This is a genomic window from Chengkuizengella marina (assembly GCF_009910845.1).
In the GTDB taxonomy this organism is placed as follows: domain Bacteria; phylum Bacillota; class Bacilli; order Paenibacillales; family KCTC-33759; genus Chengkuizengella; species Chengkuizengella marina.
In genome coordinates this window covers 1-83,639 of the sequence record NZ_SIJB01000009.1, presented here as the reverse complement: position 1 = coordinate 83,639, position 83,639 = coordinate 1, and the positions used below count along the sequence as shown (strand labels likewise).

Annotated in this window: 97 protein-coding genes, 2 tRNA genes, 1 pseudogene and 1 other annotated feature; of the genes and pseudogenes, 29 read left to right on the top strand and 71 right to left on the bottom strand. The window is 32.3% G+C overall.

Annotation, left to right across the window (positions count from 1 at the left end):
• From ERL59_RS20920 to ERL59_RS04215, 3 genes are all read right to left on the bottom strand, one after another.
• The coding region (locus ERL59_RS20920) for a hypothetical protein (RefSeq protein WP_210767453.1) at window positions 1-181 on the bottom strand (181 nt) is incomplete at its 3' end.
• Window positions 182-392: 211 nt separating this feature from the next.
• Complete coding sequence (locus ERL59_RS04220) at window positions 393-911, bottom strand: GrpB family protein (protein WP_160644853.1); 519 nt, start codon at window positions 909-911, stop codon at window positions 393-395.
• Window positions 912-1,136: 225 nt separating this feature from the next.
• Complete coding sequence (locus tag ERL59_RS04215; protein WP_160644851.1) at window positions 1,137-1,448, bottom strand: hypothetical protein; 312 nt, start codon at window positions 1,446-1,448, stop codon at window positions 1,137-1,139.
• A 278-nt stretch (window positions 1,449-1,726) separates the two neighbouring features.
• On the opposite strand from ERL59_RS04215, the gene ERL59_RS04210 reads away from it, so the two are divergent.
• The 3 genes from ERL59_RS04210 (at window position 1,727) to ERL59_RS04200 (ending at window position 3,595) form a co-directional block, all read left to right on the top strand.
• A complete protein-coding gene (locus ERL59_RS04210; RefSeq protein ID WP_160644849.1) occupies window positions 1,727-2,329 on the top strand; it encodes a tetratricopeptide repeat protein in 603 nt (200 codons plus the stop codon).
• Between the two features lie 33 nt (window positions 2,330-2,362).
• Window positions 2,363-2,707, top strand: a complete 345-nt coding sequence (locus tag ERL59_RS04205; RefSeq protein ID WP_160644847.1) for a hypothetical protein — start codon at window positions 2,363-2,365, stop codon at window positions 2,705-2,707.
• Window positions 2,708-3,178: 471 nt separating this feature from the next.
• On the top strand, window positions 3,179-3,595 hold the full coding sequence (locus ERL59_RS04200) for a hypothetical protein (RefSeq protein WP_160644845.1): 417 nt from the start codon (window positions 3,179-3,181) through the stop codon (window positions 3,593-3,595).
• Window positions 3,596-4,050: 455 nt separating this feature from the next.
• On the opposite strand, the gene ERL59_RS04195 is transcribed toward ERL59_RS04200, so the two are convergent.
• The 11 genes and pseudogenes from ERL59_RS04195 to ERL59_RS04155 form a co-directional block, all read right to left on the bottom strand.
• Window positions 4,051-4,818, bottom strand: coding sequence for a GNAT family N-acetyltransferase (locus ERL59_RS04195; RefSeq protein WP_235929784.1), 768 nt, complete (start codon window positions 4,816-4,818; stop codon window positions 4,051-4,053).
• A 245-nt stretch (window positions 4,819-5,063) separates the two neighbouring features.
• Complete coding sequence (locus ERL59_RS04190) at window positions 5,064-5,426, bottom strand: hypothetical protein (protein WP_160644843.1); 363 nt, start codon at window positions 5,424-5,426, stop codon at window positions 5,064-5,066.
• A 410-nt stretch (window positions 5,427-5,836) separates the two neighbouring features.
• Window positions 5,837-5,920 carry a putative holin-like toxin gene (locus ERL59_RS21555; RefSeq protein ID WP_407925676.1) on the bottom strand — a complete coding sequence of 28 codons (84 nt, stop codon included), beginning with the start codon at window positions 5,918-5,920 and terminating at the stop codon, window positions 5,837-5,839.
• Window positions 5,921-6,029: 109 nt separating this feature from the next.
• Window positions 6,030-6,320, bottom strand: coding sequence for a hypothetical protein (locus tag ERL59_RS04185; protein ID WP_235929783.1), 291 nt, complete (start codon window positions 6,318-6,320; stop codon window positions 6,030-6,032).
• A gap of 249 nt (window positions 6,321-6,569) precedes the next feature.
• The gene (gene tnpB, locus ERL59_RS04180; protein WP_160644841.1) at window positions 6,570-7,658 is read right to left on the bottom strand and encodes an IS200/IS605 family element RNA-guided endonuclease TnpB; all 1,089 of its coding nucleotides are present in this window, start codon (window positions 7,656-7,658) and stop codon (window positions 6,570-6,572) included.
• Window positions 7,659-7,667: 9 nt separating this feature from the next.
• Entirely contained in the window at window positions 7,668-8,066 is a 399-nt protein-coding gene (tnpA, locus tag ERL59_RS04175) for an IS200/IS605 family transposase (protein ID WP_160644839.1), read from the bottom strand.
• A gap of 582 nt (window positions 8,067-8,648) precedes the next feature.
• Window positions 8,649-9,161: an NUDIX hydrolase gene (locus ERL59_RS04170; RefSeq protein ID WP_160644837.1), complete on the bottom strand. Its 513-nt coding sequence runs from the start codon at window positions 9,159-9,161 to the stop codon at window positions 8,649-8,651.
• 55 nt (window positions 9,162-9,216) lie between these two features.
• Window positions 9,217-9,507 carry a hypothetical protein gene (locus ERL59_RS04165; protein ID WP_160644835.1) on the bottom strand — a complete coding sequence of 97 codons (291 nt, stop codon included), beginning with the start codon at window positions 9,505-9,507 and terminating at the stop codon, window positions 9,217-9,219.
• Window positions 9,508-9,946: 439 nt separating this feature from the next.
• Window positions 9,947-10,039, bottom strand: a pseudogene (locus tag ERL59_RS21550) (IS6 family transposase); the annotation flags it as partial.
• A 33-nt stretch (window positions 10,040-10,072) separates the two neighbouring features.
• Complete coding sequence (locus ERL59_RS04160; protein ID WP_160644833.1) at window positions 10,073-11,062, bottom strand: hypothetical protein; 990 nt, start codon at window positions 11,060-11,062, stop codon at window positions 10,073-10,075.
• A gap of 233 nt (window positions 11,063-11,295) precedes the next feature.
• Window positions 11,296-12,105 (bottom strand): hypothetical protein, encoded by an 810-nt coding sequence (locus tag ERL59_RS04155; RefSeq protein WP_160644831.1) that lies wholly within the window; start codon window positions 12,103-12,105, stop codon window positions 11,296-11,298.
• 375 nt (window positions 12,106-12,480) lie between these two features.
• Between ERL59_RS04155 and ERL59_RS04150 the strand changes: the two genes are divergently transcribed.
• Complete coding sequence (locus tag ERL59_RS04150) at window positions 12,481-13,686, top strand: stalk domain-containing protein (RefSeq protein WP_160644829.1); 1,206 nt, start codon at window positions 12,481-12,483, stop codon at window positions 13,684-13,686.
• A gap of 1,186 nt (window positions 13,687-14,872) precedes the next feature.
• Here ERL59_RS04150 and ERL59_RS04145 read toward each other — a convergent pair.
• Window positions 14,873-15,385 carry a hypothetical protein gene (locus tag ERL59_RS04145; RefSeq protein WP_160644827.1) on the bottom strand — a complete coding sequence of 171 codons (513 nt, stop codon included), beginning with the start codon at window positions 15,383-15,385 and terminating at the stop codon, window positions 14,873-14,875.
• A gap of 361 nt (window positions 15,386-15,746) precedes the next feature.
• Window positions 15,747-16,649 (bottom strand): DUF4179 domain-containing protein, encoded by a 903-nt coding sequence (locus tag ERL59_RS04140; RefSeq protein WP_235929789.1) that lies wholly within the window; start codon window positions 16,647-16,649, stop codon window positions 15,747-15,749.
• Window positions 16,650-16,789: 140 nt separating this feature from the next.
• On the opposite strand from ERL59_RS04140, the gene ERL59_RS04135 reads away from it, so the two are divergent.
• Window positions 16,790-16,984 (top strand): hypothetical protein, encoded by a 195-nt coding sequence (locus ERL59_RS04135; RefSeq protein WP_160644823.1) that lies wholly within the window; start codon window positions 16,790-16,792, stop codon window positions 16,982-16,984.
• Window positions 16,985-17,051: 67 nt separating this feature from the next.
• On the opposite strand, the gene ERL59_RS04130 is transcribed toward ERL59_RS04135, so the two are convergent.
• From ERL59_RS04130 to ERL59_RS04100, 7 genes are all read right to left on the bottom strand, one after another.
• Complete coding sequence (locus tag ERL59_RS04130) at window positions 17,052-17,348, bottom strand: VOC family protein (protein WP_160644803.1); 297 nt, start codon at window positions 17,346-17,348, stop codon at window positions 17,052-17,054.
• Between the two features lie 246 nt (window positions 17,349-17,594).
• A complete protein-coding gene (locus ERL59_RS04125; protein ID WP_160644801.1) occupies window positions 17,595-18,335 on the bottom strand; it encodes an amidohydrolase family protein in 741 nt (246 codons plus the stop codon).
• 184 nt (window positions 18,336-18,519) lie between these two features.
• On the bottom strand, window positions 18,520-19,287 hold the full coding sequence (locus ERL59_RS04120; protein WP_160644799.1) for a phosphotransferase: 768 nt from the start codon (window positions 19,285-19,287) through the stop codon (window positions 18,520-18,522).
• A 148-nt stretch (window positions 19,288-19,435) separates the two neighbouring features.
• Window positions 19,436-20,353, bottom strand: a complete 918-nt coding sequence (locus tag ERL59_RS04115) for a matrixin family metalloprotease (protein WP_160644796.1) — start codon at window positions 20,351-20,353, stop codon at window positions 19,436-19,438.
• 87 nt (window positions 20,354-20,440) lie between these two features.
• Window positions 20,441-21,043, bottom strand: coding sequence for a hypothetical protein (locus ERL59_RS04110; RefSeq protein ID WP_160644794.1), 603 nt, complete (start codon window positions 21,041-21,043; stop codon window positions 20,441-20,443).
• A gap of 136 nt (window positions 21,044-21,179) precedes the next feature.
• Window positions 21,180-21,407 (bottom strand): helix-turn-helix domain-containing protein, encoded by a 228-nt coding sequence (locus tag ERL59_RS04105; RefSeq protein WP_160644792.1) that lies wholly within the window; start codon window positions 21,405-21,407, stop codon window positions 21,180-21,182.
• Complete coding sequence (locus ERL59_RS04100) at window positions 21,356-21,718, bottom strand: sigma factor-like helix-turn-helix DNA-binding protein (protein WP_160644790.1); 363 nt, start codon at window positions 21,716-21,718, stop codon at window positions 21,356-21,358. Before ERL59_RS04100 ends, ERL59_RS04105 begins: the two co-directional genes overlap by 52 nt.
• Before the next feature lie 237 nt (window positions 21,719-21,955).
• On the opposite strand from ERL59_RS04100, the gene ERL59_RS04095 reads away from it, so the two are divergent.
• The 3 genes from ERL59_RS04095 to ERL59_RS04085 are packed head-to-tail and all read left to right on the top strand — an operon-like array spanning window position 21,956 to window position 23,442.
• Entirely contained in the window at window positions 21,956-22,327 is a 372-nt protein-coding gene (locus tag ERL59_RS04095; protein WP_160644788.1) for a hypothetical protein, read from the top strand.
• A gap of 16 nt (window positions 22,328-22,343) precedes the next feature.
• Window positions 22,344-22,589 (top strand): hypothetical protein, encoded by a 246-nt coding sequence (locus tag ERL59_RS04090; RefSeq protein ID WP_160644786.1) that lies wholly within the window; start codon window positions 22,344-22,346, stop codon window positions 22,587-22,589.
• A gap of 19 nt (window positions 22,590-22,608) precedes the next feature.
• Entirely contained in the window at window positions 22,609-23,442 is an 834-nt protein-coding gene (locus ERL59_RS04085) for an N-acetylmuramoyl-L-alanine amidase (RefSeq protein ID WP_160644783.1), read from the top strand.
• A gap of 64 nt (window positions 23,443-23,506) precedes the next feature.
• On the opposite strand, the gene ERL59_RS04080 is transcribed toward ERL59_RS04085, so the two are convergent.
• From ERL59_RS04080 to ERL59_RS04060, 6 genes are all read right to left on the bottom strand, one after another.
• Window positions 23,507-24,733 carry a sugar efflux transporter gene (locus ERL59_RS04080; protein WP_160644781.1) on the bottom strand — a complete coding sequence of 409 codons (1,227 nt, stop codon included), beginning with the start codon at window positions 24,731-24,733 and terminating at the stop codon, window positions 23,507-23,509.
• 195 nt (window positions 24,734-24,928) lie between these two features.
• A complete protein-coding gene (locus tag ERL59_RS04075; RefSeq protein ID WP_160644779.1) occupies window positions 24,929-25,624 on the bottom strand; it encodes a permease prefix domain 1-containing protein in 696 nt (231 codons plus the stop codon).
• A gap of 1 nt (window position 25,625) precedes the next feature.
• Window positions 25,626-25,961, bottom strand: a complete 336-nt coding sequence (locus ERL59_RS04070; RefSeq protein ID WP_160644777.1) for a PadR family transcriptional regulator — start codon at window positions 25,959-25,961, stop codon at window positions 25,626-25,628.
• A gap of 311 nt (window positions 25,962-26,272) precedes the next feature.
• Window positions 26,273-26,938: an S-layer homology domain-containing protein gene (locus ERL59_RS04065; protein WP_160644775.1), complete on the bottom strand. Its 666-nt coding sequence runs from the start codon at window positions 26,936-26,938 to the stop codon at window positions 26,273-26,275.
• A gap of 293 nt (window positions 26,939-27,231) precedes the next feature.
• A complete protein-coding gene (locus tag ERL59_RS21545; protein WP_371320215.1) occupies window positions 27,232-27,315 on the bottom strand; it encodes a putative holin-like toxin in 84 nt (27 codons plus the stop codon).
• 98 nt (window positions 27,316-27,413) lie between these two features.
• Complete coding sequence (locus tag ERL59_RS04060; RefSeq protein ID WP_160644773.1) at window positions 27,414-27,851, bottom strand: hypothetical protein; 438 nt, start codon at window positions 27,849-27,851, stop codon at window positions 27,414-27,416.
• 504 nt (window positions 27,852-28,355) lie between these two features.
• Between ERL59_RS04060 and ERL59_RS04055 the strand changes: the two genes are divergently transcribed.
• Window positions 28,356-29,282 carry a manganese-dependent inorganic pyrophosphatase gene (locus ERL59_RS04055; protein WP_160644771.1) on the top strand — a complete coding sequence of 309 codons (927 nt, stop codon included), beginning with the start codon at window positions 28,356-28,358 and terminating at the stop codon, window positions 29,280-29,282.
• Window positions 29,283-29,383: 101 nt separating this feature from the next.
• Here the strand turns inward: ERL59_RS04055 and ERL59_RS04050 are convergent, their stop codons facing one another.
• The gene (locus ERL59_RS04050; RefSeq protein ID WP_160644769.1) at window positions 29,384-30,646 is read right to left on the bottom strand and encodes an MFS transporter; all 1,263 of its coding nucleotides are present in this window, start codon (window positions 30,644-30,646) and stop codon (window positions 29,384-29,386) included.
• 351 nt (window positions 30,647-30,997) lie between these two features.
• Here ERL59_RS04050 and ERL59_RS04045 point away from each other — a divergent pair, with 351 nt between their 5' ends.
• Entirely contained in the window at window positions 30,998-32,794 is a 1,797-nt protein-coding gene (locus ERL59_RS04045) for a cation:proton antiporter (protein WP_160644767.1), read from the top strand.
• 208 nt (window positions 32,795-33,002) lie between these two features.
• Window positions 33,003-33,884 (top strand): helix-turn-helix domain-containing protein, encoded by an 882-nt coding sequence (locus tag ERL59_RS04040; RefSeq protein WP_160644765.1) that lies wholly within the window; start codon window positions 33,003-33,005, stop codon window positions 33,882-33,884.
• Window positions 33,885-33,950: 66 nt separating this feature from the next.
• Here ERL59_RS04040 and ERL59_RS04035 read toward each other — a convergent pair whose 3' ends face one another.
• Both ERL59_RS04035 and ERL59_RS04030 read right to left on the bottom strand, forming a co-directional pair.
• A complete protein-coding gene (locus tag ERL59_RS04035) occupies window positions 33,951-35,141 on the bottom strand; it encodes an aminotransferase class I/II-fold pyridoxal phosphate-dependent enzyme (protein ID WP_328699900.1) in 1,191 nt (396 codons plus the stop codon).
• Between the two features lie 12 nt (window positions 35,142-35,153).
• The gene (locus ERL59_RS04030; protein WP_160644763.1) at window positions 35,154-35,645 is read right to left on the bottom strand and encodes an Lrp/AsnC family transcriptional regulator; all 492 of its coding nucleotides are present in this window, start codon (window positions 35,643-35,645) and stop codon (window positions 35,154-35,156) included.
• A gap of 201 nt (window positions 35,646-35,846) precedes the next feature.
• Between ERL59_RS04030 and ERL59_RS04025 the strand changes: the two genes are divergently transcribed.
• A complete protein-coding gene (locus ERL59_RS04025; RefSeq protein WP_328699899.1) occupies window positions 35,847-37,202 on the top strand; it encodes a TrkH family potassium uptake protein in 1,356 nt (451 codons plus the stop codon).
• A 119-nt stretch (window positions 37,203-37,321) separates the two neighbouring features.
• Here the strand turns inward: ERL59_RS04025 and cysK are convergent, their stop codons facing one another.
• Complete coding sequence (cysK, locus tag ERL59_RS04020) at window positions 37,322-38,245, bottom strand: cysteine synthase A (protein ID WP_160644762.1); 924 nt, start codon at window positions 38,243-38,245, stop codon at window positions 37,322-37,324.
• 108 nt (window positions 38,246-38,353) lie between these two features.
• Window positions 38,354-39,682, bottom strand: a complete 1,329-nt coding sequence (locus ERL59_RS04015; RefSeq protein WP_201763475.1) for an MFS transporter — start codon at window positions 39,680-39,682, stop codon at window positions 38,354-38,356.
• A 226-nt stretch (window positions 39,683-39,908) separates the two neighbouring features.
• Here ERL59_RS04015 and ERL59_RS04010 point away from each other — a divergent pair, with 226 nt between their 5' ends.
• Window positions 39,909-40,256: a DoxX family protein gene (locus tag ERL59_RS04010; RefSeq protein ID WP_160644758.1), complete on the top strand. Its 348-nt coding sequence runs from the start codon at window positions 39,909-39,911 to the stop codon at window positions 40,254-40,256.
• Between the two features lie 36 nt (window positions 40,257-40,292).
• Here the strand turns inward: ERL59_RS04010 and ERL59_RS04005 are convergent, their stop codons facing one another.
• The 3 genes from ERL59_RS04005 to ERL59_RS03995 all read right to left on the bottom strand — a co-directional run bounded on the left by ERL59_RS04005 (window position 40,293) and on the right by ERL59_RS03995 (window position 43,772).
• Window positions 40,293-40,847: a hypothetical protein gene (locus ERL59_RS04005; protein ID WP_160644756.1), complete on the bottom strand. Its 555-nt coding sequence runs from the start codon at window positions 40,845-40,847 to the stop codon at window positions 40,293-40,295.
• Window positions 40,848-40,962: 115 nt separating this feature from the next.
• Window positions 40,963-41,382 (bottom strand): DUF350 domain-containing protein, encoded by a 420-nt coding sequence (locus tag ERL59_RS04000; protein WP_160644754.1) that lies wholly within the window; start codon window positions 41,380-41,382, stop codon window positions 40,963-40,965.
• A 26-nt stretch (window positions 41,383-41,408) separates the two neighbouring features.
• Window positions 41,409-43,772, bottom strand: coding sequence for an endonuclease MutS2 (locus ERL59_RS03995; protein WP_160644752.1), 2,364 nt, complete (start codon window positions 43,770-43,772; stop codon window positions 41,409-41,411).
• A 157-nt stretch (window positions 43,773-43,929) separates the two neighbouring features.
• On the opposite strand from ERL59_RS03995, the gene ERL59_RS03990 reads away from it, so the two are divergent.
• Window positions 43,930-44,298: a phage holin family protein gene (locus ERL59_RS03990; protein ID WP_160644750.1), complete on the top strand. Its 369-nt coding sequence runs from the start codon at window positions 43,930-43,932 to the stop codon at window positions 44,296-44,298.
• A gap of 141 nt (window positions 44,299-44,439) precedes the next feature.
• Here the strand turns inward: ERL59_RS03990 and ERL59_RS03985 are convergent, their stop codons facing one another.
• The 5 genes from ERL59_RS03985 to ERL59_RS20975 form a co-directional block, all read right to left on the bottom strand.
• A complete protein-coding gene (locus ERL59_RS03985; protein WP_160644748.1) occupies window positions 44,440-44,688 on the bottom strand; it encodes a spore germination protein in 249 nt (82 codons plus the stop codon).
• 35 nt (window positions 44,689-44,723) lie between these two features.
• Window positions 44,724-44,972, bottom strand: coding sequence for a spore germination protein (locus ERL59_RS03980; RefSeq protein WP_160644746.1), 249 nt, complete (start codon window positions 44,970-44,972; stop codon window positions 44,724-44,726).
• A gap of 126 nt (window positions 44,973-45,098) precedes the next feature.
• Window positions 45,099-45,230 (bottom strand): spore germination protein, encoded by a 132-nt coding sequence (locus tag ERL59_RS20980; RefSeq protein ID WP_407925675.1) that lies wholly within the window; start codon window positions 45,228-45,230, stop codon window positions 45,099-45,101.
• A gap of 76 nt (window positions 45,231-45,306) precedes the next feature.
• Window positions 45,307-46,182, bottom strand: a complete 876-nt coding sequence (locus ERL59_RS03970) for an SMP-30/gluconolactonase/LRE family protein (RefSeq protein ID WP_160644744.1) — start codon at window positions 46,180-46,182, stop codon at window positions 45,307-45,309.
• A gap of 190 nt (window positions 46,183-46,372) precedes the next feature.
• Window positions 46,373-47,455, bottom strand: coding sequence for a hypothetical protein (locus tag ERL59_RS20975; protein ID WP_235929781.1), 1,083 nt, complete (start codon window positions 47,453-47,455; stop codon window positions 46,373-46,375).
• Between the two features lie 188 nt (window positions 47,456-47,643).
• Between ERL59_RS20975 and ERL59_RS03960 the strand changes: the two genes are divergently transcribed.
• Window positions 47,644-48,015 carry a cupredoxin domain-containing protein gene (locus ERL59_RS03960; RefSeq protein WP_160644742.1) on the top strand — a complete coding sequence of 124 codons (372 nt, stop codon included), beginning with the start codon at window positions 47,644-47,646 and terminating at the stop codon, window positions 48,013-48,015.
• A gap of 62 nt (window positions 48,016-48,077) precedes the next feature.
• On the opposite strand, the gene zapA is transcribed toward ERL59_RS03960, so the two are convergent.
• The 6 genes from zapA to ERL59_RS03930 all read right to left on the bottom strand — a co-directional run bounded on the left by zapA (window position 48,078) and on the right by ERL59_RS03930 (window position 53,579).
• Window positions 48,078-48,608 carry a cell division protein ZapA gene (zapA, locus tag ERL59_RS03955; protein WP_160644740.1) on the bottom strand — a complete coding sequence of 177 codons (531 nt, stop codon included), beginning with the start codon at window positions 48,606-48,608 and terminating at the stop codon, window positions 48,078-48,080.
• An 83-nt stretch (window positions 48,609-48,691) separates the two neighbouring features.
• Window positions 48,692-51,130: a phenylalanine--tRNA ligase subunit beta gene (pheT, locus tag ERL59_RS03950; RefSeq protein WP_160644738.1), complete on the bottom strand. Its 2,439-nt coding sequence runs from the start codon at window positions 51,128-51,130 to the stop codon at window positions 48,692-48,694.
• A 20-nt stretch (window positions 51,131-51,150) separates the two neighbouring features.
• On the bottom strand, window positions 51,151-52,185 hold the full coding sequence (gene pheS / locus ERL59_RS03945; RefSeq protein ID WP_160644736.1) for a phenylalanine--tRNA ligase subunit alpha: 1,035 nt from the start codon (window positions 52,183-52,185) through the stop codon (window positions 51,151-51,153).
• 156 nt (window positions 52,186-52,341) lie between these two features.
• Window positions 52,342-52,579, bottom strand: a binding site (T-box leader).
• Window positions 52,580-52,659: 80 nt separating this feature from the next.
• Window positions 52,660-53,214 (bottom strand): hypothetical protein, encoded by a 555-nt coding sequence (locus ERL59_RS03940; protein ID WP_160644734.1) that lies wholly within the window; start codon window positions 53,212-53,214, stop codon window positions 52,660-52,662.
• A gap of 199 nt (window positions 53,215-53,413) precedes the next feature.
• Window positions 53,414-53,487, bottom strand: a tRNA-Gly gene (locus ERL59_RS03935).
• A gap of 15 nt (window positions 53,488-53,502) precedes the next feature.
• Window positions 53,503-53,579: transfer RNA gene (locus ERL59_RS03930), tRNA-Pro, on the bottom strand.
• 92 nt (window positions 53,580-53,671) lie between these two features.
• On the opposite strand from ERL59_RS03930, the gene ERL59_RS03925 reads away from it, so the two are divergent.
• Both ERL59_RS03925 and ERL59_RS03920 read left to right on the top strand, forming a co-directional pair.
• Window positions 53,672-54,730, top strand: a complete 1,059-nt coding sequence (locus tag ERL59_RS03925) for a flavin-containing monooxygenase (RefSeq protein ID WP_160644732.1) — start codon at window positions 53,672-53,674, stop codon at window positions 54,728-54,730.
• A gap of 33 nt (window positions 54,731-54,763) precedes the next feature.
• Window positions 54,764-55,693: an aldo/keto reductase gene (locus ERL59_RS03920; protein WP_160644730.1), complete on the top strand. Its 930-nt coding sequence runs from the start codon at window positions 54,764-54,766 to the stop codon at window positions 55,691-55,693.
• A gap of 103 nt (window positions 55,694-55,796) precedes the next feature.
• On the opposite strand, the gene ERL59_RS03915 is transcribed toward ERL59_RS03920, so the two are convergent.
• Window positions 55,797-56,006, bottom strand: coding sequence for a hypothetical protein (locus ERL59_RS03915; RefSeq protein ID WP_160644728.1), 210 nt, complete (start codon window positions 56,004-56,006; stop codon window positions 55,797-55,799).
• 402 nt (window positions 56,007-56,408) lie between these two features.
• Here ERL59_RS03915 and ERL59_RS03910 point away from each other — a divergent pair, with 402 nt between their 5' ends.
• Both ERL59_RS03910 and ERL59_RS03905 read left to right on the top strand, forming a co-directional pair.
• Window positions 56,409-57,167 carry a MerR family transcriptional regulator gene (locus ERL59_RS03910; RefSeq protein ID WP_201763473.1) on the top strand — a complete coding sequence of 253 codons (759 nt, stop codon included), beginning with the start codon at window positions 56,409-56,411 and terminating at the stop codon, window positions 57,165-57,167.
• Window positions 57,139-57,429 (top strand): hypothetical protein, encoded by a 291-nt coding sequence (locus tag ERL59_RS03905; protein WP_160644726.1) that lies wholly within the window; start codon window positions 57,139-57,141, stop codon window positions 57,427-57,429. The genes ERL59_RS03910 and ERL59_RS03905 overlap by 29 nt, the downstream gene beginning before the upstream one ends.
• Window positions 57,430-57,630: 201 nt before the next feature.
• Here ERL59_RS03905 and ERL59_RS03900 read toward each other — a convergent pair whose 3' ends face one another.
• Window positions 57,631-58,482 (bottom strand): arylamine N-acetyltransferase, encoded by an 852-nt coding sequence (locus ERL59_RS03900; RefSeq protein ID WP_160644724.1) that lies wholly within the window; start codon window positions 58,480-58,482, stop codon window positions 57,631-57,633.
• Between the two features lie 87 nt (window positions 58,483-58,569).
• Window positions 58,570-59,514, bottom strand: a complete 945-nt coding sequence (locus tag ERL59_RS03895) for a DMT family transporter (protein WP_160644722.1) — start codon at window positions 59,512-59,514, stop codon at window positions 58,570-58,572.
• Window positions 59,515-59,781: 267 nt separating this feature from the next.
• Between ERL59_RS03895 and ERL59_RS03890 the strand changes: the two genes are divergently transcribed.
• Entirely contained in the window at window positions 59,782-60,957 is a 1,176-nt protein-coding gene (locus ERL59_RS03890; protein ID WP_160644720.1) for an alanyl-tRNA editing protein, read from the top strand.
• A 280-nt stretch (window positions 60,958-61,237) separates the two neighbouring features.
• On the opposite strand, the gene ERL59_RS03880 is transcribed toward ERL59_RS03890, so the two are convergent.
• The 5 genes from ERL59_RS03880 to ERL59_RS03860 all read right to left on the bottom strand — a co-directional run bounded on the left by ERL59_RS03880 (window position 61,238) and on the right by ERL59_RS03860 (window position 67,229).
• Window positions 61,238-62,065: a GNAT family N-acetyltransferase gene (locus ERL59_RS03880; protein ID WP_160644718.1), complete on the bottom strand. Its 828-nt coding sequence runs from the start codon at window positions 62,063-62,065 to the stop codon at window positions 61,238-61,240.
• A 430-nt stretch (window positions 62,066-62,495) separates the two neighbouring features.
• The gene (locus ERL59_RS03875; RefSeq protein WP_160644716.1) at window positions 62,496-63,254 is read right to left on the bottom strand and encodes a LamB/YcsF family protein; all 759 of its coding nucleotides are present in this window, start codon (window positions 63,252-63,254) and stop codon (window positions 62,496-62,498) included.
• A gap of 1 nt (window position 63,255) precedes the next feature.
• A complete protein-coding gene (locus tag ERL59_RS03870) occupies window positions 63,256-64,269 on the bottom strand; it encodes a 5-oxoprolinase subunit C family protein (protein WP_160644713.1) in 1,014 nt (337 codons plus the stop codon).
• On the bottom strand, window positions 64,266-65,012 hold the full coding sequence (pxpB, locus tag ERL59_RS03865) for a 5-oxoprolinase subunit PxpB (protein ID WP_160644711.1): 747 nt from the start codon (window positions 65,010-65,012) through the stop codon (window positions 64,266-64,268). The genes ERL59_RS03870 and pxpB overlap by 4 nt, the downstream gene beginning before the upstream one ends.
• A gap of 108 nt (window positions 65,013-65,120) precedes the next feature.
• Window positions 65,121-67,229, bottom strand: a complete 2,109-nt coding sequence (locus ERL59_RS03860) for an S-layer homology domain-containing protein (RefSeq protein WP_160644709.1) — start codon at window positions 67,227-67,229, stop codon at window positions 65,121-65,123.
• A 341-nt stretch (window positions 67,230-67,570) separates the two neighbouring features.
• Between ERL59_RS03860 and ERL59_RS03855 the strand changes: the two genes are divergently transcribed.
• From ERL59_RS03855 to ERL59_RS03845, 3 genes are all read left to right on the top strand, one after another.
• A complete protein-coding gene (locus ERL59_RS03855; protein ID WP_160644706.1) occupies window positions 67,571-69,160 on the top strand; it encodes a multicopper oxidase family protein in 1,590 nt (529 codons plus the stop codon).
• A 157-nt stretch (window positions 69,161-69,317) separates the two neighbouring features.
• Window positions 69,318-70,241, top strand: a complete 924-nt coding sequence (locus ERL59_RS03850) for a Gfo/Idh/MocA family protein (protein ID WP_160644704.1) — start codon at window positions 69,318-69,320, stop codon at window positions 70,239-70,241.
• A gap of 57 nt (window positions 70,242-70,298) precedes the next feature.
• Window positions 70,299-70,883, top strand: a complete 585-nt coding sequence (locus ERL59_RS03845; RefSeq protein ID WP_201763472.1) for a sulfite oxidase-like oxidoreductase — start codon at window positions 70,299-70,301, stop codon at window positions 70,881-70,883.
• Here the strand turns inward: ERL59_RS03845 and ERL59_RS03840 are convergent.
• The 7 genes from ERL59_RS03840 to ERL59_RS03810 all read right to left on the bottom strand — a co-directional run bounded on the left by ERL59_RS03840 (window position 70,880) and on the right by ERL59_RS03810 (window position 75,109).
• Window positions 70,880-72,340 carry a recombinase family protein gene (locus tag ERL59_RS03840; RefSeq protein WP_160644702.1) on the bottom strand — a complete coding sequence of 487 codons (1,461 nt, stop codon included), beginning with the start codon at window positions 72,338-72,340 and terminating at the stop codon, window positions 70,880-70,882. The two genes, ERL59_RS03845 and ERL59_RS03840, sit on opposite strands and share 4 nt — an antisense overlap.
• Before the next feature lie 234 nt (window positions 72,341-72,574).
• The gene (locus ERL59_RS03835; RefSeq protein WP_160644700.1) at window positions 72,575-73,165 is read right to left on the bottom strand and encodes a replication-relaxation family protein; all 591 of its coding nucleotides are present in this window, start codon (window positions 73,163-73,165) and stop codon (window positions 72,575-72,577) included.
• Entirely contained in the window at window positions 73,162-74,355 is a 1,194-nt protein-coding gene (locus tag ERL59_RS03830) for an FtsK/SpoIIIE domain-containing protein (protein ID WP_160644698.1), read from the bottom strand. Before ERL59_RS03830 ends, ERL59_RS03835 begins: the two co-directional genes overlap by 4 nt.
• On the bottom strand, window positions 74,352-74,519 hold the full coding sequence (locus ERL59_RS03825) for a hypothetical protein (RefSeq protein WP_160644696.1): 168 nt from the start codon (window positions 74,517-74,519) through the stop codon (window positions 74,352-74,354). Before ERL59_RS03825 ends, ERL59_RS03830 begins: the two co-directional genes overlap by 4 nt.
• On the bottom strand, window positions 74,516-74,722 hold the full coding sequence (locus ERL59_RS03820) for a hypothetical protein (protein ID WP_160644694.1): 207 nt from the start codon (window positions 74,720-74,722) through the stop codon (window positions 74,516-74,518). The genes ERL59_RS03825 and ERL59_RS03820 overlap by 4 nt, the downstream gene beginning before the upstream one ends.
• A gap of 3 nt (window positions 74,723-74,725) precedes the next feature.
• Entirely contained in the window at window positions 74,726-74,878 is a 153-nt protein-coding gene (locus ERL59_RS03815) for a hypothetical protein (protein ID WP_160644693.1), read from the bottom strand.
• Between the two features lie 12 nt (window positions 74,879-74,890).
• Window positions 74,891-75,109: a hypothetical protein gene (locus tag ERL59_RS03810; RefSeq protein ID WP_160644690.1), complete on the bottom strand. Its 219-nt coding sequence runs from the start codon at window positions 75,107-75,109 to the stop codon at window positions 74,891-74,893.
• 321 nt (window positions 75,110-75,430) lie between these two features.
• Here ERL59_RS03810 and ERL59_RS03805 point away from each other — a divergent pair, with 321 nt between their 5' ends.
• Complete coding sequence (locus ERL59_RS03805) at window positions 75,431-75,655, top strand: XRE family transcriptional regulator (protein WP_160644688.1); 225 nt, start codon at window positions 75,431-75,433, stop codon at window positions 75,653-75,655.
• 433 nt (window positions 75,656-76,088) lie between these two features.
• Here the strand turns inward: ERL59_RS03805 and ERL59_RS03800 are convergent, their stop codons facing one another.
• From ERL59_RS03800 to ERL59_RS03790, 3 genes are all read right to left on the bottom strand, one after another.
• Window positions 76,089-76,286, bottom strand: a complete 198-nt coding sequence (locus ERL59_RS03800; protein ID WP_160644686.1) for a hypothetical protein — start codon at window positions 76,284-76,286, stop codon at window positions 76,089-76,091.
• A gap of 682 nt (window positions 76,287-76,968) precedes the next feature.
• Window positions 76,969-77,190 (bottom strand): hypothetical protein, encoded by a 222-nt coding sequence (locus ERL59_RS03795; protein WP_160644684.1) that lies wholly within the window; start codon window positions 77,188-77,190, stop codon window positions 76,969-76,971.
• A gap of 139 nt (window positions 77,191-77,329) precedes the next feature.
• Entirely contained in the window at window positions 77,330-78,427 is a 1,098-nt protein-coding gene (locus tag ERL59_RS03790) for an N-acetylmuramoyl-L-alanine amidase (RefSeq protein WP_160644682.1), read from the bottom strand.
• Window positions 78,428-78,622: 195 nt separating this feature from the next.
• On the opposite strand from ERL59_RS03790, the gene ERL59_RS03785 reads away from it, so the two are divergent.
• The 3 genes from ERL59_RS03785 to ERL59_RS03775 all read left to right on the top strand — a co-directional run bounded on the left by ERL59_RS03785 (window position 78,623) and on the right by ERL59_RS03775 (window position 80,135).
• Window positions 78,623-79,120, top strand: coding sequence for a hypothetical protein (locus tag ERL59_RS03785; RefSeq protein ID WP_160644680.1), 498 nt, complete (start codon window positions 78,623-78,625; stop codon window positions 79,118-79,120).
• Between the two features lie 194 nt (window positions 79,121-79,314).
• Window positions 79,315-79,818 carry a helix-turn-helix domain-containing protein gene (locus ERL59_RS03780; protein ID WP_235929780.1) on the top strand — a complete coding sequence of 168 codons (504 nt, stop codon included), beginning with the start codon at window positions 79,315-79,317 and terminating at the stop codon, window positions 79,816-79,818.
• Entirely contained in the window at window positions 79,797-80,135 is a 339-nt protein-coding gene (locus ERL59_RS03775; protein WP_160644678.1) for a hypothetical protein, read from the top strand. The genes ERL59_RS03780 and ERL59_RS03775 overlap by 22 nt, the downstream gene beginning before the upstream one ends.
• A 184-nt stretch (window positions 80,136-80,319) precedes the next feature.
• Here ERL59_RS03775 and ERL59_RS03770 read toward each other — a convergent pair whose 3' ends face one another.
• Together ERL59_RS03770 and ERL59_RS03765 are read right to left on the bottom strand one after the other, a co-directional pair.
• Window positions 80,320-80,547, bottom strand: a complete 228-nt coding sequence (locus ERL59_RS03770) for a helix-turn-helix domain-containing protein (protein ID WP_160644676.1) — start codon at window positions 80,545-80,547, stop codon at window positions 80,320-80,322.
• Complete coding sequence (locus ERL59_RS03765) at window positions 80,547-80,831, bottom strand: YolD-like family protein (protein WP_160644674.1); 285 nt, start codon at window positions 80,829-80,831, stop codon at window positions 80,547-80,549. The genes ERL59_RS03770 and ERL59_RS03765 overlap by 1 nt, the downstream gene beginning before the upstream one ends.
• A 120-nt stretch (window positions 80,832-80,951) precedes the next feature.
• Here ERL59_RS03765 and ERL59_RS03760 point away from each other — a divergent pair, with 120 nt between their 5' ends.
• Window positions 80,952-81,572, top strand: coding sequence for a zinc metalloprotease (locus tag ERL59_RS03760; protein WP_160644672.1), 621 nt, complete (start codon window positions 80,952-80,954; stop codon window positions 81,570-81,572).
• The gene (locus ERL59_RS03755) at window positions 81,523-82,176 is read left to right on the top strand and encodes a hypothetical protein (RefSeq protein WP_160644670.1); all 654 of its coding nucleotides are present in this window, start codon (window positions 81,523-81,525) and stop codon (window positions 82,174-82,176) included. The genes ERL59_RS03760 and ERL59_RS03755 overlap by 50 nt, the downstream gene beginning before the upstream one ends.
• A gap of 180 nt (window positions 82,177-82,356) precedes the next feature.
• On the opposite strand, the gene ERL59_RS03750 is transcribed toward ERL59_RS03755, so the two are convergent.
• The 3 genes from ERL59_RS03750 to ERL59_RS03740 all read right to left on the bottom strand — a co-directional run.
• Entirely contained in the window at window positions 82,357-82,545 is a 189-nt protein-coding gene (locus tag ERL59_RS03750; RefSeq protein ID WP_160644668.1) for a hypothetical protein, read from the bottom strand.
• Window positions 82,542-83,213, bottom strand: a complete 672-nt coding sequence (locus tag ERL59_RS03745) for an N-acetylmuramoyl-L-alanine amidase (protein WP_328699897.1) — start codon at window positions 83,211-83,213, stop codon at window positions 82,542-82,544. The genes ERL59_RS03750 and ERL59_RS03745 overlap by 4 nt, the downstream gene beginning before the upstream one ends.
• A gap of 4 nt (window positions 83,214-83,217) precedes the next feature.
• Window positions 83,218-83,639: phage holin family protein (locus tag ERL59_RS03740; RefSeq protein WP_235929779.1), on the bottom strand; the 422-nt coding region annotated here is incomplete at its 5' end.

The following is an 83,639-nucleotide window of genomic DNA, read 5'->3' as shown; positions in this document are numbered from 1 at the left end:
TTTCGTATAAAGATATTAAATTCTTTATTTCTTGTTCAGAAAATCGAGCCAAAGATCTCTTTTCTCGATAAAGGTCATGATCTGTATCCACATCAGTTGAAATTTTAACAACTAAAAAAGTAATACTATTACTTATTAATAATAATAGTATAAGACTGATTATTAGTGATGATTTTTTCAATAACTCCCCCCCCTTTACCAATCTAATCATACTCTATCTACCTGTACTTTTTGACTGGTAAATATAGGGTGATTTATAGTTAGTCTAATATAATTCTTGATAATTTTTATCAATCTTTTATTAAACAATATGACCCCATTCATAAATAAAGGCACTTCTCTTGTTAAAGAAAAGTGCCAGATTGTGGAAGATATTCAATTTATAAAAAAATCTAATTGTTGTAATTTTTTTTAGCTAGATTAATTACATTAGATATAAATGGAGCTTTTGCACTTGTATATCCAATTCTATCGTATTCATATTTCACAGCTAAATCCTTTTTTAATTGATTATATTGAAGTTTGGTATCCGGAAAGTCTCTTAAATAATTTCTAAAAAGAATATTATTAATCCAAAATTTACTGTTATATTCATAAATATGTAAATGATGTGTACCAGCTCGCCACTTCCCTTTTCTAAAAAAACGCCTCTGAGGGAACTCTGTATGAAACACATACTCGTACCCTAGTGGCTTCAATGGCTCAATAAAAATATCTACTTCAGATAAGCTTTTTACGCCTATCATAATATCTATTATGGGTTTTGCCGCCAATCCTTTGACGGAAGTACTACCTATATGTTCTATTGGCAGCAAATCGTTATTTAGTACTTGTTTTAATTTTTCCTTTTCTTTTTCAAATTGAATAGACCAATCTGAGTTATATTCTTCTATAACTATCTGTTTGTCCATAATTATCCCCTAATCATAAAGTAAGATGTTTGTCTAGAAAAATGCGCCAGATTGTTGAAAAGTAAATGTTTAATTAAAATAAAACTTGATTATCAACTACCAATATACCTAATTCTAGATAAACTGGAATACAAGATTTTTAAAATTCTATATAAATTGGTTGGGTAATCTTCATTCAAACTACCTTTAGAAAGCTTTTCCTTCTTGTCCCTTGTTACAAAATCCTTAAGTATTTAGTTGAATTTCTATAATATCTATACATGTAACTAAATGTTGTTTTAATTCCTCAATACTTCTACAATTTTCTTTATACAATGGTTCTTCCCAGTTATATTCTTTAATTATATAAATAATAAACATACCATTAATATCTGTACAAGGGTACCAGCCGATATCTATTAAATACTTATTCAAAAATTCAACTTGAAACATGTCTTCCTTCAAATTATCTATCTGTTTTTTCAATGGTAGTTTTGGATCAATTTGAAAATCATTATAAACAATGTTTCCACTTTGAAAATTAATTTTATTAAACATAGAAAACACCTACTCTACTTTACTTTACCTTATCAATTAGTAAAGATATTATTTATCTTTTAAAGTTATGTCACGTAAAATTACTTTTTTCCCACAAGACAAGTTTGGTTAAGTTCCATGCTTCCATCCTTTGCAAACTGAGTACATGAGATTTAGAACAAACTTTATTTTAAACTAATAGTGGTTCTTCAGCAATATGGCCCAATTGTAGAATGAATGAGGATTTAAATAATTGAAATAATAATATTATAGAAATTTAATATAAGAGGTAAAAACAAATGAAATTTATATACTGGTTATCAGTGCTTGGATGGTTATTAATAATGTATATATTAGCTGATATTTTCTATGAAAGTTTTGGCTGGTGGGTTTTATTGTTGGGTATACCTGTTTATCTAGTTGGTGAGATTTTGATGAATAAATTATTTCCCAATAGAGAAGAGACTCTTAGCAATGCTGCTCTTAAAAGAACCTTAAAGAAAGAATTAAAGAAACCATTAAAAAAGTATGATGATTATGAATTTATAGCAGGGATTTATCATACGCTCTCTGAAGTAGAAAAAGCAATACAAATCATGGAAGAGGCTGTTCAAAATAAACAATTTAGTAATGAAGAGTTAGGAAGAGGATATATTTTTTTAGGTTTTTTATATTCAGATATGAAGGAAAACAGTAAAGCATCAGATTATCTTCATAAAGGATTGAATTTAATGAATGACGAGAATTTCAAATATAGCGAAGCTTTTAAAAACATAATAGAATTTTTTATAAAAAATAATGATAAAGAAAGGGCAAAGTTTTGGTTGAATAATCTTCTTCAAAGGCAAAGTTATGACAAGAAATTTAAGAAATTAGATGTTTTACAAAAAGAATGGGTTTAAAAATTCTTTCAATATACGCGGAGGGAAAATGGAATGAAAGATAAATTAAAGTGTGGGTGTCCAAATCCAACAACTGAACTAAAATTAGAAGCTGATTTTGCTGATCCGCTTTGGTGTGCTAAATGCGATCAAAATCTTGATCTTGAGGATTTGCCAATATCACCTCAACTCATGAAAGAAATAGAAGATTGGTCAATTCGCTACGGGGAATGGATTGATTTAGATACAGATACATTAGTTGATAGAGGAATTGAACTTGAAGATAAACACAATAAAGAAAGCCTAAAAATATACGAAAAACTAAAGAATGAACTTGGTGTTAAATATGAACTTATATATTCTCCATCTACTACTGCAAAATTATATAAATACAAATAATTACCATTACACATTTTAAGTTTGAAAGTATATAAAATTTAGGTATTTGATCCAATAAAGTGAGACTTTAAAAAAATCTTTAATATCAGATTACTAAATTACAAAGGGAGAATTAATATGCGTGAAAAAAGGTTTGAGGTTTAAAGCGAAAAACTAAAAATATGATAAAACAAATTTGAACAGAATACTAAGGAGTTTCCATCAATTTTTATAATGAACATTGGCATCTCCATTTACCCGTTTCACAAAAGGAATGGGGACTATCTATTTCTAATTCTAATAATATGGAAATATTGAGTTTCAAAGAAGAAATTAAAGATGATGACGGGTACAAATAATCAATTTAAAAAGTTGTTGTTTTATTATTAAACTTGATATGAAATAATTATTGGTAAAATTTAATAAATTGTAACTTTCAGATGATTTATTACGTCTAATAATTGAATAATAAAACATACATTAGGAGGATATATGAAAAAAATTATATTTCATATCTTATCAATGACTCTTATTTTTGCAATTCTATTGGGATGTCAATCAAATGGTAATAACGAATTAGTAGATGCCGAAGTATCAAAAGTAAGTATCTCTAAATCAAGTGGTTTAGGTAAAGTGAACTCCAATTTTTTTACAGTATATGAAGATGAAGAAACTCTTGAGATATTCAAAAATATCATCTTAAACGCAGTTAAAGAAACTGTTGAAGTATATATAGTCAATCCTCATTTTGATTTAGAACTCATTTTTACAGATGAGACTAAGCAAGGTTATCATTTATGGTTAGGTGAAAAGGGTCAAGAAAGCACCTTAATGAAAATTGATGATATACCCACCATCTATTCCATTTCAGAAGAAATGACTAAACAGTTAATTGACTTGATCCAATAATATTTTAATTTAGACCTCTAATATGTGAGGTCTTTTCTCATCTCTTTTCAATTTACTTTCAATAAAACTTGAATCATATTGGATGATGTCATAGAAATCATCCACAGAGGTTTTAAACTAATTGAAGATGCCAGATGAAAACTCTTACTAGTTTTATCTTTAATCAACCAAGAAAATGTTTTAAACCTGATGTGATATAATAAACAATAAAATTTTTTGTGGCACTTCTGCCATCTCTCAATCAAATAAATTTCCCCTCTTTCTTATATGAAAAGCATCTAGTATTTTATCTTCTTTACTATATAATTTCCCCATTATGTTGTCCAAGGAACTATTTCAGTTTCAACTCTCCATTATCCCTATCTCTCTTTATACGTTACCCTCTTTAATGCGCCAGATTGTTGAAGATCTCTTGAGCTTCTATTAGTTGATATTGTGGAAAATCAAATTAGAATCTATTTATTAAAATATTTATAATATGATTCAGTGTGTGCTTTTATTGAACAATTATTTCTCTCGAATACTTTTTGCATTCTTATATTATTCTCGTGTGTACTTCCTATGTAATAACTAGCTCCCATTTGTTTTAATAAAAATAATGATTGAAGGTGAATAAAAGAACTGAGTCCTTTTCCTCTATGTTCAGGTAATACTCCAAAATAGAACAATCTTCCTTCATCTAGTGTACCAGGCTCAATGTGTGGAATAGATATTCCTATAGGTTTATCTTTTAAAAATATGGCCTTACAGGAACTCATCCAATTATCTCCTAATTCACTTTTGACTGAGTCTAGATGTTCATCCATTGTGAGAGATGAAGGTGCATTATCTGATCCAGACATACATAGTTTCCAATACTCCATAAATTCACCTTCAGAAATTGTCGGTTCTTCAATGGAACGCCATTTATACTGTTTTATATTGCTATTTATGTCATATACGTCTCTATGTACTTCAACTTTTGAGGCGTATGGTTCAAATCCATGATGAATCAACATTTCAGACAGGTTTAAATAATGTTCAGATGTCCTATTAATAAGAACACTTATTCTATTAATTTCTAATTTCACCCCTACCTTAATTAATTCTTTAAGATTATTTTGTAACTCCTCATTATCAAACTCAATTTCGTTCTTCTCTTCAATTGCAATATAATTTGGTAGACCATTTAACACTTTAAATGAATTCATTAATTTGTTCTCTATTATTTTAGCGTGATTCAAATAGAAATCCTCCTTTGATATTTGTCTCCGTAAAAGGAGGAGGGGGGCCTCGAGTGTAAGTTTCTCTTCTTTTTTTATTATACATCTGCGTTATTGTCTGTTAATAATCTTTAATAATATCGCTTATTCTACAATAATGATCCAAACCCAAAAGCAGGCATCTTTAAGAATGGCGCCATATTGTTGCAAAACTTCCATCCTTATAAGCCTTAACAAATACTTTTGACAGGAGAAAGCAAAGCGTCTCATTTGATACAATAAGAATCAATTCTTTGCAGTTCATTTTTATCATTAAAAATATAGACATCACAGGCTGAAACAAAAGATAATTGTTCACCATTGCGAATAAATTCAGCTGTTCCATTTACTGCGACGCAATTTTTTTCGGAAATTACATTCAATGTAGTGAATTTAGTGGTTATAGTTTTGAAATAATTTGAAGTTTGCTTGCATTCTTCTATTACAGCTTCCCTACCTACTAAGGTTTTGTCACCAACGATATTCCATTCAATTATTTTTGCTAGAAATGGAAAAGTAGGCTCAAAATTACCATTAGAAAATGACTCTGCTATTTGTTTTTGCGTGAGAACATGGCTTTCTGAAGTCATAGTTCAATTCCTCCTCGAATAATTATATAATCTTTATTTTATAATATTATCTCACAGATGTCTTACCACTATTTACAGTATTTAATTCGTACATCCAAAGGGATTAACACCTGCCGACTAATTTCCCTCTATACTAGCTACGAAAATTGAATTTTCGGTTGCCGTTCTTTAATTAAATGGCCCTAAACATAAACTGTACAGGCAAAAAGTGATAATAACTTTTTTGGAAATAAACTCACTTTTTAAGTGGTATTACTTACTTTTTAAGTGTATAATATATTTAACAGATTCATATACTAATAAAGAAAACCGCAGGTGCTAGGAACACCATACGGTTTGATACAACAGCCGCATTAAGCGGTAGTACAGAAGTTCATTATAAAATAGACCGATACCTTGGCAAAGGCGGTCTATTTTTTCTTGCTAACAGATATTAAAGCTACTATTAATAACCCGAAGGTTAACATTAATGATATAGCTTGATATACTGTCATAGGCATCACCTCCTAACTTTTAAAATGGAGGGTCTACCTACCGCCTTGCCAACTATTGTATTATTCTATTATACCACTATATTCCATTAAAAGTTATAATAACTTCTATCTATTCTTCTTGTGTTATTACATTGATAGTTTCATCATCCATTGTATAAAAGTCACTCCCTAATGCCTGAACTAAAATGTGATTGAGTAGTACCTGGTTACCAAATTCCCATTTTAAAGAAAATCCATCACTTCCATCTTGATCGTAACCAATGAGTTGTCTTTCACTCCAAGTTTCTGTCCCTGTCGGAGCTAACCAAAATAGTACTGTATCTACATTTTTAGTATTAGCATAAATAGTCATCTCATGAACGTTTTTGGGAACAACATACCATCCCTCTTTCTCCTGCAAATCAGTATATACCTTAAGTAGTTGAGCATGAATATCTATTTGCTTGGTTTGGTCAGTCAGTTCATTATTTAATGTGTTAGATGGTAAGCTTCAACTTTAACAGATTCTTGGAGGCATGAAGGTGAACCACACACCACTTAACACCTTTGGTGTTTGAAATGGGTGCTTCTTGGGAAGTAGATACTTTTAGAAGCTATCTATATTTACCAAGCTATAAGGGTAGTCCCTACCCCTAAAGATGTACCAATTTTACATGGCTAATTTTAGTAGATTGATACTTGCGTTCAAGTCTCTATCATGATGGCTATTACATTCAGAGCAAGTCCATTCTCTTAGTTTTAGATTCTTGACTTCTTTATTTTTATATCCACAATTGGAACATAATTGACTGGATGCATAATTTTTAGGTGCGATGATCAGATCACGACATTTCCAACCTGCTTTGTAGTCAAGATATTCTCTGAATTTAGTCCAAGATACTTCACTGATTGCTTTTGCTAACTTATGATTCTTTTGCATATTCTTCACTTTTAAGTCTTCAATCACTATCACTTGGTTTTCGTTTGTGATCTCATTACTTAATTTATGTAGAAAATCATTTCGTTGATTAGCAATCTTTTCATGAAGCTTGGCAATTTGTAATCTCATTTTATTACGGTTCTTTGAACCTTTCTTCTTGCGTGACAAAGAACGTTGTATAAAAGCTAACCTTTTTTCAGCTTTTCTCAACCATTTAGGATTTTCATATTTTAGTCCATTAGACAATATTGCGAAGTCTTTCAAACCAACATCAATACCTACTTTTGCATCCATTTTTGGGAAGAATTGTTCCTTTTCTTCTACCAAAACAGAAGCAAAATATTTATTAGTGGGTGTTTTGGAAATGGTCACAGACTTAATCAAACCTGAAAATTGTCTATGCTGTTTAACTTTAACTAGTGTCTTTAGTTTTGGTAGTTTAATATAACCGTCTTCAATACACACTGTTCCTTTTTGGTTGTTGGTTGTATAGTTGTGATAATTATTCTTTTTACTTTTGAATTTTGGAAATCCAATAGATTTATCACGAAAGAAATTAGTATAGGCTCTATTTAGATTTACCTGTGCGTTAGCTAAAGCGAGACTATCCACTTCTTTTAGAAATGGAAATTCAGCTTTATATTGTGCAGGAGTAGGGTATTTAATTGATTTATCCATACTTTTTTGTGACTCTTGATAAGAATCGATTCGATCTGCAAGCATTTTGTTATATACAAAACGCACACATCCAAACGTTTTTGCAAAAAATAGAATTTGTTCTTTATTCGGATAAATACGATACTTGTATGCTTTCAACATTGGATACACCTACTTTCTACCTTGTTTTTCAATATACTGTTTGATTGTTTCTATAGGAGCACCACCTGTTGTAATCAAACAAAAGCTTCTCGACCAAAACATTTCCTTCCAAAGTTTTTTGCGAACAATAGGGAAGTCACGTTTTATCAATCGGGAACTGGCACTTTTGTACGCATTAAGAAATTTTGATATCTCACTATTAGGATGAGCTTTGAATAATACATGCACATGGTCTTTTTCATGATTCCAATCTTCAACCGTAATATTGTATGAGAGTCCTATTCTCTCAAAAATGTCTATTGCATAATTGGATATACCTTCGTCAAATATTTGTCTACGGTATTTTACTACCAATACAAGATGATAGTGTAATAAGAACACTGAATGATTATTATTGTCTAATTTCATTGATATAACAGCCTTTTCTGTATTTACTACTGATTATATCAACAGTGGAAATAATATACAATAAATTTTTGCTTCACAAAACCGAAATTCATCTCCTACCTACGCTAGAGCTTAGAGGATGGAGAATTCTTTTGGAATACGTTAAAATTAGTGTGGAAATTATTACAAATAATACTTTTTTCATTTTCCTGTTTCCTCCTGCTGATGATTAGTAATCTTTCCACTCAGTAATTCATTAATTCTGCTCCAATTCTTGAATATAAGCTGCTAATCATCATATTCATCTTCCGTTCTTGCGCCATTTTGTTGAATAATAATCATCTTATGAAGTATTTCTTTTTTCAATATAATTCAGCAGAGGAATTAATTCTTCATCTATTGTTAGTATATTATTTTGTTCTATCGTTTCAAAAAATAGCTCTTTCAACTTCTCTGCTGAGATTAACAATTTCTCAACAGTAACCTCTTCTGGATATGTAGCAAGAAACTTTCTTATGAACCCAAGATTTCCCTTATATATCATGGAATTTCAATGAAATTATTGGACGACAAGAACCTTATTATATTATATAAACATACTTTCTATTTTGATTCGTGATCGGTTGTTGAATAAGTATGATTGTTTTTTGTTATGAAACGCTTAATTTTGCCATCCGAATCCAAAGATTCAGTCTTAAAAAACTCTGGATATAAATCTAATGTCGCTAATTCATCAATCGGAAGCCAATGTAACGTTACTTTACCATATGACTCTTCAAAGAAAGCATGTTTCATAAGGCGTAATTCGGCACTTGATTTAACCGAGTAAAAAAAAGAAATCTCGTGGTTAACAGTACCTTCATAAGAAGTAAAGAAGTTTTCGTGAACATACTTTAATTCACCAAGTTCAAGACGATGTTGAGTTTCCTCAAAAATTTCTCGTAAAATTGCTTCTTCTGCAGTTTCCCCAAATCTTACTCGACCACCTATTGTATAATAAAACGAAGTTTTTTCATCTTTTGCCATTAAAATTTCATTTGAATCAATGATTATTGCCCCAACACGATAGCTAAATTTCCCATTTAGTATATCTAAAGTAATGTCCCCATTTATCATGTGTTTCACCCACTAACCTGTTTTTTATTTTGGGATTTATGTTTTTGTTTTAAGATTATTTTGTAATCCAATTCTCATAGTTTACGTTAAAACTATTTTTAGCAATTTCTCTTACCTCTTTTAAAGAATCAATATCACCAATTACATCCTCCCAATTCAAGTCACATGAAAATAAATAATACTCGTCACTTCCTTCGTACAGACAAATAGCCATGGCAGTAATAAGTAATTCATCAATTATTTCATCTTTTTCGTTAATAGTCCCTACTGTTCCAAATTTATTAGAAACTGAATTTGAAGTATATTGGATTACCTTTGCTCCATCTAAAACATGAGGTATAACCATATTATCCATCCTACCTTGATTTACAAATAAAGTCTTCAATCAGACCTAATTATAACTATTTCAAAAAACTTTAATTTTCACAAGGACTTATTCAACAATCTGGCCCAAATAAAAAAAGGCGCATCTCTTGTTAGAGAATTGGGCCATATTGTGGAAGATCATTGTCACTAATTTTTACAACATGGTCTAATTAATAGAAAAAGAACGTTGTCACCATATAAACAGATTATTCTTAAGAAGAAATAAGAGTAAGTTTAAGTACCATCTCCCACTCTTCATTTTCATAAGAATACTCCTTTATCTCTAGGGACATTTTACAATTTGGATAATTCCCACCAGTAAAAAAGACCATAACTTATACAGCTATGATCTCCTTAACACTTCCTTAAATGATAACTAATATCAATATTAAGATTCTAAACGTTTCATGATCTGATAGAGTTGTTTTCAAATGACGTCTTACTCTTTCATCTAATTCAGGTCCATATTCATGCACTCATCGCATAATGGTGGTGTGAGCAACAGATAAACCATAAACTACTTCTTGCACTAGAACCGAAATATGTCATTTAGCCCAGTACCATACGTCATAATAAAGATTATGGTTTACATTGTCACGGAATACGAGTAACCAGCTATTGTTATCGTTATCTATGTGGGTTATGGAAGGTTCAATACCGTCAACAATAAAAAACTCAGTCCAATCGATGCTTGTATCTCTAACTGTACCAACACTTAAATAAAGTTTATTATCCCCAGTGCTGCCTTGATGTACTTCTAAAATAGCACCCCCTGTTAGAACAGTTACTGAAGGATTCATTCCAGTAGCGTATCTTTCCTGAACAACATACCACTTCATATTCCCATCTTTGTATTCACCTAGAGCGTAATAAAGTTCCTCGTTTGTATCTTTTCGATATACTGCTAAAGCATGATTATTATCTGTGAGAGCTAGGGAAGCCTCTATTCCATCGTCCAAGTATGTGCGTCCGCTCCACTCAATATCATTATTATTGTATTTACCAATCTGGTAATAAAGTCTGTTATAAGGCCAATCCCCGGGTAACATCTGGCCTTGGTGAATTGATAAAATATCTCCGTTTTTTAGAACAGTTACTGAAGGATTCATTCCAGTAGCATATCTTTCTCCGACAACATACCAATCCATGTTCCCATTTTTGTATTTACCTAGACTGTAATAAAGTTCCTCGTTTGTATCGTCACGATATACTACTAATATATCTCCATTATCTAAACGAGTTGCGGAAGGTTCAATACCATCGTCTAAGTATGTATGTCCGATATCCCACTCAATATCACTTTTATCTTTGTATTTACCAATCTTGTAATAAAGTTTGTTATAAGGCCGGTCCCCAGGTACAAGCTGTTCTTGATGTATTTCAAAAGCTATCTCATCTTTTAGATAAGTTACTGAAGGATTCGTTCCTATATCGTATTGTCCTTGTCCTGCAAATGAATTATTAGGAATAATAAAACTTGCTAGGAACAGAGATATAAACATAATACCTGTTAATTTCTTGAATATTATATACATATTTTACCACCTTTTTTTTATTAATATATCATATATTTATAAAATATAACAGAGTTAACATAGATGAAGATACTGCTAGATTAATTAATATACACAGAAATTTTAATTTACTTTAATGATTGCCCCATTTTCTGATCTTCTCCATAAAAAAGACACCTTCTTCTAGAAATGAGTCATAGTGTTGAAGATCACTTAAGCTACTAGGTTTATAAAACTATTCAAAAATATACTTTTTATTGTATAGTATCATCTTCCCCATCTGTTTGATCATTTTCAATATTCTCATTATTATAATCCTCTATTATTTCGTTGTTAAAATTAACAATTAAACCTTTTCTTCTTTGGTCAACAACGTTTTGAGCCTTTTTTTCCGCAGAGGAATTGAATAAGTAATTATATTTTTCTAATTTACTAAAATAATAAACATTTTCATGTCCAACAATATATTCTACATCATCAATCCTACCAACGGCAACCAACTCATATTTTACACCGTTATAAAAAAATTCACTTTCTTTATTAACCTTAAAATCAAATCCTATATAATAGAATTGAACATGGTCATACAATGAAAAATCAATCTCATTAAAATAAGGTTCTATTTCTAAGGTATGTGTTTCAGCTAGTCTTTTTGCTTCATAAATATCAATTGAATCTACTGAAAGAATACCTGTACGATTTTCAATTTGATATGTACTTGGAAAGCCTTCATAGTATTTTTGAATCACGGGAGAATATGATTGTACAAATGAATCCCATTCTTTATTATTTATAGCATCCATAAATTTATAAATAACATTGGTTAATTTATCTGTTGACGTTATTATTGAATTAGAAGTTTCCGCCTTTTCCTCTGTGGTGTTAGGTTCAGTTTGTGAGATTGGTGTAGATTGACTTGTATCTGCATCTAGAATCTTTAAATTTTCTTCAACGTCTAAACTTAATTCTGGGCTGTTTTCTTGCTCAGATACCGACACCTCATTACAACCAATCAAAAGCATTAAAGCTAAGGTAATAATTATTATTCTTGTGTAAATTCTCATGTGTCCTCCTCGAATAACAACATTATCTGTTTTATATTTTGTATTTAACTTTTCTTTATATCTCAGGTATATTATATACATTTGATTAAAGTAGTTCCATAAATAGTAAATACATAAAAACTGAGAAAAAATAGTTGATTAGTAAACTAAAATAGAATTCAAAATAACATCCTCAGTAAACGGATGAGGGTTTCAAGTTGGAATGGATATTCAATCTTCCACAATATGGCCAATTGTAGAATATAAGATTGATCGATTTTTAAAATCACAGCACTAACAAAATATAACATACATTATTTACATGTGGTCAGACCTCGTAAAATTTTATATAATTGACAGATTACATATACAACAAAATAACAGGAGGAGTTAAAGTTGAGAAAAAGAACCATGTTTTCAATATTATTTATTTTGTCTTTTTTATTCTCGGCGACAGCAATAGCGTCTGAAGAAACAAAGATAGATGTATGGATTGATGGAGAACAATTACAATTTGAAGAAGAACCTTTTATTGATAATAATACAACACTAGTTCCATTTAGAGTGTTGTTTAATGATTTAGGATTAAAAGTAAAGTGGGATCAGGAAACGAAGACTATAACAGGTGTAAATGAAGAATTGACGGTAGAGTTAACATTGAATAGCAATCTAGCAAAAGTAAACGGAGAATCTCTTGAGATGTTAGTTGTACCGCAATTAGTTAATAATCGTACTTTTGTTCCTTTACGATTTGTAGGGGAATCAACAGGAGCTAATGTACAATGGGATGGTGCAAGTAAAACGATATCTATTACAAGCCCTGAACCAAAGGTAAATGATGAAGAATTGATAATGGAATTGTTTGATCAATATGAGGCATTTTATAATGATAGAGATTTAGAAATTTTAAGCTTGTTTGAAAAACAAATAAAAGAAGAATGGGTAGAAGATTCATTTGAAAATGAATTTGAGTATACTAGTAATCAAATTGAGGTTAAAAATTTAGAAATTTTGAGTATTGAAGATAATGAAGCCTATGTGTATGTTGAGGAAACATATGAAAGAATTGATGGACCGTTTTCTTTAGACTATAAGTATGAAATAGTGTATTCATTGGCAAGACATAAGAATGACAAATGGCTTATTAATGACCTTGAATTTACATCATTTGATTATATTAATTTAGATGAACTGAAAAATTCAGACGTAGATATTTCTGAAAAAGATGAAAAAGAAATCATTGCTACTTTTGAAAAATACTTAGATGCATTTAAGGAAGAAAGTTATTCTAAATTAAAATCTACTTTACATGAAGATAATGTAGCACTATCTGATTCTGGGTGGTTAGAAGATTTCTTCAAAGAATTTCTGTTTGCTGAGTATGATTACACAACTGTTGAATTGGAAGAAGCATATGTCGTATATGCTGATGGAGATGAGGCAGTTCTATATGTATCTTATAGTACGGAATCAATCTATTTAGAAACAGAAGAAGTTGATAATGAAAGTTACGAGGAGTTGGTTACTTTTAAGAAAGCAAGTAATGGAAAGTGGAAAATATTAAGCTTTAATATATTAGATTATAATATTGAATTTGAATAAATATATAAGATGTGCTTTTTTGAATACTAAAAATAATAAACTAGCAGTATTAAAATTTGGATTTATATTTGCAATTGCTTTTTCAATGATTTTATCACCAATGCATGTTTTAGCAGAAGAAGATTAAAGAGACAATAGCCTGAATGTATGCTCCCTATACTAACATTCCTTCTGTTTCGACTATGGATATGGATGGCTTACACAAGGAAATAATGTTGAACATGCTGGGTACTTACCAGGATATTTAGCGAATATTTATCGTGAGCTTGATTCAGAACTTGTCATTATTATTTTAAGCAATAATCAATACATAGGAGGAAACATGATCTCGAGTTTTACAAATACGCTTACTAACATTGTCAAAGGTGAATAAATAACAAGGAGTAGATAAAGAAATGACGCTGGTAACCGGGGTCATTTTTTTAAATCCAATTGTAAAAAGATAGAAATATAGAGCATTCCAATAAAATGCAATAATCAGATTATAACAGATCTCTTACTCAACAATCTGGCCCAATCATAAATAAAGTGCATCTCTTATTAGAAAATTCGCCATTTTGTGGAAGATAAACATACTACTCTACTAAATAGAGTTTAAACTACAGTCAGTCCCAGAACCAACAGAAGGAATAGATTCATTGATTTCATAAATCAATATGTCAAATAGTTCATCGTTAGTGTAAAACAATAATCACACTCCAGTTTCTGGGAATTTTACAATAATTAATAAAATAATTATTTAATCATATAATCGTTTATTTTAGAGATTTTTTTAATTCCTCAGTTTTTTCCCATTGCTCAACTACATTGAATTTACCTAAAGAACCCTCCACATCTATAAAGAACTGATTGTCTCTATCATCTACGCCTCTATATAATGGTTTGGTTTGTTTCTTTCTAAGGATATAATTTTACTTTTCTGGGTGTTTAGTACCTTTATATTGCTCTTTTTTTCTATTTTAATGTAAATCAATTCTATTTCCATAGGTGTTTTAAAATGTTATGCTTTTGAAGCAATTATTAAATGTATTGTCTCATTATATCCGATACAAAGCCCATACATAGTTCCTTTCAAAAAAGAGCCCCATTTCTGAGACTCTGTCTATACTTTAATTATTTTAAATTTCAATAATATTAATGTCTTTGATTATTTCCTCTTTAAGTTATTCCTTACTGATATACTAAATTAATCAATATAAATATTGAAGTTTATGGGAATTTCATATTGTTCATCAGATTGTGAAAATTCAGATATTGCCGATATTTTATATGCTCCAGAAGGCAAGGAGATGTTTTCAATATTTTCAACTTCTTCATTTCCGTATATATTCATTGAAATCGGAATATCTTTTTTAAGGGTAGTTGATTCTATACTTAAAAGTAAAAGAGGTTCAAATACAACATCTCCGTTACTTTTATAAACATTAAATCTGATTAATTTATCAGCATGGTGAATAGTGATAGAATCATTACTGCCAACATATTTGAGACTTGCCACTATGTTTAACACCTCATCACTTTTATATTCACATTTTTGAGAATAAATTTGCATCTCAAATTCATTAACTGTTTCTTTTAAGTATATTTCATCATCAGAGTTTCCCTCACAACTATTACTATTGAAATTTATCAAGAAAAGTACACTTAAAAATAAACATAATAGAATAAGTATGAGTATGATATAATTAATTTTCCCCATTTTAGAACTCCATTTTTTGTACTCAGCAAGGGATAATTAAATAGTACTTTAATATTGCGTCGTTATTATTGTATCATAAGATGAAGTATCAGTTGTAATATTTAATTCTTCTTCAAGATTAGTAATATATGAAATTGCAGCTATACCATTTCCCTCAGCTACGACAATTCCATAAATAGTACAAAATCTCCACAGCTAGTTCCACACCAGTAATATACTGGAGAACCACTATCCCCTTGTGTCACAGGTCCATTATCATTATCTATAATTCTTTGGTTTTTCAGCCACTTATTACAGAGTTGTTATCTGTACAGTTTCCATGTGCGCCCAACATGGGTGAACATGAAAAAGATAGTAATTATTAATAATCACTTAAATCAATAATGATATCTTCTAACAATATCCCCCTTCTTGTATTAGATTGTGTTTGCGATGATTCTACATTTTTATTTAATAAGGTTATATAAGGTGTTATAATCAGTTTTGTTGCTTTTTCATTAATCTTTTCAATATTTCTACCATAACCTATATTATTTTTGAGAACTTTATCAGGATTATCTACGCCTAAATTATAAATATGCTCTAAGTCATCTTTCATTTTAAAATCAACATAAATTTGATTCCATTTTGTTATTACCTCATCAGAATAACTTAGATCGTAATAAATAAGAAAGGAATCGGGCATCTCTGATAGTTTCTCAACATTCAATTTCACACCATTTTGTTCTGAATAATTATTCACTATTTTCACTTTGCTGTCTGTTGCCTTTAGAGTAAAAGCAAACTCCCAATCCCCTTTTATTGTCTCCGGCACTTCTGTCACTTGAATAAAGAAACTCTCAATGCTCCATTTTATATTTACTGAATCTTCTTCAATTTGATTAAAATTAGTAACTTTAAAAATATAATTATTCTTATCAATTCTCGACATCTCCAAACTTTTTGATTTTCCATTTACCCATAGTTTATCAGCTATGATAGGGTCACCTAGCTCCTGATTGCTTTGAATAGAAACGGAAAATGCTGCGGTTTGTCCATCAAAAATTGCATCATTTATAGTAATTTTAATACCCTTACTATCTTCTGTCATATCTATTTCGCTTGAGTAATCCGTATAAATATCAAAGTGAGCCGTTCCAGAATAAGCTGGGAACATTAAACTTAAAGTTACAATAGATAAACTGAGTATGAAGGAACCGATAACAACTCTCTTTTTCATATATTTTCCCCTTTTAACTGGAATTTCAGAATGCATTGTATACATCACTTTCAATCAATCACCTCCATTTACTGAAAATTACAATATATTAGACGCAATATGTATTGATTTTGTTTCTATATTTTGTAAATTTATAAATGTAGTTTGAAGTCGTCATGCATTCTCTTGACTTCAGTCATGAGATAGTGGCGTCATATTATGTAAAAATAGTCAAAAATCGATTAGCAAAATGGATAGATTATGCACGTTTTAGGGAAGACGACCGCGGTGCGTGCTACTATTCTAATGATTATGATCGTGGATTAAGACAACAAGAAGTTGTCAGGGCACTTGTAGATGGAATTATGTCCGTGGAAGTGTTACAAAAATCGATCTGTTAGATATTATCTCCGTACTCTTTTTTTTCTAAGGCTCCATACTTCTTTCCACCGCATTCGATTAACTTATTCAAAACTTGTTCAACGTATCCACTAAAAATGCAATATGTCCAAATCCTTGTTGATTAATATTTGAAGGATGCCTCTTAGGGCTTTCTTGAATATATTGAAAAATCTCTAAAGTTGGTCCAGGTTCGTACCCCGGTAAGGTTAAATGGATACCTTTAATACTAACATTGTCTATCCATTTGCCTGATAGGTCTCTTTCGGGATATACAGGCTTACAATCAAAGACCTTAACATAAAAATCAGACAATCTTCGCCAGTCTTTAGCAACAATGTTTGTATGTGCATATTTAATTGACACCTAAATCTCCTACCTTTCTTAAAAAATAGCACTGCTTTAACATATAATCTTAATAGATAAAATTTTCTTTTTCCAATTTTCTCTTTTTATAACATATATAGTCTAAATCAGTTATTTCTGGTTGACCTATTTTTAATATGATTCATATATGCCATGCCGATACAAGGTTTTCCCTTGGTAAGTTTAGCCATCTAATTTTACATTGGAATTTTAATTAAAAAGTCCACTTTATAAAACTTTTCACAGTTATTTCAAATACCATTTTTGTGCATTTTTAAATAAAACTTTAGCCTGTTTTTCTTCAAGATTATTAATGATTATATCCACATCAGTGTCATGGAAAGGTCTTTTTGCCCTAGTTGATGGTAAGTCGGTTCCAAACATAAGTGCATCAGGGTTCAATGAATAAATACTTTGAATTGCTTCAATTGGCTTAAAATCAATTCTTCCAAAACCAGTAGCCTTTATTTTAATTCCTTTATCCACAAATGATAAAAGGTCATTAAATCCACTTTTTGATAAACCGAGATGATCTATAGAAACAGCGGGAAGGTTTTCAATTATGGTTTTTATCTCTAATAGTTGATTTGAATTAATATATAATTCTGTATGCCAATTAACTAACTCATAAACTCTTCTTGCAAAATAGTCTAAACGAGAAATGTCTTCTGAACCTCCCCGATTTACATTAAATCGAAGTGCTCTCACACCAATGTCATTTAGTCTAAGGATTTCATCATCTGTTGTGTTAAAAGGCAACTGGGTAACTCCGACAAAATTTTCCCCAAGAGTGTTTAAAGCATCTACTAAATAGGTTTGATCAAAACCTTGAAAAGAGCCTGAAACAATTGCCCCACCTACTACATTTAATTTATCAACTTTTTTCAAGTAATCTTTGCTAGAAAAATAATCAGGAATATAGCCTTGATTTGGACTTATAGGAAACCTTTTATCAATAATATGTAAATGTGAATCAAAAATTTTCATCAATACTCCCCCATTTTTTCACAGTATTTCCATCTACTTTTCACTCCAAGTCGTTATAGCCTCCTAGTAGAATAACCTGTTAAAAATTATATCAATTAATTGACTCTTATCTTCAATTAAAAAAAGAAACTTAGTATAAGTTCCTTTAAATAATCTTTGACATGGTATATGTAAATAAATCTTTTCAGGATTTGATACCTTGGGTTATCTCCTCCTCATTTCTTCTTAGATAGTCTATATCTGTCTGATATAGTTGAAGATGACCTTCTTCTATATGTAATTGAAAATCTTTGTTACCATTACTTGCTTCAGATTGCATAAAGTTCATTAGATTCTTTAATCGTTTTATTAGTATGCCGATTAATGAGTTTCTACTTTCAGAGTCTACTCCATAAGTATCCAGAAATAGCTTTGTCTTTCTTATTTGTTCCTTTAAGTTACCATGGGAATCAAACGGTACCCACCGGTAAATAGCATAGCTAATATCCCACATTTTCGATCCTGGGTGTAAAGTATCAAAATCGATTATACCAGCAGCTTCATTGTTTACAATAGTAACGTTATAAGGTGCAAAATCTCCATGACACATTACTTCAATAGGATAAGATGCAGATAACATCCACTGCTCATCATTCGTAAGTCTTGATACATATCTCTCACTAAACTTATGAAACTTTAATAATAATTTTGAAGAGGAAACGATCATTGAGTCTGTTAAAAGCTTATCAGGCAATGGATAATGAAAAACATCACCAGGCATAAAGGAGAGTATTTCCTCTTCTTTTTCATTTATACCATATGGTTTTGGAACAAAATCAGCACCTTCTTCATGAAGAAATTGTAAAAAACAATGTACATTCTTTGTCCACTTATTAGAGGGTCTAACCACAGTTTCTTCTACTTTATGAATTTTCCCGATTCTACCACCTGTAAGTTCTTCTTTATTGTTCATTTATACCTCTCTTACTTTATATTTACTTGAGTACTGGAAATTCACAACCTTTATTTTACCATAAACAATCCTGACTCAAACTAATTATCAAATTTAAATAATAAAATTGCCAGAAACACTTATCATATTTCTGGCAACTTGATATTTTTTACTTCTTATGACAACTAAACCTTCTATATAATTCCATCATACTAAACGTTTTCTTTGATTTGAGATGAATATATTCACTATCCTGATTTAATAGATAAATACTCTCATCTTCATTTAACGGATAAAACTCGTCTGAACATTGTCTAAGGAAAATAAATACTTTGTCCCCTTCAATTAAATGGGTTGTTTCATCATTTTTCACTACTTTACATTCATCTTCCCCACCCATTTGGTGTACATGGATTTCTTTGTTTTTTAAACACTGATCTCCTTTAAATATAGAATCTATTTTGATTTTTGCTACAGTATAATAATCGTGTAAATGTTTTCCTTTTTTAACCGTACCAATCTCTCTAATCACTTCTCCTTCAACAATAAGATCTGCATCATTTAAAAGAGATTGAGCATTGCTGTAGTCATTTGCCCAACTAGAGTGAGAACTAACCAATTGCTTTTCAGTAATTGATAAATTAGAATCAGGGTATAAACTGTCTACTGCAATAATATCATCATCCTGTGGAGTAAGATAATTTCTACCAGGAGTATTAGGATACATAACGGAAGGAGTTGAATCATTATGAGCTAATCCTATCGCATGACCAAACTCATGTGTAGATATACCGTTAATCGTGTTATCATCATAAGATGAAGTATATGCAGTATTGAGAAAACATTCATTACTTATAACCACTCCATCAGAATCTCTATAAGTAGTATGAGTAATTCCATCCCAATCAACTTCTGCATTATCAACTTCACCTGCAGTAAAACTAGCATTATTGACTTCACTTAAATTCACATTTGTTACTGCATTCCATCTCTTCGCTGCTTCTATCCAATATTGACTTGAATCTCCCCCGGTACTATACTCTATATCTTTAGTCGCATATTTCCATCCTGCTAATGGTGTTGCCATAAAAAACGTCCCCCTTATAATGAAGTTATATCTATAGGTGTTAAAAACTGGGATTCCATTTTCAGAATCCCAATTCTAATATTAGAATTATATTTCTATGAAGTGCCCTGTGGATCCATTATATCTAACAGAGATGGAGTCAATTTCCCCACCGAATTCTGCCGTATAAATATTACTAGAAATTGTAGATAACACTAGTCCGTCCATTACGTTCGATTGCAGTAAAATCTTGACTTTTTCAAATGGTGTAAAAATACCATTTTGTCCTGCAAGTACAGTAGAAGCGTTAATAGGTGCCCCAACTGTTTTATTTCCATTTGCTACAACATCTTGTGCTAAACCAAATGTAAGATTGTCAGTAGTTGTATTATTTACTTGATATGAACCCTTGCTTGTTTTCTCACCTTTGTTATTTTCAAAGATTCCACTTCCAAAGTCATATACAGATCTTTCCTCTGCATTTTTTTCAGACAATTTATCAATTGTTGCTCCATTTTGAATTTGTGTCTTTGAACAATAAACATTATAATTTTCTTCCCAACTCACTGTGTTATATTCAAATGGATCAAACGTAACCCAAGCAACTGAGCCATTACCTGGAGATTCCTTAATTAGTACCACTTTCTGAGAAGCACTATAAATATTTTTCAAATCATTGTCTGCAAATTCAATCTTCAAATTATATTCCATATTTCCATTTCTCCTTTTTCATTATTTTATCGAGACATAAGGGATATACAGCATATCGGTCTATCCCAAACCAACTATGCTTTATTTCTGCCTCTATTAATAACTGTAAAATTGCTAACATTTTAACAACCAGATTTTAATTTTTTTTAGGTTCTTCCAGAATTAGAGATAAAAATTCCGTAATTAATGCTTGATTTGCATCCTCTCTTGGCATTGGAATATACTTTATTAACTTTAAAATATCTTCTTCAAATAATTGCAGTATCTCGTTCATACTTTCTTTATCACCTGTTTTTGCTTTTTCTACTAATGTTAAAAAGTAGCGATCTTCTGACGTATGGTTTGAATTGCCTTCTTTTTGCATTTATTCACCGCCTGTTGGCTTATATTTAATTCTTTTGCCAGTTCAAGTTCAGTAAAACCATCAATATATATTTTTTGTAAAATGTACTTTTCTTTATTTGAAGATAGAAGAGATAACAAATCTAAGAGATAATACTTCGAAACCATATCTTGCAAGAAACTTTGTGTTGTATATACATATTCATCAAACTCTACCAAACATTCTTTTTTTCTGCGCACTTTTGCAGCATATTGTATCCTCCAAGCCATCCTTTTTAATAAAATTCGATAAGTATCCATCGCTCCTATTGTTTCTTCAATTTCCAAACTCATTTCGCCATCACCTCCAATCCAGAAAATAGCTTTCAATAATATAGGTAAATTGAAGGTTCTACTCACAACAAAAAATGAGATATTTTGTAATATTTTATATAAAAATATAAAAAAAGCCATTAAATAAACGATTTATTTCATAATGTGGTTTATATTTCCAGTTTTTATTTTTTCAAAGGGTTGTATTTTAGTTATTTTTATTTATCTATTTATCACAGCACTAAGGAGTGTGATGAAATGAGTGAAGAAGAAAGGAAAGAAATTGAAATATTAAAAACACGAATGGAAGGAGTGGATAAGAGATTTGAAACGGTGGATCGAAATATGGAGGAGATGTGGTTAAAAATCGATCTAAATCGAGAAGGGCAAATTAAAACACAAACTGTGCTTGAGGAAATAAGAAAAGATATTACATCAATGGGAATAAACATTGCAAAAATCAATTATCAAATGACTAAAGATAGCAAGAAAATGTTTGAAAAAATATCAGATCATAATCATCACACAAATATAAAATGGGAACAATTTCTAGTTAGATCTGCTTGGATTTTAACCGGTATGATACTATCCATTTTTATGTTACTAATTAAAAATTCTTTAGGTTATTAAAGGAGGTGAAATGGATATGAATCATTTATTTGACAAAGTTTTTTCAGTAAATGAAATGAGAATAAGTGTTTTAGTAATCATCTTCTTCATCACATCTGTTTTTGCTCTAACGATGTATGTAACTGATAAAGATATTACAGATAACTTGTTAACATTTCTAATTACATTAACTTGTGCAATTGCTGGAATAAACGTTATGAATATGACCAAAGATTCCTTCACTATTTTTAAAGAAAAAACTGAAAAAACAAAAGCTAAATGATATTTAAGGAAGAAAAGAAGTGATTTTCTTGACAATTAAAATTGCTCTGGATGCAGGTCACGGCTCAGATACTTATGAAAAAACAGGTGGTAGAGGAATTAAATTTGATGGGGGGACATTTGAAGAACATGAATTCAACGCAACCGTGGTTAAATATGCACAACAATTTCTAGAATCCAATGGATTTGAAGTACTCTTAACCCAACCATTATTTGATAGAGAAGTGCCATTGATTGATCGAACAAATCTTGCAAATAAAGAGAAAGTGGATCTATTAATTAGCATTCATGCAAATGCTGGTGTCCCTAATGCAAATGGAGCATGTGCCTTTTATTGGCATAATTCAAATAAAGGCAGGAGGTTGGCAAAAATATGGGCTAATAAAATGAAGGAAAGTCCTGTTGAACTACATGGGACAGGGATACATGCATCCAAGCCAAACTCGTGGTCTGATTTCCATATGTTACGTGAAACAAATATGACAGCCATTCTCTGTGAACATGGATTTTTCACAAATCATCATAATGTAAAGTATATTCTTTCTGATGAATTTCGAAGAACTTGTGCCTTAATTTTGGCTGAAAGCCTTTGTGAATTTTTCAATATAACAATTAAAAAAACTAAAGTATCAATTACGAAAAAACAAGTTCAATTACCATCCATTCAACGAAAAGTAAATGGATTATTGAATGGAGAGTCTATAGTAATAGATTCTTATTTAATCAATAATGTAACCTATGTACCTTTAAGATTTTTAACAGAGGCATTTGGAACAAAGCTAGAATGGGATCAGAGTAAATTCCAATATAACATTATACAAATATCACTTAGTCGTAACCATTCGAAATGGTAAATTTATTCCCATAAATTAAAAAGAGCATCATAAACCACAAGTGTCATGGAATATGATGCTTTTTTTATACAAGCTTTCTTCGTCTCTGAAATACAAAACTTTTATCTTTTCTAAACAACAATAAGACACCAAATGCAATGGCCATAAAAATCATACATAGAATAACAACCTCTCTATAACCAAAATACTCAGATACAAAACCAAATAATAAAAATCCTAACGTACTTCCGATTTTTGAAGTGTTCATATAAAGAGTTGTTGCTGTCCCTGGTTCATCAGGAATAAAATCTTGAAAATAACTGATTGCAATCCCATTTGTGATTGAGATGTAAGCTGCACTTAAAAATTGAATGACATAAATCTGCCAAGGTGCCTCGACAAACATTAAAATTGAGAAATATATGGTTGCTATAAAAACACCTAATTTGATTAGAACACTACTATCTATTCTTGCTGCCAATAATCCAAACCCCAGCATAAATGGAATTTCAAAAATGGGTGGTATACTGAATGCTAAGCCTACGTTGGCTTCCGTTCCATTTAGTACCTTTGTAATGAATTGTGGCATATTCATCATGTTCACCGTGTTGGCTGAGGCAATCAGTATAAATGCAAACAAGTTTGCAAAAATATAGGGACGTATGATAAATTTCTTTAAATTTACGGGTGCTTTCGGCTTTGAAGCTTGTGGATCATGTTGTTTTAAAAATTTAATAATGAAAAAGAAGATTAGCAAATATCCAGATGCAGCTACTAAAAATAATCCTGTAAAATCGTATCGCAGCAAAACGAATGCGGCTAAGGCTGGACCCACTGTCCATGATAATGCAAAAAACATTCTAAATAAGTTCATTGCATACGGCATTTCTTTTGATGGTAATTTGGCACGATCTACCGCTTCTCTAGCATATGCAAATACTTGTGGGAAACCTGAGGAAGCAATCCCTATAAAAAAAGAAGCAATAAACAATAATAATAAATAATTACGAACGTAAGCATATAATACATACGCAATAAACGCTGAAATCGTTACCACTAATAAAATGCTTTTCCGACTATAACGTCCATCAGATAGTTTACCAATGTAAGTACTGATAAATATGCCTACAATAGCTGAAATCGTCATAAAAACCCCAAACGATATATTACTCATGCCTACTTCATCAATGCCAAACATCGAATTATATGGGAAAATAAATGATGCTGATATTCCGAACAAAATATTTAACAGGATTAATGATTTATATTCTGGTATCTTCAAAATCTTAGCCGTTTGCTCAATAAATTTCATGTAATGTGTCTCTCCTAGATGGTTTGTTTTTATAAAACAAAAAAATAATCCGTAAAGAAAACTCGCCGATTGGCGAGCCTCAAAGGTGAAGAAAGAGGGGTAACGGATTTATAATCTATCAGATGATTATATGTTAAATCAATTTCTTTTTCAATTGATCATATTTCCAGTTTGTCCATTTAAAAACAACCCGATTTAAACTTCCCTCTTAATTCGATATTTTTTCATGAAAATCCAAACCATAAGCAAAGACAAGAAAATACTTATACTTCCACTTAATATACCTATGCTAAGATATGTGTATTTCGTCATCCATATATCTACAGCCCAATATCCATTACTGAAATCCTTACCATCTTTTATCAAGTAATTTGTAAACCAAGTTCCATCCTTAATACCATAATCAATAGGGCGATTCCATTCTTCTGTAATGAATTCTACACTCATTTCATATATACTTGCATTACTTTTCACAAATGTAGTTATAAATTGTTCTGTCTCTTCTGAAATCTCTGAATTCGTGCCTAATTTCTTAAATATTTGATTTGCAAAGTTCTGTCTCTCTGTTGTATTATTCCAATCCATCATTAAAAATATCACACTCAAAACAGTACCAAGCAACAAAATAACCACAGCCGATTTTATGATTTTATTTTCTAGTTTTTTCTTTGCTGTTGTGAGTTTTAAGATGATCGAACTTACTTCCCTTTCTCCTCCAAACCGTTCAATAGCCATATTTATTGCTTCTTGTTCAGCGTATCCTTCCTCTTTCAACTCATGTACTGCTTCTATTAGATGAGATCTCATCTCTTCTTTTAATTCCTTTGTTTCTTGTATGTTTCCATTTGTCTCTTTATATATGGAATTTATATATTGATCTATTTGTTTCATGTTAATTTCCTCCTTCCAAAAATGCATCCATCATCGTTTTTACAAATTTCCATTCCGTTCTTTTCAATTCTAGCCCTTCTTCTCCTTGCGGTGTCAATTTATAATATTTTCTGCGTCCGCCTGGTCCTTGTTCATCGCTCCAATACGATTCAATCCATTTATTTTTCTCTAATCGTTTTAAAGATAAGTATAATGTTCCTTCTTTTAATTCAAACTGATTGTCACTTTTTTCACGCACCATTTTAGCTAATTCATAACCATACATATCTCTAAGAGATAACATGGAGAGGATTAATGTGTCTATATGCCCTTTGAGTACCTCTTTATTGATTTCCATCCTATCACCTCCTGAAAATATAATATTATATATTACTCTATAATGCAAGGTATTATGATAAAAAAATACTTTACTAAATAAAAAAGAGGCTCTATGAGCCCCTTAGTATAACAATGAAATGGTTAACAAATTAAATAGTACCAAAGGAAGAATAAAACCTCCTCCGAAATATTGTCTGGTGCGATGTTGATTAGAATGAACCCTTAAGTATAAGTTTTCTATTTATGTAAGTAATATAGTTAGGACTAATTCTTGTTGTATTTATCCATTGATCCACATTTGCATAGTCTGGATTTGGATTTATATCCCCATCATTCACCACCAGTTGAACCACTGTTTATATCATGGTCAATAAATTTTAGTAACATCACAACTGCTTCAGATCTTGAAGCTTGATTTAAAGGTTTGTATGTTTTATCTGGATACCCAGTGAGAATTCCTAAATCTGTAACAAATGCTACATAAGGTACATCTTTATTGAATACATTTTTAGCATCTTTAAACCTTAATTTTCCTTGATCGTATGAAGCATAGGTATCAAAAATTTCTTTATATTCATCTTCTATAATCAAAGCTCTAGCAATCATTTTTGTTATTTCTAACCGAGTAATTGGTATATTAGGTTGAAATTTGCTTCCATATTCTAATTTCTCTATGATTCCAACTTTCTCTGCTCCACCGATTATGCCGTTTGCCCATCTTGCATCATCTACATCACTGAATGGATTCTTTAATTCATCAATCCCTACGATTCTAGTTAATATAGCTGTAAACTCTGCTCTTGTAATTTGACCTTCTGGTTTAAAAGAACCGTTTGGATAACCACTTATATGACCTTTCCCTACCATTCTCTCAATAGATGACTCAGCCCAATGCCCTTTTGTATCTGAAAAATTTGAAGTACCTGCAACTACACTTGTAGATATAACTGAAAATACTAATGTAATTACCAAGAAATATTTAGTGAAATTTTTCATATAATATCCCCTTTTATAATTTATGCTTTATATGTATATCGTGACTTAATTTTAAATTAATATAAGTATTTATGAATCAAGTAGCTAATTTTTTAATGTTACGTTTTTGCTTATACTACTCACTTTTATAAAGTTTAAAAATAGTGTATAATATGATTAAAAGATTTATATAATATTAAGGAAACTGCTGGTGCTGTAACACCAAACGGTTTCATACAATAGCCGTTAATAAACGGTAGGAAAATGTTTCTATTATGAAATAGACCGCTATCCTTGGCATAAAGATGGGCGGCCTATTTCTTATGGTTAAACGACAGTATCGCTACAATCAGTATTCCAAACATAATCATAATTGAAATACTCTGATAAACTGTCATCGGCATCACCTCCTTCTCTGGAGGATTTGCCTACCGCCCTTTCCAACTATTGTACTTCTCTAGTATAACATTAGATTATATTAATAGTACTATTTTAGTTAATATTTTACATGAATGACTTTTACCACTCCGTTATAGGCTAAAATATTTGCATTTGCACCCAATACAATCATATCTAAGCTTCTATCAGAAACAACTCCTACTTGAACTTTAGTATGTTCATTTATATAATAGGTTTGTTTCTGATCCTCTCCATTTTGAATGACAATATTATCATTAGTCCTCTCAATAATTTGTCCTGAAAATATCGCAGTTTCTTCATATGATTTTCCAATTTGATCTTCCGTTCCTATCAAAACAAAGAGAGGAATCATTCCATCTGTTTGTCGTATAATATCGTTCATAATTTCAGGATCTTGCTCATTTGAGCGAACTATTACAACGATATCTGTATTATTACTAATTGTTTCAGAAACGTTGTAACGAGAGTCAAACATTTTTCTAATCCATTCATTGGATTGTACAAAAATCTCCATTTATTTCTTCCTTTCTTATTTTTATCTGCACTTTTCATAAATTTTTACAAATATAAACATGGTTTAAGGAAATGATATAATGAAATAAATAGGACTTTATTCTTATTTTTTTATACATCTATTATCCTTTGATTTTATTTTTTCCATATATTATTATAGAGTTGTCCACATTCTCTTTCTCCTTTAGAGAATGTGCGATAAAACTAATTTATTTACCTTTTGGTAAATATGTTTATGGGCTAATTGCAATTGGGGAAGTGCGGTGAAAAGAGGATGTTAAAAGTCCTCTTTTCATTTAGTTATTAAAGAGTATCATAACTTTATTACACATATTACATGCAACATTTTGACAGTAATATTAATTGTCATCTTTTTCTTAAAACATTTTTTATAAAACCCACTATTCTACTCAGGATTTATGATAAAATGTATATTTAGTGAGGATAACTTAGGAATAAGTGTTTCTACAAGAATTTGTTCAATGAACATAGAAGGAGAATAGAAATGGAAAAAGTATTAATTTTCGGACACAAAAATCCAGATACAGATACGATCTGTTCTGCAATCGTTTATGCTGATTTAAAAAAAGAAATTGGAATGGACGCTGAAGCTGTTCGTTTAGGTGAAGTAAGTGGAGAAACTCAATACGCTTTAGATCAGTTTAAGGTTGAAGCTCCTCGATTAGTAAAAACAGTTGCAAATGAAGTAAAAAATGTCATATTAGTTGACCATAATGAATTTCAACAAAGTGCAGAGGATATCAAAGATGTTCGTATATTAGAAGTCATTGATCATCATCGTATTTCAAACTTTGAAACAAGCGATCCCCTATATTACAGAGCTGAACCTGTAGGTTGTACCGCAACGATTTTAAATAAACTATATAAAGAACATGGAGTTGCAATTAAGAAAGAAATTGCTGGATTAATGTTATCTGCAATCATCTCTGACTCCCTATTATTTAAATCTCCAACATGTACAGACCAAGATGTAGCTGCTGCTCGTGAATTAGCAGAAATCGCTGGCGTAAATGCTGAAGAATATGGTTTAAATATGTTAAAAGCTGGTGCAGATTTAAGTGGAAAAAGCATTAATGAAATGATCACACTTGATGCAAAAGAATTCAGTATGGGAGATTCCAAAGTTGAAATCGCTCAAGTGAACACAGTAGATACTGAAGACGTTCTTAATCGTCAGCAAGAATTAGAAGAGGCCATTACACAGGTTATTGCTGAAAAAGAGTTAGACTTGTTTGTTTTTGCTGTAACAGACATCTTAACTAACAATTCCACTGCATTAGCACTAGGTAAAAAAGCAAGTGCAGTTGAAAAAGCATTTAACGTTACTTTGAATAATAACACTGCTGTTCTTAAAGGGGTTGTTTCACGTAAGAAACAGGTTGTTCCAAATCTTACTGAAGCATTAGCTTAATAATGTAAAAAGTATATTATATCAAGAAGATCTATGTACTATATCGTGCATAGGTTTTTTTATTAAAAAAAACGAAATAACGTAGTAGCCGTGTGAATCCTTCAACCATGAATTTTAATTGATTCCTCTATGTACAAGTCTTTTTTTGATGGTAAGAAATTAAATATACACAAAATCACAGCTAGTAAAAGGATACACAAAGACCCTATAATAAACACTGGCTTAATAGAAAATATACTTGCTGAAAAACCTACTAAAAGAATAAACAAAATATTCAGAACTGCTTGTAGCAAACCATAAATACTACTGACTCTCCCCATCATATCTACATCAACATTTTTCTGATAAAAAGTTAAAAAACCTGTATTCGCAAATGAAATAAAGAATGCTAAGATAAAAAATCCAACTGCAGCAACAAACAATGTCGTTGAAAGTGAAAAAATAATATAACCCATTGAAAACAAAATTGTTCCAAATCCAATTAATACATTAATGGAGAAGTACTTCACTATAATCGAATTAAGTAATGCACCTATTAATACGCCCGCTCCTGCCACACTCACTAAGAATCCATATTCACTATCTGTTAAATATAGAACGTCTTTAGCAAAGACTGCTTCTTGTGCATCCAATGCCCCAGCAATTAAATGTGATCCATTATAAAGAAAGTAGATAGACATAATATAGAAAGCTTTCCTGCTAAAACTGTACACTTCATGCCAATCTTGACGAATCACGGACCAACTAATTTTAGTATGCGGTAATTTACCCTCTTTATCTTCTAATTTAGGCATAAAAAACATGATCAATCCAGAAATTAAGAAAGAGATAGCATTAAAATATATCGCTAAAATGGGAGTACCTATGAAAAACAATAATCCAGCAATTGTTGGACCAATTAGAAATGCACCTGAATACACTAAACTGTAAAGTGCATTAAACTTTTTTCTTTTTGCTTCTGGAATAAGTTTAGTAATATAAGTAAGCGAACTGGGTTCAAAGATTGAACTAGCCATATTAATAAAGAAAATAACAATATAGATTAGATACAGCAGCGATGTGGAAAAAGGGATAAACAAAAGAAGTATGAATCTAATAAAATCCATAGTAATCATAACATTTCTCTTGTTAAACCTATCTATAAAACTACCCGACCAAAAGTTTGTTAATACAGTAGCAATGGGTTTCATAATAAATATAGCAGCTACAGCTGCAGGCGAACCGGTCATATCATAGATTAATAAACTTAAGGCCACTAAATAAACCCAATCACCAATATAAGATATACCTATTCCAAATAATAGAATAATTGCGTATTTCACTTCTTCTAATTTATACTTACTTTTAAATTTACGTAATATCATAATAAATTCCTTATCTAATTTTTTTCTTATTAGCTATCGACAGATGGGAAAAATTTGAAATATAGAATACATACTATATCATTCTAGAGTCATCCTTAAAGTTCCTCCATAAAAAGAATATTATTATTAAACAGTATTTATAAATCCTTTATATCTTTCTATCATTTTTATATTTTATAGTAGTTATAATCTTTTTAGTTGTATAATCATTCAAAATATACCATAATAACGTTAGATATAAATCACTAACTATTAATTTGGAAATGATATTATAATATTCATTCATCATGAATGTTAATTATGGCTATCATAAGTATGTTGAGAAATATAGAAAGAAAAGGGATGGTTTGTTTGGAGCAATTCGTTTTATTTGGTATTGTAACCCTTATAGCACTAGGGATTACCTCACAGTGGTTAGCGTGGCGTTTTCAGTTACCAGCGATTGTTATTATGTCTATCGCAGGTTTGTTGATCGGACCTTTTTTAGGAATCTTAAACCCTGAGCAAGCATTAGGAGATTTTTATATTCCAGTCATTTCTTTAGCCGTAGCTCTCATCCTGTTTGAGGGAAGTTCTAGCTTGGATATTCGAGAATTAAGGGGTATATCTAAATCGGTAATAAGAATTGTGACTATAGGAGCATTTCTTGCATGGATTGGTGGCTCCTTAGCTGCTCATTACATAGCGGGGCTTCAATGGGAAACCTCTTTTGTAATCGGTGGATTGTTTATTGTCACTGGTCCAACAGTAATTATTCCTCTATTAAGACAGGCTAAACTAAAACCCCGAACAGCCGCTGTATTAAAGTGGGAAGGTATCATCGTAGACCCATTTGGTGCTCTGGTGGCATTATTTGCTTATCAAATTGTCAAGGTTATAACCAATGATGCTATAGGCATAAGTTATATATTTTCTTTCTTTCTAGGGGCAATATTTGCAGCTTTGTTAGGATATATCTTTGCACTTACAATCAGCATGATGATCGAAAAAGGAAAAATTCCTGAATATTTAAAAACGCCTATTATTTTATCATTTGTGCTGCTTTGCTTTGGTATTTCAGAAATGATGATGCATGAAACCGGTTTGTTAGCAGTAACCGTAATGGGACTAACCATTGCCCGTTTGAGTAAATATATATCCGCTTTGGGTGATATCCGACATTTTAATGAAGATATTTCTGTGTTACTTACGTCAACTATTTTCATTATGCTAACTGCATCCCTACCCATGTCAACCATTAAAGAAATATTTAGTTTACCTATCATTAGCTTCATCGTCATTATGTTGTTTCTAGTTAGACCTGCTTCCATTTGGATATCAACCATTGGCACAGAATTATCACTAGCTGAGAAAACTTTAATTGGTTGGATTGCTCCCAGAGGAATTGTTGCTTTAACCGTATCTGGTTATTTTGCTTCCATACTTACTGAAGATGGTTATTATTCAGATGCTAAGATTTTTACTACAATTACCTTTGCATTAGTTATTGTTACCGTATGTGCTCATGGTTTTTCCATTGGGTTCTTATCAAGAAAACTAGGACTAGCAAACAAACATTCACCAGGTGTATTATTGGTTGGATCTAGTAAATTTTCCATTGAACTAGCCGTATTTTTCAAGGAAAAAGGTATTCCTACATTAATTGTAGATCGAGTTTTTGATCATATCATTGAAGCTAAAAGTCGAGATGTTGATACTTACTATGGTGAAATTCTGTCTAAAAATACTCAATTCAATGTTGATATGAACTCCTACGAGTATATTCTGGCTCTAGATGATTCTGTACCATACAACGCTTTAATTCATAATATGTATTTGCCTATATTTGGACACCAAAATTGTTTGGCACTTACAATTAATACTGAAGAACATGTCATGGAACAGCTATATTCTCCAGCTATAAAATCTTACTTATTATTCGGTGAAAAAGAAAGCTACCAAGAATTGAATCGTAAAATTGAGAGTGGGTATACCTTTAAAAACATAGAAATGAAAGAAAATAAAATTATCAAACGGGAGGATAGATCTAATCTTGAGCTCAACATTTGTGTTATCAAAAAAAGTGGAAAAATAACCTTTGCTACTTTAAAAAAAGATCTAGTTGCTGAGGCAGGAGATCAGTTAGTCATATTAAGTAAAAATGAATAAAAGAAGGTAGTAATTTTAAATGTACCCTATAGGTAGACTCTTATTTAAGTGTCTATTCATAGGGTACATTTTACTTTGTATCTAACTCTTTTATTTAGAAGGACTAAATTATATAATAATTAAACAATACCTTTTAAATATTGTTAATCATTTTTCTTGCTCATTCAGATTATTATACTCATATATTTTGTTTTTGGAGGTTATAACCATGAAAAGTGAATCTATCAACATTGGTCAGAAAATAAAAGAGATCAGATTAAAAATGAATATAACTCAAAAACAAATGTGTGAAGGTATTTGTACACAAGCTAATCTAAGTCGTATAGAAAATGGATTATGTTTACCATCTAGTTATATTATTCAACAATTTTCTGAAAGACTAGGAATTGATACTTCTTATTTATTAACGAATAATCAGGAGTTACAGCAAGATTATATTGATGAGTTTTATACCGTAATCCGAAGGCATTTATCAAGTCGAGATTATGAGTCTGTGCTTAAAATGATTCAAAAAGAAGAGAAGAATCCGATCTTTTCTAAAATTAAACATCAACAGTATCTTCTGTTATATAAAGGACTTTGCATATTTTATTTACAAAAAAATTACAATAAAGCAATTCAATTTATTGATAATGCTCTTACCTTAAGAGATCCCAATGGATTTTATAATGAAGATGAAATCGAAATCCTTATATCTAAAGCCATGATATTATACGACCATGGTGATCCAAAAGCATCCATTTCTTTGTATAAAAAAATCATTACCATTATAAATGAAAAAAATGAATTAAATAACAAACTAATATATAACCGAGTATATTATAACTATACGAGAGTGCTAGTTGATGAAAAGCAATTTAAAGAAGGCCTAAAAATTTGCACAAGGGGAATCTCTTATTGTAAACGTTATTATAGTATGTATTATTTAGCAGACTTATATTTAAATAAAGCAACCATTCACTGGAATCTTAATGAAAAAGAGTTGTGCAGAAAGTCTTTATTAAAAGCTCGTGAAGTAAGTGATATTTTAGAAAACAAATTAATTTTTGATATCTGTCAAAAATATATCTCAGAGTTTTTCAGTTCATAGCTACTTGCAATTTGGATTATTTGAGAGGGATAAACTCCCTCACTCAATCCAATAGTATACCAATGGTTAGTCCAATTTCTGATATTTGTTCACAAACTTTCCGATCCGTTCCAAAGCCTCATTCAATTCACTTACTGAATTTGCATAGGAGCAACGAATAAATCCTTCCCCTCCTAGTCCAAATGCGTTTCCAGGTACTGCTGCTACCTTAAATTCCTCTAATAACTTTTCAGTAAATTGTTCAGAGGTCAGCCCTGTAGATTGGATGGAAGGAAATGCATAAAATGCTCCTTTCGGCTCATGACAGTCCAATCCCATTTCTCGAAACCCTCTAACAACTAAGCGACGTCGCTGGTTATAAGACTCTACCATTCGATCTTTCTCTTCCAACCCATTCGTTAATGCTTCAATACCCGCTTGTTGAGCCATTACAGGTGCACACATAATCGTATATTGATGTATTTTTAACATCGCTGCAATAAGATCTTGATGTCCACAAGCATATCCCAATCTCCAACCAGTCATTGCAAAAGCTTTAGAAAAACCACTAACAACAATCGTACGATCTTTCATACCGGGCATAGAAGCAAAGCTAATATGTTTTTGATCATAAGTTAATTCAGCATAAATCTCATCTGAAATGACAATTAAGTCATGTTCTTCTACAAGATTTACAATAGGTATCCAATCCTCATAAGTCATAATTCCACCAGTAGGATTACTTGGATAACACAATATTAATACCTTAGATTGAGCAGTAATTTGCTCAGCTAATGATTCCGCAGTTAATTTAAAGCTATCCTTTGCATAGGTTTCAATACCAACGGCTTTACCTCCTACAATAGAAGTAATCGGAGAATAAGACACATAACACGGTTCTGGAATAAGAATCTCATCTCCTGGTTGAACTAAAGCGCGGAGAGCCAAATCTATTGCCTCGCTTCCTCCTACTGTAATTAAAACTTCATTAGAAGGTTCATAATTCAATGCAAATTGTTTGTATAAATATGCAGAAATAGCCTCTCTTAATTCAGGCAATCCTGCATTCTGAGTATATGTTGTTTTCCCCTTTTCAAGTGAATATACACATGCCTCTCTTACATGCCAAGGAGTTACAAAATCAGGTTCTCCGACTCCTAAAGAAATGATATCCTTTCTTCCTGAAACTAAATCAAAAAACTTCCGTATACCTGAAGGAGGAATACCCTTTACTACAGGAGATATATAATCTGTCATTGATTTATTTGTTTTTAACATACCACTAACCCCTTATGGTGAAATGAGCATACGATGATCATCTTCATGATCCTCTAATATAATGCCATCTTGTTTATATTTCTTTAGAATAAAATGTGTTTTTGTTGAGAGTACAGAGTCAATCGTAGATAACTTATTAGAAACAAAAAATGCAACTTCCTTTAAAGTTTTACCCTCTATTTCAATTTGTAAATCATACGCTCCAGACATAAGATATACCGTTTTCACTTCAGGGTATCTATATATCCGCTCCGCTATCGTGTCAAAACCACGTCCACGTTCAGGTGTAATTTGAACTTCTATAATACCTGTTACTTTATCATCATGAACTTTACTCCAATTAATTACAGGTGCATATTTCACAATTACATTATCCTTTTCCATTTCTTCAATGGCTTTGGTAACCTCATCTTCCTCAGCTCCCAACAATGTTGCTATCACAGCAGCCTCACGACGAGCGTCTTCTTGTAAAAGTTCCAATACCTTAAACTTAAAATCATTCATTGGGGTTTCCCCTTTCCGACCGTTTTATAAAAATCAACAATATACCTCATATTACAACGAAATCCAACTTATGTTAAGTCCTATTCCAGATAAAATCAGAAATTATTATTAACTTGTTTCAATTTATGTTAGAATATCTTTTAAAAATAGGGTATGATAATAATTTGATATGGTTCTCACGGATTGGGGGGAAATCACATTTTGTCTATTAGAAAGTTAATAACTCAAATGACACCAACTCAGTTTATCGTAACTGGTTATTTAATTTCTATTATCATTGCAACGTTCCTACTTCTGCTCCCTATCAGTCTAAAAGATGGAGTACAGCTTTCATTCGTTGATGCTTTATTTACTGCCACTAGCGGTATCAGTGTTACTGGACTTACGGTTGTTAATGTTTCAGAAACCTTCAGTGTATTTGGTACCATCGTATTATTATTGATGTTTCAAATTGGTGGAATTGGAATTATGGCATTGGGAACATTTTTATGGATGATACTAGGTAGAAATATTAGCTTAACTTATCGAAAACTAATTATGATTGACCAGAATCAAAATCGTTTATCAGGACTTGTACAATTAATTCGCCTTGTACTTGGGTTAGTATTGTTATTTGAAGCGATTGGAACTTTAATTTTCACTATATATTTCCACTTTGCTGGATATTATGATTCTTGGTTAGAAGCATTTTACCATGGTTTATTTCACTCCATTTCTGCTTATACAAATGCAGGTTTTGATATTTTTGGAAATTCATTAACTGACTTTTCGCATGACTATTTTGTACAGATCATTACCATCGCATTAATTATATTAGGTGCTATTGGATTTCCAGTGCTCATTGAAATTAAAGAATATTTTTCTCGTGATAATAAAAATTTTCGCTTTTCTTTATATACAAAACTGACAACTTCTATGTTTTTCTTGTTGTTACTAGTTGGTGCAATCGGCATTTGGTTTGTAGAAAATGAATTGTACTATGCTGACAAAAGCTGGCATGAAAAAATATTTTTCTCCTTATTTAATTCGGTAACCGTCCGTAGTGGGGGATTATCCACGATGGATGTATCAGAATTTGACTCTGCAACTCAAATGTTTTTATCCGTATTAATGTTCATTGGGGCTAGTCCTTCTAGTGTTGGTGGAGGGATACGCACAACTACTTTTACGATAGTTATTTTGGCATTGATTACTTATGCATTAGGTAGAAGCGAAATCAGAATTTTTAGACGCTCATTAAAACAAGATGATGTTACAAAAAGCTTCTTCATTTTCACATTGGCTTCAATGACAGTCGTAGCCAGTATTATCTTATTAGTTAGTATAGAAAGTAGTCACTTTTCATTAATGGCTATCATTTTTGAAATCACTTCGGCATTTGGTACCTGTGGTTTATCAATGGGAATAACAAGTGAATTATCCACGCTTGGAAAATTCATCATTATGGTTCTTATGTTTACAGGAAGAATCGGAGTCCTTTCCATGTTGTATATATTTCAAGTCAAAAAAAGAAAAGAAAACTTTCACTATCCAAAAGAAGACATTATTATTGGATAATCGAAAACTAAAAGGGAACTTATTCGTGCTGATCATCAGCATAATAAGTTCCCATTTTATCGTGATGGGAAGCGAACATTTCCCTACTTAAAACCAGTCACATCCTGTGCTGATAAGCTTCAATCTCCAAAGAGGTTCATGCTTAGGTATCTTTCGCCGTTATCAGGCGCAATACAACAAATCCTTTTGCCTTTCCCCCACTTTCTTGCAAGCTGAATCGCTGTCCACACAGAAGCCCCTGCTGACGGTCCTACTAATATACCTTCCTTTGAAGCTAAATCACGTATCGTTTGTATCGCATCTTGATCAGCTACTTGAACAATTTCATCATAGACTTGTGTATTTAAAATTTTAGGAATAAAACCTGGACTTGTACCTACTAATTTATGCTTTCCTGGTTTTCCTCCTGAAAGAACAGGCGAACCTTGGGGTTCAACAACGAATACTTTAATATTCGGTATTTGTTCACGCAATACTTCTCCTGTACCTGTGACGGTACCACCGGTTCCTGCTGTTGCTACAAAAGCGTCTATTTTTCCATCCATTTGTTTTATAATTTCAAATGCTGTTGTTGTTCGATGTATAGCTGGGTTAGCTTCATTTTCAAATTGCTGAGGAATATAACTATTCGGTATTTCACCTTGCAGCTCGATTGCTTTTTTTATTGCCCCAGGCATACGTTCTGCAGCAGGTGTCAGCACAACTTCAGCACCATAAGCTTTTAAAATATTGATGCGTTCTTTCGTCATATTATCAGGCATAATAAAGATGGCTTTATAACCCTTTGCAGCTGCGTTCATTGCTAAGCCAATCCCTGTATTTCCACTAGTAGGTTCAATAATCGTTCCACCAGGAGATAACAGGCCGTCTTTTTCTGCTTGTAGAATCAAATTATACGCTGCTCTATCTTTTACACTTCGACTTGGATTAAAATATTCTAATTTCACATATACTTCCGCATCATGACCACTTAATAATCTATTTATTTTCACCATGGGTGTATCACCAATCAATTCTGTTATGCTTGAAACAACTTTAGACATGAAACCACCCTCTCCAGTATGTAAAGTAACTTGAAATCAAACCAATACTATGGGCTATTACATACATATTCTAACTGAGTGGACTCGTTTAAGCAAAGATTTAATTTGTTATTTTTGTTTAATATTGATGGTTTTATTGGATTTAGTGGGCATCAAGTTTCTCATGTAATACCACGCTAATAATGGAGAGCTTCCAATGCATAATAAAAATACATTTAAAACAATCGGTTTATTACTCCATGTAATAATAAGAATGAAAATTAAAGTCCCTAATATACGCCCTGCATTTAAACCCGCTTCTCTTAGTACCACATATTCTACCCTTTGTTGTGCACTCTCATTGTCTTTCCCTATAATATCAAAAACTGTTGAGGTCATTGGAATCGTAAACAACGGTAAAAATATAGAAGTACCAATTCCAAAAATAAGCAGTGTAGTGTAATTGATATCCCAGAAAAAAGGAAAGATAACTACGATCATAAATATCGTTCCTATGAACATTGCTCGATTACGATTCCAAGGTTTTAAATATTTGCCTATGAACATATAACTGACTAAAGCTACCGCTGAAACAATTAATGAAAAGTTACCAAGCTTCATCTCATTTCTAGTGGCAATATATACTAACAAACCAATGATAAAAGCAAAAACGCCTTCCCTCATTCCCTGTGCCATCAAAGCTAGGAATGTCCGTCTCCAAGGATTATTTTTCTCCTTCAAACGTTGAAATGCATCAAACCACTGATAAGTGCCTTTAGGTTCTCTTTTTTTCAGAAAGAAACTAACAATAACTCCGATTACAAAAACAATAAGTGATATTGAGAAAATAATTTTATATCCACTTGTTGCTTTCATTTGGGTAATCACAATCCCTGAGATCCATGGTGCGAACATCCCAGCACCTGAACCTAATAATCCGGCATAACCATTAAATTTATCTCGATCATGCGGACCTGTAATTTCAAAATAAACAACGTTAAATGCCAGCCAGAAAAAACCTGCTGCCATCCCCTGGACTGCTCCTAATATTAACACATAATCAACGGCCTGCTTCTGAAGTAAGAGCACAAATAAATAAAACACAGCAGATAACCCAACACCCAAACGTAAACTGTTCATTTTATTATGCTCTTTAACCCATTTCCCCGCTAACCAAAATGTTAAGATATTGACAACTTGATGAGATAAAGAGAACCAACCAATTAAAGATAAATCATTGCTGACTTTCCATAGATACACATTTACAAAAGTACCTGACAACGCATTTGCAGCTGCAAATAAACCATGAACAGCTAATAATAATATCGCTTGTTTAGTTAATCTCCCTTCTTTGTGATTTTCATGATCTTCTGTTCCATGATCCTGAAAATAAGAATGTTCTTGTTGATCTTTTGTTTTAATCCATCTGTTTGGAAAATAATGCTTTTCAAACGACATCGGCATATATGACTCACCCAATTTATAATTTGGTATCTATCTATGTAACAAAATATTGTAACAACATATTTTAACTTTCCCCAAAAAGTCATTTTGGAAACAAAAAAATTGGCATTTCATGATTGACATAAAAATATCCTAATATTATGATATATTTATGATATTTATAGAATATATACTGGTTGCGTATCAAAATTTAAATTTAAAAAGGAAGGAGAATTAAATTATGAAATGGATGAATGTAATTATTCAAGGTTTACTTGCAGTTGTTTTTACTCTTTCTGGGGTAACAAAGATAACTGGAGGAGCCGTTAATATGGCAGAAGGTCTTGGTTATACTGTAGGATTTATGTACTTTATTGGTTTATGTGAGATTCTAGGAGGTATAGGGTTATTCGTTGGATTCTGGAAGTCTAAGATCACCTTAATTGCTTCTAGTGGATTAGCGATTCTCATGATAGGTGCAGTATATACTCACTTAAGTCTTGGTCAAGGTTTTGGAGCTGCTATGCCTTCATTCATACTTCTAGTTTTAGGAATCGTTGTATTGTTGCAAAAAATACAAAGAGAGTGACCACGTTTATGGTCGCTCTCATCATCTTTCATATCATTACGAATTACTCTGTTGATTTTTCAAAGCATTCATCATACTTATTCGATCTTTCTCAGATAAAACAGATTTCATTTCAAAACAAGATGGACATATATATAAATTCGTTTTGAAAGGGGCTTGTAAAACTCCCTGTACCTGACTAACTGGAATATACGGAATAAACTCATCTTTTTTAACATCATGATCTCCAACTAATAACATAAAATCATGACAATTTGAACATTCAAAAGACTCTTCTTGTTTTCTTCGATAATGATAAACTCCCTGTTCATATAGTAATAAATCTTCACTTTTAGGCTCGGTTTCCATCTGAGAAATGAAGGAATCCAATATAGGAGTGCTTCTATCTTCTTTGTGTTCATCTTCATTGATGTTTTTAGTTTTAGTTACCTCAACGCTTTCTTCCTCTTCTTCTTGATCAAGCTCAACATTCACTGTACGATAGTTGCCCAATTCATTTAAACAATGAGGACATTGTTCTTCTTTTCCGATTTCCTCATCCCAAACAATTTCTGTATCACACCATGGACAAACTGTGCTGTTCTCTTCCATTAATTACCCTCCTATGTATTTTGTATAAAAAAGTAAATCCCAAAAATAAAAAATAATAGTGCCAGAATGAATAAACTACCCCATAAATATTTCAATGTAAATGAAGCCTCCTATTTCAAGTTATACAAGCACCTATCACATAAGATAAAGAAACAGAAATAATTAGGGCTATGAACCCCACTGCACGATTATCCTTTTGTATTTCTTTATCTATTTTAATATATGGTGTTAAAAACTCGAATAAAAAGTATGCAAGGATAAGTAAAAGGAATCCAAAACTAGCCGTCAAAAAAGATATATAAATGGATTCATGATTATTTTCTGCAAAACGAAAAATATTGCATATGGCAATGATTTTTCCTCCAATAGTTAGCGCAACTGCAATATTTCCTTTTAGTATTTCGTCCCATGAGCGATAAGATGTAACAAGCTCAAATATAGCTAAAAACAAAATTAATGCTAATGCAGCAACAGAAAAATAAGCAACTGTCTCCATAAACGGATGTTCTAATAATGCATCAATTTCTTGATTCATTCTGTGTTCCCTCTTCTTTCTTCACCTTATTTTAACTCTGCAACGGTTACTCCAGTCCCGCCTTCTCCCATATTTCCTAACCGATGCTGCTTGACATGTTTATGTTTACTAAGAAATTCTTGAATTCCTGTTCTTAAAACACCTGTACCCTTGCCATGGATAATGTATACTTGTCCTACATTCGCTAAAATCCCTTCATCTAAAAACCGATCTACTTCCATAATAGAATCATCTAAATTCATGCCTCTTAAATCTAATTCGGTTTTAAATTGTTGATCTTTGGAACGTTTAATGCTTGTCACTTGCTTTTTTACTTGTTTGTCAGCCCCTGATATAAGCTCAAGTTCTGTTTTTTTCACTTTCATTTTCATAATTCCTAATTGTACTACTACTTCTTTCTCATTTGCTTCCTCTACTACATAACCTTTTTGAGAGAAACTTGCCACATAAACTTCATCGCCAGGGTTTACTTTTTTGACACCTTTGATCCTTATTTTCGATTTGGTTGGTTTATTTTTAGTTAATTGTGGCTCTGCTTGTTCTAACTGTCGTTTGGTCTCAATTAATTTATGTTCCTTGATTGACGTTTTTTCATCCATCGCTAGTTTACGAAGATCGGAAATAATTTGATCTGCTTCTTTTCGAGCTTTAGTAACAGCTTCTCTGGCTTCTTCTTCTGCCTTTTGCATCATTTTTTCCCGTTGTTCTTCAAATCTTATCTGTTGATCCTTCACTTTGCTTTGCAGTTGTTCTACTTCTTTTCTTAGCTTTTCAGCTTTAATACGATCATTTTCAGCACTAATACGATTTTCCTCTAAGGAGGCAATCATACTCTCAACCTGCTGATCCTGTTCATTTACTTGACCTTTAGCATGTTTAAGAATAGACATTGGTAAACCTAATCTTTCAGAAATAGCAAAAGCGTTGCTTCGTCCAGGAACACCCACTAACAAACGATATGTGGGACTTAATGTTTTTACATCAAATTCCATACTTGCATTGATCACTCCTTTGCGATCATATGCATAAGCTTTTAATTCACTATAGTGGGTTGTTGCAACCAACCTACAACCTAACTTATGAATATATTCGATAATAGAAATAGCTAGTGCTGATCCTTCGGTTGGGTCTGTGCCTGCTCCTAATTCATCAAGTAAAATTAAACTTTTAGGTGTAACTTCCTTTAGTATTGTAATAATATTTGTCATATGACTTGAAAATGTACTTAAGTTTTGCTCAATACTTTGCTCATCCCCAATGTCTGCATATATCCCATCAAATATACACATCTGACTATGATCCTCAGCTGGTACAAATAATCCTGACATCGCCATTAAATGCAACAATCCAATGGTTTTTAGTGAAACCGTTTTTCCACCTGTATTTGGCCCTGTTATGATAATACTGTCATATTGGTCTCCCAGTTTCACATCAATGGGTACAATTTGTTCCTCAGGAATTAACGGGTGCCTTGCTTTTTTGAGATTCATAAAACCTCGATCGTTTAAGCGTGGTAAAGTCGCTTTCATCTCATTGGCTAATCCAGCTTTTGCAAAAATAAAATCAATTTCAGCAAGCTGTTGAATATTCACAAGTAATTCTTCATGAATTTCAGTAACTTGTTCGGTTAACATTCGAAGAATTTTTTCTATTTCTCGTTCTTCTTTTAATTTTAATTCACGAAGTTTATTATTTAAATTCACAATCGATTCAGGTTCAATAAATAAAGTTGCACCTGATGCAGATTGATCATGTGTCATCCCACCAAAATAGGAGCGATATTCCTGTTTTACTGGCAGCACATAACGATCATTACGAATAGTTATGATGGGATCTTGTAATTTTTTTTGCACAGATTGAGAACGAATCATACGCTCCAACTGTTCTCTTATTGAAGTTTCACCTGTTTTAAGTTGTTGTCTTATTCGGGAGAGCTCAGGACTAGCACTATCCATCATTTCTGCTTGCTCATTAATACACATCTTGATCGCATTTTCTACTGCTTTATGATCCGTCATTTGTTTTACTAAGAAAAATAAAAGCGGAATGGAAAACTCATCATGAAATCTTTGTATGAATTTCTTTAATCTTCCGGCTCCATAAATTGTATTTGCAATATCCAATAGTTCTTGAATATTCAACATTCCACCTATTCTTGAACGATGTATCGCTGCTGAAATATCTCTTATTCCCCCAAAAGGGGCACTTCCTTTTAAACGCTGCACTTTTGCCGCTTCATCAGTAGCCTTCAACAATTCAATGACTTCACTATATTGAGTAGATGGTAATAATTCCTCCACTTTATTTTTCCCAAGTGTTGTCGCAGCATGACGACTTAATTTATTTAAAATTTTATCAAATTCCATTGTTTTCAATATTCTACTATTCAAATCCTTAGTCCTCCTGAATTAAGCTCAATCTTATTATATCGAAATCAGATGTTATAAGCGAATATTCATAAAAAATTGTAAGAAAACATAATTCGTCAGCATTATGTTAATAATAGGTTCACCAGTATCAATTCATCATAAGGAGGAAGCACCCTAAATGAATAATTTTTTTGGACATGTCATTAGATTCATTGTCTCTGCTTTTGTATTAATGTTTGTAGGTTGGGTTACCCCTCAATTTTCAGTAGGTGGTTTTTGGAGTGCATTATTTTTAGCTCTTGCTATTGCTGTAATTGGCTGGATTATTGAAGGGATATTTGGAAATCGTGTCACTCCATTTAGTAGAGGTATTGTAGGATTTTTAACGAGTGCTGTTGTGATTTGGTTAGCGCAATTCGTCGTTGGAAACGTCACAGTAACAGTTATAGGTGCCATTTTAGCTGCATTAGTGATTGGGATCATTGATTTATTCATTCCAATTTCAAACCCATTTGAAGCTGGAAAACGTAAAGAAAAAGCCAACTAACTATGCAGAAAAAATTAAAATCAACATTTTAAGAGCGTTCTATTATTTATATAGCAAAAAATCAATCCAACCATTTGGATTGATTTTTTGTATAAAATTATCAAGATTTGTAGTAATTAATTTAGATTTTTAACATTAATATTAAACAAAAAACACATTATCCTCGAGTCCAAAAATATTATCCTGAGTATCGTCTTTAATATCAGCATCAATGGTATTGGTAGTACTTATAAAATTATTTGTTCTTACCAAATCCCCTGCATTACCACTACCAGATCCTATATAAGCCTTCACATAACTCACAGGTGTAATTTGCACAACATCTCCTGCTTTAACCTTCCCTGAACCAGATACATTGATGATTTTTGCAACACCTAAAATGGATGGCATATCTTTAACACCCCCTATAATAAACATTCAAAACATTAAACAAAAAACACATTATTCTCAAGTCCAAAAATATTATCCTGTGTATCGTCTTTAATATCAGCATCAATCGTATTGGTAGTACTTATAAAGTTATTTGTTCTTGGTAAATCCCCTGCATTACCACTGCCAGATCCTATATAAGCTTTTTGATAACTCACAGGTGTAATTTGCACAACATCTCCTGCTTTAACCTTCCCTGAACCAGATACATTGATGATTTTTGCAACACCTATAATGGATGGCATTACTTATCCACTCCCTATAAAATAATTTAATCCATTAAACGAATAAAAAAGGAAAAACATGTTCTTCAATTCCAAAATTATCCTGAGTATTGTCTTTAATATCTGCATCAATGGTATTGGCAGTGCTTATAAAATTATTCGTTCTAGGTAATCTCCAGCATTAAAAGAGCCGCAACCTGAATACGCTTTTACATAACTTACTGGTGTAATTTGCAAAGTATCTCCTGCACGTACCTTCCCTGAACCAGAAACATTAATGATCTTTTCAATCCTTCCCCTCTTTAAAAAAACTATAATACTTATATATGCCTAGATGATTGAAGTGTGCTACTCGTTATCCATTAAATTTATAAGATGGAGTTCCTTTTATATTCATTTTTACTGAAAATAAACCACCAGAATAAGGATATTGTTCCATTTCTTTGGAATCCAAACCAACATTTGCTGTAGTAATATATAACTCGTCAAAATTTTCTCCACCAAATGTACAAGATGTAACTTGTTTTGCTGGAAGATGTACCTCATCTAATTTTTTTCCTTTTTCAGGATCCCATCTTGACACCATATAACCACCCCAGTGAGCTATCCATAACTTCCCTTCCCCATCCATCGTCATACCATCAGGGCCACCATCTATTAAAGGAATAGTTACTGCTACTTTTTTATTCGTAATCTCTCCTGTTCTCATATTATAGTCATAGGCAACTACTTGCTGGGTAGGGGTGTCAATATAATACATCGTTGTAAAATCAGTTGACCAAGCTAATCCGTTAGAAACTGATACAGGTTCGATCATTTTTTTTACAGTAAGATCTGTATCTAAACAATATAAAGCCGCTTTATTATGCTTTAAATCCAACCTCATTGAACCTGCCCAAAAACGACCAGCAGGATCACATTTTCCATCATTAAAACGATTTTCTGGCAAGTGGCTTTCTGGGTCTATGATTTTCTCCAGTTTCTGAGACCGTATATTATAACTGAAAAAACCATCCAACATGGCTAAAACAAGGCCTCCACTGCTTCTCTTCACAACCGCACCAGGTGCCTGATCCAATTGAATTGTTTTGTTTAATTTTTCTTTCGAATCGTATATATGTAATTTTTCTTCTAAAATATCAACCCAATATAAACATTGCTCATCTTCATCCCAACACGGTCCCTCTCCAAGGGTTGATTTAGAATCAACAATTAACTTTATCTCTTCCATCTTTATGTTCTCCTTTTGTGTATGGCTTGTCTATCTTCTTAAGAAGATATTATTACGAAAAAGACATTTTTACAAACCTAACACTTAACAGGAGGACTTTCAAGGCTTGAGCATATTACAAACTCAAGCCTAGATCAGTAATGAAGAAAAATAAATTCTGAACTCTCTTTGTTTATTTAACAAACAATAGTCAATCTAAAGACTCCTCATCCTCGATGTTTACTTTTACATCTGAATCTTTATCTGAGAACATTTCACGAACTTCCCAACTTTCAACAATCTGATGAGAGGTTCGAGCATCAAACCCACTTCCCATTAAATAACTAATTAATGCGATTTCCTCCATAGCTTGTTTATAATTCTTATTTTCAGCTTTATCTAATCCGTGCCGAATCCAAGGGGAAATTTGCATAAATACATTTGTTAAATCTGTTGGAGAGGATGTAGAACGAACATAATATGGTAAATTAGCAGCTTGCTCAGCGACTTTTTCTGGGTCCAGTTTAGGCAACATATAATGTGACATCATGTTTTCTGTTGGAGCAACTACATTTGGAGGATACATATTTGGTTGATAATAATTATATCCTGTAGGCTGCATACTAGGTGGAGCATACATTGGAGATATTCCTATAGCATTAGGAAATTGCTGCATTTCCAGAGGATGCATCGGATACATATTTGCTGACATTTCCTTTACTTCTTTTGGATGAATCTGCTGGTTCCCCTCTGCCATTTCTTCTACTTGTTCTGCTGTTAAAAATTCCGTACTAGGGTTTACTCCTTGTATATCTGTTGGACTGGTATAGGATCCATCTGCGTTTAATCCCTGATTCCCTATGGTAGGCATGTTTGTATTCATTGCTTGTGTTCCCATAGGATACGTATTTGCATTCATTCCTTGAATTCCTGTTGGGTACATGGGATGCATATTTGCATTCATTCCTTGGGCTCCCATTGAATACATAGATTGTACATTTGTATTCATCTGCTGAGTGCCCATCGGGTACATATAAGGTGTCATATCTTGTACTCCCATGGAGTACATTGGCATCATCATGGATTGATCAGCACAATTACAAGGAGTAGGTTTACATCCAGAACAAGGTGACGAATAAGTTAATGGTTGTGTCATAGAAGAGGGATACTTTTTAGGAGTAGGATTTTCATCTTGTTCAGCTGCTATATTATTTGATGTTGATTCTGCTGCCGTATTTGATGATGGTTCCGGTAATGTTACACTTGGTTGAACCATATTCAAATTTTCATTCATATGATCTATCTCCTTTCTTTACATGTTCCTCTTTTAATTTTATTAGCGATACATCCTATGCATTCGCCTATTATTCTGTGCTTGTTCACATGATTGTCATGATTTTCACGGGTTTGCCATTTTAAATTCATTAATTTACAATTAAAATTTGTATGGGTATATAAAATTTCATTAGGGGGTTACGTTCAATGAAAAAAATGTTAATTCTAATTACCATATTAGCGATAGCTTTAACTGCAGCAGCCTGTGCAGCTTCAGAGGATTCAAGTAATGCTGCTGTTGAAACATCTTCTGCAGATGCTAAGGAATTAAAGATCATTGCATCTGACTTTGCATTTGATCAGACAGAATATAAAGTTGCTGTTGGAGAACCTGTTAATTTTTCTATTGAAAATGCAGATGGATTCCATGCATTTAAGATTAAAAAACTAGGTATTGAAATTGATCAAGGTTCATCTAAACAATTTACAATTAATGAACCTGGCACTTATGAAATTAGATGTTCTATTCAATGTGGATCTGGGCACAATGAGATGGTTTCTACGTTAGTTGTAGAATAAGTTAAAATATAAAAAGCATCTTAGACCACTATGTAAGTGGAATAAGATGCTTTTTTTCTTTATTATATTTTCAGTTCTTTTTCAGCAAGCTCAATCCACTCGTTGTACTCACTCTTTAATTTATTAAAGGCGTCCTGTAACTTGCTATACTTCTCTTCCAGTTGATCTGACTTATCTTTTGCTTGTTCTTTTTGTTGCCAAGCATCTTTAAGATCTTCTTCTAGTTTCTGTTGGTACTTTTTCAATTGCGATATCTCTTCTAAAAGGAGATCTTCTTTTTCAATTTTTTCTTGATTTTGTTTCTTATACAATTCGGTTTCGGATTCTAATTGCTGTTTCCTTACATTTAATATTTCATTTTCCTGTTGAATATCCTTTATTTGGAAATACTCATTTGAAATATATAAAGCAGATAAAACAGATAGACGGTTTAAATCTAAATTCGTTTGTTCACTAGCTATCGTACGCATTTTACCATCCACATAGGACGCAATTTCTTTTATATATTCAGGAGTCATATCTGGACTCCCTTTCATTTTATATTGTGTCCCGTAGATGTTAACAGTTACTCTAGTTTTTTCTTCATCAGGCATCACAGGTCGTCCTCCCCTACCAATTAAAAATCAGTATGTTTCTATGATAACTTATTTCGATATGACTGACCTAATTCCCTGCTTTATTTCCTTAATTGTGCTTGAAAAGATTTTTCAATTTTTTCCACTACTTTACCATGCAGTTCGGTTACTTCTTCATCTGTTAATGTACGTTCAAGATGTCTATAAACTAAGGACAACGCCACGCTTTTTTTATTACTTTCTACTTTTTCACCTGTATAGATATCGAATACTTGAACAGATTCAAGCAACTCCTTGGCTGTTTCTTTAATTGAATCTACAATTTCTCCAATTTGTAAGGATCGATCTACAACAACCGCAATATCTCTTCCAATGGCCGGGTATTTTGGTAACGTAGTATATTGAATATCAAAGTTAGCAAGTTGATAAACTTCTTCTAACATGATTTCCAAAATATATACTTCGTCTAAATCTTTTTCTTGCTGGATGGAAGGATGCAACTGTCCCAACGATCCAAGTACAATCACTTTATCATCCGTTTTAATTTGGATGGAGGCGGTTCTGCCAGGGTGAAAACCTTCAGGACTAGCAGAAACAAATTGCAAGTTAGAAATTCCAATAGCCTCAAATAAAGTTTCAATGTGACCCTTTAGATCATAGAAATCTACATTATTTTCTTGTACAGACCAATTTGCAGCTGCTCTATTACCAGTTAGCAATATGGAAAGCAGTTCTTTTTCCTCAGGTTGACTTGATAAAGATTGTTCCTCTGTTAGAAATACATTTCCGATTTCGAAAATTCGAACATCAGATTGATTTCTATTTTTATTATAAGAGGCTACATCCAAAAGATGAGGAACTAAACTTGTTCTCAAAGTACTTCTATCTTCACTCATTGGCATGGCTAGAGATATTTGTTTTGTTTGGGCATACATACCTGGGAATCGTTTGATTTGACTTGGATGGGTAAAAGAATAGTTCACCGTCTCATACAAACCTTCATCCGTTAAAATTCGACGAATCGCTCTTCTAATTTTCTGATCTTTAGATAGTGAACCTGGTGTTGTAGCACCAACCATTAAGCTAGTTGGAATATGGTCGTATCCATGCAAACGTGCCACTTCTTCAATTAAATCCACATCTCTTGTAATATCTCCTCGTCGAGTTGGAACATGAACAATCACTGTATTTTCGTCCATTTCTGTATAAGAAAATTGCAGTCGATCAAACACATTTAATGCATCTTGCTTAGTTAAGTCTGTACCCAAATAATCATTTATTTTTTGCAAACTTATTTGGATGTTAGTTGCAGGGTTTTGTGTTGAAAGCTCTTCTACAATTCCATCTGCTACTTTTCCATTTGCATATTGTGATAACAGGGCAGCTGCTCTATTTAAAGCTACTGTAACATTTTCTGGGTTCACTTCTTTTTCAAAACGAAGACTTGATTCTGATCTTAATCCAAGTTTTTTAGAAGTAATTCGAACGGAACTTCCTGAGAACTTAGCGGATTCAAGTAAAATATTTTTAGTTTGCACTTGAACTTCTGAATTGGCACCACCCATCACACCGGCAATAGCAACAGGTTTTGTGCCATCAGTAATGAGTAACATAAGCTCATCTAAAGTTCTTTCCTCATTATCTAAAGTAATCATTTTTTCATTTTTATTTGCTAATCGGACTTCAATATGACCATCATTTAATTGATCAGCATCAAATGCATGTAATGGTTGGCCGTACTCTAACATCACATAGTTCGTAATATCCACAATATTATTGATTGGTCGGATTCCTGCAGCCATTAATCGATTTTGCATCCATAAAGGACTTGGCTCAATTGAAACCTCCTCAATATATCTCGCAGAATAATGATGACAATGTTCTGGACTTACATTTTTAACACTGATTTTCGTAGATGCTATTTTGTCGGATGAGTTAACTTCTGTTTCAGGCAGTTTTATTTCTCGTCCTAAAATAGCCCCAATTTCATAAGCTGTACCGACCATACTCAAACAATCAGATCGGTTAGGTGTAAGTTCAAGTTCTAATACTTCGTCATTTAAACCAAGCACTTCTAATATATCTTCGCCTACATTTGTTTCCGCTGGAAGCACTAGAATACCTTCTTGAATTTCTTTAGGCAACATTCGATCATTCATCCCTAATTCTTTTGCTGAACAAATCATACCATAGGATTCTACACCACGAAGTTTCGCTTTTTTGATTTTAAAATTCCCTGGTAATACTGCACCTGGTACCGCTACTGGCACCTTTTGTCCCGCTGCGATATTTTTTGCTCCGCAAATAATTTGAAGATCCTCTTCTTGACCAACGTCCACTGTACATAAACTTAATTTATCTGCATTTGGATGTTTTTCGCACGTTTTCACATATCCGACAACTACATTTGTGATGCCTTTATTTAATTTTTCAACAACATCAACTTCTACTCCGCTGCGTGTTAACTTTTCCGCTATTTCTGAAGCTGAATAACCTGAAACGTCCACATATTCAGCTAACCATTGATAAGATACTTTCATCTACTTCACTTCCTTCTCGTCTATATTCGTACAAATTGATTTAAAAAACGTAAATCATTCGTAAAGAAATGGCGAATATCATCTATACCGTATTTCAACATCGCTATTCTTTCTACACCCATTCCAAATGCAAAACCACTATATTCATTTGGATCATAACCTGCCATTTCTAATACGCGAGGATGAACCATTCCTGATCCTAGTATTTCAATCCAGCCTGTTTGTTTACAAATACGACATCCATCACCTTTACAACTTGCACAAGTAACATCTACCTCTGCACTTGGTTCTGTAAATGGGAAGAAGCTAGGACGTAAGCGAATTTGTGTATCTTTGCCGTACATTTCTTGTACGAACTGTAACAACGTGCCTTTTAGATCACTCATTCTAACGTTTTTATCAATGACTAATCCTTCAATTTGTGTGAATACGTGAGAATGAGTGGCATCATCATCGTCTCTTCGATACACGCGACCTGGACATATAATTTTTACTGGAACTTCACCTTTTTTCGCTTCCATCGTCCTAATCTGCACTGGAGATGTATGAGTTCTCATTAAAAGTTCTTCCGTAATATAAAAAGTATCTTGCATATCTCTAGCTGGATGGTCTTTAGGTAAATTTAAAGCTTCAAAATTATAATAATCCTGTTCAACCTCTGGCCCTTCTTCAACGGTATATCCCATTCCAACAAAGATGTCTTCAATATCTTGAATCACCTTGTTCAGAGGATGAATGGCTCCTTGAGATGGCTTTCTTCCTGGTAAAGTAATATCAATGGTTTCTTCTTTTAACCGATTTTCTAATTCTCTTTGTGAAATTTCATCTTGTTTCATTTGAATGCCGTTCCCAATCGCTGCACGAACTTCATTGGCAACTTGTCCAATTACGGGTCTCTCTTCATTAGAAAGTTTACCCATGCCTCTTAAAATTTCAGTTAAAGGTCCTTTTTTCCCTAAGTATTTTACTCTTAGATCATTTAGAGATTTACTGTCATTCACACCTTCTAGCTCCTTAAGAGCTTCCAGCTTTAACGCTTCTAATTGTTCTTTCATTTTTTACCCTCCTAAATTCACCCCGAAAAGTGAACAAAATTCGATGTTGCATACATAGTAACCCCGTAAACCAATATTACTTTTAAGGAGACCTAAACCAGTTTTTTAAATGGAAGTTATACCTTTTTAAGAAAAACAAAAAAGACTCTTCCATCCGTAAGGGACGAAAGAGCCGTGGTACCACCCTAATTAGAACATTCGATGAAAATGAATATTCTCACTTCATTTAAGTAACGGTGTATTCACCGGAATACTCTACTTCCAAAAAGTTGGTTTTTTCAAGTTTCTGCTCTGGGGCGAACTTCAGTAGTCTGTTCATGTAGAAATGCTCTCAATCTAGACATTTCCTCCCTGTAATGAAGTACTACTTACTTTTCCCCTTCAATGCATTTTTGTATTTAATTTCAATAACGGTATTATATGAAAATAAGTTATAAATTGCAAGTAATTAAAGGTGAATTGTATTTTTTCAACTCATTTATATAAAAATGAATCAACTAATTCCCATTTGATCTTGTTATCTTGATCAACTTTATACTCAAATATCCCTGCACCAGATATATGACCATCTTCATATGTGGCATAAACCCACTTATCATTTAAAACATCTGCTTCATTAAAAAACATCGTACCCCCTACAACTCCATCAAAAGGAATTAATTCTGGATGTTTTAGTAAATCTTTTATAATTTCCTCAGAGTTATAAGGTCCTATTTTCTCTATAGTTTGGGTTGTTCCAGAATTTAAAATTTGCAAATTTTCATTATCAGTGTTCAAATCTGTGATTTCACTTCTTAACTTTTCGTTTTCTAATTTAATATCTTGTAGTTCCTTTTCAATTGCTGATTTTGTATTCATTAATGCATTTATCTCATCTTCACTTAAGTCTAGCTGTTTAATCGCAAGTTCATTTAATTGATGCAAAGATTTGTTTGTAGAAAATTGTTTCACATTTATCACCAATAATAGGATGATCATACTAACAACTGCTATAATTCTCGTGTATCTACCTAAAGTCCATTTTTCCATAAGCTTCATCTCCATCTCTCAAAAATTACATCATCATATTATATTATAAAGTATACAACATATAATACTATTTATTGGTTGTTACACTTGATAATTTGAAATTTATCCTATACAATATATGAGTAATTGTTCATATACAAATATTAAACGCAAAAAAATTCAGAGCACTTCTATGCTCTGATTTGATATAAATATGTAATGGAGCGGGTGATGGGAATCGAACCCACGCGACCAGCTTGGAAGGCTGGAGTTCTACCATTGAACTACACCCGCATATTAAGGTATTAGTGGTCGGGACGACACGATTTGAACATGCGACCCCTTGGTCCCAAACCAAGTGCTCTACCAAGCTGAGCTACGTCCCGTTATTAATCAATACCTTTTGTTGCGACAAGAACTAATATACCATGACTTAGTATAAAACGCAAATGTTTTTTTTGGAAAGGCGGTAATTTCAATGGGCGAATCACATAAACTAGATGTTATAGTCATCGGGGCAGGACAAGCAGGTTTAGCCGTAGGCTATTATTTAAAACAATCAAATCTTTCTTTTTTACTATTAGATCAAAGTGCTCAAATAGGAGAAACATGGGTTAAACGTTACGATTCATTAATCTTATTTTCACCTAGAAAATATAGTAGTTTACCGGGTTTTCAATTTCCAGGAGAACCAAACGGATACCCTAATAAAAATGAAACAGCAAATTATTTAAAACAATATCAAAAAAAATTTTCCATACCTGTAGAGCTGAATACCCAGGTTACATATATAACAAAAGAAGATGATCGTTTTATTACTGTAACAAAAGATAAAATATATCATTCAAAAATAATAGTTATTGCTACAGGTCCATTTAAAACTCCTTATATCCCTAAATTAAATGGTTCTGGATTGGATGAACAAATCATTCAATTACACTCTTCAGAATATAAAAATCCAGATCAACTTCATAAAGGGAAAACATTAATTATAGGTGCAGGCAACTCTGGAGCCCAAATTGCTGTAGAACTTCATAATACACATGATGTTTATCTTTCCTCTAGTCAAAATTTAAAATTTTCACCGCATAAGTTTGCAGGGAAAAGTGTCTTTTGGTGGTTTGAAAAACTTAAAATATATGATATGTTTCCCACAGGAACTATAGTGGGAGAATGGATTAAAAAACAACCTGAACCCATCATGGGTACTGAATTAAAAGAACTTATTCAACATCATAAAGTAAAACTGACTGAAAAAACGACATCTATAAACGGAAATGAGGTTGCATTTGAAGATGGAAAAACATTAACCGTAAAGAATATCATATGGGCAACAGGTTTTACACAGAACTTTGATTGGATTAAAATAAATAATGTACTTAACCACAAAGGAAATCCTATACACCAAAGAGGAATATCTCAAGTATCTGGTTTATTTTTTATCGGATTGCCTTGGTTGTATAAGAGACCTTCTGCACTCCTTGGAGGAGTTGGAGAAGATGCAGAATATATCGTGACAAATCTAAAAAGTATGTAACTATAATCTTTGTATTTAAAGGAGAGAAAATACATGAAATATCGTCGTCTTGGAAAAACGGATTTAAAAGTATCCATTATTGGAGTAGGGACATGGCAATTTGGTGGCGAATGGGGTGAAACCTATACCGAGCAAGATGCAGCACAAATCTTAGAAAAAGCAAAAGAGGTTGGCATCAATCTTATCGATACAGCTGAATGTTATGGTGATCATTTATCGGAATCATTAATTGGAAAATATTTAAAAAATGAAAAACGTGAAAATTGGGTTGTCGCAACTAAATTTGGACATAAATTTAATGGTTTATTTGAACGTGATCAAGTTTGGAGTGCAGATCAAGTCATCAAACAGTTGGAAGATTCTTTAAAGGCTCTTCAAACAGATTATATTGATCTGTATCAATTCCACTCTGGTTCAGATGAATACTTTGATAATGATGAATTGTGGACAGCCTTAGACAAACAAGTACAAGCAGGGAAAATTCGCCATCTTGGAATTTCTATCGGCAGCAATGAAAACATACATCAAACGAAAAATGCAACAATAGTAAACGCAAAAGCGATTCAGGTTGTCTATAATCGTTTAGATCGAAAACCAGAAAAAGAGGTATTCCCTTCTTGTGAAGAACAAGACCTTGGTGTATTAGCCAGAGTTCCATTAGCCAGTGGTTATTTAAGTGGAAAATATAAACCTGGTGCTGAATTCGGTCAGACAGACGTTAGACATCGACATACAGATCGAGATGATCGACTGAAGATCGTTGAGGAAATCAAACAATATGAAGTTCCTGAAAAGATGGACATGGCACAATGGGCATTAGCATGGTGTCTTAAACATCCAGCAGTCACAACTGTCATTCCAGGTTGCAAAAATGTAAAACAAGTTGAATCCAATGCAGCTGCTGTTCAATATATAAGTGATCATCATCCACAGGCTTGGAAGGATGAAAAGCAAGAAGAATAATGTTAACTTTAAATTTAGACCGCTTCTTTTTAATAAAATAAAGGCGGTCTATTCATCCTTGTTCCCATATTCTTATATAAAAGTTCTGAATTTATACAAACAATTAAGTTTGTATTTCTCCTCTCCAGTATTTCCTCAGTAGAGGAATTAATGACTTTCTATATTTGATATATATACAATCCTTTGATAAATTCAATATCAGTCTTCCAGCACGCCCTCTTTCTTTTGATATACACAAAAAAGTGGCTGTAGTACTAACTGGATACGGTCCATAGTTTACAACACCTATTTCTTCAACTTCTTCCCACTTCATCTGATATTTTCTCAACAAAGAAGTATACATAATACCTTCATCGCTTAAAATAATTTTTCTATCTAAAGCTATGAAGTAAAAATAAACAATCGCTAATAATAGCCATGTTACCATAATTACAAATTTAATAAAGAAACTAGCTCCGCTTGTGAGGATTATAATAAAGGGAATAATTGATATTAAAAATATAAAAAGTATCACTAGAACAAGTACCATTGGACTAACAAAAAGAATCTTTTTTATTCATACTCTCCCCCTTCTTTGTATTTAAGAAAATAATATATTATTTAAAGCAATAAAACCATCCTAGATGATGAAAGATTTAGCTATAATTTATTTTTAATTTTTTTGTTGACTCTAACCATACGTCATAGATTACGATAAATTTGGAGGTGATACATCATGTATAAAGTAAAAGAAGTTTCAAGCATTGTCGGTGTAAGTGTGCGCACGCTTCACCACTATGATCGCATTGGTCTGCTTGAACCTGAAACAACAACTCCGTCCGGATATCGACTTTATACGGATCAAAACCTCGAAAGACTGCAGCAAATCTTGTTTTTTAAAGAAATGGATTTTAGTTTGCAGGAAATTAAAGAAATTTTAGATCGACCTGACTTTGATAGAAAAAAAGCACTTAAAACTCACAAAGAAGTGTTATTAAAAAAGAAAAACCGTATCGAGAAAATGATTAAAACGGTGAATAAAACGTTAGCGTCGATTGAAGGAGGAATTAAAATGGAAAACAAAGAGATGTTTAACGGGTTTGACATGAAAGAAATTGAAGAACATCAAGCAAAATATGCTGAAGAAGCGAAACAAAAATACGGTGAAAGTTATGAAAAAACTATACAGAAAACGAAAAACTATACAAAAGAAGATTGGAAAAACATCACTGAAGAGGCAAATGGCATCTATAACAAACTAGCATCAAGAATGGAATTTGGACCAGAGGATGAACAAGCTCAAAAAGCTATTCATGAATGGAGACAGCACATTACGAAGTACTATTACGAATGTACGATAGACGTCTTTAGAGGGCTTGGAGATATGTACGTTGCAGATGTACGGTTTACGAACAATATCGATAAGAACAAAGATGGATTGGCTGAGTTTATGAAACAAGCTATGCATGTCTACTGTGATAAGCACACTGATTGATCCACAAAGGAAATCACTTTCAGATAAAACAACAGAACCAAACCATGAAAACCATTCAATTATGAATGGTTTTCTTCATATCCAAAATAAAAAAGCTGACGTTTCATACTTTCAAAGTATGAACATCAGCTTTTGTGTGTTGCCTAGTTCCATATATGTTAAAATGCGTACCATTCATTTTTTTGTATATCCTAAAACAACAAAAGCCCTACCTCTCTTTTGTCCTTGCGGCTCCGATGACCGCGCCAGTGTGAATCAGTAATACTTACAAACTCTATTAGGGTTATGAGAATTTGAATCATATGGTGAGGAAAAATACCTAATGAGGAACAATCTGAGGTTTAAAGCAACAACTTTTACAAAGTAACATATCTTTCAGTAAAAGTCAACAGAAGTAAAATAATGATAAGAGTGTAAGAAATAACTTGAAATATCTCATATTAGTGTAGCATTCCTTGGATCATTAATTCTCTTGAAAAATATCTATATCTAATTCATTTAACACTTTTATAGCTCTTCTCACAGGAAGCTTGTGCAAAGAAAATTCTTTATGGATTACACTTTCTATTTCCTCTATATTGCTCAACTTTATTTCATTCTCTCTTAAATCTAAAGTTCTAATGGTAAGTTTATTATTATTTAGAGATAATGTTCTCCCTTTTTTTATTTGAAATAGATCTACACGAAGTTTCGACATAAAAAAAGCATCCTTTTTAAAAGAGTTTTTTATAACCTTATTAAGATCTTGAGCAGAACAAACGGTATCTGGATTAAAAATCCAAGAATTATTTACAAAGTTGCCGTTACGATATCTAGTAAAACGATAATAACCTTCTTGTTCTTCATCTGGAAGTATTTGAATTTCATCTGGTCCATAAGTTGAAGAATTTTTTCTATTTTCAAATCTCACTGGTCTAAAAATTGGCGCAGCCCCACCAAAATCCATAAATAATCGTTCAGATGGAAATTCAGGTAATTTCACTAAAATAGCGGTATGACCTGAACCCAACAGTACTAGATCACAATCATAACCTATACAAGATAACAATTTTTGAGCATAAGGATTTAATACCATGCAAGTTCCTCCAAAATCATTGAATAAATTCTCTACATATTTTTCTACTGGGGGAACGTAATACTGATTTGTTTTACAATCAGAAAAATCAAGTAATTTACTTACATTTTCAAAAGGTAACATTGAAAGATGCCTCTTACAAAACAGTTCCAAAAACTCATATGAAGCAGATTCTGGTATTGTTAAATGCAACTTTTTTAAATATTGAAAAACCCAATCTGGTGTTTTTTGTTTATTCATATCAACCGCTCCATAACCCATATTTAGATTAAAATACAATACATTTAACAAGAAGTTCATTTTAAGTGACTATACGAATTATCTAGATCATTCATTTTTTATAATAATACCACGGATTACGTTATTACTTTTGTTAGAAAATGATTTATTGTTAGCATGTTTCATATTAGCTCCTATAACCCCAATAATAATTAACATTGTACCAATCAGATGATACGAGTAAAAAGCTTCGTTTAATATGAAAACCCCTGCGATAATACTTACTATTGTTGAAAGATTTACAAAGACACCTGATTGAGATGCTCCTATTTTTGCAATCATATAATTTGTTAAAAATGAAGAGATCACAGATGCAAAAACCCCTAAATACAAAATAGATAACATAAAGTATGGCTCTAAAATTAAAGAAAAATCTGCTTTATCTGGAGACACAAACAAAATAAAATTAAACATGACCATACCTATACCCATCATGGCAAAAGTCAACTCTAAAGGAGAAAATTGCTTTGAGTATTTGCGAGCAAGAATAGAATAAAATGCCATCGATATAACAGATAAAAGAATAAGAATGAATCCAATGAGGTTTGATTCCCCTTCTACACCACTCATGAAACCAATATATATTACACCACCTGCTGAAAGTAAAATAGATCCTTTTTGAATCAGCGACGTACTTTCTTTTAAAAATAATGAAGCAAATACCATAACAAAAATCGGAAGCAAGGAAGTGATAATACCTGCTTCACTTGATGTAGCATACTTCATGCCATACGTTTGAAAAGAAAAGGCAAGCACAGGTTGAATGAGTGAAAACAAAATCAGCGGTAGTACAGGTTTGTTCCTAAAGTTGACTTTTATTATCTTGAATAAAATGAAAATCGTCATCGCCATAAAAGCGATTGTAAAACGGTAGGATAATATAGATAGTGCTGAAGCTTCGCTTACTATATTTTTTAAAAATAAAAAACTTAACCCTACAATAATAGCTCCTAATAAACCAGCCATAATCGGTAATGTATTGTTTTGTTTCATTATGAGTTCCCCCTAGTAGATAACGTATATAAAAATCTTACTTTATGATTGTATTTATCACATCGGGTAATAGGATGAATAAAACTACAACTTTAGACTGAGGATTTCTTCATGTTTGGCGTACAAAAAAACACAGAGATGCAACCCTTAAATGAAAGTGATTTCAATAAATGATTCATACAAATCTTAGACTTAATACTCACATCTACTGTAAAATAGCATTATGTTTATAAGTTCAATTAAATCTATAGTGAATAGGAGTTCAGGATGTCAAATAAACTTTATTACTCTAATCCATTTATAAAAACGTGGGAAACAAATATAAAAGAGGTAACAGAATTAAACAATCAATACATCATACAGTTAGAAGAAACTGCTTTTTACCCTGAAGGGGGAGGACAACCTGCTGATACAGGAACAATCAATGGAATTCACATATTAGAAGTCCAGGAGAAAGACGGAGTCATTTATCATACAGTTGATGAATTACCTGAAGAAGATCTTTTAATATGTGAAATTGATTGGCAACGCCGTTTTGAACATATGCAGCACCATACAGGACAACACCTTTTATCAGCTGCATGTATTGAATTGTATGATGCACATACCGTCAGTTTCCATCTTGGAGTAGATACCGTAACCATTGACTTGGATGTACAGCATTTATCTAAAGAACAACTAGATCATATCGAACATCAAACGAATTTATACATTTATGAAAATAGACCGGTTAAAACCTATACAGTTGGAAAAGATGATCTTTCAAAACTTCCATTACGAAAAACACCACAGGTAGATGAAGATATCCGAATTGTAGAAATAGATGGTATCGATACATCTGCCTGCTGTGGAACACATGTAGAATCAACGGGACAAATTGGAATCTTGAAAATATTAAAAACAGAAAAACACAAAGGTGGAATTCGCCTTTATTTTAAGTGTGGGATAAGAGCGTTAGGGGATTATAATGCAACACATCAAGTTTTAATGTCTGCAGGAGCTAAATTAAATGCAAATCGAGATACGCTGTTAGCAAGACTTGAGCAAATAGAAGTCGATCAAAAACAACTCCAAAAACAACTAAATGAAACAAAAGAGAAGTTATTTTCTTCATTAGCAACACAACTGATCAAAGAAAAAAATGATCATTTGATTGTTCAATCCTTTGATGAATACCATATGAAGGATTTACAACTCATTACAAAAATGATAATTTCTCAAACTAAATGTATTGCGGTATTTAGTTCTAAAAGTGAAAAACGATTATTACTTGCACAAAGTGGAGAATTTTCTTTAGATTGTGGAGCTCTCTTTAAAGAGCATTTAAAGCATTTTGATGGCAAGGGTGGAGGAAGTAAAGTTCAGGCACAAGCGATGTTTGATTCTGATGGAAAATTAGTAGAATTCCGGGAGTTTATTGTACATCATTTGCATATGCGTTGAAGATTGAAATAACATAAACCTAGACTGCCACCTTTAGATGTTTCTATTAAATTAATTCATTCCCTTCTGATCCTAAATCTATTTCATCATGTCGATTTTCTATAGTTACTTTCTCTAAGAGATCATCTAATGTTGGTTGTATCCTCACATGAAACACCCCTTCATTTAAGTAAAATTGTTCTTTTCTCATTTCACACCCAATCATAAAAGTGTATATAGTGTACAATATGATTGGGTTTAATTACTAAAATTATGTGCTGATTTTTAAAAATAACCTCTTTTAAACTAAATCCTTAAAGGGAAGGAAATACATTGGATAATTGGGTAGTTGCTTAAATCCTAGCTTATTCGCGATGGCGATGGAGTCTATACGAAAATGCTCAGTCGTCCAATGAGGAATCCCACCTTTATTTAGACATTCTTCAATAAACAAACTAGCCATAGCTGTAGCAAGTCCTTTACCCCTATGTTCTGGTTTATAGGTGTTGATTCCAATTTCGTACTCATTATTACTCACAAAAGCTGAAATACATGTACCAATCACTTCATCTTCTTTTAGTACACAATATCCAAATCCCGTATTATAAAATGTATCTATTGACTCCCAAAATTTCTTAATCTCATTCAAAATAACGTTCTCTTTGTCTAAATTAATTACACTTGGGTCAATTTTAAAAATACGATATCCATCTGGTATAGCTTTAACGTCCATTGAGGAAAAACGATTCTTTTCAAATTTAAAAGGAACTCTCTCCCCTTTCATTAGCTGGTTTTTAAAAATGTTTTTTAAATTTGTATTCCAAGTCTGAAAGGGATACAATTCTAAATTCAAGCAATCGTCACCAATTGCAAGTGCTTCTGGTTTTATACTATGTATCATAAAATCCTCTATTTGAGAATTAAAAATAGGGTTTTCACTATCTCCTATTAAATTAAATATTTCCATTTTTGCCCATATTAAAGCAGTAGTCGGAGAATACTTATGATCAACAAAAATTCTCCCTAGATTGTTTCTATCTATTACTCCATTAATGACTGGATTTTTTGGTAATCCTTTTAAAAGTGGCTTCATCTTTACATAATCTTTTGGTTTTAACTCGTATATCATTTCATTTCCCTCTTTCTGTTTTAAGTTTTATTACATTGAATAAACACTTAAGACAGAAAAGCATATAGGTTACTCGTACCTATTCAACCCCTTTCATAGTCACGTATTGTCTTTCATTTACATAAATCTAGTTAACTTTAATAAGTAACTTCCCATCCCTTGTCCGTCCTAATTTTGAATTACATTTTGGACAGATCAGGTCATCACTTTCACCTTTAGGTAGTTGTATGATTTGTTCACATGCCGGACATTTATCAATTTGCCTCGAACCTATACCTCCATTAAAAACTCGCTTTATTTTTATAGCACTTTTAACAATCTTAAAAATCAAATATAAAACTATAAATATAAAAGCCCATTTAATAAATGAAATCATCTTTTTTTCTCCATTCTGAATTCGCATACTTCTTACATATCGAAATATTCGCTACTATTTTATTGATTTAATATGTATACCTTCGTCTTGTAATTTCTTTCTTATCATTTTAACAAAAGTCAGTGCTTTCAATCCATCCCCATGAACACATATGGTATCAACATGTATTCCTATTTCTTTCCCAAGTACGGTTTTTACTTTTTGTTGTTGAATCATTGATAATACTTGTACCGTTGCTTCATTAACATCTTCAATAAGTGCATTTTTTTCATTTCGTGGTGTTAATGTGCCATCATCTTGATAGGTTCGATCAACAAACACCTCATTTGCGCAATGTAACCCGATCTGCTCACCTGCTTTGACTAATTCACTTCCAGATAAACCATACAAAACTAACTGATTGTCAAAATCATAAATGGCTTTTGCAATAGCATCTGCTAATGGTCTATTTTTAGCAGCGATATTGTATAAGGCACCATGTGGTTTAACATGATGTAATCTCCCGCCCTCTGCTTTTACAAATGCTCTTAAGGCACCCATCTGATATAATACAAGTTCATAGGCTTCTTCTGGTGTAATATCTATGTTTCTACGACCAAAGCCTTGTAAATCTTGTAACCCAGGATGAGCCCCAATTGCCACTTTATTTTGCACGCATAATTGAACAGTTTTTCGCATTGTCCTTGGGTCACCGGCATGGAATCCACAAGCTATATTTGCTGAGGTCACAAATTTTAATACTTCTTCATCCATTCCTATAGAATATATACCAAAGCTTTCTCCTAAATCACAGTTCATATCTATAGAAAACATTTCACTCCCCCCTTTTCCAACGTTCACTAATCATTTGCTTTAAAATATGAATGTCTTTTTCTTGCTGTAAATAGAGAGTTTCTGCTTCTTCTAAAGTAATCTCTTGAAATATTAAAGAGTCTCCTGGTTTTAATTGAGCAATTAATGGAAGGTCTACTGTGGCCACTTGTGCAATTCTAGGATAACCACCTGTCGTTTGTCGATCTGCTAATAAAATACGAAGAAATCCATCTGGTGGTACTTGAATCGTTCCCATCGTAACCGTTTCTGAAATCATATTTAGTTCAGACTTTAGTTGAATTTGCGAGCCGTTTAATCTGTAAGCCATTCGGTCTGATTGAGGATGGATAGTAAATGTATTACTCAATAGAGAAGTTATACTTTCATCTTGGAATAACTCGAACTCTCTTCCTTTCATGACTCTAATGACTACCCGAGATTGATAAGCTGGCAAACTATTTTCACTTACATACCAAGGTAGAGGAATAAAAGATTTAGTAGTAATGTTTTGTAATAGGGACTTTATTCTAGTACCCCTAATTGGATCAGGTTGATGGATTGAAATCTCATCACCCGATTTGATTTTACGTCCCTTATACCCGCCAATAGCTGCTCTTAAATCTGTACTGCTGCTCTCCATAACTTCTGACACAGATATTCCACCTACTACGGATAGATAAGCTCTGCATCCTGATTTAGCATTACCAAACCGAAGACGGCTACCTGATTTTATAATTAAAGGACGCCACAATGGGACTCTTTCATCATCAATCACTGCAGCTAGATCTCCTCCACAAATGGAAATGAGTGTATCCTCTTGAAACTCTATAGAAGGCCCAATCATTGTCATATCCATAACAGCAGCATTTTCATCATTACCAATTAACAAATTGGCTAAACGTGCTGCATAAGAATCCATTACTCCACTTGCAACCACTCCATATTTCTGATACCCAACTCTTCCTAAATCTTGAATGGTTGTAAGCATTCCTGGTTTTAATATTTTTAAGGTCATATCTGCTTCTCCTCAAGTACAGTATACTCCTCTGTGGAGATAGAATAAAACCGAATACGATCTCCTGCTTGCAACAAAGTAGGACTTTCCTGTTCAGGTTGAAATAATTTCAAAGGTGTTCTACCAATAATTTGCCAACCACCAGGAGAATCCAATGAATAAATTCCTGTTTGTTCGCCCGCTATACCAACACTTCCTGCAGAAACCAACGCCCTAGGTTGATTCCTTCTTGGTGTGGATATTTTAGTAGACATTCCTCCCATATAAGGAAATCCCGGGGCAAACCCTAACATATATACTAAATATTCTCCTTCTATATGATTTTGAATAACTTCCTCTTTACTGAGTTGATTATACTTTGCTACGAATTTAAGGTCTGGAGCGAACTCTCCTTCGTAACATACTGGAATTTTTATAGTTCTATATTCTATATCGGCCCTATTTTTTTTCATTTTAGAGATTCTATCTTGCATAATAGCAAGTATAGTTTTATAAGCAGATTGATTTAATTGATTAGAACTCTTAAGTTCTGCTTGAGTTGTCTTTATAACAGTTTGTGGATCATAATAAATCGTTACTGTAGTAAAGGTAGGCACAATTTCTATTGTTCCAGTGATGGGGTTTTGTTCTAAGGATTTAGAAAAATTCCTTACTAATTCATATGTATTTTCATTTACTTCAGAGCTGAATTTAACTACTATAGCTTTTTCTCCTAGAGGATAAAATTTAACATTGTTTGTCATGCTTTCACCTTATTTCTTAGGAATAAAAGACAATCTATTATTAATTATACTATTGAAAAAGACCCCAGTCTAAACCACTGACTAGGGTCCTTAGATATATTTGTATTCTTAATTAATTACTAAAGTAACAGATTTAGAAACATTTGAATTATCATAAATATTTCCAGTAATTGAATCAATTTGATCTTTAATGATACCAACTTTCACACCATCGCTATCTGAGTCATCTATACCTAACAACTCTGGCACAGATATAGCAATAATTCCATCGGCATTAAAATAATATTGTTTAAAAGAATCTATTACCGGGAGTGTAACATTAACTTTTTTAGCATTATCTGCTTCAATAATAAAAGTTAAAACTTTATGATCATTATAAGAATTATTAATATCAAAGGTATAAGAATTATCGGATTTTATAGCTGTGAAAGTTTCGCCAAAACCTAAGGATACACTATCAAATTCTATACCACTTTCAAAATTTAATGTTGATCCTAAAGTAAGTTCTAAATTAAAATTACCTGAAGAACTACCATTAGTATACTCTATAGATGCAACTGTAGTTAATTTATCAAAAGGAGATGGATAATTTAATGGCCACTCTTTAATTGTATCTACTCTAACACCGTCTTTATCAGAGTCTCTATCCCCCAACAATAATGAAACTGGTAAAGTTAAAACCCCATCATAAAAGTTTATAGTTTCCGTTTCCCCATCTTTTGTTAATGTAAGAGATTCAGCACCGTCTAATTCCAACATAAATGTTGTAAGTTTATCTGAATCATCTAAATCATCCAGTGGATCAGGATTATCTTGTAAAATAAAACCAATAGATGAGCCTGAACGTTTTATAGTTTTTTCAGGATCAATCACTTGCACATAAGCATTATTAATCACTGCTTTACTTTTAGCTGGAGTTGACCCTTCACCAGAGCCAGAACCACCAGAAGGTTGATCTAAATCAACATCAGATTCATCAGCTTGTTCACCTTCAACTGACTCAATTTTACCTTCACCAGATACTTCTGTAATAGCATCAAGCACAAGTTCCTCGATGGTAGCATTTTTACCTAGGTCTAATGTAATACCCTCTGCTGTTTTATCAACGTTTAAGTTTTCAACAGCACCTTCAGGGATTTCAATACTTACTGTAGCTGAAAATACATCTACTGTTTCAAATTCCCCTACTAATTCAACATTAGCATCTTTCGCAATTTCAGTAGAAAGAATAACATCAGCAAAACCTGCTCCATCAATATCAGACTCTTCTAATTTTGCTCCAGAGTTTAATGTTACTTCTTTTACATCAGTTTTACCTTTAGCAACAATACGTACTTTTCCATTTTCCTTATCTACAATCAATGTTACTAATACAGTATCTGTTAAGTGGATACTATTTTCTCCACCACCAAGAATGATGGTTGTACCTTTAACAGTCACATTGTTTAAATAAACGTCTCCTTCACCAATTCCTTCAGCTAATCGGAGGTCACCTTCGATTACTAAGTTTTGTAATGTTACTCCAGAAGTTGTAACTGTTACATTACTAAAAATAGTATCCATACCTTCCTCTGGGCCATAAGTACCTGCTTCATGATATGTATACAAATACTCTGTAGCACGTTGGATCATTACAATAGCTTCAGCACGAGTTGTTAGACCTTCTGGTTGAATTTTATTGTTATATCCTGCTACGATACCTAAATCTACTAGTGCACCGATCTCACCTTTAGCCCATTCACCAATGTCAGCAACATCATCAAAAGAATCTACTGCTTCAGGTTTCACTTCTAAATCTAGTAATCTAAAAATCATCACTGCTAACTCTTGACGAGTTATGTTTTGATCAGGTTTAAAAGTTCCATCTACATAACCAGTCATAAAACCTGCAGATAAAGCTTTAGATACATCACTATAGAACCAGTCTGAAGGTTCTACATCAGGGAAATTCACTTCTGTCGTCTCTTCATGTTCAAAAGCTCTGTTTACAAAAGCAGCTGCTTCAGATCTTGTTAATGTTTGGTTTGGTTTATACACACCTTCACCGTAACCGTTTAATAAACCATTATCGATCCATTGCTGTAATTGTTTTTCTGCCCAGTGTCCATCAATATCTGATGAGTCTGCAGCAAATGCTGAACTAAACATTGAGAATATCAATGTTAACGTTAACAGTACTAATAATGATTTCTTACCTATTTTTCTTTTTAATTCCAACTTTTTTCTCCTCCTATAGATTATAAATTTTTTATTTATTATAAATATAAATAAATAACGTGGTAGGATAACAAACAAATTTAGTAGATTAAGATTTCATAGAATTATGTAATGGAGCTTACCATTAGAGGTTTAAAATCATTTAATATATTATTCTTTTCATGAAATAAATAAGTCTATTTTACCAAAAATGCGGGATATTCCATCATAATATTAATCTATTCTAGTTTCTATGCTAAGTCAAGCGTTTTTCTAATTAATGTATGACTTCTAAATACCTATAATAAACTGTTATAAAGAACATTTTCTATAACTCTAAAACTAAAATGTGAGGTGTTTCAATGAACCTTATTAAATACATTGATAAATTACCTTTACTCCCTACTGTAAAACCCCTGTATAAAAAAGGGGACATCAACTATTATGAAATGAAAATGAATCAATTTTACACTAAAATGCACAGTTCTTTACCAGATACACTAGTTTGGGGATTTGAAGGACAATATCCAGGTCCAACCATTGAAGTGAAACAATTTGAAAAGATTCAAATAAAGTGGATGAATGAATTGCCCCCTAAACACCTTTTTAAAGTAGATAAAACCATTCATGGAGCAGAAGGAGACACACCTGAAGTTAGAACGGTGGTTCATGTGCACGGAGGGATCACTGAAGCGGACAGTGATGGGTATCCCGATGCATGGTTTACAAATGGATTTAAACAAGTAGGACCTGCATTCACTCGGGAAGTCTATCAATATTCTAATTTACATGAAGCGACTACCCTTTGGTATCATGACCATACAATTGGTATTACTAGACTAAACATTTATGCTGGGTTAGCAGGCTTTTATCTTGTTCGTGACAAAAATGAGCTTTCCCTATCTCTTCCTAAAGGAAAATATGAAGTCCCACTAATGATTCAAGACCGCACTTTTAATCCAGATGGTTCTTTATATTATCCTGAACAACCAGCTGATGCATTTGAACCTACACCTAAATTTTTTGGAGATACAATTGTTGTAAATGGGAAAGTATGGCCATATTTAGATGTAGAGCCCAGAAGATACCGCTTTCGTATGTTAAATGGCTCCAATTCCCGTTACTACATTTTAAAACTTGATAATGGTCAACCCTTTATTCAAATTGGAAATGATGGAGGATTTTTAGAAAAACCAGTGATTATGAACGAAATCCTTTTAGGCCCTGCAGAGCGTGCAGACGTAATTATAGATTTTGCAGACAGTCAAGTTAATAAAATCGTTTTGTTAAATTTAGCCCCAGAAGAATATCCTAGAGAAGGAGAAATTTCAATAGATACTACAGGACAAATTATGCAATTTCGAGTGACATTGCCTCTTATGGGTAAAGATGTGAGCCAAGTACCTGCTAAATTAAGAAATGTTGAATATCTTAAGGAAGAAGATGCTAAAATAAACAGGGTTTTAACCTTAGTAAGGTCATTAGATGATATGGGCAGAAGAATTGTACTCATAAATAATCAGCGATGGGATGAACCAACGACAGAAAAGCCAAAATTAGGCGATACTGAAATTTGGACCTTTATCAATTCATCCGTAAGCGTCCATCCGATACATCTCCATCTAGTCAATGTACAAATATTAGATAGACAATCATATGATCAGGATCTTTTTTTGGAAACAGGGCAAATTAAATTGACGAGTGAAAAAAGACCTCCAGCAGTAAATGAAACTGGGTGGAAAGACACGGTGAATTCAAATCCTGGGGAAATTTTAAGAATCATAACCAGATTTGAACCCTATACAGGGCAGTATGTATTCCATTGTCATATCTTAGAACATGAAGACTATGAAATGATGAGACCTTACGAAGTAGTTGAACAGAGTAGATTTCTTTCTAGGTTAAAATCTTTTTTGTTAATTAAAACAAATAAAGACAACAAACCAACCTAAAGCTTGGTTAAAGCTTAGGTTGGTTTGTTAAGTAGAATGCTAAAATTTGTATTACATATATTAGTAACCTTTAAAATTGAGAAAGGGAACGTAATAGTGGTAAAATAAAACCATGTACAAATAGATGTTTTTATGGTGAGGAGAATAGAACTACATTATGAAACGTATAAAAGTGGGGATCATCGGATTAGGAGACATTGCACAAAAAGTATATCTTCCTCTCCTTATTCATGACGAGAGAATTACAATTGACGGGATCATGAGTAGAAATAAAACAAAAGTAAAACAACTTTGTAATAAATATAATATTAAAAAGGGATATACAAATGTAAATGAACTTCTTTTTCAAAATCTCGATGCTGTTTTTATCCATAGTGCAACAAATAGTCACTACCAAATTATAAAAAAATGTCTAAACCAGAATTTGCATGTTTATGTTGATAAACCCCTATCTAATGACATCAAAGAATCCATTGAATTAGTTAAACTCGCTGAGCAAAAACAACTTCTTCTTTGTGTAGGTCTCAATAGAAGATTCGCCCCAAAATATATCGAAGCAAAAAAATGGATGGATGAAATCGGTGGATTTGATACTTGTATCGTACAAAAACAACGTACACAATTGCAAAACTTCAACGCTCGACATACAGTATATGATGATCTCATTCACATTGTAGATTTGTTGTTATGGTTAGGATCAGGTATAAAGGAAGTATCCTCATATACTCGAAATATAAATAAAAAGGATCAACTTTTAAATGCATCAGGTCATTTAATATTCGGGTCATCCTCTGGCTTTTTCTCTATGAACCGTCAATCAGGGGCTGATTTGGAAAGTTTAGAGCTCTACGGTGGAGGTAGGTCCGTCAAAGTAAGCAACATGGAAATAGCTACTTTTCATGATTTAAAATCGGGGGAGCAAGTAAAACCTTTTGGCAGCTGGGATACAGTTTTATACAGACGCGGATTCGTTGGTATCGTAAATCATTTCTTAGAGTCGTTACATAACCCTGAATCGTGTACAGTACGAGCTGAACAAGTTTTAGAAACACATTTATTAATGGAGCAATTCTCAAAATAAATTTCTACAAAAATTTAAAACAGTATTCATAAAAAATACAGTAAGGAGGCGTTTATTATGTCTGATCATAAAAATGTAGAGAATAGAGTCCCACCTGGACAAACCTTAACAGAAGGATTCCCAGTTCTTCATCATGGAACCGTACCCTATTATAATGATATGAGTAAATGGGACTTGAAAATAACGGGAGAGGTTGAGCAAGAAGTCACACTATCTTATATGGAAGTCATGAACTTGCCACGTAAAGAATATAAAAATGACATTCATTGTGTCACAACTTGGTCCAAACTAGATAACGTATGGGAAGGAATCCCTGTAAGTGAAATCATGAAGTTAATCAAACTCAAAGATTCTGCTAAATTCGTTATGTTACATGGTGAACATGGTTGGAATACGAATTTACCCATTAAAGACTTCTTATCTGATACTTCATTTTTAGGTCTAATTCACAACGGGGAGCGTTTAACTCCTGAACATGGATATCCACTACGTATGGTTGTCCCTCATTTATATTTTTGGAAAAGTGCAAAATGGTTGCGCGGTATTGAATTTATGGAAAAAGATAAACCAGGATTTTGGGAAAGAAACGGATATCACATGTATGGTGATCCATGGAAGATACAAAGATACGATTTTGATTAGTGTTTAAATTCCCATTCTTTAATCGTAACAGGTACAAATTTACCAGGTCCACCAATTGCTTTAGTCACGTTTGTATCAATAGTAATATAGTCAAACAGTTCATTAATAAATAATTTTCTGTTTGTATCATCTATTTCGTTCCATACTTCTTTAATTTTAATTAGCTCTTGGACCATTTGTTGTTTTGTCCAAGGGCTTTCTTCATATTTACTTGGAGCAATCTTTAATTTAGCAAGTATGACTTCTTCCCTCCCTCTATCATCATTTGTATGTTGCTTTAATTCATCAAGAGAAATCACATCATTTGCATATGCTATTTGCCATTTCTTTTTTCTTTTTTTAATTTGTTCTAATTCTCGTTTCAAATCGTTTTCTTCTGTATTTTCTGATTTGATGGATTTTTTTATATCAATTAAAAAGGTTAACTCTTTCTCATTCATAGTAAGACTGTTTAAAAATGTAGAAGTAAAACTTTCTTCTGCAATTATAGGCATATCACATAATCCATAGTTAAAACGACCGACACATTTATAATACCTTTTTCTACCATTTTTAACTCTCCTCGATCCTCCGATCATACCATGTCCACATCTTCCGCATTTTAAAATGCCTGTAAATGGGAAAGTAGATGTTACAACCTTACCTTTTTGTTTTCTTGCTTCTCTCATTAGCTGAACTTTGTTAAACTCTTCTTCACTTATTATCGGTTCATGTTCGGCATCAACAATAACTTCATTACCAGTCGGCTTACCGTTGAAATTACGGTTATTCCATCGAATTTTACCACAGTAAACAGGGTTAGTTAGTATATAGTAAATAGTTTGATCAGCCCAGATATTCCCATTTTTATATACTCCTTCTTGATTAAACAACTTGCAGATAAAACGGATACCTTTGTTTTGTTGATATAAATCATAGATCCTTCTTACTATCTTAGCTTCATCATCATTAATGATAAGTTTTCCATCTTCATCTTTATAACCATAAGGAATAGGTCCGCCATTCCTTTTTCCCTTTAACGCTAACTCCATCATTGTGCTATGGACATTTTCTGAAATTTGTTCTCTTTCCCCTTGCGAAACAGAAACAAGTAAATTAGTAACCATTCTTCCTGCTGCTGTTGTTGTATCAATTTCTTCTGTTAAAGATTTTAGGTTGACTTGGTATTTTTCAAAAGTCTCAAATAAAAATAGTTTATCTTTCAATGATCTAGTTAAACGATTCATTCTCCAAAAAACAAGAATATCAATTTTTTTATTTTTGACATCCTCAAGCATCTTTGAGACATCAGGTCTCTTTAAATTTTTTGCAGAATAACCATCGTCTATATAACTCTCAACAAAGTCATACCCTTTTTCATTGATCCAACGTAAGCACAATTCTTTTTGAGCTTCTATTGAATATCCTTCTTTTGCTTGTTCTTCTGTACTAACCCTTATGTACATAGCAGCTCTCATAAATAATCACCTTTAGCTTTATTTTGCCTCGCAATAGTTATATTTTATCATTCATGGTTGTTCATTTCTAGGACAAGCTTGTTATCCAAATTCATTCCCCTCATCCAAACATACAAAAGAATCTAACCCTATTCCATAGAGTTAGATTCTTTAAAACAAAATCAAATATTCATATTTTTATATGTTTTTACTTGTACTATGATCATAAGGAAAGGATCATATCTAGGATCATAATTAAGATTGAAATATTCCATTTACATTTTTAGTTTGGATAACTTTAAATGTTGTTTCAAGATTATATTTATGATCTGAAATCAACCATATAATAGGGAATACTTTCTTCTCCCCATCAGGTTGCCATCTTTCCTTTTCCCATACTTCACTATAGAAATACTTTTCATAACGATTTATTTTTGCGGACATTATTTTTTTAGAATAAACATTTCGTTGAATCTCTATATAAAACGGTGTACCTTTCCAAATCATAAAAACATCAGGTTCCATGTACTCTTTTCCATACTTCGGTTCAACAATAAATTCCTTTGGTTCTTCATATTTAATGATCTCAGTATAAAAATTCACTATCGCTAAAAAATGAGGTATTTTAGTACTGTTCTTCTTAATTCCTTTACTGGGAAAATAAATGAATTTCCTATACTCTTTGTTTACATCTATATAACCATCACGTTTTAATCTTTTCATGGTTCTGTTACATTGTGTTACTGGGTCCTTTAAATGTTTAAAATGAAGCACAATCAAATCATCACGGCTCATTACCCTGAATCGTTCTAAATTTGAAATAATACTTTTATCCCTATTCGTCATGGCTCTAACACCCCAAATACTTGGTGTTGCTCTATATCATTGGTCACAGTAACTTCAACTTCTTTAAGGTTTTGAAATGGTTGTAACAACTTTTTAGCATCTTTCAAATCTAAATAAGGAGCTTGAACCTTTTGTAATCCATCTTTTTTTAAATACATTAAACCTTTTTCACTTTGTTTTATATAAGCTGCTTCTCCTGTTCCGATTGTAATACGACTATTGATTTCATCCGAATGACGAAAAGCCATTCTAACTGTTAGGTTATTTTTTAGTTTTCCATCTAATACATCACTATCTGGTCTTTGCATAGAAAGGATTAAGAACACTCCTAACGCTCTGCCTATTGCAGAGATTTCTTCTATAATTTCCATAATTTCATTTTCTTTTTTTAATAAAGCGACCTCATCAATGCATAAGATAATATATGGAGGTGGATTAATTAAATCACTAACGTGTGCGACCTCGTTCTGATTTAATAAATCCCCTCTTTTTTTCATTTCTTTTTTTAGTTTTACTAGGACTTTATATAATGCGTTTGAATCATACACAACCTCATTCACAATACCTCTAAATAAATGAAATTCCGAACGTTTCAGATCCGCAAGGTAAAGTTTTAATTTATCAGTATCACAATACTGAATTAAAGTAGATAATACAGACCTCACTTGTGTACTTTTCCCTGATCCTGTCTCCCCTGCAATGAGTAAATGAGGATATTCCAACATATCATATACCTCTAAGCCACTCCTAGACTGACCTACCACAATAGGTAATACAGCCTTCTTAATCTTTTTTTCTATATCTTTGTATTCATAATTGAATGGTTTAATTGACTCCTGGTATATAGATAAAATAAATATCTTTGTACTTTTAGAATGTAGCTCGATATGTTCGCCGAATTTTTGTTTAAATAACCATATATGTTTTACTACTTTTTCAGGGTTTAAACCATCTGGAAGGTTAAAAATAATCTGTTTCACATCTTCTTTAACTCGAACATCTACAATACTAGGATAATTAATGATTTCTCGATTTTTTGTTTTATGTTTTACTGCTAAATCACCGAGCTTAAATATTTTCATCATTTTGGATCTAATTGCAGGACTAGGCATAGAACGATATGTGACCAATATTCCTGTGCTTGATGCTACAAGCCCCATAATCTTTAATGCAACCATTGTTGAAATCATTTAAAACTACCTACTAATAATTTTGCTAAATCAGCACTAATTGAGTTAAATAAAACACAAGCATAAATCCCTAAACCTATCACCGTAAATAACATTCCCCATGCAATCACATCTTTAAATTGTATCTCAGTTTGTTTTTTTACTACTATATAAGAACGTTTCATATCAACACCCCAAATGTCCTTGCGATATAGCGAGCTGCTTCCCACCACAACTCGAAAGTGATATACATGCAAATGACATAAGTTCCAATTTGAAGAAATATCTTATATTTCCCTTTTCCTACCTCCTCAAGCACAACACCCGTAATATGGGAAACAATAGCTGTACCAGCAATTGCAAACACAGGAGCTAACGATGCTGACATAATTTAAACCACCTTTCCAGTTACTTCTGTAGGTTGTTCTTCTTCCAATTCACCCTGAATGATTTTTAAAAACACAATGTAACCTTCATCAGTGAGAAAAATTTGAGTTCCTTTCTTTTGAAGCTCCATTAACATTTTTACAAACTGAATCGTCATTTTAAAACCTCCTTAGATTTTGACTAACCGTAAAACTTCATCAACATCATTATGTTTACTCGATTTTTCTTTTTCTTGGTGTGTTATAAATGCTCCTGACATTCTCATAAATAAAGTTTCTCTTATAAAACTTGATCTATTATTCGTTTGTTCGTTCAACCATTCCCATAACCTCATATGATTCTGATTTAATGGGTTCAATGCTGATTGTAAATTAATTTGCTCTTTCATAAACCATTTTCCTCTTCATCTAATTTTCTATCTCCTTTCAAGTCCCTATTAGTTGAAATAAATGACTTTCAGTTCCTCCCCTCTTTAGATATTAAATAGATAATAAAAATTAAAATAAAAATTACTCATTTTCTGGTTGTATTTAAGCTTTTATATTAGGTAGTTAATATCCATGTGTTAAAAGCCTATGGGGAAAGGATTGTCCACTATTCCACTTTTTTGAAAATTAATTTCATTTTTTTAAAAAAGATTGTTTAAAAAAATGAAAACTTGACCAAGCTTGAAGTAATAGAATATATAGATAGATTGAGGTGAGATAAAATGTTTGGTTTGGGGAAGCCAAGATCGAAGCTAGGGAAATACCTTGATCGAAGGGGGATTAAACAAGAATGGTTAGTATCGAAAAGCAAGGTAGGGAGAACTACAATATCCAATGCATGCGGAAATTCTGACTATATGCCAGGTGCTAAATCAATGCAAAAAATAATAAAAGCCCTACGTGAAGTAGATCCTTCAGCTAGAGCAGATCAGTTCTGGGATTTGTAAAATATTACATTTGATTATAATATAATTGTTTATGGGTATGGTTTCATTTAAGGTGAACCCTAAAAAACACTGACTTTTTAAGGTCAGTGGTTTCTTCTCATTTAAAAGGAGAATCATAATCGCGTGTATAGATAATCTTTATATTTTGAGTATTTCCGTCCTTACACTCTATATAGCCACCTTTAACAAGTCCGTTTAATACTGAACGGACTGTTTTGTCGTCTTTACCTGTTTTAATTTCTAGTTCAGGAATAGATGGCATTCTACGTTTTGAATGGGTGAAGTTATATAGGATACGTAATCCTTTCTTTCTAGGTCAGTTAGCATTAAAATCACCTCTTGTGGAACTCTTGTTCTCATTATATAAGATGTGGTAAATATCATGCAAATAAAAATATCCCTACCAGCTTAACCAGTAGGGATTTTCATACTTTTACCAACCTGGATCGATACCACCATCAGGCTGTGACGGTGGTGGATTATTATATTTAGTTCTTAATTCTTGCATAAGCTCCATTACATCTTCACCCTTTGCATACAACTCTACAATTTTTTTTAATTCATTATAAAAATCATTATAAAAATTCTCCTTGGTAATTTTAATTACCTCCCACTTGTATTCATTATGCATCATATCCTATTGATGCTAATGGGGTAATCAGAGTATAGTCATTATATTTTTACCAGCCTACATCCATTTCATTTTTAAGTTTATTCAGTTTAATTTTAATCACCTCATACTCTAAATTTTATACTAGCTAGGTTCTACACCCTACCAACCCGGATCAGCTTCAAGTAACATTAATGCTTTTTGCCATCCTCCATCTAGTTCTTTTACATTATGTAGTCTAATTTTAATCACCTCATATTTTAATATTATACTAACAGACGTTCCTACATTCTTTATCTCTCTGGGTCTCCAAATTTTTTTATTACATTCTGCATTTTAACCCATCTTCAACTTTCTTCAATAGTATCATGAGTTGTACGAAAAAATCGGTATTAAAATATTCTTGCAACTTTTTACCAACCTGGATCTCCTTCTTTATTCAATACATTTTGTTGTCTAATTTTAATCACCTCCCTCCTTAAGATAATATCACGAGTTTCCTAAAATATCGGAAGTTAGATTTTATTAGGAAACTTACTTCTGTAGGGCTGACCAATTTTGGGGTTTGTAGTACCACCGAACGTGACACCATCCGCAATATTGTACTTAGATTGCTTAATAAAGTAAAAAACCACCTCGAAGGGTGGTTTTTGGCTTAAAAAGCCATGGAAAAGTAGTAGTCGTATCTACTTTACCACAAGACTTATCTATCTTTTGATAATACAAAAAGAAAAACAGTTATGAAACTAACAATAGCAATGTATATTAATATTGTTTGTATATCAAATTGATTAACTAAATTAGGATAATAATCTGCTGGTTTTTTTACTCCTTCTGAATTAATTTGAATTTTTGGTGTTGCAAAAACAATAAGTATTATTAGCGCTGTAGCACTTCCTAAAATGATTTTTCTTAATTTATTCACCTTAAATCCTCCTTTTATTATTATTTTGACACAATTCATAAAATACTATGTAAATACAAATAAACATGAATGAGAAATGACCCTAGTATAAGTTATACTAAGGCCATTTATTCGATCAATTATCTTATCTCTGTTTTTCTTATTTCCTTGTTATTGGTTCTTGTACAATTTCTAACCAATCACTCCACTTGGTAAAACTACCATCAAATTGCACGTAAACTTCTTTTACTTGTGGGTAATTAAAAATTATACTATATAAGTCATCATAGATTTGCTTCATTTGATAGGTTGAAGGTGAGGGCATATTAAAGTTTTTGAAGTCTATGACAACTGTTCCTTCCTTGTCTATAGAAACACCATTAAGTAATTTTCTTTTTGAAATAGAAGAAAAAATTGAATCCTCATTCTTAATTAGATTAGTAATGTCATCTTCTAACTCTCGGAATTTTTCACCATGTGTTTTAACATTAAAACTGATTTCTTTTCTTTCTACTATAGGAGCCACAGCTTTCATTATATTTAATTCATTCGCTTTTTTAGAAGATAAAACAATACAAGTATCAAATTTACAATTTGGAGCACCAATACCATCATGAATTCCTAAAGATATATAATAACCAACAGTCGAATGATTTAACATCCAGTCCTTATCAGGGCCATAAGTATGGAAGGCCGTTTCAATATAGGCATCAGTTGCATATGTAGCACCAAACTCATGATAAGTGAAACCTGAAGCAACAGTATCAGTTAAAACCTTATCATTAGTTCCTGGACTTCTACCATCCATAACAGCTTCAATCTTTGTTGCAAAATTATAACTGGCCGAATCACCTTGATCATACATTATCCAAGTTCCACCTCTTGAAGGGTTACTTCCTCCGCAATCCCAAGATGTTGCATTAGAGTGAATCGGAATATGGTAATCTGCCCCCCAAGAATTTGAACTATTGGCGTTAGCCACTGGACTACCACTGCCAACACGAACCATATACCCCATAGCCTTTAAATCCTTAGCAGCTTCATGAGCATTTGCACTGGCATTATTACTCTCAGAAAAATTATCACATCCAATTTTGTCTGGACTATGATTTGCAGGAGAAAGATAAACTTTCACCCCATTATACTTAGAAGGGACATAATTCGTGTCAGCAAAAGAATCTGATGGGAATAATAGTATTGCAAAAATTACAACTACAAATGCTGAAAAAGAAACCGTTTTTTTTGTCATTTTTAGCATGATAAATTACCTCCAATATTGTCAGAAATTTTATAGCAATAAATTATTTCGATATAATGGGAAGAAATACCTTTTACTTACTAAAAAAATAAAATAATTTAATTTTTGTTAATTTGAATATTGGAATAAATATGTAATAATGTAATTAAGGAGGTTATTTTATAGCTGATAGAAATAAAGAATACGAAATAGGGAGTGATTAATATTAAGAGAGTAACAATTTTAGTTTTACTTCTTGTTTTAATTGCAGGCTGTTCAACTGAAGCAACAACAGATAATACCAAAGTGGTAATCGAGAAAGGTGAAGTTAAAACTTATGAAGATATTATGACTGTTGAAGATATTGAAGAGGATATTGATGGAGATGAAAAAAAAGAACGTATTAGGCTATCTATATCCCCAGCTCCACAACCTGATCCAGAAAATGAAGGTCAATATCTTTGGGATGATAGTCAAGTCTGGCAGTTAGTTGTTGAGGACGAAGGGAATTTTTATACTCTATTTGAAGATCACGTACAAGGACTGGCTGAACTTTATATAGCGAACGAAGGGCAAAATCAAAATGCTATTATCTTTCAAACAAAGGGAACTACCCTAAGTTTATTACAATATAAATATAGCCAAGAGGGTAATTTTGAAAAGAGAGTGATTTACAGTGAAGGGCCGATACTTCATCGTTCAACGATAAAATGAAGCTACATAAACTTGAGCAAAAAGTTGGAAAATTTAAGATAACTCAGCTATAATTATACATGACATGAACAACAAGAAGTCCATCCGTTGAGCCTTTGGTCGGGTTGAGGGGGATGGACTTCTTGTTGTATAATTATAATTAATTCCGTTACTGATAATAGAAGAAGCCTTTGAGGTTTTGTTAGGAGCCTTCAATGGCTTTTTTATTACCTAGATTGAAAGGAGATATAAAAATGGAACCTAATTGGCAGCCTATCAGTAATCTACCCCTCATTGGAGAATTAATAGACGGTCAATTAATGGCTGCAAGAGATCAATATACAAATCTATTAGAAGCTCAACCAAAACCTCATGTGTTAGATGATTATACTGTAGATCGTGTTATTCATGTTTATACTGAACAACTAATTTTTTCTGCAACTGCTGAATTTGAGCGTAAAATGATTAAAGATCGTCAGCGTGAAGGCATTGAAATCGCCAAGAAAAAAGGGAAATATAAAGGGAGAGATATTCAATATCATAGTCATGGGAAAGGAAAAGATAAATTAATTTATGATAAGATCATTCAAATGTTAAGTAGAAAGGAAAGTGTAATGGAAATTTATCGAGAAACTGACGTTTCTAGAAATACCATTTACCGAATCAAACGAGAACTAGAATATAAAGGAGGGTTAGCATGGATGGAAAGATCCAGATAACAAATGATAGTTTTATTGAAAATCAGAAGGTATTTAGTAAAACTGTTTTTTCATATGGTGCAGCAGTCTATATATTAGGACATGATAAAGAAGGTGAAGGTTTAGAAGGTAATTATATAATTTCTAGGAATGAAGGAAATAAACTTATCCTCGATAATTGTGGTAAAAGTATAAATGTTTATTTAGAAGATATTGAAGAAGGAACAATCCAGATACATATTTACTCATTGTCAGAAGCAGAGAAAGAAAATTTAGTAAAAGAATATAAAAATGCATGTAGTATTAATGAATTACAGTATATTGTTGAAGAGGATTAAACTTGACCAAAAATAAAAACTAATCTATTATCTATATTAGTTTTTATTTTTTTCTTTAATTTTTTTATATTTTCTTTTGTTTCGCATTCTATATTTGTTCTTGGTACTTACTAACCATAAGAGTTGGTAGGTACTTCTTTTTTATTGTCAAAATAAAAACATCCATAGAAGCGATTATTTTTATCTAAATAAATCGTTGTAGTTCCCACGCTACTAGAATATTTATGTTTTGAATGTTTCCGTCTTTACTTTCTATATACCTCTTTTTAACAAGCCCGTTTAAAGCAGTTCTAATTTCTTTTTCTTCGCTCCCAGTTTTAGTTTCAAGCTCCTCAAAAGTTGGCATCAAACCATACATCTCAGAATAATTAAATAATATCCTCAACACTTTTAGTTCTAAATCAGTAAGCATTAGGATACACCTAAAATCTCATCAAACTTAATCCACTCATATTCATCGTCATAATCTAATTTTATTTGTCTTAATTGGGTATCAAATTTGGTTACTGTCCCTGTTTTAAACGCATTCTGACCAAAAGCTCTGAATAACTCAACTGTAATTTGTGAATTACTCAGAATAGAATCTGACAACTGTTGAGATATAATATTTACTTCTTCTTCCGCAAGTTCAGGCTTCGTCTTTCTATTTCTTTCTTTTTGATAATGATTCATCAATTCTTTATGTTCAGGCAGCATCATTCTGCTTGCTAATTTACATATAATACTATTGACTGTCCAATTAAATGGTGTATAATGGAGAATTGATTGCTGGCCAGCATTCATAAATAAAACAGAAATGTTCGTGGAGGAATGAAAATGAAAAATAAAATCCAGCAATTACTTGTTGTCACAACAAGTATTTTAGCCTTTGTAGTGTCTTTCACCACTGTAGTGAACGCCTCTACATTTTCTTTTTCTTGGGCTTATAAAACAAATGGACTAGTAGATGTTAAAGCAAGTCCAGAATATTTAAGCTCTGACTACAATGGTACAGTATTTGATGAAGGTATCGATAAATGGAACGCAAGTAAAGCTAATGTTATTATTTCTGAAGTTTCAAGAACTGCGTCCAAAGTTGATCTTTACACCGTATCGAGATCGCAATGGAATGATAATGGTTGGGGGAGTGGAGAAGCATGGGCACAGGGTTTTTCTGGCACTACTCCTTGCACAACAACCCCGGTATTTACCAATCCTGAAGATAAATGTGCAAATTCGCTTATTAATTATGGGGCTGTTTATACGAATGATAGCAACGTTTCATTTTGGAAATCAAGACGAGAAGCATTGATTGCTCATGAAATTGGACACATAATTGGTTTAAAACATACTTCATTGATAAGTGCGAAGAGTGACTCTATTATGACAGCGAATTTGGAAGGCGGCTATGACGTTTCTAGTTATGATGAAGGCGAAGTTAACTACAAATATAGATAAGGAGAGGGTTAATTTGAGAAAATCAATTATTTGGATATCTTCTGTATCTCTTGCTATTGTTTTAGGGGTATCTTTAGGTTTTGTTTATAATTCAAATAACGACACTCATGTTGAAGATAATAATACGCTTACTGCTCCAATAACAAACAATCTTTCGGAAGAATTCTGGAATGTTGATCTTATTGTAAAGGGAAAAGTAATACAGGAAGAGGCAACTTTCCAGAAAGATACTGGTGTAGACACTAAAATTCCCTCAAAAATGGAGGTCACACCTGCTACAATAGAAGTTGACGAAGTAATTTATGGTAACGAGCCGAACAAAACAATCACATATTTACAACATGGTAATTCTAATGAAACCGCTAAACCAAAACATGTCCAAAAAAATGATGAAGTAATATTAATATTAACAAGAACTACAGACGGACAGTACTGGTCTTATAATTTTGATGATGGTATATGGTATGTTAAAAATGGAAAAGTCAAGTCTAATACATCTGAAAAATATCTTGTAGACTATAAAGATAAAGATGCGAAGGATTTTATAAAAGAAATAAGAAAAGCAGCTAAGAATAAGAAGAAAAACGAAAACTATAAACAATAAAGAAAAATATAGGGCTAAAACTTATATGTCTCTGATTATAGACAAAACTCCCTTGTAGTTTTAGTCGCATGGAGTTGACTCTTCTTTCAACAAACCTCTACTACTATGTTCTTTATATTAAAGTAGTGTGGGATATATAATCCCCTCCAACTCATTACAGGCTAGAGGGGATTTAGTTTTTTATATCAATTTATTTTTATCACTCTTATAAACAGTTACACCCAATAATAAAAAAGTAACCAGATCAACAGACATTTCAAACGTTTCTTGGTTAATGCCATAACCAAAATATTCTAGTCCTTGATATATAAGGGCAGCAATCATAAATAAAATATGTGGTTGTTTAATCCTTTCTAAAAATGTATTCATATTTCCCCCTCCTTTTTATTTTGTATTCTAGTTAAAATAACAGCCAACTGCTCACGTGTTATAGGCTCTTTGGGTCTAAAAGTATCATCTTCAAAACCTATCATTAACCCTTGTTCAGCTATATTTTCTATATCAGAAATAGCCCAGTAGTTATCAGGTACATCTTTAAATTTTATTTTTGATTGATTACTCATTTCTACATCACTCCTATACTTGTTCATATCAATTACAGGACAAGACTTCCAACTATATCCTGGATACTCAGAATGTCCTTTAATCTGTGTAACATTTGGAAGTTGCCTTTTTAAATAATCTACTAACCATAATGATGATTGATATTGTTTTTTAGTAGGTAATTGTTTTCTAAAGTCGCCAACCATGCAAATTCCTAAAGCATGTTTGTTAGAATTTCCAACATGATAAGTAATCACATCGTGATCCCAACACTTATAAATCTTTCCATCATGGTCAATCACGTAAGTGTAGGCAATCCCTGGCCAGTTGTTATTATTAACATGATACCTTGCAAAAGCTTCAGCACTTCCAGTGAGGGTTAGCGAATGATGAATCCCGATGGAACGAATATCTTCTAATCTACGTTTTTTATATCTCTTTGTTTTGTGCTGTGGTAGTTTCCCTCTAAGATCAATAATATTAGGAGTTATCACGTTTTCACCTCCTCTCATTCTTATTTTTAAAGATTTCAACTGCATTCAATAAAATAGACGGCACCGGTAATCCGATCCGTCCTGCATTCTCGATAATTGATAACAGCTCATTTGCTAAATATAAAAATATTGTTGCATCCCTTAACAAGTGCCCTTCTCCTATAATCTGATCTGTTAGATGTGCTACTGCAACAATCAAGAAAATCATGATCTTTTTGGCAATTCCAATATAACCTACACTGCTTCGCAACTTCCCCTCAACCCAGGCAGCTATAAACCCTGAAATATAATCAATAATTACAAATGCCACTAAAATTTCTATAAGTGTATCCAGACCACTATACAAGTAAGAAAAGATAGCACCGAGTACAGCAATGCAAGATTTATATGTTATTTCCACTCCCACACCCCCATTTTTAACAATAA

Coding starts and splice junctions, on each gene's coding strand:
- ERL59_RS03820 (WP_160644694.1), bottom strand. CDS start 74,722: ATGTCAGCATCGTTAGCTCCTGTGTTTGCAATTGCTGGTACAGCTATT.
- ERL59_RS04080 (WP_160644781.1), bottom strand. CDS start 24,733: ATGAAATTTATTGAGCAAACGGCTAAGATTTTGAAGATACCAGAATAT.
- ERL59_RS03915 (WP_160644728.1), bottom strand. CDS start 56,006: ATGAAGTGGGAAGAAGTTGAAGAAATAGGTGTTGTAAACTATGGACCG.
- ERL59_RS04160 (WP_160644833.1), bottom strand. CDS start 11,062: ATGTATATAATATTCAAGAAATTAACAGGTATTATGTTTATATCTCTG.
- ERL59_RS04115 (WP_160644796.1), bottom strand. CDS start 20,353: ATGGCAACACCATTAGCAGGATGGAAATATGCGACTAAAGATATAGAG.
- ERL59_RS03875 (WP_160644716.1), bottom strand. CDS start 63,254: ATGTTTTCTATAGATATGAACTGTGATTTAGGAGAAAGCTTTGGTATA.
- ERL59_RS03855 (WP_160644706.1), top strand. CDS start 67,571: ATGAACCTTATTAAATACATTGATAAATTACCTTTACTCCCTACTGTA.
- ERL59_RS04035 (WP_328699900.1), bottom strand. CDS start 35,141: ATGTTAAAAACAAATAAATCAATGACAGATTATATATCTCCTGTAGTA.
- ERL59_RS04155 (WP_160644831.1), bottom strand. CDS start 12,105: ATGAGAATTTACACAAGAATAATAATTATTACCTTAGCTTTAATGCTT.
- ERL59_RS03780 (WP_235929780.1), top strand. CDS start 79,315: ATGGCTTTTTTATTACCTAGATTGAAAGGAGATATAAAAATGGAACCT.
- ERL59_RS04210 (WP_160644849.1), top strand. CDS start 1,727: ATGAAATTTATATACTGGTTATCAGTGCTTGGATGGTTATTAATAATG.
- ERL59_RS04125 (WP_160644801.1), bottom strand. CDS start 18,335: ATGAAAATTTTTGATTCACATTTACATATTATTGATAAAAGGTTTCCT.
- pheS (WP_160644736.1), bottom strand. CDS start 52,185: ATGAAAGAACAATTAGAAGCGTTAAAGCTGGAAGCTCTTAAGGAGCTA.
- ERL59_RS04030 (WP_160644763.1), bottom strand. CDS start 35,645: ATGAATGATTTTAAGTTTAAGGTATTGGAACTTTTACAAGAAGACGCT.
- ERL59_RS04165 (WP_160644835.1), bottom strand. CDS start 9,507: ATGGTTATACCTCATGTTTTAGATGGAGCAAAGGTAATCCAATATACT.
- ERL59_RS03960 (WP_160644742.1), top strand. CDS start 47,644: ATGAAAAAAATGTTAATTCTAATTACCATATTAGCGATAGCTTTAACT.
- ERL59_RS04070 (WP_160644777.1), bottom strand. CDS start 25,961: ATGGAAATCAATAAAGAGGTACTCAAAGGGCATATAGACACATTAATC.
- tnpA (WP_160644839.1), bottom strand. CDS start 8,066: ATGAAATTAGACAATAATAATCATTCAGTGTTCTTATTACACTATCAT.
- ERL59_RS04205 (WP_160644847.1), top strand. CDS start 2,363: ATGAAAGATAAATTAAAGTGTGGGTGTCCAAATCCAACAACTGAACTA.
- ERL59_RS03940 (WP_160644734.1), bottom strand. CDS start 53,214: ATGGAAAAATGGACTTTAGGTAGATACACGAGAATTATAGCAGTTGTT.
- ERL59_RS03850 (WP_160644704.1), top strand. CDS start 69,318: ATGAAACGTATAAAAGTGGGGATCATCGGATTAGGAGACATTGCACAA.
- ERL59_RS04040 (WP_160644765.1), top strand. CDS start 33,003: ATGAAAAGTGAATCTATCAACATTGGTCAGAAAATAAAAGAGATCAGA.
- cysK (WP_160644762.1), bottom strand. CDS start 38,245: ATGTCTAAAGTTGTTTCAAGCATAACAGAATTGATTGGTGATACACCC.
- ERL59_RS04065 (WP_160644775.1), bottom strand. CDS start 26,938: ATGAAAAATTTCACTAAATATTTCTTGGTAATTACATTAGTATTTTCA.
- ERL59_RS03925 (WP_160644732.1), top strand. CDS start 53,672: ATGGGCGAATCACATAAACTAGATGTTATAGTCATCGGGGCAGGACAA.
- ERL59_RS03895 (WP_160644722.1), bottom strand. CDS start 59,514: ATGAAACAAAACAATACATTACCGATTATGGCTGGTTTATTAGGAGCT.
- ERL59_RS03775 (WP_160644678.1), top strand. CDS start 79,797: ATGGATGGAAAGATCCAGATAACAAATGATAGTTTTATTGAAAATCAG.
- ERL59_RS04055 (WP_160644771.1), top strand. CDS start 28,356: ATGGAAAAAGTATTAATTTTCGGACACAAAAATCCAGATACAGATACG.
- ERL59_RS04110 (WP_160644794.1), bottom strand. CDS start 21,043: ATGGAATATAATTTGAAGATTGAATTTGCAGACAATGATTTGAAAAAT.
- ERL59_RS03760 (WP_160644672.1), top strand. CDS start 80,952: ATGAAAAATAAAATCCAGCAATTACTTGTTGTCACAACAAGTATTTTA.
- ERL59_RS04095 (WP_160644788.1), top strand. CDS start 21,956: ATGAGTGAAGAAGAAAGGAAAGAAATTGAAATATTAAAAACACGAATG.
- ERL59_RS03905 (WP_160644726.1), top strand. CDS start 57,139: ATGTCTACTGTGATAAGCACACTGATTGATCCACAAAGGAAATCACTT.
- ERL59_RS03985 (WP_160644748.1), bottom strand. CDS start 44,688: ATGCCATCCATTTTAGGTGTTGCAAAAATCATCAATGTATCTGGTTCA.
- ERL59_RS04140 (WP_235929789.1), bottom strand. CDS start 16,649: ATGTATACAATGCATTCTGAAATTCCAGTTAAAAGGGGAAAATATATG.
- pxpB (WP_160644711.1), bottom strand. CDS start 65,012: ATGACAAACAATGTTAAATTTTATCCTCTAGGAGAAAAAGCTATAGTA.
- ERL59_RS03830 (WP_160644698.1), bottom strand. CDS start 74,355: ATGATTTCAACAATGGTTGCATTAAAGATTATGGGGCTTGTAGCATCA.
- ERL59_RS04200 (WP_160644845.1), top strand. CDS start 3,179: ATGAAAAAAATTATATTTCATATCTTATCAATGACTCTTATTTTTGCA.
- ERL59_RS04170 (WP_160644837.1), bottom strand. CDS start 9,161: ATGATAAATGGGGACATTACTTTAGATATACTAAATGGGAAATTTAGC.
- ERL59_RS04010 (WP_160644758.1), top strand. CDS start 39,909: ATGAAATGGATGAATGTAATTATTCAAGGTTTACTTGCAGTTGTTTTT.
- ERL59_RS03920 (WP_160644730.1), top strand. CDS start 54,764: ATGAAATATCGTCGTCTTGGAAAAACGGATTTAAAAGTATCCATTATT.
- zapA (WP_160644740.1), bottom strand. CDS start 48,608: ATGCCTGATGAAGAAAAAACTAGAGTAACTGTTAACATCTACGGGACA.
- ERL59_RS04100 (WP_160644790.1), bottom strand. CDS start 21,718: ATGAGTTTGGAAATTGAAGAAACAATAGGAGCGATGGATACTTATCGA.
- ERL59_RS03970 (WP_160644744.1), bottom strand. CDS start 46,182: ATGGAAGAGATAAAGTTAATTGTTGATTCTAAATCAACCCTTGGAGAG.
- pheT (WP_160644738.1), bottom strand. CDS start 51,130: ATGAAAGTATCTTATCAATGGTTAGCTGAATATGTGGACGTTTCAGGT.
- ERL59_RS03900 (WP_160644724.1), bottom strand. CDS start 58,482: ATGAATAAACAAAAAACACCAGATTGGGTTTTTCAATATTTAAAAAAG.
- ERL59_RS03840 (WP_160644702.1), bottom strand. CDS start 72,340: ATGAGAGCTGCTATGTACATAAGGGTTAGTACAGAAGAACAAGCAAAA.
- ERL59_RS04005 (WP_160644756.1), bottom strand. CDS start 40,847: ATGGAAGAGAACAGCACAGTTTGTCCATGGTGTGATACAGAAATTGTT.
- ERL59_RS03815 (WP_160644693.1), bottom strand. CDS start 74,878: ATGACGATTCAGTTTGTAAAAATGTTAATGGAGCTTCAAAAGAAAGGA.
- ERL59_RS03890 (WP_160644720.1), top strand. CDS start 59,782: ATGTCAAATAAACTTTATTACTCTAATCCATTTATAAAAACGTGGGAA.
- ERL59_RS20975 (WP_235929781.1), bottom strand. CDS start 47,455: ATGAATGAAAATTTGAATATGGTTCAACCAAGTGTAACATTACCGGAA.
- ERL59_RS03980 (WP_160644746.1), bottom strand. CDS start 44,972: ATGCCATCCATTATAGGTGTTGCAAAAATCATCAATGTATCTGGTTCA.
- ERL59_RS04015 (WP_201763475.1), bottom strand. CDS start 39,682: ATGTCGTTTGAAAAGCATTATTTTCCAAACAGATGGATTAAAACAAAA.
- ERL59_RS03825 (WP_160644696.1), bottom strand. CDS start 74,519: ATGAAACGTTCTTATATAGTAGTAAAAAAACAAACTGAGATACAATTT.
- ERL59_RS03765 (WP_160644674.1), bottom strand. CDS start 80,831: ATGCTGCCTGAACATAAAGAATTGATGAATCATTATCAAAAAGAAAGA.
- ERL59_RS04050 (WP_160644769.1), bottom strand. CDS start 30,646: ATGATATTACGTAAATTTAAAAGTAAGTATAAATTAGAAGAAGTGAAA.
- ERL59_RS03750 (WP_160644668.1), bottom strand. CDS start 82,545: ATGAATACATTTTTAGAAAGGATTAAACAACCACATATTTTATTTATG.
- ERL59_RS03990 (WP_160644750.1), top strand. CDS start 43,930: ATGAATAATTTTTTTGGACATGTCATTAGATTCATTGTCTCTGCTTTT.
- ERL59_RS03755 (WP_160644670.1), top strand. CDS start 81,523: ATGACGTTTCTAGTTATGATGAAGGCGAAGTTAACTACAAATATAGAT.
- ERL59_RS04215 (WP_160644851.1), bottom strand. CDS start 1,448: ATGTTTAATAAAATTAATTTTCAAAGTGGAAACATTGTTTATAATGAT.
- ERL59_RS03835 (WP_160644700.1), bottom strand. CDS start 73,165: ATGACGAATAGGGATAAAAGTATTATTTCAAATTTAGAACGATTCAGG.
- ERL59_RS04090 (WP_160644786.1), top strand. CDS start 22,344: ATGAATCATTTATTTGACAAAGTTTTTTCAGTAAATGAAATGAGAATA.
- tnpB (WP_160644841.1), bottom strand. CDS start 7,658: ATGTTGAAAGCATACAAGTATCGTATTTATCCGAATAAAGAACAAATT.
- ERL59_RS03910 (WP_201763473.1), top strand. CDS start 56,409: ATGTATAAAGTAAAAGAAGTTTCAAGCATTGTCGGTGTAAGTGTGCGC.
- ERL59_RS21545 (WP_371320215.1), bottom strand. CDS start 27,315: ATGACAGTTTATCAGAGTATTTCAATTATGATTATGTTTGGAATACTG.
- ERL59_RS03845 (WP_201763472.1), top strand. CDS start 70,299: ATGTCTGATCATAAAAATGTAGAGAATAGAGTCCCACCTGGACAAACC.
- ERL59_RS04105 (WP_160644792.1), bottom strand. CDS start 21,407: ATGCAAAAAGAAGGCAATTCAAACCATACGTCAGAAGATCGCTACTTT.
- ERL59_RS03810 (WP_160644690.1), bottom strand. CDS start 75,109: ATGAAAGAGCAAATTAATTTACAATCAGCATTGAACCCATTAAATCAG.
- ERL59_RS03805 (WP_160644688.1), top strand. CDS start 75,431: ATGTTTGGTTTGGGGAAGCCAAGATCGAAGCTAGGGAAATACCTTGAT.
- ERL59_RS04060 (WP_160644773.1), bottom strand. CDS start 27,851: ATGGAGATTTTTGTACAATCCAATGAATGGATTAGAAAAATGTTTGAC.
- ERL59_RS03790 (WP_160644682.1), bottom strand. CDS start 78,427: ATGCTAAAAATGACAAAAAAAACGGTTTCTTTTTCAGCATTTGTAGTT.
- ERL59_RS03770 (WP_160644676.1), bottom strand. CDS start 80,547: ATGCTTACTGATTTAGAACTAAAAGTGTTGAGGATATTATTTAATTAT.
- ERL59_RS04190 (WP_160644843.1), bottom strand. CDS start 5,426: ATGACTTCAGAAAGCCATGTTCTCACGCAAAAACAAATAGCAGAGTCA.
- ERL59_RS03880 (WP_160644718.1), bottom strand. CDS start 62,065: ATGATATACGAGTTAAAACCAAAAGATTATGTAAAGATGAAGCCACTT.
- ERL59_RS03800 (WP_160644686.1), bottom strand. CDS start 76,286: ATGCATAATGAATACAAGTGGGAGGTAATTAAAATTACCAAGGAGAAT.
- ERL59_RS03870 (WP_160644713.1), bottom strand. CDS start 64,269: ATGACCTTAAAAATATTAAAACCAGGAATGCTTACAACCATTCAAGAT.
- ERL59_RS04120 (WP_160644799.1), bottom strand. CDS start 19,287: ATGAACAATAAAGAAGAACTTACAGGTGGTAGAATCGGGAAAATTCAT.
- ERL59_RS04000 (WP_160644754.1), bottom strand. CDS start 41,382: ATGAATCAAGAAATTGATGCATTATTAGAACATCCGTTTATGGAGACA.
- ERL59_RS21555 (WP_407925676.1), bottom strand. CDS start 5,920: ATGACAGTATATCAAGCTATATCATTAATGTTAACCTTCGGGTTATTA.
- ERL59_RS04145 (WP_160644827.1), bottom strand. CDS start 15,385: ATGGGGAAAATTAATTATATCATACTCATACTTATTCTATTATGTTTA.
- ERL59_RS04220 (WP_160644853.1), bottom strand. CDS start 911: ATGGACAAACAGATAGTTATAGAAGAATATAACTCAGATTGGTCTATT.
- ERL59_RS04075 (WP_160644779.1), bottom strand. CDS start 25,624: ATGAAACAAATAGATCAATATATAAATTCCATATATAAAGAGACAAAT.